The organism is Streptomyces sp. NBC_01525 (assembly GCF_045040405.1).
Taxonomy (GTDB): Bacteria; Actinomycetota; Actinomycetes; order Streptomycetales; family Streptomycetaceae; genus Streptomyces; species Streptomyces benahoarensis.
Genome location: NZ_CP109397.1, coordinates 1,175,395 through 1,290,154, shown reverse-complemented (window position 1 = coordinate 1,290,154; position 114,760 = coordinate 1,175,395). Strand labels below are relative to the sequence as shown.

Below are 114,760 nucleotides of genomic sequence, written 5' to 3'. Positions count from 1 at the left end.
GGTTCCGGGAGCCGCCCGGGCCCGGCGGCTCCCGGGGCGGAAGGCGGCTCCGGGAAAACCCGCTTCCAGGGCCCTGTCGAGAAGGGGCCCGCCACGAGATATCTTGATGTCGAGCAATGTTGCAGACGTGGAGCGGAGCACCCGGTGACTGACTCGACCATCATCTACACCCACACCGACGAGGCGCCGGCACTGGCGACCTCCTCGTTCCTGCCGGTCATCGAGGCGTACGCCTCGACCGCGGGCGTCGCTGTGGAGACCCGTGACATCTCCCTCGCGGGCCGGATCATCGCGAGCTTCCCCGAGCGCCTGCGGGAGGACCAGCGCATCGACGACGCCCTCGCCGAGCTGGGCCGGCTGGCGAAGACGCCGGGCGCCAACATCATCAAGCTGCCGAACATCTCGGCGTCCATCCCGCAGCTCAAGGCCGCCATTGCCGAGCTGCAGGAGCAGGGCTACGCGCTGCCGGACTACCCGGACGACCCGAAGACCGACGAGGGCAAGGACGTCCGCGCCCGTTACGACAAGGTCAAGGGCAGCGCCGTCAACCCGGTCCTGCGTGAGGGCAACTCCGACCGCCGCGCCCCCGCGTCGGTCAAGAACTACGCCAAGGCCCACCCGCACCGCATGGGCGCCTGGACCGCCGACTCGAAGACCAACGTCGCGACCATGGGCGTGGACGACTTCCGCTCCACCGAGAAGTCCGCGGTCCTCGCCGCGGACGGCGCGCTCCGCATCGAGCTGACCGGCGACGACGGCTCCACCACGGTGCTGCGCGAATCGGTGCCGGTGCTCAAGGGCGAGGTCGTCGACGCCTCCGTGATGCGCGTCGCCGCGCTGCGCGAGTTCTTCACCGCGCAGGTCGCCCGCGCCAAGGCCGAGGGCGTCCTCTTCTCGGTGCACCTCAAGGCCACGATGATGAAGGTCTCCGACCCGATCATCTTCGGTCACGCCGTGCGCGCCTTCTTCCCCAAGACCTTCGCCGCGTACGGCGACGTCCTGGCCGCCGCGGGCCTGACCCCGAACGACGGTCTCGGCGGCATCCTCAAGGGCGTCGAGGCGCTGCCCGAGGGCGCGGCCATCAAGGCGTCCTTCGAGGCGGAGCTGGCCGAGGGCCCCGAGATGGCGATGGTCGACTCCGACCGCGGCATCACCAACCTGCACGTCCCGTCCGACGTCATCGTCGACGCGTCGATGCCGGCCATGATCCGCACCTCCGGCCACATGTGGGGCCCCGACGGCCAGGAGCACGACACCCTCGCCGTCCTCCCCGACAGCAGCTACGCCGGTGTCTACCAGGTCGTTCTCGACGACTGCCGCGCCAACGGCGCCTTCGACCCGGCCACCATGGGTTCGGTGCCCAACGTCGGCCTGATGGCGCAGAAGGCCGAGGAGTACGGCAGCCACGACAAGACCTTCGAGATCCCCGCCACCGGCACGGTGCGCGTCCTCGACGGCAACGGCGACGCCGTCCTGGAGCAGGCCGTCGGCGCCGGTGACATCTTCCGCATGTGCCAGACCAAGGACCTGCCGATCCAGGACTGGGTCAAGCTCGCCGTCACCCGCGCCCGCGCCACCGGCGACCCGGCCGTCTTCTGGCTCGACGAGGGTCGCGCCCACGACGCGCAGCTGATCGCCAAGGTCACGGCGTACCTCGCCGACCACGACACCGACGGTCTGACGATCGAGATCATGACCCCGGAGGCGGCGACCGCGTTCTCCCTGGAGCGCATCCGCCGCGGCGAGAACACCATCTCCGTCACCGGCAACGTCCTGCGCGACTACCTGACGGACCTCTTCCCCATCCTGGAGCTGGGCACCAGCGCCAAGATGCTCTCCGTCGTCCCGCTGATGAACGGCGGTGGCCTCTTCGAGACCGGCGCCGGCGGCTCCGCCCCCAAGCACGTCCAGCAGCTGGTCAAGGAGAACTACCTGCGCTGGGACAGCCTCGGCGAGTTCCTCGCGCTGGCCGTCAGCTTCGAGCACCTCGCGCAGACCACCGGCAACGCCCGCGCCCAGGTCCTGGCCGACACGCTCGACCGCGCGACCGGCACCTTCCTCAACGAGGACAAGTCCCCGAGCCGCAAGCTGGGCGGCATCGACAACCGCGGCAGCCACTTCTACCTGGCCCTCTACTGGGCCCAGGAGCTGGCCAAGCAGACCGACGACACCCAGCTCGCCGAGGCGTTCGCGGCCCTCGCCAAGACCCTGAACGAGCAGGAGGGGACCATCGTCGACGAGCTGATCGCGGTCCAGGGCTCCCCGGTCGACCTCGGCGGCTACTACCAGCCGGCCACCGCCAAGGCCGACGCCGTCATGCGCCCGTCGGCGACGTTCAACCAGGCGCTGGCCGGCCTCATCTGATCTGGCTTGTGGGGCGATTCCGACGCTCCGTCCTCCGCCCCGTCCGGTGCTTGCCGGGCGGGGCGGAGACCGTTCGGGGCTTGCCCTGCCGGGGGCGGTCGGTCCGCCTCGCGGGTGGCGCGCGCCCCACGCCCCGCGCCTCCCGCGCCCGGCGCTCGCCCTGCTCCCCGGCTCACCCCTGCTCCAGCTCCCGGACGCAGCGCCATTCGAAGCCGTACGGGCGGTAGCCCAGGGCGTGGTTGACCGCGAGCATCGGGGCGTTGGACGCGTCGTTGCCGGTGAACGCCTCGGTGCAGCCCGCGTCCCGGGCCCGGCGCAGGGACGCCGTCTTGGCGAGGTGGGCCAGGCCGCGGCCCCGGTGCGCCCGCCGCGTTCCGGTCATGCTGGAGGAATACCGGCCCAGGCCGTCGGTGGTCGCCAGGGTGAAGGCCGCCACCTCACCGTCGACGGTCACCACCGTCGTCAGCCGCGGATCGTGGTCGGGGTGCTCCCAGATCTGCCGCCGCCAGTGCGTGTACGTCATGGCGTCGCACGGCACATCGCCCGGCTCGTCCACCGCCGTCTCGGCGTCCGCGGCGAACACCGGCGCGGGGTCCGCGGCGAAATCGGCGCCCGTGTGCAGCCGTACGCCCGGCGGCAGTTCACCGGGCGGCGGCAGCGCCGCGCCCGCCAGACCGAGCCGGAGGAAGTGGGCCGGACGGGTCCGGCGGTAGCCGCGCCGGTCCGCGAAGGCGAGCGGGCCCGGCGCGTTCTCCACCCAGGCGAAGATCCGTTCCGCGCCGACGGCCGCGAGATGGTCCTCGGCGGCGCCCAGCAGCGCCGCGCCCGCCCCGTACCACCGGTGCTCGGGATGCACATGGGGCGTTGCGGAGCCCTGCCCCGGCACGCTGCTGTCGTGCACCAGGCGGGCGGTGACGGCCCCGATCACCCGGCCTTCGTGCTCCGCGACGAGACACCGCAGACGCTGTTCCGGGGCGGCGGTGGCGAGCTGCCGGACGAGGCCCTGCGGGGTGGCGATGACGGCGGGGAGGGCGGCGCGCCGCAGGTCGGCGACGGCCTGGGCGTCCGAGGGATGGAAGTCACGCACGGTGGGACTCATGGCCGCGGACGGTACGCCACGGGCGGGCCGATCGCCTCCGGTTTTCACGGGCCGGGCGCCGGTCACGAGCGGCCCGGCGCCGCACCGTCCCGGTGCGTCCGCCCTGCGCCCACGGCCGGTCCGGTCCGGCATCCGCGGGGCGGGGACCGGCCCGGACGCGCCGCCACCGGCGGGCAGGGCCCGTCCGGGTGACGCCGCCACCGGAAGGCCGATCGTGCCGCTCGCCGGAGCCCGTTCGTCCGCGGTGGTCGCCCGGCCGTTGTCAGTGGCCGCCGTCACCATGGGGACATGACCACCGACGCACCCGCACCGACCGGTCCACTCGCCGACGCCCGCTCCGGTGGCGCCGCGTACTGGGAGGCCGCGGCGGCCACCTTCGACGACGCCCCCGACCACGGCCTGCGGGATCCGGCGGTCCGCGCCGCCTGGGCCGCCCGGCTGCGCGGATGGCTGCCCGCGCCACCCGCCGGCCTTCTCGACCTCGGCTGCGGCACGGGCAGCCTCGCCCTGCTCGCGGCCGAAGCGGGCCACCGCGTCCTGGGGGTCGACCACGCGCCCGCCATGATCGCGCGCGCCCGCGCCAAGCTCGCCGGGCACGATGCCCGCTTCCTGCCCGGTGACGCGGCGCTCCCGCCGGTGGGGGAGGAGCGGTTCGACACCGTCCTGGTACGCCATGTCCTGTGGGCACTGCCCGACCCGCCGGCCGTGCTGCGTCACTGGGCGGGGCTGCTGGCCCCCGGCGGTCGGTTGGTCCTCATCGAGGGCCGCTGGGGCGAGGCCGATCCGACGGGTATCGCCGCCACCGAACTCCTCGCGTGCATACGGGAGCTGGGCCTCGGGTTCCGTGTCCATGTGGAGGATCTTTCCGGCGATCCGGCCCTGTGGGGAAGGGAGGTGTCCGATGAGCGCTACGCCCTGATCGCCGGCCTGCCCGGAGCCGCCTGAGGGGTGCCGGAGTGCGGCGCATGGCCGGCCGCGCGACCGTCGAGGGGACGCCCGGAGGCCCCGGCCTGGGGGCGGACCGCCGTGCCCCCCGGCCCTGCGCCCCACGCCTTCCCTCCCGGGGGCGTACCCGGCCCGCACCGCCCAGCGGATCGGCCTTGGCTCATTCCGGACAGTCCGGAATCTGTATAGGTGGTAGCTACAGCTATCCCGGCGTACCGTGATCAACGTGGGCCGCTGCCGGGATGCGGTGGTCCGCTGTCGACGAAGGAGCCGAGATGTGTGGAATCACCGGATGGATCTCCTACGACCGTAACCTCACCACCGAGCGTCCCACCCTTGAGGCGATGACCGAGACCATGGCGTGCCGTGGCCCGGACGCCGCCGGGATCTGGCTCGACACCCACGCCGCGTTCGGCCACCGCCGCCTCGCCGTCATCGACCTCGACGGCGGCAAGCAGCCCATGGCCGTCGAGCGCGACGGCCGCACCCTGCTCGTCACCACGTACAGCGGCGAGGTCTACAACTACCGCGAGCTGCGGACCGAGCTGGAGGGGCTGGGGCACACCTTCCGCACGCAGAGCGACACCGAGGTCGTGCTCCACGCGTACCTGGAGTGGGGCGAGGCGTTCACCGAGCGCCTCAACGGGATGTACGCCTTCGCGCTCTGGGACCCGCGGACCGAGGAGCTGCTCCTGGTCCGCGACCGGATGGGCATCAAACCGCTCTACTACCAGCCCACCCCGCACGGTGTGCTCTTCGGCTCCGAGCCGAAGGCGATCAACGCCCACCCCGAGGTGCGGCCCGCCGTCGACGCCGAGGGCCTGGCCGAGCTGATCACTTTCACCAAGACCCCCGGCCATGGCGTCTTCAAGGGCATGCACGAGGTCCGTCCCGGCCACACCGTCCGCGTCACCCGCGACGGTCTGACCACCCGCTGCTACTGGGCGCTCCAGGCGCGTGAGCACACCGACGACCTCGACACCACCGTCGGCCACATCCGCGGTCTGCTCGACGACATCGTCGCCCGCCAGCTCATCGCCGACGTCCCGCTGTGCACCCTGCTCTCCGGCGGCCTCGACTCGTCCGCGATCACCGCGCTCTCCGCCGGTGCGCTGGCCGCGCAGGGCAGCGGCCCGGTCCGCTCGTTCGCCGTCGACTTCACCGGGTACACCGAGAACTTCACCCCGGACGATCTGCGCGGCACCCCCGACGGCCCGTACGCCCACGCCCTCTCCGAGCATGTCGCCTCCGACCACCACGACATCGTGCTGGACACCGCAGCCCTGATGGACCCGGCGCACCGCGCCGCCGTCCTCGCCGCCCGTGACCTGCCCAACGGCTTCGGCGACGGCGACACCTCCCTCTACCTCCTCTTCAAGGCCGTACGGGAACAGTCGACGGTCGCGCTGTCCGGCGAATCGGCCGACGAGATCTTCGGCGGCTACCGCTGGTTCCACGACCCCGAGGCCGTGCACGCCGGCACCTTCCCCTGGATAGCCGCCGGTGTCTCGGGCCGCTTCTCCGGCGGCAACGCCGTCCGCGAGGCGCTGCTCGACCGCGCTCTCCTCGACCGGCTCGACCTCAAGGGCTACGAGGACCGCCGCTACCGCGAGGCGCTGGCCGAGGTCCCGTACCTGGACAGCGACGCCGGACTCCAGCGCCGGATGCGCGAGGTCAGCTATCTGCATCTGACCCGCTTCGTGCAGATCCTCCTCGACCGCAAGGACCGCGCCTCGATGGCCGTCGGCCTGGAGGTCCGCGTCCCGTTCTGCGACCACCGGCTCGTCGAGTACGTCTTCAACACCCCCTGGTCGATGAAGACGTTCGACGGCCGGGAGAAGTCGCTGCTGCGCGCCGCCGTCCGTGACGTTCTGCCCGCCTCCGTCGCCGACCGCGTCAAGAGCCCGTACCCCAGCACCCAGGACCCGGGGTACAACGAGGCGCTGCGGAACGAGCTGCGGGGCGTCGCCGCCGACCGGAACGCACCCGTCCAGCCGCTGCTGGACTCTGCCGTCGCCAAGGAGGTCACCGCCGACGGCGCGAGTGGCGACATCCGCCCGGGCGCCGAACTGATCCTCGGCCTCGACGCCTGGCTCCGCACCACGGGCACCACCCTGGAGCTGTGAACCGGACCGCCCCGGGGAGCACACTGCCACTCCCCGGGGCGGGTACCGGCCGGCCGGACCGCCCCTGACGCACAATGGGTGCGACAAACGCGTACGGCCTGCCCCGGGCCGTACCCGCCCGCACCCCAGGAGCGCCCGCCGTGTCCTCGCCGCAGCACCTCCGGATCATCCTCGACCCCCGGTCCGCCGACGCCCCGTTCGAGCAGGTCCGCGCCCGGATCGCCGACCAGGCCCGGTCCGGTGCCCTGCCCGTGGGGTACCGGCTCCCCACGGTCCGCGGCCTCGCCGACGAGCTGGGGATCGCCGCCAACACCGTCGCCAAGGCGTATCGCGCCCTGGAGGTCGACGGCGTGATCGAGACCCGCGGCCGTAACGGCAGCTTTGTCGCCGCGGCGGGCGAGGCCGCCGACAAGGAGGCCGCCACGGCCGCCGCCGACTACGCCCGCCGCGCCCACCGCCTGGGCCTGGACCACGATGCCGCCCTCGCCGCCGTCCGGGACGCGCTCCGCGCCGCGTACGGCACCGGCGGCTGACCCCGACGGCCCGTACGCGCAGACATGCCCGCCCGCACGGCTGCACGAATCGTGCGCCGCGCCGCGCCTATCGTGACGGCATGAGCAACCTCGATCTGAGACCCGTCACCAAACGCTGCGGGGGCAACGGCCGCACGGGGCCGGTCCGCGACGTCCAGCCCGGCAAGCAGGTGCCGCTCGGCGAGTCCACCCTCGTCCGCCGCCTGCTGCCCAACCTCGGCCGCCGCATGGTCGGCGCCTGGTGCTTCGTCGACCACTACGGTCCCGACGACATCGCCGACGAGCCCGGTATGCAGGTGCCGCCGCATCCGCACATGGGCCTGCAGACCGTCAGCTGGCTGCACGACGGTGAGGTGCTGCACCGCGACAGCCTGGGCAGCCTGCAGACCGTCCGCCCGCGCGAACTGGGCCTGATGACCTCGGGGCGGGCCATCGCGCACTCCGAGGAATCGCCACGCGACCACCCGCGGCTGCTGCACGGCGCGCAGCTGTGGGTCGCCCTGCCCGGCGAACACCGCCACACCGAGCCGTCGTTCGAGCACCACGACGACCTGCCCGTCATCACCGGGGCCGGCGGCCTGACCGCCACCGTCATCCTCGGCGAACTGGCCGGTGCCACCTCACCCGGCACCACGTACTCCCCGCTCGTCGGCGCCGACCTCGCCCTCACCGCCGGGACCGACACCCGGCTGCCGGTCGACCCGGACTTCGAGTACGCCGCCCTGACCATCTCCGGCGAGAGCGAGGTCGACGGCGTACGCCTCGCCCCCGGCTCCCTCCTCTACCTCGGCTGCGGCCGCACCGAACTCCCACTCCGCGCCCCCACCGACTGCGCCCTGCTCCTCCTCGGCGGCGAACCCTTCGAGGAGAACTTGATCATGTGGTGGAACTTCGTCGGCCGCACCCAGGACGACATCGAACAGGCCCGCGCCGACTGGGTGAGGGGAGACCGGTTCGGCACCGTTCACGGTTACGACGGCCCCCCGCTGCCTGCCCCTGAGCTGCCAGCAACACCCCTGAAACCGCGGGGACGAGCGCGCTGATCTGCACATTTCCTCTCGGGGAAGCAACAGGTGGCAGCGGGATCGTGAGAGTGACACCCAGCGTCGTGCCCAGGGCCGGAGTGGGCACCGCATCGGTGCTTTGGGGCCTCGCGGCCCTCCGGGGTTCGCTCATGTATGACCGCCTGTGCCAGTCCTGATACTGGCCTCATGCTGACTCTGCTGACGTTTAGTCAGGCACTCGCTGGCCGAGCTATAGCGTCAGGCCGGGAAACTCTTTCGGGCTCGTGCCTCAAGTTCGCAGGCGACGGCCTCGGCGGCCTGGATGAAACCGGCCGCGGCGTCACTGAGCGGCCGATTGCGGTGCCAGGCGATGCCAATCATCCGGGGGCTGACCCTCGCAAGCTCAAGGACCCGTATGCCTGGAATGTAAGGGTCCACCGCCATTCGGGGAACAAATGCGACCCCATAGTTTTGCGCGGCCAGGCTGAGCAACGTCGCGGTGCTGTTACTGCGAAACACCACCCGGTCCGCGTAGCTGGGGCGACCCAGCCGCGACTCCATGGAGTGCGCTGGACGCAGGTCGGCATACGTCGTCAGCGCAACGTCTGGGTGGTCCTCGAGGACCACCGGTTCAATCGCGTGAGCCATCGGTGAGTCGTCAGCCACGACGAGGACATAGGGGTCCTCGAGGAGTGCCCGCGACGCGAAGGGGCCCTCGATCAGCGGGAAAACGGCGAAGGTCAGGTCGAGGTCGTCTCGCTGGACCTGATCGAGCAGGTCGCCGTCGTCGGCTAGCTCGGTGAGCTCCACTTGGATCTTAGGAAAGTCCTGCCTGAAGCTCGCGAGAGCAGGGGGCAGAAGATGGGCGCCCACGCTCTCATAGCAGCCGACGCGCAGGATCCCGGCCGTGCCCTCAGAAAGCGCCGCGACGTCAGCTGCGAGCCGTTGCAGGGCCATGGTGAGGGCGTCCGCGTGCTGCATCAGCACCCGGCCAGCGGGCGTGAGCGACAGGGCCCTGCCGCCGGAGGAGCGGTTCACAACCTGGTGGTGGATCAGGTTCTCCAGCCGGACGATCTGCTGGCTGACCGCCGATTGCGTGTAGCCGAGTGAGTCCGCCGCGGCAGTAAAGGATCCCGTGCGCACCACCTCTGCGAGCGTCACGAAGTGACGGATATCCAAGCGCGCCCAGAGCTGTTTCACCGTAGCCCCCATAAGCAAACGGAATGTTAAGTAGAAAATAACCTCGCTTGTAGTGATGGGCCAGAGGCGAGAACCTTTTCGCACACCAAGTTCTCCCCTTGGAGGGAAGTGCAATGACCGAGTCGCAGCAGACCACACGCGCGTCGCAGGTGATTGATCTTGATCGCTACCCGATCGACCGTCTGGACAGCCCTAAGGGCAAGGCCCTGGTGGCGTTCTGCCAGGCATCCCTGGCCTTCGAGGGTGCCTGCCAGTTGCCCGGATTCATCCGGCCGATGGCCGTGGAGCGGCTTGCAGCGGAGGCGGTCGCCATGCGCGATCAGGCGTACCGCACCGACGCCAAGCACAACGTCTACTTCGAGGCCATCGCGGAGACCTCCACGCCCGATGACCCACGCTCATTGCTCCAACACTCCTCGAAGTCTGCGATCGCCTGGGACCTCATCGGTCCCGACTCGGCCCTGCGGATCGCCTACGAGTGGGATGCCCTCACCACCTTTCTCGGCCAGGCCCTCGAAATGCCCGAGTTCTATCGGTATGCCGACCCGTTGGGTGCCGCATCGTTGATGATCTTCGCCGAAGGTGACGAGCTCGGCTGGCACTTCGACCGCTCGCCGTTCGCAGTCACGCTCATGCTCCAGCCGGCCACCGAGGGCGGTGCCTACGAGTACCACCACCGCCTGCGCTGCCCCGACGATGAGAACAGGGCCGGCGTCGTCGCCGCACTGCAGGATGAGCAGCCCGGTCGGATCACACTCCCGAACGAGCCCGGCACGCTGAGCTTGTTCCGCGGCCAGTACTCACTGCACCGGGTGACCCCTGTGAAGGGCGACAACACCCGTATTAACGCTGTGCTCGCCTACTCCACGACGCCTGACGACAAGATGAACACGCTGACTCAGGAGCTCTTTTACGGTCGTAGCGCCTGACCTTGTCATGCGTGCCCACACGTCGACAGCCGTGAAGAGTCCCCGCTGCCCACCAAGGATCAGCGCTCTCCTCGTCGTCCCGGACAGGCAAGCGCTGAGTATCGGCATCCTCCTCAAGATCGCGTACGGAGACTAGCGCGTCAGCCAAGGTTCGCCCCGCTCGCCGCCCTGGCACGGCCGCCCCCAGCTACTGCTGGGAGGTGCCCCCGGCGGCGTTGCCGAATCAGCCGAGTAGGCCCACTACGAGGCCGATCCGGCGCCTTGCAGCTGACCGCACCAGGACGCCTCGCTACCGGGCAAACCTTGGCTGACGCGGCACATAGGCGGTTGTCGTACCAGAGAAAGTGTGGAAGCCGGTCGAGCGGACCCATGAGCGGCTGTCGGCGACGGCACTTCTGCGAGCAGGTCATCACGTCCCGGGCGGGAGACATCCGAGGAGGGACAAAAGGAGACGCTGCGCGCCCACCAGGGTGCCGACGCCGTCGGCACCCCACACCAGAGTTGTCGGGAGACATGCATGCCAATGGATGCGCAGGCGACAGACGGCCGCATAGCAAGGGTTCCGGCGGGCACCGCCCCGACGGAACCGATCACCAACTTCCATCTGCGGGTGACCGCCACCACCTTCGGTGCGAACTTCTCCGACGGCTATGCCCTCGGCATCATTGGCGCGGTCCTGCCCGTGCTCAGCACGACCATGCACTTGTCCGGCGTCTGGCAGGGACTACTCGGCGCCTCCGCGTTGATCGGACTGTTTCTCGGCAGCATCGTGCTCGGGCGGGTGGCGGACGCGGTCGGGCGCCAGAAGCTGTACCTGTACAACTTCTGGCTGATCACGATCGCTTCCGCTGCCCAGTTCTGGGCGCATTCCCCGCTCACGCTGTTCCTGCTCCGGCTGATCATCGGTTTCGGCCTCGGCTGCGACTACGCCGTCGGGCCGACCCTGCTCTCCGAGTTCGCCCCGCGCCGGGTACGTGGCGTGCTGCTGGGCTCGCTCACCGTGCTGTGGACCGTCGGCTACGTACTGGCCAACATCCTGGGCACCTACATCCCGATCACCGACAGCGCCGCGCACTGGCTGCTGGCCAGCGGGGCACTGCCCGCTCTCCTGGTGCTGCTGCTGCGGATCGGAATCCCGGAGTCCCCGAGCTGGCTGGCCGCCCGCGGCCGCGCCGCCGAGGCCGCGCAGATCCGCCGTAAATACCTCGGGCAATCCGAGGTCAACGCCGAGGACGCGCAGGCCACGGCCGCCGAGCAGCCTCCCACCGCCCGCTACCGTGAGCTCTTCGCCCGCGGTCAGGCGTCGAAGACCTGGTTTGGCGCCGTCTTCTTCAGCGCCCAGGTGCTTCCGTACTTCGCGATCTACACCTTCATGTCGCAGATCTTGAGCACCATGCATATCTCCAACACCGGCACCCAGAATCTGGTGCTCAACCTGGCCCTGCTGCTGGGCGGGGTCATCGGCCTGTGGCCGGTGCAGCGGATGGGCCGCCGACCGTTCACCATCGGCACCTTCGCGATCCTGACCGTCTGCCTGGCGACGATGGCCGTACTCAGCGACGCAACCGGCTGGGTGCTGACGATCCCGTTCCTCGTCTACACCTTTGTGATGGCTGCGGCGTCCAACATCACCCAGGTCTACCCGCCCGAGCTGTTCCCCACAGCGCTGCGCGGTTCCGGAGTCGGCTTCCTCAACGGCACCAGCCGAATCGCCTCAGCGGTGGGCACCTTCATCCTGCCTGTCAGCCTGACCCAGCTCGGCGTGGGCTGGTCGATGGGCTGGATGGCGCTGGTGCTGCTCATCGGCACGGTCGTCAGCCTCGCCTGGGCACCTGAGACCCGCGACACCCTCACCGCTGAAGATTGGCATCACTGATGACGAGCCCTCACCTCACTCTCGACGGGCACTCGCTCAGCGCCGACCAGGTCTCCTCCCTCGCCCGAGGCCAGGCCCAGCCCCTGCTGGACGCCAAGGCCCGCGAGCGGGTGCGGAAGGCCCGGAAGACCGCCGAGCGGGTAACCGCCCGACGCCGGGTCTACGGCTACACCACCGGTGTGGGCGCCAACCGGACAGCGACCGTTCCGGACTCCGCAGTGGACGCCTTCGGGATGCGACTGCTGCGCAGCCACAGCGGCGGTATCGGCCCGGTGGTGCCGGACGAACAGACCCGGGCGATGCTCGCGGTCCGGCTGAACCAGCTGCTGCGCGGCGGGGCGGCGATCGACGTCGCCGTAGTGGACCGCATCGCCGAGGCACTCACCCGCGGCCACCTGCCCACCGTGCACGCCTTGGGCGCGATCGGGACCGGGGACCTCTCCGCGCTCGGTGAGCTCGGCCTCACCCTGGCCGGCGAGCTGCCCTGGCGAGGCGGCTCCGGGCCCGCCCCCGCACCGTTGACGCTGACCCGTTGGGACGCCCTGCCCCTGATGTCCAGTGGCGCACTGACCATCGGCCAGTCCGCGCTCGCCGCCACCGATCTGGGACATCTGCTGGACCGGGTGCCGTTGGTCGCCGCAACGACCCTGACCGCGCTGCGCGGCTCCACCGAGCCGTACGCCACGTATGTGCACGACCTCCGTCCGCACGCGGGCGCGCAGCTGCTCGCGGCGCGGATGCGTGAGCTGCTGGCCGCGGCGGACTGGGACTCGCCCCTGGTACAGGATCCCTTCGGTCTGCGCTGCCTGCCGCAGGTGCACGGCGCGGCTCTGGACGCCTGGTCCGCGCTGGACCAGGTGCTCTCCGTGGAGATCAACGCCGCCGTGGAGAATCCGCTGCTCAACGCCGACGCGGAGGACTACCATCACCACGGTGGCTTCCACCTGGCCCGGCTGGGGCTGGCCCTCGACCAGTTCCGGCTGGGACTACTGGGCACCGCGGAGCTCTCCACGACCCGGCTCGGCATCCTGCTCGAACCGACCTTCACTGGGCTGCCGCCCTTCCTCGCCGAGGGTGAGGACGGCAGTAGCGGCCTCATGATCACCGAGTACGCGGCGCAATCCGCGGTGGCCGAGCTGCGCGGGGCGGCACAGCCGGTGGCTCTCGGCCACGCGGTCATATCGCGCGGGGTGGAGGAGCATGCGAGCTTCGCCTCCACCGGCGCCCGGCGGTTGCTGGAGTCGGTAGAGCACTTCGGCCTCGTACTGGCCTGTGAACTTGTGGCCGCGGTCCGCGCACTGCGGATGCGCGGGCTCGTTCCAGCAGGCGACGGCGAATTGCGGAGCTTTTACGAGGGCGCAGCGGAGCGGCTCAACTCATCCGTCGCCGACCGCAATCTCACCACAGACATTCACGAGGCAGTCGCGCTACTGGCCGCCAGTTGACCCGATACCTCACGAGCCGGAACACCGCGACAGCACATGACGGCTGGATCACCTGTGAGTTCTTGAGGTACGCACGGATGCGCGATGACCAGAGACATCAACGAATGGCAGCAGATGTGTCGCCCCCTTACGACTCTCCCAGGCGAACTGTGGATAGCCCGAAGTGGCGGCATTCAACAAGCCAGTGGACCCTCCCACACCGCGGCCCCCCAGCCGCAGCCGCTGCCCCACCCCGGAGCGGTCCACCGGAACATCATCTGTGACCAGGCCAGGGACATCCTGCTGCCCAGAACCCTGATCTACCCAACCAACCCCCAAACCCGCACGCTCTGTCGAAGTGTGACGGACCCCTGACCGCCCCCCTCTGCCCCCTCGCAGAGCACGCCCGGGCCAGGACACCCTCGACTGCACATCTCACAGGCTCCCGCCCGGTTCATGCGCCGTTGCCCGAGCGGGGACCGGCCTTCGGGACAGGCCTCAACACCCCTTGAGCGACGTGTCCCGAAGGCCGGATCACTGAGGTCTTCGCCGGCGTCACGGCCGCGTCGTCACCCCTGTCGGCCGCCTCAAGAGCAGCTACGGGGAACTCGTCCAAGGCACCGGCGGGGCCTCTGGCCCGGCTACCCAGAGCATCCGCCGCACGCTGCTGGACGTGCAGTACGGGCGCGCGGAGGACTCCCACGACTGGATGAAGCGTCTCGCCTGACGTTGCCGACCGCTACGCAGCCTTGTCCTGCACAACCCATAGATCCACCTTCACTGATGAGGAGCCTCATGCCGTACACAGTTAAGGGAGTCGTCTCCCGAGCCAAGGGGGAACCCGCTGAGTTGGTCGACATTGTGGTGCCTGACCCCGGCCCAGGGGAGGCAGTCGTCGACATCACCGCCTGCGGTGTCTGCCACACTGACCTGCACTACCGCGAGGGTGGCATCAGCGATGACTTCCCCTTCCTCCTGGGCCACGAGGCCGCCGGCGTGGTCTCCGCAGTGGGTGAGGGCGTCATCAACGTCGCCGTGGGCGACACCGTGGTATTGAACTGGCGTGCGGTGTGCGGTCAATGCCGCGCCTGCAAGCGCGGGGAGCCGCACTACTGCTTCAACACCTACAACGCCGCCCAGTCCATGACCCTGACTGACGGGACCCCGCTGTCGCCGACCCTGGGTATCGGCGCCTTCTGTGAAAAGACCTTGGTGCACTCCGGGCAGTGCACCAAGGTCGATGCCGCCGCCGACCCCGCGGTTGCCGGGCTGCTGGGATGCGGGGTGATGGCTGGGATCGGCGCAGCGGTCAACACCGCCCCCGTCCGGCGGGGACAGACCGCGGCAATCATCGGCTGCGGCGGAGTGGGCTGCGCCGCCGTTGCCGGGGCCGCCCTGGCCGGGGCGCGGCGCGTCATCGCCGTCGACCTCGACGACAAGAAGCTGGGCTGGGCCACCGATCTGGGGGCCACGCACACGATCAACTCCGCCGGCATGGACGAGGGCGCGGTGGTAGCCGCCATCCAGAGCCTGACCGGCGGGTTCGGCGCCGACGTGGTCATCGACGCCGTGGGACGGCCGGAGACCTGGCGGCAGGCCTTCTACGCCCGCGACCTGGCCGGTACGGTCGTCCTGGTCGGGGTGCCCACCCCGGGGATGGAGCTTCAACTGCCGCTGCTGGACGTCTTCGGGCGCGGCGGAGCGCTGAAGTCCTCCTGGTACGGCGATTGCCTACCGGAGAGGGACTTCCCCATGCTGATCGACCTCCACCTGCAGGGGCGGCTCAACCTGGACGCATTCGTCTCCGAGACCATCGCCCTGGACCAGGTGGAGGAGGCGTTCGCCAAGATGCACCGCGGCGAGGTGCTGCGCTCGGTTGTGGTCCTGTGATGGCGGCGGCACCAGGCACAGGGAAGACCCGCATCGACCACCTCGTCACCTCCGGCACCTTCTCCCTGGACGGCGGCACCTGGGAGGTCGACAACAACGTCTGGCTGGTCGGCGACGACCACGAGGTCATCATCATCGATGCCGCGCACGACGCCGACGTCATCGCGGCGAACGTTGGGAACCGTAGGGTGCGCGCCATCGTGTGTACCCACGCCCACGACGACCACATCAACGCTGCCCCGGCGCTGGCCGACCTGACCGGCGCCCCCATCCTCCTCCACCCAGCTGACTTCCCCCTGTGGCGGCAGACCCACCCTGGGCGGCTGCCCGACGCTGACCTCGCCGACGGCCAGGTCTTCACCGTCGCTGGTATCCGCCTGCACATCCTCCATACTCCCGGGCACGCGCCCGGCGCCGTCTGCTTGCACGCGCCGGAGCTAGGCGTTCTCTTCTCCGGAGACACCCTCTTCCAGGGGGGCCCGGGCGCGACCGGCCGCTCGTTCTCCGACTTCCCCACGATCATCAGCTCGGTCCGCGACCGTCTGCTCTGCCTTCCCGAGGGCACCACGGTGCACACCGGACATGGCGCCGATACCAGCATCGGCGAAGAGGCACCCCACCTGCAGACCTGGATCGATCGCGGTTGCTGACCCCGGGGGAATGTCAGTGTCCTCGTAGGGTCTGAGAGGGCGTTTGAAGTAGGCGGATTGCCCTTTGTCTCCTAGTAGGTTCCTCACCAGGTGGGTGTGGTCTCGTCCGTTATGCGCTTGGCGAGGTTGTCGATCGAGGCGATGTGGATCATCGCTTCGGAGCTGGCAGTGAGGGTCTCGTAGTCGCGGGCGAGGCGGGCCCTGCCAAACAGGCCAGCGTCTACCCGGCTGGTCAGGGCAAGTGTGGCCACGCAGCGCAGCCGTGGCCCGTGGCCGAGCGCTCGGCGAAGTGGGCAAGTGCCGATCGCTGTGCGGCAGGGGCCGGCGCGGCGCTCCAACCGGCTCGATGGCCGCGATGGGTTCCCTTCGCCTTCTTCCGTGCCGGCGCACGTGCCCTGGCAGGGACCGCACCCCACACCGCCCCGCGCTGCCGCCCTCGGGACGGCCCTGTCGTCGCACCTACCGCCTCGTGCCCCAACCGTGCCCTCCAGCACGGTCAACAACGGTCATAAGCGGTGCTCCAGAGCGCTTCCGAACAGGCGATCTCAGCATCGTTTTCCCTGGTCAGAGACCATTTCGAGCGCTCATGCCCCTGGATTCCCAAGCTCAGAGCGCGGGTTCGATTCCCGTCACCCGCTCCATAGCGAGGGCCCTGGTCAGCGACCAGGGCCCTTTCTGCTGGTCCCTTCAAGGACCTCGCATTACTGACACACCACTAGCCAGGACCTCACGAGGGAGCATCAGGAGCGCCCCTGGGCACCTGACCGAACCCTCGCTCCAGCCAGCTACCGGATCCCGAGTTCGAGTTCGCGTCCCGCCTCGGCACATCAACTACCGGCCAGGCAACGACTGGTGAGAGCCCCAGCCCGGCTGGCGCCCTCCTCTATCCCGCAGGCCGACGGCACCTTTTCGGCCGTCTGCCAGCGCGCACCACCGTCTGGCAGGCTGCGATCGCGGCGAACAGGCTCCGGCATCGTGGTGAGGCAACTGGTCACATCCGCAGTGGAGATGACCGACGACTACCGGAACATCCGGCTCGGCGTCGCGCACACGCCGAGCTTCACCGGCCCGGCCCGCTCCACGGGCACGGCCGGCACAGGGGCATGGATCCGGAGCCCGGATCCCGTGACGGCCGCGGTCAGGAACGTCTTCGGGCGGGTGCGGACGGGCGAGGCAGCAGCCACGGCACGGTTGGGTCATAGCGTCCGCTATGCGGCAACAGGGGGCTTCCCGCCGTTAAGGCACGGATGGATGTTTCGGTACCCCGCAGCGTGGGGAAAAACCCCCGTAACCGAACCAAACGGGCTGCCCATCCCTGTCGGGGTACGCGGCCCGCTGCGTTTTCGTGACGTGGCTTCTGTGATGGTGGGTTGTGCAGCCCGGACGGGGATCGCTGGACCTGCGTGCTCCCCACGGGGAACTTGCCGGGCCGAGGGCGGCCCCTTCCGAAGAGGTCCACATGAGTACCACCCTCCAGACAACGCAGCAGGAACTGCCACAGCTTCTTTCCCTCCCCGGCCAGGCGTGGCCGCCCGCCCCGGCGGGTGAGGTGAGCCGGGCGGCAGCCCCGGCGCTCACGCTTCTGGCAATCCCGCCGATCCCTGTCGGCTCCAACCCGGTCGGGTTGGCGTTCGCCCCCAGCGGCGACCTCTACGTCGCCAACTCCGGATCGTCCAACGTGTCGGTGATCAGCACCGCCACTGACACCGTCGTCGGCGCCCCGATCGCCGTCGGCGGTACGCCGGTCTGGCTGACGGTCGCCCCCAACGGCAACGCCTACGTCCCCAACAGCGGGTCGAACACCGTGTCGGTGATCGACACCACCACCAACACCGTCATCGGCGCCCCGATCCCCGTCGGCAACCAGCCGGCCGCGGCGGCGGCCACCCCCAACGGCAACGTCTACGTCACCAACTTCGCCGCGAACACCGTGTCGGTGATCGACACCACCACCAACACCGTCGTCGGCGCCCCGATCCCCGTCGGCGCCCAGCCGGTCGGGGTGGCGGTGGCCCCCAACGGCAACGCCTACGTCGTCAACCGGGGATCAAACAACGTGACGGTGATCAACACCGCCACCAACACCGTCGTCGGCGCCCCGATCCCCGTCGGCAACCAGCCGAACTTCGTGGCGATCGCTCCCAACGGCAACGCCTACGTCGCCAACATCGGATCGAACACCGTGACGGTGATCGACACCACCACCAACACCGTCATCGGCCTCCCGATCCCCGTCGGCAACCAGCCGTGGGGAATCGCGGTCGGCCCCAACGGGAACGCCTACACGGCCAACCGGGCGTCGAACAATGTGACGGTGATCGACACTGCCACCAACACCGTCGTCGGCGCCCCGATCCCCGTCGGCAGCGGACCGATCGCCGTGGCGGTCGCCGTCAACGGCAAGGTCTACGTCACCAACATCAACTCGAACAACGTCAGCGTCATCCAATTCCCCCCGACGCTGAGCACCATCAACCCCACCCAAGGGCCCGTCACGGGCGGCACGGTCGTGACGATCACCGGCACCAACCTGACCGGGGCGAGCGTCGACATCGGCGGCAACCCCGCCACCGGGGTGAGCGTCAACGCCGCCGGCACACAGCTCACCGCCACCACTCCGCCCGGGGCGGCCGGTCCGGCGACCGTCACCGTCACCACCCCCGGTGGCAGCGCCAGCCTGGTGAACGGCTTCACCTACGTGCTGCCCGTCCACGCCACCTCGCTGACCGCGACCCCGGCGCTGGCGAAGCTGTTCCCGCCGCACGTGTACTTCCCGTTCCTGACCGCCACACTGACCGACCAGGTCACCGGCCTTCCGGTGCCCGGCCAACCCATCACCTTCAAAGCCGGCACCAACGTCCTGGGCATCGCCAACACCAACGCCCAAGGCGTCGCCCAGGTGAACGAGACCCTCACCCTGACGCTCATCCTCCGCAACGGCGGCTATGACGTCACCTTCGCCGGCGCGATCACCCCGTCAGCCATCCTGTCCCCGTCCAGCGCCCACGCGGGAGTCATCGAACCCTGACCCCCGCCCGGCCATCGGCCGACCCGGCGACACCGACGGGCGCAGCCCAAGCACCGTGCCACACCACGCCCGAGCAGTCGGCGGGTCACCAGGGCAACCGCCAGCATTCCGTGTGCTCTCAAGACCAGGAGCACACGGAATGCCCTCCTCCTCGGTGAGGTCCTGAGATCGGTAGCCTCCCGACGCGGGCCGTGCCCTCCGCGTGCCCCAACGGGCGGTAAATTCCTCGGTGTACTCCTTGAAGCGCATCTGTCCGTACTTCTGGATGCGCTCGGCCTTCGACGGGGGAGTCTTGCGCTTCTCGTTGCAGATGTCCGTCAAACGCTCGATGGCCTGGTCCTGGGTGGAGAAGCCGTCCTCCTCCGTCTGCTTGCCTGCCGCGTTGCGGTACCTGATCGGGTACGAGTGCGGGCACTTGGACCACCGGGACTCGGGGTGCGCGCAGTCCTTGAAGAAGGTGCCCATGCCGCGGGCCAGTGCTTTGGTTGCCATGGTTTTGCTGACTCCGGAGTCCGATGCTGACTGTTTGCTCACCGCCAGATGGTCCGGATAGCCTTGACCTGGGCTGAACCGTGATTCCCGTGGTACGTGGTGGAACTTCGTCGGCCGCACCCAGGACGACATCGAACAGGCCCGCGCCGACTGGATGACGGGCGACCGCTTCGGCACCGTACGCGGCTACGACGGGGCCCGGCTGCCTGCTCCGGCGTTGCCGGGGTGCCGTTGAAGGCGCGGGGGAGGGTGCGCTGAGCTGCGCTTCCGGTCCCGGGGAAGCGGCATGGGGCGGAGCGGCCGGGCGGGAGCCGCCCGCGGGAGAACGCTCAGCCGCTGGCCGGGACGGCCGGGGGTGCACAGAAGGTCACGGTCGGCCCGTAGGAGCCGTCCTCCTCGCCGCTCACCTCGACGGTGATCTCCCGGTCGGGGTGGCGCGCGGACAGGACTCCCCGCCAGCACTCTCCCAGGCCAGCGCGAGTTGGGGCAGCTCCGCCCCGAGCCGGTCGTCATCCGCCAAGGGGGTGTTGCCGAACATGTCCCACAACTCCACGTGGTTGACGACGGCCTCGATACGTCGCCGGTCGTCGCCCAGGTTCGTGAACCAGTCGTCGACGGTGTCCTGACGGAAGCGCTCCTTGAGGAACACGCAACCGCGGTACTCGACCGTCTCCGGGCAGAAGAGCCAGGCCGCGGCCAGCACGAAACGCAGACCGCCCTCGAAGTCGAGGTAGTCGCAGGGGGAGAGCCGCTCGTCCCGCCAGTCGGTCCGCCATGCCGTGAAGAACAACGGCAGCTCACGCTCGGACCACGCCGGTGTGCTGCTGCTCACGGGGTCTCCCAGGGGAACGCGGCGCGCACCGGCCTCGACGGGCGCACGGAGGCTTGACCGGTCATTGGATGTGGCCTGTTCACAGCCCCGGTCCTCACCGTCGGCGACGATGCTACGGGTGTGCTGACCCGGGCCCGCCGCGCCCGGCACCCGTTCACCCGTTCCTCTCCAGCCACTCCCTGGCCTCCCGGGCGTACTGCGGTGCCCATTGGGGGGTCCAGCGGCGGAAGTAGACGTGCATGGCGAGGGCGTGGAGCAGATGGGCGAGGGAGAGCCGCCGCTCCCAGTCGTCCGGGAGGGGGTGTGCCGCGGCGTAGGCGGTGAGGAAGGTGTCGAGGCCGTCCGGGAAGTGGGCGAAGAGATGCTCGTCGAGTTTGCCGAAGTCGCGGAAGCGGTCGGCGTAGGTGGCGTGTTCGAAGTCGAGGACGCAGCTGATCCGGCCGTCGCGGACGAGGACGTTCGGCAGCCACAGATCGCCGTGGGTGAGGGCGGGGACGTTCGCGGTGTCGTCCAGCCGTGTCAGGGTGGCGCGGAGCGCGGAACGGAGGGTGTCGGCGTCGCCGATCAGGGTGAGGTCGGCCTGTGGAAGGAGTGCCTCCAGTTCGGTTTCGACCGATTCCCGTAGCGACGAGGTCGTGGGGCCGTCGGTCACGTCCCCGTAGTGGGGTCCCTTGACGGCGTGCAGCCGTCCGGTGAGGTCGCCGAGGTCCTGGAGCAGTGTCAGCCGCTGGTCCGGGCCGAGGGTTTCCCATACGTCGTCCGCGGCATCGCCCTCCTGGTACTCCTGGATGAGCAACGGGCCGCCCAGGGAGGGTTCGTGGGGCAGCAGCCGCCGGTACCGCACCACGGGGATGCCGTGTGCGGCCGCCACCTGCGCGGCGGTGACGAGCCGTCGCAGATGTGCGGCGGACGGTTCGCGTTGCACCACCTTGACCAGCAGGCGGCCCTCGTCGGTGTCGGCCACCCACTGCCTGCTGGTGTAGCCCTTGTCGAGGGGGCGGACCGCGGTGACATCGGTCTGCGGGAACTCCCTCCGGAGGAGGGCCCGGATGTCGTGGAGCGTGCCCGCGGGGTCGGTCGGCATCGTGGGGTCGGCCGGCATGGGGGATCACCTGTTCTTCGGACGCTCTTCGGCGGTCTTCGGGGGTTCTTCGGGGGCGCTGCGGAGTTGATCCGCAGGGTCCCTGCGGGGTGGGGCGTGGCCGGTGCCGTCCCGGCGTGTTCCGGGGGGGCGCCCTCGTCCGGGCAACGTAGGGGATGCGCCGCGGGGTACCGCCCGATGTCGCCGGCGGGTCTCCGCTCCATGCGCCCGCGGGTCTCCGCTCCGTACGCCCGGGGCGGGGCGGGGGCCGGGTGCGAGGATGGCGATATGGGATCTGAGGACGGATATCTGCTCGACAACAGGCGGCGCGAGGCGGGGCGGCGTTTCGACGCGTTCGCGGAGCTTTTCGACCCGTGGACGTTCACCCACCTCGACCGGCTGGGGATCGGCGAGGGGTGGCGCTGCTGGGAGGTCGGCGCGGGCGGGGCCTCGGTGCCCGCGGGGCTCGCCGGGCGCGTCGGGCCGACCGGCCGGGTCTGGGCGACGGACCTCGACACCTCGTGGCTGACCGGCCCCGGCACCGCCACGACCGAGGTGTTGCGGCACGACGTGACCCGGGACGAGCCGCCCGCCACCGGCCTGGATCTGGTCCATGCGCGGCTGCTGCTGGTGCATCTGCCGGACCGGGCGGCGGTCCTCGAACGACTGGTCTCGGCGCTGCGGCCCGGCGGCTGGCTGGTGGTGGAGGACGCCGACCCGGCGCTGCAGCCCCTCGCCTGCCCGGCCGAGGAGGGGCCCGAGGGGGAGCGGGCCGAGCGCATCCGCCGGGGGTTCCGTGCGCTGCTCGCCGGGCGGGGCGCGGATCTGGCGTTCGGCCGTTCCCTGCCGAAGCTGCTGCGCGGCGCGGGGCTGGTGGACGTACAGGCCGAGGGGTATTTCCCGGTCACCTCGCCCGCCTGCCGCGAGTTGGAGGCAGCGACGGTACGGCATGTGCGCGGGGAGCTGACGGAGTCCGGGGCGGCGACGGATGCGGAGATCGACGCGCACCTGGAGTGGCTGGCCCGGGAGGACGTCGCGGTCACTCCGGCGCCGCTGATCACCTGCTGGGGGCGGAGCGGCGAGAGCTGACGGGGCGCACCGGCGCACCCCTCGCGACGCACGCCCCCGTATGCACCCCCCCCGCGCCGCGGCGTCGGGCCTCCGCGCGCCGGGCCGCGGTGACGTCGAGGAGTTCGGTGAGTTCGTAGCGGAGCGCATCGGTCTCGGCGGCGGTCGCCGGGGCCGGGCCGTCGGCCGGCCGCCGCCGCATCTCCGCCTGCAGCCGGGCGCCGAGCCCGTCCTCGTCCACGAGGAGCGCGCCTTGGGCCAGCAGCCGGGGGATGCCCGGCCAGCGACGCCGGAAGCCGTCCTCGCAGTGGGTGGCGAGCGTCCGCTCGTCGTGGACGAGCAGCTCCACCGGCCAGCCCTCCCACCACAGCGCGCGATGTCGCGGCGCCGCCATCCGCGGCTGTACCGCCACCATGTCGAGGTCGGACATCGGTGTGCGGTGGACGGGCAGTACGCTGCCGCCCACGACCACCATCCGTGCCTCGGGCAGCAGTTGCCGCGCCACCGCTGCCGCCGCCACGACCGGTTCCTCGCGCGCGGATGCCATTTCCCCGTCCTCCTGGCGGCATGGCCGACAAGTCGCCCATTCCTCCGCCGCGCTCGGGTCAACCATCTAATCTGGCTATGAGCGGATGAGGGGCGGCACCGTCCGCCCCGCGACCGCGCGCAGCGCCGAAAGAGGCGACAGCGGAGTCGAGTTGAGGTGGGGATCGGACATATGGCGAGATTCAGGATGAGCCGTCGCGGCCGGACGGTCGCGTACACGATGGCGGGCACTGTGCTCGCCCCGCTGCTGGCCGGTCTCGGGGCCGCGCCCGCACAGGCCGCGTCCGGCTCCTGGTGCGGCGGCGCCCGGGGGCCGTACCAGAAGCAGGCCGAGAAGTTCCTGGGCCGCAAGGTCGACGGCAAGCAGTCCCAGGGGGACTGCCGGGCGATCCGCGCATTCCAGGTCAGCCACGCCATCCACCCTCAGTACGGCTACGCGGGGCCCGTGACCTGGAAGATGATGAAGGTCGTCAAGCCGCAGCGGGACGCTCGCAGCAACCCCAACCGCGCCGGACGCTGCCCCACCAACCGGGGCCGCATCGCCTGCGTCGACCTGACCCGGCAGATCAGCTGGATCCAGGACGGCCGGCACCTCGTCAAGCGCCCGGTGCCCGTCCGCACCGGCCGCAACGGCAACGAGACCCGCACCGGCCTGCACAAGGTCTTCTGGCGGCACAAGAACCACGTGTCGTCGCTGTACCACGTCTCGATGCCGTACTCCCAGTTCTTCGACGGCGGCCAGGCGTTCCACGCGATCAGCGGCAGCGTCTGGTCCGCCCCGGGCTCGCACGGCTGCGTCAACATGCGCACCGCCGACGCCAAGGCGTACTGGAAGCTGCTCTCCACCGGTGACGACGTCTTCGTCTACGGACGCAAGCCCGGCACCTGAGCCACCGCACGGCATACGACGGCGCCCGGGACCGGCAGCGGTCCCGGGCGCCTGTGTGCCAGGGGTGTCAGTGCCCCGAGGGCTTGGCGGCGGTGACCTCCGCGGCGTTCACCAGGACGTACCGGTGGTTGAACTGCACGGTGTAGTACCGCTTCGCGCCGTGCACGACCGTGCCGTTGGACGGCGAGAAGTCCGACGCCGCCTCCGGCTCCCCGCTGGTGACGTACGCCTGACCTGCGCGGATCCCGTATTTCTCCGCCGTCAGCGGCGTCTGCTTCGACGGCTTCACGTCCGCCGGGTACTCGGACTCCTCCGGGTACGCCGTGCCGTACACGTGCGCCGCGCCTGTACCGGCAGGCTTCACGATGCGCACATCCGTGGCCGGAGTGGTGTTACGGCCGCCGGGGTTGTGGATCCAGCCCTTCTGGCCGTCGAACCAGATGGCGGTCCAGTCGCCCTGCTGACCGGCCACCACGAACTGCTGCCCCGCCTGGACGGTGGTGCTCCAGTCCGCGACGCCGTCCGTACCGGCCTTGGCGTCCTTGCCCGCGTGCACGACCGGGTCGAGCAGCAGCGGCGCGTCATCGGCGGGCGCGCTGCGCACGAACAGGGCGCTGGACGGACCGCTCTGCGGCCCGCACTCCTTCACCTTGCCGGACGGGTCGTCCGCCGGGCAGACGGTGTACGTCTGGCGGTTCTCGTCGAAGCCCGGCGTGATGGTCACCGCCGAGCCGACCGGGCCGACGCCCCGCGCGCCCTCGTCGATGGGCGCGCCGATCAGCCGCATGAAACGCGTCCAGTCCCAGCTGTTGCCCGGGTCCCAGTGCATGCCCGCGAGGGTGTCGTCCGAGGGGCCGGTGATGTTGTCGTGCCCGAGGATGTGGCGCCGGTCCAGCGGGATGTCGTACTTGGCCGCCAGCCACTTCACCAGCTCCGCCGTCTTCTCGTACACGACCGGCGTGTACCAGTCCGCACCGTGCGCCGAGAAGCCCTCGTGCTCGATCTGGATGGCGTGGAGGTTGCTGTCGTAGTTGCCGTCCCCGAACGCGACGTCCTTGTTGGGCACCATCTGCGTGACCTCGCCGTCGGAGGCACGCATGACGTACTGCGCCGAGGCGCCGCCCGCCGTCTGGAACGTCTTGATCGCGTTCTCGTACGAGCCCTCCGTGGTGTGGAGGACGATCTGCGTGATCTTGACGCCGTTCGCCGGCCGGTCGGAGACCTGCCCGTTGGCGGCCGCGGCCGGCACGAACGTGCAGGTCAGCGTCGCGGGGCACTCGGTCGGCGGCGTCGGGGCGTCGGTGAGCCGCAGCTTGGTGAACTGCCGGGTGACGGGCTTGGCGGACGGCACCGCCTGCATCGTCACCGCACCACCGTCCGACTGCCGCCGCGCACCGGAGTTGATCGCGGAGAACACGGAGGTGACGTACGAGGTGGCCGCCTTCTTGTCCGTCAGACGGCTGTACCTGGCCACCGCCGCGGTCCACTGCGACGGGTCGTCGGACGTCCCGCCCGTCAACTGCTTCTGGTACGAGGCGAGCAGCGCGGCGCCGCCGCGGATGTTGTGCGCGGAACGGTGTCGCAGCTTGTCGGCCGGGAGCCCGGTCAGCTCGGCGGCGGCCCGCAGGGTGTGCAGTTCGGGGTGGCCCGCGAACGAGGTGAGGTCGGAGCGCCCGGCGGCACCGGCGGCGCCCCCGGAGACCATCTTCGGCGTCACGTCGGTGAGGTTCATCAGGCCCCAGCCGCCGGTCTGGCTGTAGCCGGAGTGCTGCTGCCAGCCGGACTCCTGACGGGCCACGCCCAGCAGCACCGGCAGTGGAACGTGGAACTCCTTGGCAGCCGCGGTGAATTCGGCCTGCAAGGAGGGCGTCGGGGCGTCGTTCTGAGCCTGCGCCAGGGAGGGCAGAAAAGCGAAGGCGCCTGCGGCCAGCGTCCCGCCGAGGACCGCCGCGGGAAGCCAGCGTTTCTTTTTGCGCTTGTGCAAAACATTCCCTTCGGTGCAACGGTGCACCGGGCGATACCGGGAGAAAGGCCGTGAGATTGCGGGCGGCGCACCGGGTGGGGGGCGGTGCGGAACCACGCGGACACACCACAGACGGGCAACTCGCCTCGGCGGGGGGTGGTTTCGGCACCGTACGACATGAGATCAGAAAATCGCTCCGGTTCCCAGGGCGGTAGCCGATTGTGACCTCACCTTCAGCGGCCTGTTGTCCGGCGTTCGTCGTGGGACGCGGGGCGCGCGGGGACGGGCGCGCCGCCTCGCGCGGGCCGCGGCCCCGGCTCCGCGACCGGCACCCGGGCCCGTGCAACCAACCCGCGCTACGCGGTGTTTCACGAACGGAAGACAACGCCGCCCCGCATGCAGTCGGGGGAGCGCGGCGGCGCCTTCCGCACCGCCGGTGACCGCCGTCGGAATGCACAGCGAACGCACCACACACACGGTGTGATGTGAGGAGAGGCAGTCATGGAAGAGTTCGCGGCCTTAACGGCGACTCAGCTTGCCGCCCGGATCCGCGAGGGGAGCGTCTCCCCCGTCGAGGCGGTCCGCGCCAGCCTGGAGCGGATCGAGCAGCTCAACCCCTCGGTCAACGCATTCGTCACCGTCTGCGCCGACGAAGCCCTCGCCCACGCCCGGGAGGCCGAGCGTGCGGTGGCGGCGGGCGCAGAGCCGGGCCCGCTGCACGGCGTCCCCATCGGGGTGAAGGACCTCGACCCCGTCGCGGGCGTGCGCACCACCCGCGGCTCCCGGGTCTTCGCCGACGACGTCCCGGCCGACACCATCCTCTGTGTCGACCGCCTCGTACGCGCCGGGGCCATCGTCGTCGGCAAGACCAACACCCCGGAATTCGGCTTCAAGGCCACCACCGACAGCGCCCTGCTGGGCCCCGCCTCGACCCCCTTCAACCTCGCGATGAACGCGGGCGGTTCCTCCGGCGGCAGCGCAGCCGCCGTCGCCACCGGCATGGTCCCGCTCGCCCAGGGCTCGGACGCCGGCGGATCCCTGCGGGTGCCCGGCGCGTTCTGCGGCGTCTTCACGATGATGACCACCTTCGGCCGGGTCGCCGTCCCTGCCCGCCCCAACGCCTTCCGCCGCCTCAACCCGATGGTCTGCTACGCCCCGCTGGCCCGCACCGTCGAGGACGCCGTCCTCGGCCTGGACCTCATGTCGGGCCCGCATCCACGCGACCCGTACTCCTTCCCCGTGACCGAGCCACTCGCCGACGCCCTCTCGCCGTCGCTGACCGGCATGCGCATCGCCTACCTCCCCGACCTCGGCGGCTACCCGGTCGAGCCCGAGGTGGAGGCCGCCGTACGGGCCGCGCTGCCGGTGCTGAAGGAGGCCGGTGCGGAGGTGGTGGAGGTCGACGACTTCCGCCTGCCGGTCCCGCACGCCGAGCTGACCACCCGCTGGCGCCGCTATCTCTCCCTCTGCCACGCGGAATCCGCCGAGGTCAGCAAGGCACAGGGCGTGGACCTGCTGGGCGAGCAGGGCCGGGACGTCGACCCCGCGTACCTGGAGAGCGTCCGCACCGGCGCCGCCCTGGACGCCGTGCAGTTCCGTCTCGGCGACCTGGTCCGCACCCGCGTCCTGGACACCTTCGAGGACCTCTTCGACGCCTACGACCTCGTCGTCAGCCCCGTGAACTGCGTCGCCGGTATCGCCAACGACGCCACCCGCACCACCGTCGGCCCCACCGAGGTCGCCGGGCAGCCCGTCGACCCGTTCGTCGGCTGGTCGATGACGAGTCCGTTCAACCTCATCGGCAGCCCCGCCGCCACCGTTCCGGTGGGCCGCGCGGCCAACGGCGTTCCCATCGGCATGCAGTTCGCCGCCCGCCGCCATCACGACGCGGCCGTCGTGCGTGGCGCGGCCGCCTGCCAGGAACACCTGCCTTGGAAACACCTCTACGAGGACCTGGACCCGGCCCTCACCACCCGATGACCGCCCCCGGGGCCTCTGGTCCCACCGCGCCTCGCACGCCGAGCAAGGACACCTCTGAGATGACCGACCTCTCCTCCCCTCCGGTACCGCTCCACGCTGCCCTCTTCGACCTCGACGGCACCCTGATCGCCACCGAACACCGCAGTCGCGCCGCCTGGACCCGCCTCTTCCACGTCCATGGTCTGGAGGCCGACGACGCGCTGCTGGCGACCTTCGTCGGACGCCGCGGCCAGGAGGCGCTGGCCGACCATGTCCACCGGTTCCCCGGCAGCACCGTCGCCGACCTCTTCGACGAGGCCGTCGGCTACCTCAACGGCCCGGACATCCCCCCGCCGCACCCCGTGCCGGGCGCCGCCGAGCTGGTGCGGCGACTGCACGACGCGGGCGTCCCGATGGCGGTCGTCACCTCCGGGCTCCGCGAGCACGCCGGGGCCCTGCTGGACCACATCGGCGGCGCCGACCTCTTCACCACGATGGTCACTGCCGAGGACGTGGCCCGCGGTAAACCCCACCCCGAAGGGTTCCTCGCCGGATGCGCGGCCCTGGGCGTCACCCCCGACCGGGCGGTGGCGTTCGAGGACGCCCCCGCCGGTGTCGCCGCGGCCAAGTCCGCAGGGCTGGCCTGCGTGGCCCTGACCACCACCCACGACGCCGAGGCGTTGAAGGCCGCCGACCTCGTCGTGCCCGACCTCAGCGACATCGCCTGGCCGCCGCTGTCCCTGACCGTGGCCTGACCAACGGAACGGAGGGATCCCACCATGCGGCCCCAGCCGCCCGACCCGGGGAGCGCCGCCCCGGAACACACCACCACGGCGCGGCCCGGGGCCGCGGGCGGGAGCCTTCGTCCGGCCGTCCACCGGTGGCGACTGCTCGCCGTGCTCCTCGCGGCGCAGTTCATGGCCAACATCGACACCGCCATCGCCAACATCGCCGCCCCCGCTATCCAGAGCGACCTCGGCGCCTCCGGCGGCGAAGCGGGCCTGGTGGTCTCCGGCTACGTCGTGGCCTACGCCGTCCTTCTTGTCGCGGGCGCCCGCCTCGGCGGCAGCCGTGGCCACCGCCGGATCTTCCTCGCGGGCATGGCGCTCTTCACCGCCGCGTCCCTCGCCTGCGCCCTGGCCTTCGACCCGGCCACACTGGTCGCGTCCCGGATCGCCCAGGGCGCGGGCGCGGCACTGATGGTGCCCCAGGTCCTGAGCGGCATTCAGCTGTACTTCACCGGACGACAGCGCATCAAGGCGCTGGGCTACTACGCCATCGCCCTCTCAGGCGGCGCCGTGGCGGGCCAGGCCCTCGGCGGAGTCCTGATCGCCGCCAACATCCTCGGCACCGGCTGGCGCCCGATCTTCCTCATCAACGTCCCGGCCGGGTTGCTGCTCTTGTGGGCAGCGGTGCGGGTGATGCCGGCGGATGTGGGGGAGGGGACTGCCTCAGCCGGGACTCGGGCAGCGAGCTCGAAAGCTGCGGCGGCTGCTTCCTCTCGCCCCGGGCCCTCCGCCCCCGAGTACGTCCGCCCGGAGGCTGTCGATTCGGGGCCCGCATGCCCCGAGTCCGCCCGTCCCGAACCTGCCTTCCTGGAGACGGCGCCTGACGCTGCCTGGGGTCCGCTCTCATCCGGTCCCGGCCCCGGCACCGGGGCGGGAAACCCGGAGTCCGCCCATTCCGGGCCGGCCTGCCAGGAGGCCACCTCTGGCCCTGCCAGGGACGCGTTCCCTTCCGGCTCCGGCTCCGGCTCCGATCCCGCTCCTCGCCCTGGGACCACCACGATCGTGGCGGTTCCCGACGACGTCGACGTCCATGGCATGGCGTTGCTGGCCACCACGGTGCTGCTGCTCATCGTGCCGCTGCTGTTGGGCACCGACGCGGGATGGCCCTGGTGGATGTGGGTCTGTCTGGCGGCCGTCGTGCCGATGGGGGCGGAGTTCCGGCGCAGCCAACGGCGCCGCGCCGCGCGGGGCGGACGGCCGCTGATCGCCGAGGAGGTGGTCCGCGAACCGGTGATCCGTTGGTCCCTGGCCGCACACGGCGCCACCACCATGACGTACTTCGCCCTCCTCTTCGTACTCGCCGTATACCTCCAGGAGGGACTGGGCCGCGGCCCCGCCTATGCGGGGATGGCCATGATCTCCTGGGTCGCCGCGTTCGGCCTGGCCGGTCCGCTGCTGGCCCGGGTGCCGTCCCGGTACGCCGCCGTGATGCCCGCGGTGGGCTGCACCGTCCTGGCGGGCGGCTACGCCGCGGTGTGGCTCTACCTGGTGACGGGCCATCGGACCGGCCCGCCGCTCTTCCTGCTGCTGGGCATCGGCGGGCTCGGCCTGGGCATCAGCTCCAACGCCCTGATCGCCCGGATGACGTTCGTACTGCCGGACCGCTACGCCGCCGATCTGTCCGGCGTCATCAGCACCAACGCGCAACTGTGCGGTGCGCTCGGCGTCGCGACACTGGGCGGCGGCTACCTCCACCTGACCGACGGCGGCTCGGCCTCCGCCGCCGCATCGGCCCACGCGCTCCAGGCGGTACTGGCCACCTCCGCCGTCCTGGCAGTGCTCGCCGCACTGGCTTCCCAACGTGGCGGCCGCACCCGCCCCACAGAAGCCGAGCCCACCACCCCCGTGGCCACGACCACAACCGTCACCACAACCAGGCCGGAGCGGGGCGACCCGTAGCGGAAGAGGAGGAGGCGGGGCGGGTGGGCTGGGGGAGGGGGAGAGGGAGGGGAAAGCCAAGAAGCCAGCAGACTGCCGAGCCAACCGCCAAGGGACCAACCGGCCAGGGGCCAACCGTTCAACTCGTCAACCGGCCGAGCAGCCAAGGGGCCGCCAACCGTTCAACCGGCCAACCGGCCGAGCAGCCAAGGGAGCAACCGGCCATCCGACCAACCTCCCCTTCCCGCTCTCCTCACCCGTGCGTGAGAAAGGCCCGGTGAACGAGCCGCCCCACCGGGCGCTGCCGCTCTTCGCGGAGGCCCTCGACCGCTACCGTGCGCTCGGCGACCGCGCCGGGCAGGCCAGGGCGCTGCACAGCATGGGCACCGCGGCCCGCCACTGCACCTCGGTCACCACTGCACCGCCGGTGACCACTGCCGCGACGCCCTCGACGGCTACCGCCGCCTCCCCCACGCCGACGACGGGCAGGCCCGCACCCGCCACCACCTCGGCCACCTGGCGGCCGCCCTGGACCAGCCCGCCGAGGCCCACCGCTGGTGGGAGCCGGCCCGCACGGCATACGAGAACGCGGAACTGCCCCAGCACGCCAACGAGATCACCGCCCTGCTGGCCGAACCCCCGGACGAAGATCCCACCGTGGCCCCGCCCTCCGACCGCGCCACGGGCCCGCGCCCGCCCGAGCGCGAACGCACCCGCCCCGACGCCCCCTGACACACACCGCCATCCGACGGCCCCGTGTGCCCGCCCCGCCCCACCCCATACCAGGGCGGGGCGGGGCGGGGCCAGGCGCCCGCCGCTGCCTACCGCGACGCATACGGCAGGAGCGCCATCTCCCGGGCGTTCTTGATCGCACGGGTCAGCTGCCGCTGCTGCTGTGCGGTGACGCGGGTGATCCGACGGCTGCGGATCTTGCCGCGGTCCGAGAGGAACGTCCGGAGCAGGGCGGTGTCCTTGTAGTCGATGTACGTGATGCCCGCCCGGTCAAGGGGGTTGGGACGGGGCCGGGACGCCTTGCGGGGAGCGGGGCGGCGAGTCATGGCAGAACCTTTCAGCGGAGTCGGTGAGGGGAAGACGGGGAGTCGGATGCGATGGCGGGAGAGCCGGGGAACGTCGGAGTCGAGGGTGGGAGAGCAGGGAACGTGCGAATCGTCGGAGGCAGGGCCGGGGAAGCCGGAGCCGGTGGTCCGAGGGACGGACCAGCGGCAGGAAGGGGCCGTCGCCCCCGACACCGTCAGACCGCCGGCTCCAACAGCCCGTCAAACGCCCCCGGAAGCTGCTTCCACGCCTCGCGGCCGCCGCCGCACTCCGCGTCCGTCAGCAGGCACGAGTCGAGCAGTCGTGTCAGGCCGTCGCGGTCGAGGCCAGGGGCGGTGAAGACCAGGTGCTGGCAGCAGTCGCCGTGCTCGGGGTGCCAGTCCAGGGCGGCGGCCGCGCGGCGGACCGGCGGCACCAGTTCCCAGGCGGCGTCGGGCAGCGCGGCGAGCCACGGTCCGGTGTTCTCCACGCACAGGGCTCCCCCGGCGGCGTCCCAGGACAGCAGCGTGTCGGGGCGGTCGGCGAGCCAGAACCGGCCGCGGCTGCGGGCCGCGGCGCACGTCAGGTCCTCCAGCGCGTCGTAGAGCCGTTCCGGGTGGAAGGGGCGGTGGCGGCGCCACACCAGGGTCGTGACGCCGCACTCGTCGGCCTCCTGCGGCAGCAGTGCGCACGCCGGATGCTGGGCCGCCGCCGCGCCGTCCACGTCGAACCCGCCGTCCTCGCCGAGTGCGGCCCGCACCAGCAGGCCGGACGTTGCCGGGAGGTGCCGGGCCGTCGGATGCAGCTGGGCCAGCAGCGCGCGGTCCGCGTCGTCGGCGTCCGGGCTGTCGACGACGGCGAGGACCGGCGCGTACTCCAGTTGGCGCGCCCAGGTGTCGCCGACCGTGCGCTGATCGGTGGCGGCAGCGGCGAGCCCGGCCTCGGCGAGGTCGTCGCCGTTGGACAGGACCGGCAGGACGAGCGCCGGATCGACGGCGGTGATGACGGTGGTGAGGATCAGCCCGTCCCCGCCGTGGGCCGCGACGACCTCGGCCATCGCGCGGGGTTCCACGGAGTCCCACAGCTCCACGACGGCCAGCCGGTGCAGACCGCTGTCGGCCAGCCGCCGGAGTTCGGGGACCAGATCCTCCCGCAGCGCGCAGCAGGCACAGTCGTTGACCAGTGGCGATTCGCCGCGCGACAGTTCGCCGTCGGCGTCGCGGAGGGTGCGCAGCACGGTGCCGTCGGCCGAGGCGCCGAGGTCGTGGTGGAGGGCGACGGCGTCCGGCACCGTGGTCAGGAGCCGCCGTACGACCTCCTGTCGGGCCTCGGCGTGCAGCCCGCCGACGAGGACAACGGGGAGCCGACGGGCGGTGCCACTCATCGGGCGTCCCGCCGATCGTCCCGTCGGCCGTAGCGGCGCTCGAAGCGTTCGACGCGTCCGGCGGTGTCGAGGACGCGCGTCTGCCCGGTGTAGAAGGGGTGGCTGTGCGAGGAGATCTCGACATCGATGACGGGATAGGTGTGGCCGTCCTCCCATTCGACGGTGGCGTCGGAGGTCGCGGTGGAGCGGGTGAGGAAGGCGAAACCGGCGGCCTTGTCGCGGAAGACGACGGGGCCGTAGGCGGGGTGGATTCCGGGCTTCATGACGGGATGGTCCTGCCTGTTCTCTCTGCTGCTGTCTGCTCTGACTGTGCTGTCTCTTGTGTGCGTGCGGCGTCCGTGCCGTCCGTCACGGCTTCGGGCGCTCGGCCCCGCTCAGCGCTCCTCACGGAAGTCGACATGTCGGCCGGCGACCGGGTCGTACTTGCGCAGGACGAGGCGGTCGGGGTCGTTCCGGCGGTTCTTGCGGGTGACGTAGACGTAGCCGGTCCCGGCGGTGGAGCGGAGTTTGACGACGGGGCGGAGTTCGGTGCGTGCCATGCCGCTACTATATGGGAATGGTTTTCATTATCGACAACGCTCTCGGGGAAAGGTGATGCCTCTCATGTCCGCCCACTGTCAGCTGACCGGAGCCAGGCCCGGCTTCGGCAGCACGATCTCCCATTCGCACCGCCGCACCTCCCGCCGCTTCGACCCGAACATCCAGCGCAAGCGCTACTGGCTGCCGAGCGAGGGGCGGTACGTCCGCCTCACGCTCAGTGCCCGGGCGATCAAGGCGGTGGATGTCATCGGTATCGAGGCGGCGGTGGCGCGGATCCGTGCGCGAGGAGGCAAGGCCTGATGGCCAAGCAGAGCAAGATCGCGAAGAACGAACGGCGCAAGGCGGTCGTCGCCCGCTACGCGGCCCGGCGCGCCGAGCTGAAGGAGGTCATCCGGCGCCCGGCCTCCAGTGATGTCGAACGCATCGCCGCCGTCGCCGAGTTGCGTCGTCAGCCGCGCGACGCCAGTGCGACCCGGGTGCGCAATCGTGACGGCGTCGACGGGCGTCCCCGCGGCCATCTGCGGAAGTTCGGGATGTCCCGCGTGCGGATGCGCGAGCAGGCGCACGCCGGATTCCTCCCCGGGGTCACCAAGTCGTCCTGGTGACCCTCCGACGCCGGGCCGCGTGCCCGGCGGAGCGTGGTGCCGCACCCCGCCGGGTGCGGCACCGTGCCCGCTGGGCGGGGTGCGCCGGGTCGTGTGTGAAGTCCCGCCCTCCGGGCGGGCGATGGGGTTTTCCGGGTGCGCCTCGGGGGGTGAGGCGTGTGGGGCACATGGTGTCAGCGGGGTGTGGGTCATGTCTTCGGGCGAACAACTTCCCCAGCAAATCGGGGCACTTGCCGTGAACTCTCCACGAGTTTTGACATGAGCACTTCCGGTTACTCGCGAGTCCTGCTACTAACGAGTTGGCAGAGACACTGCCCCTGGGAGGTTCCATGAGACTGTCCCGCGTCGCCAAGGTGACGTCCGCCCTCTTCGCCACCTTGGCGCTCGTGCTCACCGGCGCGAGCGCCGCCACCGCAGCCGAACGGTCCCTGGCCGCCACCGGCTACGTGGCACTCGGCGACTCCTACTCGGCCGGCGTCGGCGCCGGCAGTTACGACAGCGCCAGCGGCTCCTGCAAACGCAGCACGAAGTCCTATCCCGCGCTGTGGGCGGCCGCCAACTCGCCCGCGTCCTTCAACTTCACCGCCTGCTCCGGCGCCAAGACGGGCGATGTGCTGGGCGGGCAGCTCGCCCCGCTGAACTCCTCGACCGGCCTGGTCAGCATCAGCATCGGCGGCAACGACGCCGGGTTCGCGGACACTATGACGACCTGTGCGCTCCAGGGCGAAAGCGCCTGCCTGACGGCCGTCTCGAAGGCCATCGCCTACGTGGACAACACGCTCCCCGGTCAGCTCGACGGCGTCTACAGCGCGATATCCCAGAAGGCGCCGTCCGCCCATGTGGTGGTCCTCGGCTACCCGCACTTCTACAAGATCGGCGGCAGCTGCGTCGCGGGTCTGTCCGACAAGTCCCGCGCGGCCATCAACGGCGCGGCCGACGAGATCAACGGCGTCACCGCCAAGCGCGCCGCCAACCACGGCTTCGCCTTCGCCGACGTCAACTCCACCTTCAGCGGCCATGAGCTCTGCTCCGGCAGCGCCTGGCTGCGCAGCGTCACCGTGCCGGTCGACGAGTCGTACCACCCCACGGCCACCGGCCAGTCCAGCGGCTACCTGCCGGTCTTCCGCTCCGCCGCCTGACCCCAGGCGCACTCAGATGCATGGGAGGGTTCCCGGTCGGGGGTCCTCCCGCGCCGCGTCACCCGCCCGGCCCCGTCCCGCCGGGGGTTCAACTCGCCGTCCGCGCACCCTCGTACGTGATCTTCCGTAGGGTGTCGGACAACACCACGGCGAGGCAGGTGAAACCGATGGCCGGTCTGCACGTGTGTCCTCGGGGAGAGATAGGGTTACCCTGCCCGGGGCCGGGTGCCCTCGTACGGGTGGGGAGAGTCATGGAACAGATAACAGTGCGCAGCAGGGCGCGAGTCCCTGCCATCACCTGCAAAAGCGGCGCGTCCAGTGCGCGCCTCGACCGTCACCTCGCGGTGCTGGGCGGCCCTGCCATCCCGCAGCGCGAGGCGCAGGGCGCGACGTCACTGATGCAGGAACTGACGGCTCGTGATCACATGCGTACGCGGCGCAGCCGCGGCGCACGGGTGTCGTTGTTCGCGCCGCTGCGCAGGCTACGGCGTTCGCTGTTCGGCGGCCACGGCTGACCCACAGCTGACCTCGGCACCCCGGCGGCCACGCCGTCCCGGTGCGGCGCGGCGGCCCCCCGCCCGCCCGGCCCGGGACGGCGCCCCGCCACCCACCACCCGTTGCCCGTGACGGGTGGTTCTGCATATTCCGGGCCGTGATGTCCCGGCGCGCTCACAGCAGCGCGAACTGCCCGCCCGGCCCCTCCTCCTGATGGTCGAGCACGGACGCCGGGCGCCGGGCCCGCGCCGGTACCGGCAGCACCCCGGCCGCCCGCAGCTCCGCCACACCGATGCCCGGCCCCTGCGCCGCCTCCTGCCGCAGCGCGGCGCGCTCCGGCTCCGCCTCGGCCAGCAGTGCCAACACGGTGACCAGCTCCAGCAGCTCCGTCGTCCACTCCGGCGGCCAGCCGTCCGGGCCGAGCGCCGCCAGTGGCTCCTGAGCGTCCGCCCCGGCCGTCGCCGACCGCGCTGCGCACCATGCCTCAAGGACCCGCACCCCGTCCGCGTGGTACGCCCACGCGCCCGCCGGTACGGGGGCGATCCGCCCGGCGCCGAGCAGCAGCGCCTCCTCGTCCGCGTCGTACGCACAGGCCGCGGGCAGACCGCGGGGCGGCAGCGCGGCGCGGACGTACGGGCGGCGGCCGCCCGGCAGTCGGGGCCGGGCGCCCGCCGGGCCACCGCGGTCGTGCGCTCCGCGGGTCTGCAGCCACACCAGCCGCTCCCCGAGCGCCACCCCGCGCTCCCACAGCCCGGTGTCCACGGGCAGCGGGACGGCGCAGCCCCCGGCGGCGGACTGCGCCGCCGCCATCACCCACGCGAGGACGTCGGCGGGCGCCACCGAGCGGCCCAGCCGCTCCGCGAGCAGCGCGGTCAGGCCCGGCGCGAGGTTCGGTTCATGGCCGCCGGGCCGCTTGTGGAGCGGGCGGATCCGTCCGCCGCGCCCGGCCGGTGACCGTCCGTCGGGCAGCACCGCCGAGCACAGCAGGGGCGGGTCCGTCTCGCGCGGCTGCGCGGTCCACTCCACGACGAAGAGCTGCCGGGCGTCGGCGACTCGCCACAGCTCCGGCCGGGCCGCGTCGATCAGCCGGTGGTCGGGCAGCAGCCACCGCAGATCGAAGCCGCCGTGGGCGAACCGCACCGGCTCGGGGCAGCGGCCCGGCGTGCCCGCCAGCGAACCGGTCGCGGTGGCCTGGCCGGGCAGCTGCCCGACGGCGGTGTGCAGCGTACGGGCGCGCGACGGGCAGAGCAGCCGGGCGCGTTCGGCCGCGTCATCGGCGGCCGCCAGCGCGTCCCAGCGGCGGCGCAACACCGCCGGATCGGGGCCGGTGACCCAGGCACGGCCGGGCCGCAGCGGCGGCACCGACCAGGGCAGCAGATCGGACAGCAGTGGTGCGTCCTGCTTCGTCTTCACCTGATACCTCCGAGGACGCCCCCCGCCTTCAGGCGGGGGAGGACGTCAAACCAAGCCCTCCCGGACCGTTCGGCCGACCCCGGCATCGTAGGGCGTGCGCGCGAACGCCCCCGCTGCGGGCGGACGGCGGGACGTCGAAGGCTTGGGCCCGGCGCGGCGTCGTGGACGCACCCCGGGCCTGGAGCGGATCTGACGCGGGACGTGTCCCGGTGGCTCAGTCCGCGTCCAGCGTGACGGTGAACGAGAACCGGTCGCCGCGGTAGTGGATGTGCGTGACGTCGACCGCCCGGCCCGACTCGTCGTAGGTGATGCCGGTGTAGTGCAGGATCGGGCTGAGCAGCGGCACCCGCAGCAGCCGGGCGGTCTCCGGGTCGGCGAGCCGCGCCTCGACGGTGTCGGTGATCCGGCTGATGCGCACGCCGACGGTGTCCCGCAGCACCTTCGTCATCGGCCGGTGCGCCAGATCGGCCGGGTCGACGCGGGCGGCGACCTCGGGGTGGACGTAGTTGCGGGCGTGGTTGGTCGGCTCGCCGCTCTCCTCGTCGCTGCGCAGCCGGACGTACCCGGCGACCTCCCGCAACCCCGGGAAGAACTCCGCGAGTTCCGGAGGCACGGGCACCGGCCCGTGCTCCAGCAGCCGGGAGGTCATCCCGGACTGCTGGGCCACGATCGCGTCCACCGAACCGAGCAGCCGCACCGGGGCGGCGCGCCGGGCGCTCGGCTCGATGAACGTGCCGCGCCGCCGGTGCCGGCTGATCAGTCCCTCCGTCTCCAGCTCCTTCAGTGCCTGACGCATCGTCAGCACGCTGACGCCGTAGTGCGTGGCGAGCGCGTCCTCGGTCGGCAGCCGCAGCGGCGCGTCCGGGGAGCGGCCCAGTATGGAGGCGCGCAGCGACTGTGAAACCTGGTACCACAGGGGCAGTTTGCGGTTCAGGGCGAGCGAGTCGGGAGCGAAGGTCGTCACAGGGCGTTCCCCGGTGTCACGGGCGGAAGTGGCGCTGGAGACCCTGCCATACGTCGTCATAGCCGCGCTGCAGGTGGTCGGCCTGCCTGGCCTGATCGGTCAGCGTCAGCGGCCAGCGGGTCTCGAACATGAAGGCAAGACCGTCGTCGATCTTCTGCGGCGCCAGCTCCGCCGCGCTGGCCCGCTCGAACGTCTCCTGGTCCGGTCCGTGCGCCGACATCATGTTGTGCAGCGAGCCGCCGCCGGGTACGAACCCGCCTCGCCCGCCGGTCTTGGCGTCGTACGCGCCCTCGATCAGGCCCATGTACTCCGTCATCACATTGCGGTGGAAGTACGGCGGCCGGAAGGTGTCCTCGCCGACCAGCCAACGCGGCGCGAAGACGACGAAGTCCACCCCGGCCAGCCCCGGGGTGTCGGACGGCGAGGTGAGGACGGTGAAGATCGACGGGTCCGGGTGGTCGTAGCTGATCGACCCGATGACGTTGAAGCGGTGCAGGTCGTAGACGTACGGGACGTGGTCGCCGTGCCAGGCGACGACATCGAGCGGCGAGTGGTCGTAGGTCGCGCTCCAGAGGTTGCCGCAGAACTTGTTGACGACCTCCACGGGCCGCTCGGTGTCCTCGTACGCGGCGACCGGGGCGCGGAAGTCCCGGGCGTTGGCCAAGCCGTTGGCGCCGATCGGGCCGAGGTCGGGGAGCTGGAACGGGCGGCCGTAGTTCTCGCAGACGTAGCCGCGGGCGTGCGGGCCGGTCAGCACGGCGCGGAAGCGGACGCCGCGCGGGATCAGCGCGACCTCGCCCGGTGCGGCGCGCAGCACGCCGAACTCCGTGTGCAACAGCAGCGTGCCGCTCTCCGGCACGATCAGCAGCTCGCCGTCGGCGTCGCCGAACACCCGGTCCGTCATGGAGGAGTTGGCGTAATACAGATGCACCGCCATACCGGTGCGCCGGGTGGCGTCGCCGTTGCCGCCGAGGGTCCACAGGCCGTCCAGGAAGTCGGTCGGCTCCTGCGGCTCGGGCAGCGGGTCCCAGCGCAGGCGGTTGGGGTCGGGCACGGAGTCCGTGAACGGCGCGGAGCGCACCCCGCGCCGTGCGACCCGGACGTACGGCGGATGGGCGGCCGAGGGGCGGATGCGGTAGAGCCACGACCGGTGGTTGTGGGCGCGCGGTTCGGTGAACGCGGAGCCGCTGAGCTGCTCGGCGTAGAGGCCGAGGGGGGCGCGCTGGGGGGAGTTGCGGCCCTCGGGCAACGCGCCGGGCACCGCCTCGGAGCTGTGTTCGTTCCCGAATCCGGTGAGGTAGGCGAGGTCCGCCTCCCCGGCCGCCGCGCCCTTCCGCTCCGTGCCCGTACCTGTCATCGCGCGCTCCCGCCGATTTGAGGAATCCTGGAATCCTATGGGAAACCCTAGGATTGGTGGGGAGGGGCGTCAACGGAGACTCCCGGCCGGGGTGGCCGGATCTAGGCTCCCTGCATCTCCGGCAGCGGCCGTCGGCCGCACCCGCTCCGCCGCCGGGTACGGCCATCCGGGTGACTTCCGGTCACCTCGCGGATCGCCGGGCAGGATGGAGGGGTGCAGCAGCCCACTCCGCTCCGCCGCGTCCCCGTCCAGCGCCGCAGTGCCCAGCGCCTGGCCCGCATCCTCGACGCCTGCGCCGAGGAGCTGGAGGAGGGCGGTTACGAGGGCCTGAGCACCCGCACCGTCGCCGGGCGCGCCGGGGTGCCGATCGGCTCCGTCTACCGCTTCTTCCCGCACAAACGCGCCATGGCCGAGGCGCTCGCCGGGCGCAACCTCGACGCGTACGCCGACCGCATCACGGCCCGGCTGGCCGCCCCGGACGCACCGGGCGGCTGGCGCGGCGCGATGGACGTGGTCGTCGACGAGTACCTCGCCATGAAGCGGACGGTGCCGGGCTTCGCGCTCGTGGAGTTCACCGTCCCGGCGCCGCGCGACTCCCGCCAGGCCAACCATGCGGTCGCCGACCGCCTCCTCGGACTGCTCGCCGGGCCCCTTGCGCTGGGCGCCGCCGACGAACGGCTGCGCACCGCTTTCCTCGTCGGCGTCGAGGCGGCCGACTCCCTCCTCCAACTCGCCTTCCGGGTCAGCCCGGAGGGCGATCCGCTCATCGTCACCGAGACGAAGGAGCTGCTGCGCAGCTATCTGGCCCGGTACCTCGACGAGTGAGCCGGGGGCGGCCGTGGTGGTGCCCGCCCCGGCCCATATATCCGTTTCCCCTTCGTGACCTGGTGTTTTGCTCGTATTGCTCGCACGTCAAGACCTTGTTAACACGAGTTTCGGCCACCTAACGTCACCTCGACCGCCATCTCGGCGGGTGTTCAAGGGCGAACGTGAGGTATCCCCGTGCTGACAATCCTCGGATTTGTCATGATCGCTACCTTCTTGGTGCTGATCATGATGAAGAAGATGTCGCCGATGGCGGCGCTCGTACTCATCCCCGTGCTGTTCTGCGTCCTCGTCGGAAAGGGTGCGCACCTGGGCGATTACGTGATCAAGGGCATCGGCGATCTGGCCCCCACGGCCGCGATGCTGATGTTCGCCATCATCTTCTTCGGCGTGATGATCGACGTCGGGCTCTTCGACCCGATCGTCCGGGGCATCCTGCGGTTCTGCAAGGCCGATCCGCTGCGCATCGTCGTCGGTACGGCGGTGCTCGCCGCGATCGTCTCGCTGGACGGTGACGGCTCCACCACGTTCATGATCACGGTCTCCGCGATGTACCCGCTCTACCGGCGGCTCAAGATGAGCCTGGTCGTCCTGACCGGCATCGCCGCCACCGCCAACGGCGTGATGAACACCCTCCCCTGGGGCGGCCCGACGGCTCGCGCCGCCACCGCCCTCAAGCTCGACGCCGGTGACATCTTCGTCCCCATGATCCCGGCCCTCGCCTGCGGCCTCGCCGCCGTCCTCGTCCTCGCGTACGTCCTCGGGCGCCGCGAGCGTAAGCGGCTCGGCGTGCTGTCCTTCGACGGCGCGGACCAGACGACCGAGAGCGCGGTCGCGACGGCTGAGGCCGAGGAGACCGAGCAGGTCCTGACCGGCGCGGGCACCGGAACCGGGCACTCCGCGGCAGCGCGTACGACGCCGGCCTCCGGCGGTACGGACACCACCGCGGGCGCCGCGGGCGCCACGGACGACGGCTTCCAGGGCCTGGACCTGCACCGCGCCACCCTGCGGCCCAAGCTCTACTGGTTCAACGCCGCGCTCACCGTCGCGCTGCTCACCCTGTTGATCCTCCAGACCCTGCCGATCCCGGTGCTCTTCCTGATCGGCGCGGCCCTCGCCCTCACCGTCAACTTCCCGCAGATGAACCTCCAGAAGGAGCGCATCGCCGCGCACGCCGAGAACGTCCTGAACGTCTCCGGCATGGTCTTCGCCGCCGCCGTCTTCACCGGCGTCCTCACCGGCACCGGCATGGTCGAGCACATGGCCCGCTGGCTGGTCGGCAACATCCCGGACGCGATGGGTCCCCACATGGGCCTGGTCACCGGCGTGTTGAGCATCCCGCTGACGTATCTGATGTCCAACGACGGCTTCTACTTCGGCATCGTCCCGATCCTCGCCGAGGCCGGTGCCGCCCACGGAATCGACCCCGTCGAGATCGCCCGTGCCTCCCTCGTCGGACAGCCGCTGCACATGTCCAGCCCGCTGGTCCCCGCGGTCTTCGTCCTCATCGGCATGGCCCGCGTCGAATTCGGCGACCACACCCGCTTCACCATGAAGTGGGCCGCGCTGACCTCCCTCGTGGTGCTGTGCGCGGGACTTCTGATCGGCATCATCTAGGCCGGTACCGGAAAGCAGGTACCGGAGGGCCGGTGGCGGGCGGCCGGCAGGGGCGCCCGCCGCCCCCCACGGAACCCGCCTGCACATCCCCGAAACCCCGCCCACGAACGGAAACGGCCCCCGTGGCGGAACCCGCGAGACCCGGCAGGAGTCGCCTGCTGCGTCTGGTCCTCACCTTCTCCTGCGCCCAGGGAGCGGTGAGCATGGCGCGGTCGGCCGTCTCCTGCCGGGCCCTCGCGCTCGGCGAATGGGGCCTCCCCTGCTCGAACGTGGTGGAGAGCTTGGGGAACCCCGCGCCATCGGCGTCATCACCGCCGTCCACGCCCTGCTGCCGCTGCTCGCTGCCGTCCCGCTGGGCCGCCGTACCGGCCACGGCCGGTGCACCCCGCTACTGGTCACCGGCGTCGCACTGATCACCGGCGGCTGTGCGCTCAGCGGTCCGGCCGGATCGCTGCCCCCGCCGGCGCCCCGGCGCCGGAGCGCCGCGGCTGAGGCCGCGGACCCGCCGGGCTCAGGCCGCCGCGGCGACCTGCGTCGCCGCGCCGTCCGCGCCGTCCGCGCTGTCGGTGGGTGCCGCCGTATCCGGGCGGCGCAGCCTCGGGAAGGCCGGGGCGGCGACCAGGAAGACCAGCGAGACGAGGACGAACGGCCAGGTGAAGGTGTGGCCGCCGGACGGGGCGAAGAGGGCCGCCATCGCCGAGCTGAGGCCGGTCGCCGCGACCACCGCGACCACCGCGTAGCCCAGGCTCCAGGCGTCGGCGACGAGGAACACCCCGCACAGCGCCATCGCCACCAGCACCGCGTTGTATCCCATGGTGCCCTCGGCGACCTCCGCGGCCGGTGCGCCCAGCGCCCAGGCGGTGAAGGTGCCCACCACGCTTCCCACACAGGCCATCACCCCGGCCCGGCGGCTGGCCACGAAGATGCCGACGAGGAAGATCAGGCCGACGTACCACTGCGGCATGAAGAAGATCTGCGCGAAGTCGGCGAAGAAGGCGTGCCACAGATCGGTCCAGCTGAGCGTGGTGGGGCCGCCCGCCGGGTGGGTGAGCGCGGCGAGCCCCTCGCCGTTGTGCCAGATCCGCTCGAAGCCGGGCGCCGCGATCGTCATGGAGCTGGCCATCAGGCAGTACGGCAGCGTGAACGTCGGCAGGTCCCAGGTCGCCAGGACCCGTGCGGCGGCGCCGGTGACGACGGTGACCACCGCGCTCCCGGCCAGCGCGAGCAGCGCGGTGGAGAGGTGGTCGGCGCCGAGGAAGACGGCGAAGCCGACCGCGACCAGACAGGCGTTGAAGCCTTCGAGCCCGGCGGTGATCCGGTCCCGGGCGACGCCCAGCAGCCGGGCGGTCGCCGTGCCCACCGCCGTACCGAGCAGACCGTAGACGCCGTACTGCCAGCCGGCGGCGAACAGCGCGACGGCGAAGATCGCGCCGGTGAGGGCGTGGGGCAGGAAGTCGACCTGCGCCTGGCCGCGCAGCACCGCCAGCACGAACTCCCATAGCCGCCTGCCGGGGGCGGCCGTATCCGGTTGCGGCGCGGCGCCCTCCCTCGTGTCCCGCTGGCCCACGATGCCTCCCCATGCCCGAAATACCCCTGCCGGTCAGAGGCTGGTGCACTCTACATCTAAGAGATGTGGGGGCCGGGGTGAGGGCCCGCGCGGGGCGACGTGGCTACCGACCGTGCGGGGTGAGCTGCGGATGGTGCAGCGCGAGCCCGTCGACCAGCGCCAGCAGCCCGGCCTCGAACGCGCCCTCGTCCACCCGGCGTTGATGCTCCGGCAGCAGATGCGCCTGCCCGAGGTGCGGATAGGCGTCCGGATCGTACGCGCCGGGGTCGTCGACGAAGCCGCGGGCGAACGAACCGAGCGCGGAACCGGCCACGAAGTAGCGGACCATCGCACAGACGCGGGTCGCCTGGGCCGGGGGCCACCCCGCGTCGACCAGACCGCCGAACGCCGCATCGGCCATCTTCAGCCCCGCCGGGCGGCGGCCGGGCCCCTGCGCGAGGAACGGCACGATGTGCGGATGCGCGGCGAGCGCGGCGCGGTACGAACGGCCCCAGCCCAGCAGCCCGGTCCGCCAGTCGCCGTCCGCGAAGGCGGTGACGTCGACCTGCGCGATGACCGTGTCGGCGACCGCGTCGAGGAGTTCGTCCTTGGTCGTGAAGTGGTTGTAGAGGGACGGGCCGCTCACCCCCAGCTCGGCGGCGAGCCGCCGGGTGGACAGCGCCGTCAGCCCTTCCGCGTCGATGAGCGCCAGCGCCGCGGCGACGATCCGGGCGCGGCTCAGCAGAGGCTTGCGGGGTCGGGCCATGCCTCACATGGTAGAGGCCGCCCCGCCGCTGACCAGCGGTGCCGAGTGGCTGTCTCGTGGGGTGCGCCGACCGGCGTCCGGGTGCTCCGGCCACCTGGCCCCGCGCCCCGCGGACATGCGCTAAGCGTCCGCTCACCCGCGCGGTAAGGTGTGCGGTCCGTCCGTGGAGGGTCCGTGGCGGAGGAAAAGCGGGGTGTGCGATGGACACGGAGGCACGGGAGGCGGCGGGCGCCGGCGACGAGTGGGCCGATGTGGCCCCGGACGCCGCACGGCGCCTGGTCCGCGCCGCCGTCGAGGCGTTCGCCGAACGCGGCTACCACGCGACCACCACGCGCGACATCGCGGGCCGCGCCGGAATGAGCCCCGCCGCGCTCTACATCCACTACCGGACGAAGGAGGAACTGCTCTACCGCATCAGCGGCATCGGCCACGAGAAGGCGCTCGCCATCATGGGCGAGGCCGCCGCGGCCGACGGCAGCGCCGCCGAACGGCTCGCCGCAGCCGTCCGCACCTTCGTCCGCTGGCATGCCGAGCACCACACCACCGCCCGGGTCATCCAGTACGAACTCCAGGCGCTCGGCCCCGAGCACTACGCCGAGATCACTGCGCTGCGCCGCCGCACCGACCGGCTGCTGCGCCAGATCATCCAGGACGGCGCGGACTCCGGGGAGTTCCGCGCCGACGACGTCCCGGGCACCACCCTCGCCGTGCTGTCGCTCTGCGTGGACGTCGCCCGCTGGTTCACCGCCGACGGCCGCCGCACCCCCGACGAGGTCGGCGTCCTCTACGCGGGGCTGGTCCTGCGGATGGTGGGCGCGGGGGCGGAGTGACGGCCTCCGTGTGACGGCCTCCGCGTGCCGGTCTCGGGGTCATGGTCTCGGAGTGAGGCGGCGGGCATGGGGCGGGTGCCGTGCGCTCGCCCCGTGCCCGCCGCCGCCTCAGAAGGTGAACCGGCTGACCGACTCCGCCACGCACACCGGCTTTCCGCCGCCCTCGCGCTCGATCGTCACCGCCGTCGTCAGCTGCACCCCGCCGGCCACCTCCGTGACCTCCGCGATCCGCGCGGTGGCCCGCACCCGCGAGCCGACCGGCACGGGGGCGGGGAAACGGACCTTGTTGGTGCCGTAGTTGATGCCCATCGCGACGTTGTCGACGCGCATCAGCTGCGGGACGAGGGCGGGCAGCAGCGACAGCGTCAGATAGCCGTGCGCGATGGTGGTGCCGAACGGTCCGGCCGCCGCCTTCTCCGCGTCGACATGGATCCACTGGTGATCGCCGGTGGCCTCGGCGAACTGGTCGATCCGCCGCTGATCGATCTCCAGCCAGTCGCTGGGGCCCAGCTCCTCGCCGACCGCGGCCCGCAGCTCGTCGAGCGATCCGAACACCCGGGGCTCTGCCATCCCGTCCGCCTCCTGAAGTTTCCCGCGCCGCCCGGTCACGCCCTGCCGGGCGCCCGTCGTCGCTGACCGTGTACTGGCTGATCCCTGCGCCAAGCCTCTGGGCTAAGCGCTTGCTCAGCATGCGGAGTGTGCGTGCTGCTGTCAACGGACCGGCGGGCGCCGGGGTGGGTGTCGGACTCGGTGGACGGCTGCCCGGTGTCCGGCGCCCTAGGCTGGGCCCGTGCCTCAGCTTCCCTTCAAGGTCCATGAACTCACCGTCGGCCAGCTCTCCGCGCGCAGCGGCGCCGCCGTCTCCGCACTGCACTTCTACGAGACCAAGGGCCTGATCAGCAGCACCCGCACGTCCGGGAACCAGCGCCGCTACACCCGCGACACCCTGCGCCGCGTCGCCTTCGTACGCGCCGCCCAGCGGGTCGGCATCCCCCTCGCCGTGATCCGCGACGCCCTCGCCGAACTCCCCGACGAACGCACCCCCACCCGCGACGACTGGGCCCGCCTCTCCGAGGCATGGCGCGCCGAACTCGACGAACGCATCGGTCAACTCGTCGACTTGCGCGACCACTTGACCGACTGCATCGGCTGCGGCTGCCTTTCCCTCGAACGTTGTGCCCTCTCCAACCCGTACGACAACCTCGGCCAACAGGGGCCGGGGGCACGCCGGTTGCGGGTGGATCGGGGGGTGGCCGAGCCTGGGGCGCCCTCCGGGAACGCTGCGGGTGGCTGCGCGGACGAGGCGCCGGGGGAGGTGCGGTGAGGCAACCCCCGGGCCTTGCTGCCTCCCAGGCTTCGCCGCGCTCTGGCCAAGTGACGGACACCCCGAACCCGGACTGGCGAAACTGCTGGTCATGAAGGGCGGGCCCCGCGTGCGCGGGGATGGTCCCAGCCAGCAGCGGTACAGTCCTGCGGTCCCGGGGGCGCGCCCCGTACCCGCGGGGCACACCTCACCACATCCTCGGCCTCCTCCCCGCCCAAGGCCGAGCGTTCTCCAGCTGAGCCGACACCGATATCAACCCCGCCTCCTCCCCATACCGCCCCGCGAGCATCACGCCGATCGGCAGACCCTCGGGGGTCTGGTGCAGCGGCAGGCTTACCGCCGGTTGGCCGGTGGCGTTGTAAAGGGCGCTGAAGGGGGAGTACGCGCCGATGGCGGCGAACTCCGCCTGTGGGTCGGCGTCGTTGCGCAGTTCCCCGACCTTCGGCGGCGGTGCGGCGACCGTCGGGGAGAGGAGGAGGTCGTACCCGCCGGACGGCATCAGCGTGTCGGCGACGGTCTGGCCGAGGTGGTGCAGGGCGTAGAGGGAGCGGGCGAACTCCGGGCCGGACACCGTGGCGCCGCGCTCGCGAAGATGGCGGGTGAGCGGCATCAGCAGCTCCTCGCGGCCGGGCGGCACGGGGCGGTTCGCGGCGATCACCGACCAGACGCGGGTGAAGTCCTCCAGGACGGAGGCGTCGATGGGCAGGGACACCTCCTCGACGTGGTGGCCGAGGCCGCTCAGCAGCGCCGCGGTGTCGGCGACCGCCCGTCGGCACTCCTCGTGCACCTCGGCGCCCGGCACTGGCGCCCCGGCCAGGACGCCGATCCGCAGCCGCCCGGGGTCGCGCCCCACCTGCGCGGAGAACGTTTCGCCGGGCGGCAGTGCGGGCGCGGTGAACGCGTCCCCCGGCATCGGCCCGGCCAGTACGTCGAGGAGCGCCGCGGCGTCGGCGACCGTACGGGCCAGCGGGCCGGAGGTGCTCAGGCCCGTGACGTCGTGGAGCACCGGGCCGGAACTGACCCGGCCGCGGCTGGGCTTGAGGCCGACCAGGCCGCACGCCGCGGCGGGGATACGGATCGAACCGCCGCCGTCCGAGGCGTGGGCGAGCGGCGCCAGACCCGCGGCGACGGCGGCGCCCGCCCCGCCGCTGGATCCGCCTGCCGACCGGTCGAGGTCCCACGGGGTGCGGGCGGGCGGCCCCAGTCTGTTCTCGGTGTAGCAGGGCAGGCCGAACTCGGGGGTGTTGGTCTTGCCGAGCAGCACGGTCCCGGCGGCGCGGAGCCGGGTGACGACATGGTCGTCGACGGGGGCTACGCGGTCGTCCAGGGCGAGCGAGCCCATCGTGAAACGCACCCCGGCGACCTGGCTGAGGTCCTTCACCGGCACCGGGACGCCGTGCAGTGGCGGCAGTGGGCGGCCCTCGCGGCGGGCGGCGGTGGCGGTCCGCTCCGCCGCCGCGGCCTGCTCGCGGGCGATCTCCGGGGTGCGGGTGAGGAACGCCCCGACGGTGTCGTCGAGCCGTTCGATGCGGGCGAGGTAGTGCTCGGTCAGCTCGACGGGGGAGAGGTCGCCCGCGCTGATGGCGCGGGCCTGTTCGAGGGCGGTCAGATCGTGCAGCTCGGCCATGGAGTTCCCCTTCTCGGCAGTGCCGCGGGCCCGAGTGCCGTGCGGCGTCGGCGGACGGCGGCGAAACCGTCCGTGAGCGGTTCTGTCGGCTTCCGGCCGTACGGGACGAGGTTCCGCCCCGCTTCACCCGCCGGAGGCGGCGCCCGGGGAGTCACCGGGTGCGCCGCCGTCGGATATCGGCTCCTGGGCGGCCGGAGCGGAGACCCGCGCCGCGCCCGAGGGTGCCTCGGCCGCCGCCAACCCTACTGCCGCGGCGATCAGTTCGGCGTTGTCAGCGGCGGGGGAGCCGTCCGGCAGCAGCAGGGTGTCCTCGATGCCGATACGGGTGGCCAGGCCCAGGCGGAGGGCCAGCCGCAGCACCGGCCAGGCGCCGCCCTCCTCGCCGTGCAGCAGCACCGGGCGGCCGTGCCGGGCGGCGCCGAGCGCGGCCAGCAGCCGCCGGGCCGTGTCCGGGGCCGTCACCGCATCGGTGTCCGTGACCTCGGCCAGCACCCGCAGCACTCGCGGGCGCAGCGGTGAGCGGGCGAAGCGCGCGGCGCCTGAGGTGCCGGACCGGATCCCGGCCTCCACCGCCACGCCCCGAGCGAGCAGCGCGGCGGCCACCTGCTCGGCGCCGGGCTCGTGCCAGTTGACCGAGGCGTGGTCGGGCAGCAGCGGCCAGGACCGTATCCACGCCACCCGCCGCGCCGGATCGGGCGCGGCCCACGCGCCCGTCGTCACCCCGACCGGGACGGTCACCGCCGCGCGCAGCGCCTCCAGGACGGGGGCGACCACCCGGGGCGAGAGGGAGTCCTGCCCGCAGGGGGTCTTGGGGTGGACGTGGACGGAGGTGGCCCCGGCCGCCACCGCCCGCCGCGCGGCCTCGGCCAGCGCGGTCGGCGACAGCGGCACCGCGGCCGAATCCGCCGCGGTGCGGGCTCCGTTGAGAGCGACCTGAGTCATACCCCCGATGCTGGCACAGGGGTCTGACAACGCCCGCCGCGAGGGTCCGAACTCCGCGCGGGGGAACGGCCGTTCAGGCCGCTATCGACGCCCCGAAGTGCACGTCGGGCGCCGAGGTCACCGCTCCCGCCTCGGCGGCGTGTGCCGTGCCGGAGGCGTCGCGCCGGGCCGCCGCCAAGGTGTCGCGGGTCAGCAGGGCGGCCGGGGTGATCACGCCGCAGTCCGCGCAGACCGGTCCGGCGGCCCGGCGGTCCGCGTCGGCGAGCGGACGGAAGCGGGGGGAGCCGCACACCGGGCAGTCGCGCCGGGGCCGTCCGGACTCCATCGCCGTGATGACGGTGCGCAGGACCGCCGCGAGCGGCGCCGCCGGATGCCGGTGCGGTGCCGCGCACGGCACGATCTCGCAGCCGCCCCGGGTGCGCCGGTGCCAGGCGTCGAGCGCACCGGGCTGCCGGATGCCGTCCCGCTTCTCCCGGCGCCGCCGCGCGACGCACTCCGCCTCGTACGCGAGCCACAGGGCGCGCGCCTCCTCCAGTTCGACGAGGGCGGCCAGCAGGCGCGCCGGGTCGGGATCGCGGTCCTGCGGGGCGATACCGGCCCGGGTGCACAGGTGGTGCCAGGTCGCGCGGTGCCCGTAAGGGGCGAAGCGCTCCAGGCATTTGCGCAGGGCGGTGCGGCGCCGTGTGGCGAGGAGCCGCGGATCGCGGACCTGTGCGGCGAAAGCTCTGAAACCGGCCATTTTCATCCCACCTCCGTGGGGAGGACCCGACTGGACACGGAAGGGACGCAGCGGAAGGCCGCCCGGATCCATCGAATTTCCTTGCGGATTCCCGGTGTGGAACGGAAGGGGCGGAGGTTGCCGGGGGTATCCGGTGAGGGATGCGAAAAGGTGACTGCTGTTCACCTTCCCGAGGAGAGGTAACCAGCGGTAACGTCCGGCCCCACCCGCCTCCCGAGGAGCAGGAATGCGACGACGTACCGGAAGGGTCAGGACCGCCGCCGCGGCAGCCCTGTTCGCCTTGGGTGCCACGCTCTTGGCACCGCCTCCCACCGCGGCCGCGGCCGACGGGCCCGATGGCTCCGATTTCTGCCAGGGCCAGTGTGCCGACATCCTGCCGCCGGGCGCGACGGGCAACGCGACCCTCGCCGACATCCTGGCGAGCAAGGTGTTCGGCACCCACCCCGCGCACTCCGACGACCAACTCGCCCCGTACGGCGCCCTGGCCAGCGGTTATCGGTCGCTCACCGACGACACCCTGACCGACTTCTTCAACGACTCCTCCTTCGGTGTGCCCAAGGACCAGGTGGACAAGGTCACCGCGCCGCGCGACGACGTCACCATCACCCGGGACAAGAAGACCGGCATCCCGCACATCAAGGGCACCACCCGCTACGGCACCGAGTTCGGCGCCGGATATGCCGCCGGGCAGGACCGCCTGTGGCTGATGGACCTCTTCCGGCACATCGGACGCGGCGAGCTGACGTCGTTCGCCGGTGGCGCCCTCGCCAACCAGGGCCTGGAGCAGGAGTTCTGGCCCCAGGCGCCGTACACCGAGGCCGACCTCCAGGCGCAGGTCGACCGGATCCGGGACACCAACGGCGCCCGCGGCAAGCAGGTCATGGCGGATGCCCAGGCGTATGTCGACGGCATCAACGCCTACCGCGAACAGTCGAAGAACGGCCGCTACTTCCCCGGTGAGTACGTGCTCACCGGCCATGTCGACGCGATCACCAACGCCGGGGAGATCCAGCCCTTCGAGCTCACCGACCTGATCGCCCTCGCCTCCGTCGTCGGCGGGCTCTTCGGCAACGGCGGTGGCGGCGAGGTCCCGTCCGCCCTCGCACTGCTCTCCGCACAGCACAAGTACGGCGTCGAGAAGGGCACCGCGCTCTGGGAGTCCTTCCGCGAGCGCAACGACCCCGAGGCCACCAAGACCCTCCACGACGGCCAGAGCTTCCCGTACGCGGTCAAGCCCGCCAAGGCCGAGGGCACCGCGCTGCCCGACGCCGGATCGGTCACCCCCGAGCAGCTGGTCTTCGACCGCACCGGCGCGGCGGGCGCCAAGAAGCCCGCACAGGAGCCGGTCCGGGCGCCCGCCAAGTACCGCAAGCTGGAGGGGCTGTTCAAGGACGGCGTGCTGCCCAAGGGCGCCTTCGACCCGACCCAGCACCGCGGGATGTCCAACGCCCTGCTGGTCTCCGGAAAGCGCACCGCCAGTGGTCACCCCGTCGCCGTCTTCGGGCCGCAGACCGGCTACTTCGCCCCGCAGCTGCTGATGCTCCAGGAGATCCAGGGGCCGGGCATCAGCGCCCGCGGCGCCTCCTTCGCCGGTGTCGGCATGTACGTCCAGCTGGGCCGCGGCCAGGACTACGCCTGGAGCGCCACCTCCGCGGGGCAGGACATCACCGACACCTACGCCGTGGACCTGTGCAACACGGACGGCTCCCCGGCCACCAAGGACGCGGTCGCCTACCGCTACCACGGCGACTGTGTCCCGATGGAGAAGCTGGAGCGCACCAACTCCTGGAAGCCGACCATCGCCGACCCGACAGCCGCCGGTTCGTACCGGATGCAGATCTTCCGCACCAAGTACGGCACCGTCACCCACCGCGCCACCATCGGCGGTAAGCCCGTCGCCTACACGGCGCTGCGCTCCACCTACCGCCACGAGGCCGACTCCATCATCGGCTTCCAGATGCTCAACGACCCCTCGTACGTGCGCGACGCGGCGACGTTCCAGCAGGCCGCCCAGCACATCGGCTACGCCTTCAACTGGTTCTACGCCGACTCCCGCGACATCGCGTACTACAACAGCGGCCTCAACCCCGTCCGCAACCCGAAGGTCGACCCGGCGCTGCCCATCAAGGCGGCACCGGAGTACGAGTGGCGCGGCTTCCAGCCGGAGAACAACCTCACCGACTACACGCCCCCCGCCCAGCATCCGCAGTCGGTGAACCAGGACTACTACGTCTCCTGGAACAACAAGCAGGCCGCCGACTACGACTCGGCGGGCTTCGGCAACGGCCCGGTGCACCGCGCCGACCTCCTCGACGACCGGGTCGCGGCCCTCACCGCCGAGGGTGGCGTCACCCGCGCCTCGCTGACCCGGGCGATGTCCGAGGCGGCCGTCACCGATCTGCGCGGTGAGGACGTACTGCCGGAGCTGCTGCGGGTGCTGCAGAGCGAGCCGGTCACCGATCCGCAGCTCAAGAAGGCGGTGCAGCAGCTCGATTCGTGGCGCCGGGACGGCTCCCAGCGCCGGGAGACGGCCGCCGGATCGCACACCTACACCCACCCCGACGCGGTCCGGCTGATGGACGCCTGGTGGCCGCTGCTGGTCAAGGACGCCTTCGCCCCGGAGCTGGGCGGCGATCTCTACCAGGCGCTCAACGCCAACCTCGCGATCGACGAGTCGCCGTCGGCGGGCCACGGCCCGACCGGGGCGCACGCCGGATCGGCGTTCCAGTACGGCTGGTGGAGCTATGTCGACAAGGACCTGCGCTCGGTTCTGGGCGAGAAGGTGCAGGCGCCGCTGGCCCGGCCGTTCTGCGGTAAGGGCGACCTGTCCGCCTGCCGCGACACCCTCCTCGACACGCTGCGCGAGGCGGCCGGGAAGACGGCCGAGCAGGTCTACCCGGGCGACGACAGCTGCAAGGCCGGCGACCAGTGGTGCTCCGACGCGATCATCCACCGCGCCGTGGGCGGCCTCACCCACACCACGATCAGCTGGCAGAACCGCCCCACCTACCAGCAGGTGGTGGAGTTCCCCGCGCACCGCTGACCTGCGGACGCACCGATGGCGGACGCCGGTTGGGGGCCTGTGCCCCGGACCGGCGTCCGCCGCGCGGAGCTCAGCCCAGCTCGCGGGTGCGGGTCTCCGGCAGCGCCAGCACACAGAGCAGGGAGGCCACGGCCATCGCGCTGACGTACCAGCCCACCGACGCCGAGCCGAACGCCGACTGGAGCCGGGTGGCGACCAGCGGCGCGACCGCACCGCCCAGCACCCCGCCCAGGTTGTAGGCGAGCGAGGCGCCCGAGTACCGCACCGTGGCGCCGAACAGCTCGGGCAGATACGCGCCCATCGGCCCGTACACCACACCCATGCAGAACAGCGCGCCGCCGATGCCGAGGGCGATCAGCACCGGCTGCCCGGTGTCCAGCAGCGGGAAGAGGACCAGGCCCCACACCACGGCCAGACCGGTACCGGCGAGGACCAGCTTGCGGCGTCCGGAGCCGTCCGAGCGGGTCGCGGCCAGCCACGTCCCCGCGGCGAGGAAGAGACAGGCGATCAGCGAAAGACCCAGCATCGTGTTCCGGGAGATGCCGAGGGTGCCGGTGGTGTAGGCAAGGCAGTAGGTCGTCGCGGTGTAGAAGAGGCCGTACGCGATGATCATGCCGCCGGCGCCCAGCAGCAGCTCCTTCGGATGGCGCCGGAAGACATCGAGTGCCGGAACCCGCCCGGCCTCCTGCGCCGCCCGCACCTTCGCGAAGACCGGCGTCTCACTGATCTTCAGCCGGACGAACAGGCCGACGCCGACCAGGAGGAACGACAGCAGGAACGGCACCCGCCAGCCCCAGGAGCGGAACGCCGCGTCGTCGAGGACGGCCGACAGCAACCAGAACACCCCGGTCGCGGCGAAGAACCCGACGGACGGCCCCAGTTGCGGGAACGCCGCGTACAGGCCCCGGCGCCGCTTCGGCGCGTGCTCGACGGCGAGCAGCGCCGCGCCGCCCCATTCGCCGCCCAGGCCGATGCCCTGCACGAAGCGGAGCAGCACCAGCAGCAGCGGCGCCCAGATCCCGAGCGTGCCGTAGCCGGGCAGCAGCCCGACGCACGCCGTCGACAGGCCCATCATCAGCAGCGACGCCACCAGCACCGACTTGCGGCCGACCCGGTCGCCGAAGTGCCCGAAGATCAGCGAGCCCAGGGGCCGGGCGGCGAACGCCACCGCGTAGGTGGAGAACGACGCGAGGGTGGCGTTCGCCGGGTCGAGGCCCGGGAAGAACGCCTCGTTGAGGACGAGGGCGGCGGCGGTGCCGTAGATGTAGAAGTCGTAGAACTCGATGGCCGTGCCGATGAAGGACGCCACCGCCACCCGGCGCAGGCTCTCCCCGCCGCCCTCCGAGGTGGCCGCGGCGTCCGCCGTTCCCGGCCCGTTCTTCGCTGATGTCGTATCGGTTCGCACGAGCGGCATGCTCACGGTCGGTGCAACGTGCAGTCAATAGATGGGACGGCGTGTCTCGAAGTGTGGGATGCGGGGGAGTGCCCTTCGGGTGCGCGGCTACGGATAGCGCAGGTAGCGGCGGCGTACGGCCCGGAAGCGGGCCAGGTCGTGCTGCCAGGCGGCGACGACGTCGTCCGTCCCGGCGCCCTTGTCGATCATCGTGCGGACGGCTGCGGAACCGGTCAGCCGGTCGATGCCGAGATCCGGCCGCCAGGCGAAGCCGTCCCACACCTGCTTGGCCGTCACCAGCAGCGCGATACCGGTGCGCACCGGGTCGAACGCCGCCCGGTCCGTCACGTGCAGCTGCACCCCGCCGACCGTCTTCCCGGCGAACTTCGAGAACGCGGGCGCGAAGTACGCCTCCCGGAAACGCACACCGGGCAGCGCGAGTTCACCGGCCGCCGCGGCCCAGCGCCGGTCGATGCCCTCCGCGCCCAGCAGCTCGAACGGCCGGGTGGTGCCGCGCCCCTCGGAGAGGTTGGTGCCCTCGAACAGGCAGGTCCCGGCGTAGACCAGCGCGGTGTCCGGGGTCGGCATGTTCGGGCTGGGCGGCACCCACGGCAGCCCGGTCGCGTCGAAGAAGTCGCCGCGCCGCCACCCGGACATCGCCACCGTCTCCAGCCGCACCGCACGCCCCGCGTCCGCCGCCACGAACTCGTCGTTGAACAGCCGCGCCAGCTCCGTCACCGTCATCCCGTGCGCCTGCGCGATCGGCCTGCGGCCGACGAACGACGCGTACGCCGGATCCAGCACCGGCCCCGCCGCATCTCGCCCGGTCACCGGATTGGGCCGGTCCAGCACCACGAACCGCTTGCCCGCCAGCGCGGCGGCCACCATGCAGTCGTAGAGCGTCCAGATGTACGTGTAGAAGCGCGCGCCGACGTCCTGGATGTCGAAGACCACGGTGTCCACCCCGGACGCGGTGAAGATGTCCGCCAGCTCCCGGCCGCTCTTGCCGTACGTGTCGTACACCGGCAGCCCGGTCGCCGGATCGTCGTACCGCCCCTCGGAACCGCCGGCCTGCGCGGTGCCGCGGAAGCCGTGCTCGGGGCCGAACACCGCGCGCAGCCGCACCCGTTCGTCGGCGTGCAGTACATCGACGAGGTGGCGCAGGTCCGGGGTGACGCCGGTGGGGTTGGTGACGATGCCGACCGAGTGGCCGTCGAGGAGGCGGTAGCCGTCGGCGGCGAGCCGGTCGAAGCCGGTGCGCACCGGGCGGCGGGCCGGGCCGCCCGGTGGCGCGGCGGAGGCGGCGGAGGCGGTGGCGGGCGCGGCGGTGAGCGCCGCACCGGCGGCCCCGGTCGCGGCGAGACGGCCGAGCAGCAGACGTCGGGACAGGGTCATGTGCGGCCCTCCGGGAGCGGTGAGCGGACAGGGTCCGTGCCGAGCGCACCGTAACCCGCGCGTGGCCCCTCGGGAACGCGCCGGAGGGTGGCGCGTCCGGCTCTTCCACTGCGACATACCGACTGGTTAGTCTGCCTCCTGGGGGAGAGCCGAGCGACCCGACCGAGGGAGAGCCAGCGTGGAAGCCGTACGGGACAAGGCCGTTGTCGTGACCGGGGCGGGCGGGGGGATCGGTGCCGCACTGGCCCGCCGCTTCGCCGCCGAGGGCGCCCGGGTGGTCGTCAACGACCTCGACGCGGCCAAGACGGAGAAGACCGCCGGGGAGATCGGGGGGCTCGCCGTCCCCGGGGACGCCTCCGCGGTCGTCCCGGCCGCCCGCGAGGCGCTCGGCGGCGACATCGACATCTTCTGCGCCAACGCGGGCGTCGGCACCGGCGGCGGCCCCGGGGCGCCCGAGGAGGACTGGGCACTGGCCTGGGACGTCAACGTCATGGCGCACGTACGCGCCGCCCGCGAGCTGCTGCCCGGCTGGCTGGCGCGCGGCGCGGGCCGCTTCGTCTCCACCGTCTCCGCCGCCGGACTCCTCACCATGATCGAGGCGGCGCCCTACAGCGTCACCAAGCACGGCGCGTACGCCTTCGCCGAATGGCTCTCGCTGACCTACCGTCACCGCGGCGTCGCGGTGCACGCCATCTGCCCGCAAGGCGTACGCACCGACATGCTCGCCGCGACCGGCGCCGCCGGGGAGCTGGTCCTCACCCCCACCGCCGTCGAGCCCGCGACCGTCGCCGACGCCCTCTTCGACGCGATGGCCGAGGACCGCTTCCTGGTCCTGCCGCACCCGGAGGTCGCCGGGTACTACACCGCACGCGCCACCGAACCGGACCGCTGGCTCGGCAGCATGAACCGCCTTCAGCAGAAGCTGGAGGAGAGGGAGAACCGATAGTTGCCCCGGGCGCGCGGCCCCCGCCCCGCGCCCCCTGCCGACCGGGCCGCGCCCCCGCGCGCCCCGCCCCGGGGTGGCCGACCACCACCCCTCCCTCCCCGCACGGAATCCGGCACCGACCGGGTCCCCGTACGCTTCCGGCCCGCGGGCCGCCCGCGGCGGGCCCCGGCGCCCAGGACGAAAGGGCCGCACCCGATGACTTCCTACCAGGACAAGCCGTGGCTGGCGCAGCTCACCGAGGCGCAGCGCGAGCCCGTCGACCCGCTCGCTTCCCTGCTGCACGTCTTCCGCGACGCGGTCCGCCACGTCCCCGGCAGCACCGCCCTCGCCTACTTCGACGCCCGCCTCACCTACGCCGAGACCGACGCGCTCTCCGACGGCGTCGCCGCCCACCTCGCCGCCCACGGCTTCCGGCCCGGCGACCGCGCAGTGGTGATGCTCCAGAACACCCCGCACTTCGTCCTCGCCCTCCTCGGCGTCTGGAAGGCCGGCGGCGTCGTCGTCCCCGTCAACCCCATGTACAAGACGGGTGAGATGGCCCATGTGCTGTCCGACGCCGAGGTCACCGCCGTCGTCTGCGCCGACCACACCTGGGACGCGTTCCTCCGGGAGACCGCCGCCCGGCAGCCGTCCGTACGGATCGCTCTGACCGCCTGCGAGGCGGGCCTCCAGACCCGCGACGACGCACGGGTGCTGCGCCCCGAGCGCCTCGGCCCCCGGGAGGGCGCCGACGACCTGCTGACCGTCGCCCGCAACGCCGCCGCCGCGCCGGTGCCCGCCGTCGACGGCCCGGCCGCCACCGACACCGCGCTGATCAGCTACACCTCCGGCACCAGCGGCACGCCCAAGGGCGCCGTCAACACCCACGGCAACCTCTCCTACAACGCCGAGCGGCAACGCACCGGACTGCGACTGCCCGCCGGGTCCACCTACTTCGCGCTCGCCCCGCTCTTCCACATCACCGGCCTGGTCTGCGAGCTGGCCGGTGCCTTCGCCAACCACGGCATCTGCGCGCTCACCTACCGCTTCGAGGCGGGCGCCGTCCTGGACGCCTTCCTGGAGTACCGCCCGGCCTTCACCGTCGGCCCCGCCACCGCGTTCATGGCGCTGCTGGCCCACCCGGACGTGACCTGCGACCACTTCTCCTCCTTCGCGATGATCGCCTCCGGGGGCGCTCCGGTGCCGCCCGCCCTGGTGGAGGCGTTCCGCGCCGGATCCGGCCGCTACCTCCACAACGGCTACGGCCTGACCGAGACCAGCGCCACCCTCGCCACCGTCCCGCCCGGCCGCGAGGCGCCCGTCGACCCGGAGTCCGGCACCCTCGCCGTCGGCGTGCCGGGACCCGACGCCGTTGTCCGGATCGTCGACGCGGCGGGCGCCGACGTGCCGTTCGGCACCCACGGCGAGATCGTGGTCCGCGGCCCGCAGGTCGTCCCCCGCTACTGGCGGCGCCCCGACGCGACCGCACAGGCGATACCCGACGGCGAGCTGCGCACCGGCGACATCGGCTTCATGGACGACGGCGGCTGGCTCTATGTCGTCGACCGCAAGAAGGACATGATCAACGCCTCCGGTTTCAAGGTCTGGCCGCGCGAGGTCGAGGACGTCCTCTACACCCACCCGGCGGTGCGCGAGGCGGCCGTCGTCGGCGTCCCGGACGCCTACCGGGGCGAGTCCGTCAAGGCGTACGTCAGCCTGCGGCCCGGCGCCGCCCCGGACCCGGCCGAGCTGTCCGGCTACTGCCGTGAGCGGCTCGCCGCGTACAAATATCCCCGGGAGGTCGAGATCCTGCCCGAACTGCCGAAGACCACCAGTGGGAAGATCCTCCGGCGGGAGCTGCGTGACCGCGCACGCCCCGACGGCCGGTGACCGGCCGACGACTCCCGCGAACGACCCGCGCGCAACGACGAAGGAACAGGTGACGGCGATGGCCGCAACGAAGGACGGCGACGGCACGAAGCCGGTGGCGCAGCGGTTGCTGGCCACCGCCACCCACCTCTTCGCGGAGCGCGGCTACGACCGCACCTCCGTCCAGGAGATCGTCGACGCGGCGGGCGTCACCAAGGGCGCCCTCTACCACTACTTCGGCTCCAAGGAGGACCTGCTCCACGAGGTCTACGGCCGGGTGCTCCGCCTCCAGCAGGAGCGCCTGAACCACTTCGCGGACGCCGACGCGCCGGTGGAGCAGCGGCTGCGCGACGCCGCCGCCGATGTCGTCGTCACCACCATCGAGAACCTCGACGACACCAAGATCTTCTTCCGGTCGATGCACCACCTCGGCCCGGAGAAGGACAAGCAGGTACGGGCCGAACGCCGCCGCTACCACGAGCGGTTCCGGGCACTGATCGAGGAGGGCCAGCGCAGCGGCGTCTTCGCCGCCGATGTCCCCGCCGACCTCGTCGTGGACTACCACTTCGGCTCGGTCCACCACCTCGGCACCTGGTACCGCGAGGACGGCCCGCTCACCCCGCAGCAGGTCGCCGACCACCTCGCCGGACTCCTGCTGCGGGCCCTGCGGCCGTAACGGGTAACGGGAACATCGGCGCGCCCCCCGGCGTTGTGGTCCCGCAGGGGGCGCGCCCGACCCCTACGGGAGGCGTTCGACCGCGCCCTACGGGCACCGCACCCGGTACGGGCACCGCACCCGGTACGGGCACCGCCCCCTACGGTTACCGCCCGCCCTACCGGTAGCGCTTCAGCTCCCGCCGGGCCAGCGACCGCTGGTGCACCTCGTCCGGGCCGTCCGCCAGGCGCAGCGTCCGGGCCCCTGCCCACAGCTCGGCCAGCGGGAAGTCCTGGCTGACACCGCCCGCGCCGTGCAGCTGCACCGCCTTGTCGAGGATGTCCACGACGGTGCGCGGGGTGGCGATCTTGATGGCCTGGATCTCGGTGTGCGCGCCCTTGTTGCCGACGGTGTCCATCAGCCAGGCGGTCTTCAACACCAGCAGCCGCAGCTGCTCCACCGCGACTCGCGCGTCCGCGATCCACTCCTGCACCACGCCCTGCCCGGCCAGCGGCTTGCCGAACGCCTCCCGGGACACCGCGCGGCGGCACATCAGCTCGATGGCCCGTTCCGCCATCCCGATCAGCCGCATGCAGTGGTGGATCCGGCCGGGGCCCAGTCGCGCCTGGGCGATGGCGAAGCCGCCGCCCTCCTCGCCGATGAGGTGCGCCGCCGGGACCCGTACGTTCTCGAAGACCATCTCGGCGTGGCCGCCGTGGTAGTGGTCCTCGTAGCCGTAGACCTGCATCGCCCGCTTGACGGTCAGGCCCGGCGTGTTGCGGGGGACCAGCACCATCGACTGCTGGCGGCGGATGTCCGCGCCGTCCGGGTCGGTCTTGCCCATCACGATGAAGATCCGGCAGTCCGGGTGCATCGCGCCGGAGATGTACCACTTGCGGCCGTTGATGACGTAGTCGCCGGAGCCGTCGGTGGCCTTCTCGATCCGGGTCTCGATGTTGGTCGCGTCCGACGACGCCACGTCCGGCTCGGTCATCGCGAACGCCGAGCGGATCTCCCCGGCCAGCAGCGGCGCCAGCCACTCCGTGCGCTGCGCCGCGCTGCCGAACTGCGCCAGCACCTCCATGTTGCCGGTGTCCGGCGCCGCGCAGTTCAGCGCGGTCGGCGCCAGCTGCGGGCTGTGGCCGGTGATCTCCGCGAGCGGGGCGTACTGGAGATTGGTCAGCCCGGCGCCCAGCTCCGCGTCCGGCAGGAAGAGGTTCCACAGCCCCTGCCGCCGCGCCTCGGCCTTCAGCTCCTCCACCACCGGCGGCGTCCGCCACGGCGAGTCGAGCGTGGCGCGCTGCTCCTGCGCCGTCGCCTCGGCGGGCAGGACGTGCTCGTCCATGAAGGTCAGCAGCTGCGCGCGCAGCTCCTCGGTACGGGCGTCGAATGCGAAGTCCATGGGTGCCTCAGCCTTCCTTGAGGGTGGTGAGTCCGTGGTGGATGAAGACGGGCACGAGTTCGCCGATCCGGTCGAACCCTGCGCCGACGGTCTGCCCGAGCGTGTACCGGTAGTGGATGCCCTCAAGGATCACCGCGAGTTTGAACCACGCGAACGCGGTGTACCAGGCGATCGCCGAGGTGTCCCGCCCGGAGCGCTCCGCGTAACGGGCGATCAGCTCACCCGGCGCCGGATGGCCGGGCGCAGCGCTCGTGGTGGAGACCGGCGACTCGGCGAGCCCCAGATCGGAGCTGTACATCGCCAGCAGTCCGAGGTCGGTCAGCGGGTCGCCGAGCGTGGACATCTCCCAGTCGAGGACGGCCGCGGGGGCGTCGTCCGCGCCGATCAGGACGTTGTCGAGGCGGTAGTCACCGTGGACGACGGACGGCGCGGGCGAGGCGGGCAGCGCCCGGCCCAGTCCCGCGTGCAGCGCGTCGATCCCCGGCAGGTCGCGGTTGCGTGATCCGTCCAACTGCTTGCCCCAGCGCCGCAGTTGTCGCTCCAGGAAGCCGTCCGGACGCCCGAACCCGGTCAGCCCGACCGCCTCCGGGTCGACGGCGTGCAGATCGACGAGCGTGTCGACGAGCGACAGCACCACCGCCCGGGTCCGCTCCGCACCCAGCGGCCGCAGCTGCTCCGCGGTCCGGTACGGCACGCCCTCGACCAGCTCCATCACATAGAACGGCGCCCCGATGACGGACTCGTCCTCGCACAGCAGCAGCGTCTCGGGCACCGGCACCGGGGTGTGGTGCAGCGCGCTGATCACCCGGTGCTCGCGGCTCATGTCGTGCGCGGTGGCCAGGACATGGCCGAGCGGCGGGCGGCGTACCACCCAGGAGGATGCGCCGTCGGTGACACGGTAGGTGAGGTTGGACCGCCCGCCCTCGATCAGCTGTGCGCGCAGCGGGCCGGCCGTCAGGCCCGGCCGTTCGCGCTCCAGATGGCGGCGGAGCGCCTCCGGGGCGAGTCCGGGCGGCGCCTGTGGGGCCGCGCCCGGTGGGGGAGGGGTGCCCTTGCTCATCGTGGCCTCCATGCGGAGTGGACGGTCGGACGGCGCCGCACGGTGACGGCGGCGCGGGATGTGCCCGAGGGTCGTCTCCGGGCGCCCGCGTACGATCATGCCGACTAGTCGGTATGGAGTCCAGTGTCCCGGCGTGGGGGATGGGTCACGCGGCCACGGGCGGCCGCTCATGGGGGGCGGGCGTACGGCCCCGAGGGGCGCGCGGCGAACGGCGTGCGCCGGGGGTGCGGGAGGCCGCCCCGCGCCCCCGGCGCACCTTCCGCTCAGGCGTGACAGGCCGCCGGCACCCCGCCGTTCAGCACGGTCATATCGGCGAACCCGGCCCGCACGTCCAGCGGCGCACCGGGCTCGGCGCCCTCCAACTCCGCGTACGCGCGGTGCAGATTGGCCACCAGCCGCTCGCTCTCGGCCAGCTCCGCGAACGGCCCGAGGTCGGCGCCGGTGGCCGCCTCCAGCGGGCTCAGCCCGGCCGCGTGGCTGCGCCGCGCCAGCTCGTCGACGTACCGCAGATACCGCTCGACGGTGTCGTACACCTCCGGCCCGGTCACCGGCCCGTGGCCCGGCACCACCGTCGTCGCGTCCAGCGACCGCAGCAGCTCCAGCGCGCGCAGCGACCCGGCGAGCGACCCCATGAACAGGAACGGCGTACCGCCGTGGAAGATCAGATCCCCGGTGAAGACGGTGCGCCGCCCCGGCAACCACACCACCGTGTCGCCCCGGGTGTGCGCGACGCCCGGGTGGATCAGCCGCGCCTCGATGTCACCGACGTACAGCGTCAACTCGTCCGTGTACGTCAGCGACGGAGGTGTCAGCACGATGTCGCCGAAGTCCGTCTCCGGCCACACCGCCTCCAACTGGTGCCCCGCCGCGAGGAGCTCGCTCCGGCAGGCGGCGTGCCCGACGATCGTGGCCGCCGGGGCGAAGACGGCGTTGCCGTAGGTGTGGTCGCCGTGGTGGTGCGTGTTGACGACGGTACGCGGCGCGGGCGCCCCGCTCTCCGCGATCCGCCGCGCCAGCAGCCGCGCCCGCCGCTCGGTCGCCGCGGTGTCCACCAGCAACGTCGCCTCGCCGTCGGTCACCACCCCGGCGTTGTTCAGACACCAGCCACCGTCCGGCTGGATGAACGCCGAGACACCCGGGCTCAGTTCGGTCAGCCCCGGCTCCTCGGGGACGGCGGGCACGGGGGAGGCGGATCCGGAGGGTCGGGGCATGGGGAGGCTCCTCGGGGATGGCGGTGGTCCGTCCGCCGCCCGGGGCTGACCCCGCGCCTCTCGGGGCGGGCCATGGCTCTCGCGGAGCGGCGGTCACGTCACCGTATCGCCGAAGGACGGGGCGGCAGGGTGGCGGCTACGCGTGGGGCTACGGGCGGGGGCTTACGGGGCGGGGCGGCCGCGCTGCACCGGCCGGGCCCGGCCGCCGTGGCGCCGGGTGGTCTGCGTCGGCCGGGCCGCCCGGCCGTACGGAACGGGGCACGGCCCGCACGAGGCCGCCTGGCCTCAGCCGTACCCGCCGGGCGAAGTCAGGGCCCTGGGCCGGGCCTCGCCCGCCGCACCCACCGGGCCGGTGCCTGAGGCGAGCCCGAGCCGAGCCCGCAGCCCACCCCGTACCCCGAGCCGAGCCCGCAGCCCACCCCGTACCCCGAGCCGAGCCGGCCACCGTTCCCCTCACCCATCAAAGCCCCCACCCACCAAAACCACCCCACCCAATACCGCCAACACCACCGTGCACAGCGCCACAACCCCCGCCTTGCGCACCCGCAGCACCACCGGACGCCCCTCCGTCATCTCCTGCATCCGGCGATGTGCCACCAGCCCGAACACCAGCCACACCACCCCCGTCAGCGCCACCGCACCCGCCGCCACCGCTCCCGGTGCCGCGGACTGTGTCAGCCGTCGGACGGCCAGCGCCACCACGACCGTGCAGGAGAGTGTCGTCCGCCGCCAGGCCAGCCGGGTGCGCTCCGGCTGCAACCCGGGATCCCGGGCCTCGGCCCCGTCCCGCGTCGTGCCCATGCTCAGCGCGTCCAGCCGACCGCGACGAGCACCACCATCGCGGCGGCCAGCGCCCCCACGACCAGCGCCAGCAGCGACGGGAAGCGCGACACCGGCAGATCCTCGCCGCGCCGCATCGCCCGCTCGCACCGCACCCAGTGGTTCACCGCCCGCACCGCGCACAGCGCCCCGGCCACCAGCAGCGCCACCGTGAACACCGTCCGCAGCCCCGGATGCAGCCGCGGCAGGAACTGATCGACCGCGAAACCGCCGCCGACCAGCGCAAGTCCGGTCCGTAGCCATGCCAGCAGGGTCCGCTCGTTCGCCAGCGAGAAGCGGTAGTCGGGCGTCCGGCCCTCCTCACCGATCCGCGCGGGCGACCACCACAGCCGCGCCGCCTCGCGCACCGACCGCAGGTCACCACTCACGGCCGCACCGCCATCAGCGGGCCTCGCCGGCGTGCCACTCCCGCAGCCGCCGGTACGCCGCCACCCCGTCCGGCGTCCACGGCCACTCCGCCAGCCGCCGCTCCAGCTCCTCCTCCGTGACGAAGGCATGCCAGGCGACCTCCGACTCCTGCGGCACCACCGCGAGCGTGCACCGCACCTCGTACACCGCCGACCACCACGAGCCGCCGTCCGCCTCGTAGAGGAACGAGAAGCGGTGCTCGGGCCGGTCGAGCCCCTGGACGCCCAACTCCTCCTCGGCCTCCCGCAGCGCCGCGTCGTCGTAGCTCTCCCCGGCGCCCACCACACCGCCGACGAACATGTCGTAATGCCCGGGGAAGACCAGCTTCCGGTCCGTTCTGCGGTGGACGAAGATCCGGTCCTCGGCGTCCCTGACCAGGATGAACGTGCAACGGTGACGGAGGTTGCGGGCATACGCCTCGCCGCGCGGCGCCTGGCCCACCACCCGGTCCTGCTCATCGACGATGTCGAGCACTTCGTCCGCGTCGAGCGGTTGCTGATCGGTCATGCCGCCATGCAACCACCGGCGCACCGCCACCGGAACGCCGGGCCCCGCCACCGGCGACCGGCCGCCTCAGCGCGGCGCCAGTGCCCGCGCCCGCGGATGCGGCGGCCCCGAGCCGGGCGGCATCGCCGGATGCCTGCCGATCAGCACGATCCCCACCACGATCGCCACGATCCCGGCCGCCTGCCACGCCAGCGCGCCCGGTGTCACCCGCAGCTGGTCGCCGAGGAACCCCACCCCGCACGCGATCCCGGCCAGCGGCTGCGCCGCCGTCAGCGCCGGGAGCGACAGCCGCAGCGGCGCCGTCTCGAACGCGCTCTGCACGAGCACCAGCGCCGTCACCCCGAGCGCGACCACCGCGTACGGCTGCCAGCTCGTCGCCACCGCCGTCCAGCCGCCCGCGGTGAACCGGTCCCCGCTCATCCGCGTCAGCGCGTCCTGCAATCCGTACAGCAGACCGGCCGCGGTCCCCAGCAGCGCCGCCTCCAATGCCATCCACATCCGCTTGGCGATCGCCGTCAGCAGCAGCGCCGTGCCCAGCACCACGCCGATGATCAGCCACTGCCTCAGCGGGTCGGCGGTCGCCTGTCCGCCGTGCGGCCGCCCCGCCACGATGAACGCCGTCACCCCGCCCGCCAGCAGCCACAGCCCGGCCCACCCGCTGCGCCCCAGCCGCTGCCGGGTCAGCCACCGCGACAGCGCCATCGCGAACAGCAGATTGGTCGCCAACAACGGCTCGACCAGCGTGATGTCGCCCATCCCCAGGGCGAACGCGCCCAGCGCCATCCCGCACACCATCAGCCCGATCCCGGCGAGCCAGCGCGGCATCCGCGCCAGATCGAGCAGCAGCCGCAGCGAGAGGAAGTCCTTCATCGGCGCGTGCTGCGCGGCCGCCTGCTGGAAGACGAAACCCAGGCCCAGGCAACAGGCCGCACCGACGGCCAGCAGAATCACGGTCACGGACATACACCTCGTATCGGGCGGTGTGGAGGTGAGCCCGAGGATAGCCACCCGGCCCGCCCGCCGCGGTGGCCGCCGTCACGTCGGCCTGCCGCGCCACGCCACCGCCCCGCCCCACCGGCCCACAACGCCCGCCATCACCCCATGCCGACCGGTTGGTACGAGCTGTTGACGCCCGTACCGACCTGCGCAGAGGATCGGATCACCACGGCATCCGGGGCGTCCGGCACGCCCCGGTGAGGAGAGCTGACGATGGCGTACGACGCTGATGTGATCGTGATCGGAGCGGGCCTGGCGGGCCTCGCGGCCACCGCGGAACTCGCCGAAGCGGGACGGAAGGTGATCCTCCTCGACCAGGAGCCCGAACAGTCCCTCGGCGGCCAGGCCCACTGGTCCTTCGGCGGCCTCTTCCTCGTCGACTCGCCCGAGCAGCGCCGCCTGCGCATCCGCGACAGCCACGACCTGGCCTGGCAGGACTGGCTCGGCACCGCCGGATTCGACCGCCCCGAGGACCACTGGCCCCGCAAATGGGCCGAGGCGTACGTCGACTTCGCCGCCGGGGAGAAGCGCTCCTGGCTGCACCGCCAGGGTGTCCGGTTCTTCCCCGTCGTCGGCTGGGCCGAACGCGGCGGCTACGACGCGACCGGCCACGGCAACTCCGTCCCGCGCTTCCACGTCACCTGGGGCACCGGCCCCGGCCTCGTCGCCCCCTTCGCCCGCCGGGTGCGCGCCGCAGCCGCGCGCGGCCTGGTGGACCTCCGCTTCCGCCACCGCGTCACCGGCCTGACCCGCACCGGCGGCGCCGTGGACACTGTCAGCGGCGACCTCCTCGTCCCCTCCGACGCCGAACGCGGCACCCCCAGCAGCCGCGAGACGGCCGGTACCTTCGCACTCCGTGCCCAGGCCGTGATCGTCACCTCCGGCGGTATCGGCGGCAACCACGACCTGGTCCGCGCCAACTGGCCGGAACGGCTCGGCACACCGCCGCGCCACATGCTCTCCGGCGTCCCCGCCCACGTCGACGGCGCGATGCTCGGCATCGCCGAGGAGGCCGGGGCCCGCCTCATCAACCGCGACCGGATGTGGCACTACACCGAGGGCATCGACAACTGGAACCCGATCTGGCCGCAGCACGGCATCCGGATCCTCTCCGGACCGTCCCCGCTCTGGCTGGACGCGACCGGCAAGCGCCTGCCGGTGCCGCTCTTCCCCGGCTTCGACACCCTCGGCACCCTCGACCACATCATGCGCACCGGCCACGATCACACCTGGTTCGTGCTCACCCGGAAGATCATCGAGAAGGAGTTCACCCTCTCCGGCTCCGAACAGAACCCGGACCTGACCGGCAAGTCCGTCCGCGACGTCCTCGGCCGCGCCCGCGGCGGCGTCCCCGGCCCCGTCCAGGCGTTCCTCGACCACGGCGCCGACTTCCTCACCGCCCGCACCCTGCCCGCACTGGTCCGCCAGATGAACGACCTGACGGGTGAGCCACTGATCGACGAGGCCGCGCTCCACCGCGAGATCGTCGCCCGCGACCGCGAGATCGCCCATCCCTTCACCAAGGACCTCCAGGTCACGGCCATGCGTGGCGCCCGCAAATACCTCGGAGACCGCCTCATCCGCACCGCGTCCCCCCACCGCCTCCTCGACCCCAAGGCGGGCCCCCTCATCGCCGTACGCCTCCACATCCTCACCCGCAAAACCCTCGGCGGCCTGGAAACCGACCTCTCCTCCCGTGTCCTCACCCCCGACGGCACCCCGCTGCCCGGCGTCTACGCGGCAGGCGAAGCCGCCGGCTTCGGCGGCGGCGGCGTCCACGGCTACCGCTCCCTGGAGGGCACGTTCCTCGGCGGGTGCCTCTTCTCGGGCCGGACGGCGGGGAGGGCGGCGGCTCGGGAGGTTGCCTGAGCGGAATCCGCACCGCGGGGCTGCCGGCACGCCGGGCGTTCCGGTCCGGTCGGGCCGCCGGGCACGCCCGGCCCTACGGCAGAGGCAGCCCCGGCGCCCCCGGCAGGCCCACGCCATGAGGCACGGCCAGCCTCACCCCTCCAGCGCCTCCCGCACCCGCCGCGACACCGTGAACGCGTACAGATCCAGCACCCCCGGCGGCTCCGCGATCCCCGGCCCACCGGCCCGTATCCACTCCGCGATGTCCGCCAGCGCGTCCTCGTCGTTGACCAGCCCGAGCCACACCGGGCGCCCGCCCGCGGCCCGCCCGGCGGCCGACGGCTGCACCACGACCACATTCGCCTGATCACAGACGTCCAGGCACTCCGAGGCCCGCACCGGCGCGGCGCCGCCCAGCGCCGCCCGCAGCCGCGGGATCTGCCCTGCATGATCGACACCGGGAACCTTCGCCCCGTCACCACAGCAGCAACCACGGCAGACAGTGACCCGGCACGGAGCTTCGGCGGCCACCCGCCCGGAACGCTTGGCACTCATCCGGCCCATGCTACGTGCGCCCCGAACCACCTCCCTGCCCGCTCCGCACCGGCCCCCACGCCCCCGTACGCGCCGTGCGCACCGGCACGCGCCCGCCGCCGATCGGCACCGGGCAATCTCGGGCAGGGACGGGCCGAACCGCGGCCTGAAGCTGATCGCCGCACCGCGGGTCTCGTCGTCAGAAGTGCCGCACCAACTCGCCGAACGTCCCGAGCCGCAGCACCTTCCCGTCCGCCGGATCCAGCTCCGCGTGCTCCAGCACCCACGTCCGGTCGTGCGGGATGAACACGGCGTTCAGACCCGCCGACCGGGCCGGAAGGATGTCCGACCGCGGCGAGTTGCCGATCATCCACGCCTCCGCCGGCGCCACCCCGTACTCCCGCACCAGCCCCTCGTACGTGGTCACATCCTTCTCCGGCACGATGTGCACGCCCCGGAAATGCCCGCCCAGCCCGGACGCGGCCACCTTGCGCCGCTGCTCCTCCGCCTCGCCCTTCGTGAGCATCAGCAGCTCATGACGCCCCGCCAACTCCGCCAGCGTCTGCGGCACCCCGTCGATCAGCTCCACCGTTCCGCCGTCGAACGCCGCCGCCCACCCGGCGATCCGCGCGGCCTCCCGCGCGTTCGCCGTTCGCCCCCGCAGCCGCGCCAGACACTCCGCGAGGCTGCGCAGAAAAACCTTGCTGCCGTAGCCGTACGTCACCGCGTTCGCCGCCTCGATCCCGTCGAGCACCGCCCGCACCTCGTCCCGCCCGAGCCCGGGACGCTCCATCCAGTCCAGAAACTCCTCGATGACCCGCTCGAAGATCACGTTGTTCTCCCACAACGTGTCATCCGCATCAAAGATCAGCACCCGCCCGCCCTCCCCGCGCCATCCCACCAACGGCGCGCAGGCTACGGGACCGACCTCGTGGGCGCACCGGAATTACGAGGCGGTGTACTCCCGGGGCCGGGCATCGGGATCCCGGGACCTTGCTGCCTACGAAATGGGGTCCTTGGGGGACAGCGTGCCCGGGAAAGCCTTCAGGAAGGCGACGCCCTCGGGGATCACGGTTGTTCCCCAGGACTCGTCGGTAAAGCCGATCTGAAATTCCTTGGAGCCCTTGTGCTTGCGGCGCGTCCAAGCGATGGCGTCGCACCGGAAGACCGGCCCCATCTCGTACGCATCGCCCAGCTTCGAACCGCCACGGCGCTTTTGCCAGGAGAAAAAAACGCGCATCACTTTCGGTGAGCGCGAAGGCCGTCACCGCGCCCCCGGAGCACAGCGGTTGCGAGGCCGCCGTCCAACCGGCCTACCAGGCTCCCCCAAGTTCCGAAGAAAATATAATTCTTCCGCTTCCGCTGTTCTGTGTAGCGTTTTCCCGCCCCCCTCCGTCTCCGATTTCCAGCCCTTGGTGGAGAACCCGGCACCATAACGCAGTAGGGCAGGGGCGAAGGATTGAGGTTTGGTCGAAAACGTCGAGGGGGCATGCAGGTAAAAGAGCGAGCGATGCGGCATGGATTCGGACGGCAGGAGCGTTCTGGAATGTCGCGATATGGCGGAGTTTCATTCGGATATCTTCGGTAAGGCGCTTGGTTCAGGTTGTGGACGCTTCCCATCGCGTGCAGCAGGCGTTCTTGTCCGGCTTTTCGGCGTCAACGCCATTTGGTTGCTCTGGAGTTGGGGGCGGCCCGGCGATCCCGCTGCGTGTGACGCCGGCGAGTCCGTCTGGGTGCAGCCCGCTTCGGTCATCCTCGCCAGGCGGTAAGTGGCACGGAGTCCCTTGATGTCCGAGCCCGCCGCGCACGCGGACCCCGCCGTGGGGGCGAAGCGCCGCGGCGGCTGCGGAATCGCCCGTGCGCCTTGCCTCGGCGCCGCGCCACATGAGCCCCACAAAACAGAAAGACCCCAGATCAACTGGGGTCTCCACTGGTGTCCGAGGGGGGACTTGAACCCCCACGCCCGATAAAGGGCACTAGCACCTCAAGCTAGCGCGTCTGCCATTCCGCCACCCGGACAAGGTGTCTGCCGTTCCGGCCTGGGCCGTTCCGACAGGGAAAACAATAGCAAACCTTTCGGGGTGCTCGATCACCCGCACGTCGCACCCGGTACGCGCCTGTGACCAGGGCATGTCGACCGCATTGCGGCCTTGGGCGGAGCCCGCCACGGGTGGAGGATGGCGGTGGACCCCGCCGCGGCCGGTCCTTGGGTGAGCGTGCCGCGGCCGTGAACCCCAAGGAGGCAGTGTGAGCGAGTCGCAGCCGGTCCGTACGGTCACCGGTGAGGACGAGGTCGTCGACCTGTGCCGGGACCTGATCCGGATCGACACCAGCAACTACGGCGACCACTCCGGACCCGGCGAGCGCGCCGCGGCGGAGTACGTGGCGGAGAAGCTCGCGGAGGTCGGGCTCGAACCGCAGATCTTCGAATCCCACAAGGGCCGGGCCTCGACGGTCGCCCGGATCGAGGGCGAGGACAGCTCCCGCCCGGCCCTGCTCATCCACGGTCACACCGACGTCGTCCCGGCCAACGCCGACGACTGGACCCACCACCCGTTCTCCGGCGACATCGCCGACGGGTGCGTCTGGGGCCGCGGCGCCGTGGACATGAAGGACATGGACGCGATGACGCTGGCGGTCGTCCGCGACCGGATGCGCTCCGGCCGCAAGCCGCCCCGCGACATCGTCCTGGCTTTCCTCGCCGACGAGGAGGCCGGCGGCACCTATGGCGCCCGCCACCTCGTCGATCATCACCCCGGACTCTTCGAGGGCGTCACCGAGGCGATCAGTGAGGTCGGCGGCTTCTCGTTCACGGTCAACGAGAACCTGCGGCTCTACCTCGTCGAGACGGCGCAGAAGGGCATGCACTGGATGAAGCTCACCGTGGACGGTACCGCCGGTCACGGTTCGATGATCCACCGCGACAACGCCATCACCGAGCTCTCCGAGGCCGTCGGCCGCCTGGGCCGTTACGAGTTCCCGGTGCGCGTCACCAAGACGCTCCGCCACTTCCTGGACGAACTGGGCGACGCCCTGGGCACCGAACTCGACCCGGAGGACATGGACGCCACGCTGGCGAAGCTCGGCGGCATCGCCAAGCTGATCGGCGCCTCCCTCAAGAACACCGCCAACCCCACCCAGCTCGGCTCCGGTTACAAGGTCAACGTCATTCCCGGCCAGGCCACCGCCCATGTCGACGGCCGCTTCCTGCCCGGCTACGAGGAGGAGTTCCTGGCTGACCTCGACCGCCTCCTCGGCCCCCGCGTCAAGCGCGAGGACGTCCACGCCGACAAGGCGCTGGAGACCAGCTTCGACGGCGCCCTGGTCGATGCGATGCAGTCGTCGCTACAGGCCGAGGACCCGATCGCGCGGGCCGTGCCGTACATGCTCTCGGCCGGTACCGATGCCAAGTCGTTCGACCGGCTGGGCATCCGCGGCTTCGGTTTTGCGCCGCTGAAGCTGCCGCCGGAGCTGGACTTCGCGGGCATGTTCCACGGCGTGGACGAGCGGGTTCCGGTGGATGGGCTGAAGTTCGGCGTCCGTGTGCTGGACCGTTTCATCGACGCGAGCTGAGAACCCCGCCAGGGAGTGAACTGCCCAATACTGAGGGGTTTTTCGCTGGAAAGAGTGAATGCTGAGTCATCTTCGTAGCCTGAAAGTCCTTCACGTCGTTGCAGGCTGTGCGGTCCGCGGCTGGGATCGCACTGCCAACGTAGGAGGATTTACATGATCAAGAAGGTCGTCGCTGCCGCGGCGCTCACCGGTGGATTCGTGCTCGCCGGCGCGGGCCTGGCCGTTGCCGACTCGGGAGCCCAGGGTGCCGCTGTCGGCTCCCCGGGCGTGGTCTCCGGCAACGTGATCGAGGTTCCGGTGCACATCCCGGTGAACATCTGCGGTAACACGGTCTCCGTGATCGGGCTGCTGAACCCCGCCTTCGGCAACACCTGCATCAACGACTGACGTCGCATCTGTACCCGCAAGGGGCCGATCCGGTCGGCTCCGGGACGCCTCGCGTTCCGGAGCCGCTGGGATTTAGGTGGGCGGCATGCTTCCGCGTCCGTCCGTATTCGCAAGGCACGAGGCAGGGGAACAACCTATGAGACAGGTCGCACGCAAGGGCCTGATCACCGTGGCGGCTGCAGGCGGCATCCTCGCCGCCACGGTCGGCTACGCACACGCCGACGCGGGCGCCCAGGGGGGCGCGGCGCACTCACCCGGTGTCGCATCCGGCAACTCCGTGCAGGTCCCGGTCCATGTACCGGTCAACGCCTGCGGCAACACCGTCAACGTCGTCGGTCTGCTCAACCCCGCGATGGGCAACAGCTGCGCCAACGACTCCGGTGAGCACCGGACTTCGCCGGGTGGCGGCCACCACGACGAGGGCGGCGAGCAGCAGGGTGGGCACGGCAGCCCGCGCGGCTCGACCGCTCAGGGCGGCGCCACCGGCTCGCCGGGCGTGGCATCCGGCAACAACGTCCAGGTGCCGGTCGACATCCCGGTCAACGCCTGCGGCAACAGCGTCGGCGACGTCGGCGTGCTCAACGGCGCGTCCGGCAACGAGTGCGGAAATGACGCCGTCCCGACCAGGCCGGCCCACCCGGCCGAGCCGGGGCACCCGGGGCAGCCGCAGGAGCCGTCGCATCCGCAGCACCCCGGTGAGCCGGTGAAGGAGCACCCCTCCACACCGTCCACGCCGGGACTGCGGCCGCAGACGGAGTCGCACGCCAAGATCACCGCGACTCCGGGGCCGACGCGTGAGCTCGCGCACACCGGCGCCGAGTCGATCGGGTACGCGGCCTCGGCCAGCGCCGGTCTGATGCTCGGTGGCGCTCTGCTCTACCGCCGGGCACGCGCCGCGCGCAAGTGAGGTAGCGCCTTACGGCATCGCAGAACGAAGCGGGCCCCGCCACACCGGCGGGGCCCGCTTTGCGTTGCCGGGAGCGGCCGCGCGGCGGTGGGCGTGCGCCATGCGGGGCGGTACGCCGGCCCGGGCGGGCCGGCGTACCGCCCCGCATGGCGTCAGCGGGTGGCGGACGCGGTCACCACGTGGCGCGGAGCTGGCGGATGATCCGGCGGCGCAGCCGCACCTTGCGGCTGCCGTCGGGGTTGAGGCGCAGGCGGTCCATCTCCCAGTGTCCGTACTCGGCGTGGTCGGTCAGCAGGCGTGTGGCGGCCTTGCGGGAGACCCCCCGAGGCACGTACACATCGCAGAATTCGTATTCCGGCATCGCATCTATTGTGCGGGACCGGCCCCGGTACGGATAGCGTCTGCACCATGTCTGATGCTGCGCAGCCTTCCGCTGCCGAGGTACGTGCCGCCGCCGAGGCGGTCAAAGCCGCACTGGACCGTCACCTCGACGCGGTGGAACGCCGCTCGGGGCAGGACGATCCCGCCGTCTACGCCGCGTTCGACGAACTCGCCGCCGCGGCAGAGGTCTACGACGAGCTGCTCTACGAAACCTACGACGAGGTCACCCCCTTCGAGATCCCCGGAAGTGACCATCTCCCCGCCTACCAGGGGCCGGAGGAACCCAACGCGCTGAGCGTGCTGATCCGCCGGGACTACGCGGTCGCCGACCCGCAGCGACTGCTCCATCAGGCACAGCGCGTAGCCGATCTCGACCCGGACACCGTGGATGACGCGGCCCGTGCCTCGGGGGAGAACGGCGCCGCGGTGGTGGGCACCAGCGTGTACGCGGCGCTGGGCGTCCTCTTCGGCGAGTTCGAGCCGGATGAAATCGCCTCCCGGCACAAGGAGTTCGGCCTGGAGGAGGGCGACTCCACGCTCTGGGTCGCGGCCGCCGACGACCCGTCGGAGCCGGGGGAGTGGCTGTCGGAACCGTTCGAGGACATCGATCCCCAGCAGGTGGTCTGCCGGTTCGACGTCAGCTCGGTCTTCGACGAGGAGCTGGATGAGGAGGAGGACGTCCGGGGCGGGGCCGATCGGGGGCGCTGAGCGCCCGGCCCTGCCCGGCACCGGTGCGCAGCCTCTCGGCGAGGCGTGTGCAGCGGTGCGCCTGATTCGGCTGGCCTGACTGGTGCGAGGGACCTGGCTGATCCGGCTGGCCGATGAGCTGACACTGCCCCGGGGCGTGGGAGCGCGTATGCGATTCCGATGGTCCGGGGCAGTGGGCTGTCGGGACCTGTCGTGGCGGGGAGGCGGGGACACCTGTGGGGCGGTGGAGGCCGGGCGGGACCGCTTTGTCCCGGCACCCGGCACCCGGCGGGAGCGGGGCGACGGGTCGGGGCCCCGCCCTGGCACCAGGGGCCTCAGCCCACCTGCGCGTCCTCCCCTGTGGCCTCGGCGTTCTGCTGCTGGAGCAGGGTGCGCAGGCGGGTGGTGCGTTCCTTGGCAGGGATGTCGGCGACGGCGCGGGGGAGGGCCTGGTCCACGCCCTGGACCACCGAGAGATGGCGTTCGCCGTGGCTGAACGCGGTGTAGACCCAGGCCCGGTTCAGCCCCTGGGCGGCGTCGCCGGGCAGGACGACGACGGCCGCGGGCCAGCGCATCCCGGCCGCCTGGTGGGCGGTGAGCGCCCAGCCGTGCCGGACCGCGCCCGCCTCGACGCGGGCGCGCTCGACCACGAGGGCCGCGCCGTCGCAGTCCAGCCGCAGCCCGTCGGCGTCCGCGCCGGTGACCGTGGCGGGCGCGGTGCGCCCTGGGGCGGGGGAGTAGGCGACGCGGTCCCCGGGGTCGAAGCCGCCGAACCGGCCGGGGCCGGGGTTGAGCCGTTCCTTGAGGGCGGCGTTGAGTGCGCGGGTGCCGGCCGAGCCGCCGTGGCCGACGGTGATGACCTGCGTCTCCTGTGGCGGCACGCCCAGCGCCCGCGGCACCGAGTCGGCCACCAGCTGGACCGTGCGGTGCACCGCCTCCTGGGCGTCCCGTACGGGGACGATCACCACCTCCATGCCGGGCGCCTCCACCGGGTTCAGCTCCCCGATGCCGATGCCGGAGACCAGCTCCCCGATCGGGCCGAAGTCCGGGGTGCGCGAGGCGATCTGCGGGCAGCAGCGGGCGGCCAGCAGATCGGCGAAGAGGCGGCCGGGCCCCGCGGACCCGAGCACCCCCGGGTCGCCGCTGAGAACCAGCCGGACCCCGTCGGCCAGCGACTCGATGAGTGCTGCCGCGGTCTCCAGGTCCAGCTGCGGGGCGTCGAGGACGACGAGGAGGTCGAGGGCGAGCGCCCCGTCCGCGTCCCGGCCCGGCCCCTCCCGGCCCGACAGCAGCCCGGCGACGGTGAGGGCCGCCGCACCGGGGTCCACCACCGTTTCCGGGGTGGCCGCCGCGGCGAGTCGGGTGGCCAGCCGGGCGCGGCCGTTGCCGGTGTGTGTGGCGGCGTAGGCGCGCAGCCCCAGGGCACGGGCGGCGGCGACCAGCGCGGCGGGCTCGGCGCGAGCCGCCTCGGCACCGGTGTGCGCCACCAGGCCGCTGTGGGCCACGGCCCGGATCAGCTCGGCCGCGGAGGGGGAGGGTGCTGCCGATGCTGCGGCTTCCCACGCTGCCGCGGAGGGCCGCGCCCGTTCCTCGGCCGGGGCGTCCCCGCTGTCACCGGTGGGCTGACCAGGGCTGTTCTCCGCGGCGGTACGGCTTCCGGCCTCGGGACCCGCAGCGTCGTTGTCCTCGGAGCCCGCCGTCTGCTCGGCAGCCTCCGCGTCCTCCGCGTCCTCCGCACCGGCCCCGTCCCGGGCCTCCGGCTCCGCTTCCCCGGCCTCCGCCCCAGCTGTCTCCACGGCCTCCGGCCCGGCTGCGCGAGCGGATTCCGGCCCGGCCTCTCCAGCTTCCGGCCCGGCCGGGGCCTCAACGCCCTCCGACCCGGCGTCCCCCACCACCTCGAACGTGCTGAGCAGACGGGCCAACCCATCGGCGGCGCTCTCCTCGGCCATCGCGTAGCGGTCGAGGCCCAGCAGTATCCGGACGGGGGTCTCCTCCTCCTCGTCGTCCGGGGCGGGCCGGGGCGTGGCCGGGGTGTCGAGGGCGTCCTGGAAGACGAGGGCGGCACCCTCGGCGAGGGCGTGTTGCAGGGCCTCCTCCGGGTCCGGCACCGCCCGCTCAGCGAGTGCTTCCTGCAGTGCCGACGCCTCCAGCGCGGAGTGCCCGGCCAGCGCGGCCTGTTCCAGCAGCCAGCCGACGAGGGCCACGGCGCGTCGCTCGTCGCCCGGCCCGCAGGCGGTGCCCAGCAGTGCCCGCGCGAAGGTGTCGGCCTGCTCGGGCCGTACGCCGGGGACCGCCAGCAGCTGCCACGGGTCCTCGCGCAGCGTCTCGCCGGCCCGCTCGCCGAGCACCTCGGCGGCCTTGCCCGCCAGCGCCTCCGGGGCGCCGCCGGCCGCCAGCACCTGGCGTACGCCGTCGATCCCCTGGGCGGTGGGCGGCAGCGGGCGCGGTGGCGCGGGCGGCTCCGGCCGCCGCTCCCCGCCGGATGGGGCCGCCGCCCGCGCCGGGGCGCCACCGGCCGCCCCCGGAGCGCCCTGCGGAGGCCGTCCGCCGCCCGCCGGGCCTCCCGCGGGCGGCGACGCTGCGGGCCGGGTGGCCGGGGGCCGCGGCGCGTTGCTGAAGAAGGACGCGGCGGAGCGCTCGCCGCTCTCCACCGCCCGCACCGCGGCCGCCAGCGCCGCCGCCGTGGCTTCCCCGCCCGGAGCCGGGGCGCCGGGCGCCGCGCCGCCGGAGGCACGCGCCGCCCCGGCCGCGCCCGCACCCTGCTCCGCCTCGCCCGTGGCCCGCCCGGCCTCGGCCCGGCCCTCCGGGGAAGCCGCCTCCGCCTGGTCACCCGAAGGAGCCACCTCAGCCCGGCCACCCGAAGAGGCCGCCCCCTCCTGACCCCCCGAAGACGCAGCCTCCGCCGGTGCGGGCGGGCTGCCCGGCGCGGCCTCCTGCTCGGGCGCGGTCTCGCCGGCGGGGCGGTCGGTGCTCACAGCGTGCTCCAGTGGTGATCGGGATAGTGGTGGGCCGGGGCCGACACGTCGTCCAGCGCCCGGGTGATCTCGTCAGGAAGCGTAAGCGCCTCCACTGACAACGCCGCCGCGAGCTGCGCCGACGTGCGGGCGCCCACGAGCGGGGCGACGACCCCGGGGCGGTCGCGCACCCACGCGAGCGCGACATGGAGCGGGGTGACGGCGAGCCCGTCGGCCGCCGTGGTGACCGCGTCGACGATGCCGTCGCACCGCTTGTCCAGATACGGCGCGACGAACCCGGCCAACCGCTCCGAGGCGCCCCGCGAATCGGCCGGGGTGGTGCGGCGGTACTTGCCGGTGAGCACGCCGCGGCCCAGTGGCGAGGCGGGCAGCAGGCCCAGCCGCAGGTCCTGGGCGGCGGGCAGCACCTCCCGCTCCACACCGCGCTGGAGCAGCGAGTACTCCAGCTGCGCGCTCGCCAGCCGGGTGCGCACCGTGGGCTCGGCCAGTTGCCAGGTGGCGGCCTTGGCGAGCTGCCAGCCGGAGAAGTCGGCGAGCCCGGCGTACCGCGCGCGGCCGCTGGTGACGGCGGTGTCCAGCGCCTGCAGCGTCTCCTCCAGCGGGGTGTGCGGGTCGAAGGCGTGCAGCTGCCAGAGGTCGACGTGGTCCGTGCCCAGGCGGCGCAGTGAGGCGTCCAGCGCGGCCAGCAGATGGCGGCGCGAGCCGTCCACTCGGCGGTCCGGCTCCAGGACGCTGCCCGCCTTCGTGGCGATCACCAGATCGGCGCGCGGCACAAGACCCTCCAGGAGCCGCCCGAGCAGCCGCTCGGCGCCGCCGTCGGCGTATATGTCCGCGGTGTCGACGAGGCTGCCGCCCGCCTCCCAGAACGTTTTGAGCTGCTCGGCCGCTGCCCGCTCGTCGGTGTCGCGCGCCCACGTCAGTGTGCCGAGCCCGATACGGGACACGCGCAGACCCGTACGGCCGAGATGCCGTTGCTCCATGCGGCCCGAGGTTAGTTGTCATCGGTCCCACACAGCAGCCCTGTGGACAACCTGCTCATGACGCCGGACGCCGGTGCGCGCTAGAGTCCCCGCAACATGACGTTACTGATCGGTAAGGGGAGTGGCATGAGGCTTGGCATCAACCTCGGTTACTGGGGCGCCGGGATGGACGGCGACAACCTCGCCGTGGCGCAGGAGGCGGACCGGCTCGGTTACGCGGTCTGCTGGGCCGCCGAGGCGTACGGATCCGACGCCGCCACGGTCCTGTCCTGGGTCGCCGCCCGCACCGAGCGGATCGACGTCGGCTCGGCGATCTTCCAGATCCCGGCCCGTACCCCCGCCATGACCGCGATGACCGCGGCCACCCTCGACTCGCTCTCCGGCGGCCGCTTCCGCCTGGGCCTCGGCGTCTCCGGCCCGCAGGTCTCCGAGGGCTGGTACGGCGTGAAGTTCGACAAGCCGCTCGCCCGCACCCGCGAGTACGTCGACATCGTCCGCAAGGCGCTCTCCCGCGAGCGCCTGTCGTACGAGGGCGCGCACTGGACGCTGCCGCTCCCCGACGGCCCCGGCAAGCCCCTCAAGCTCACCGTCCACCCCACCCGCGAGCGCATCCCGCTCTACGTTGCGGCGATCGGCCCCAAGAACCTGGAGCAGACCGGTGAGATCGCCGACGGCGCGCTGCTGATCTTCCCCTCGGCCGCACACCTGGAGGAGAACGCCCTCGCGCCCCTGCGGGCGGGCCGCGCCAAGGCCGGGCTGACGATGGACGGCTTCGACGTCTGCCCGACGCTGCCGCTCGCCGTCGGCGACGACGTCGACGCGCTCGCCGACATCTTCCGCCCGTACACCGCGCTGTACGTCGGCGGCATGGGCAGCCGCAAGCAGAACTTCTACAACAAGCTCGCCACCCGCATGGGATACGGCAAGGAAGCCGCCGAGATCCAGGACAGGTACCTCTCCGGCGACAAGGACGGCGCGGCCGCCGCCGTCCCGCGGCAGCTGATCGACCAGACCGCGCTGCTCGGCCCCGTCGAGCGGATCGCGGAGCGGATGCAGGCGTACGCCGCCGCGGGCGTCACCACCCTGACGCTGGCGCCCGCCGGATTCACCCTGGACGAGCGGCTCGCCGCCCTCCGCGCGGGCACCGAGGCGCTGGAGAAGGCCGGGCTTGCCTGATACGGGAGCCGCCCGGTGCCGGGGCGCCGGGCGGCTTGCGGACCGCGGCCGTGGTGGGGGCTCGGGGTCCTCCTCGCCACGGCCGTCACCGGGGACAACACCCCGCCTTCCACCCGGTTACGCCCCGCTCGTTCGCACGGAGGAACGATCCTTCTCCTCCGGTTGCCGGGCCCGCCGCCCCGCTCTTGACTTTCCTCCAGGCATGTCCTTCGGAGGTGGCGCTGATGCTCTCGGCCCGGAGCCTGTTCCAGGAAATCCTCGACAACGACGAGGCGTACCGACTCTTCTGCTCCATCGCCGCCGGCGGGGAGTCCCAGGGCGGCTGGGAGAACGGGCGGATCGCCGCCCTCATCCCCGAGGACCGGCGGGACCTGGCACCGAAGGCCGCCCGGCACGGCGCCGACGAGGACAAGCACGGCCGGATCTTCCGCGCCCTGCTGCACAGACGAGGCCTGGACGCGGCCACCGTCCCCGCCGCCACCGACTACACCATGCTCCTGGAACGCCGCGGCATCGGCCTCACCCACGACCGGCTCCGCGGCACCGTGCCGCTGACCGAGGAGGACATCGTCACCTACCTCGCGCACAGCCGGGTCACCGAGCAGCGTGCGTCCGAGCAGATGCAGTTGCTGCGGAAGCACTTCGGCGACCATCCCGAGCTGGGCCGCGCGGTCCGGATGATCTCCCAGGACGAGGACAACCACCTCGCCTACTGCCACGAGGAGCTGCTCCGCCTCGCCCGGGAGGGCCACGGCCGCACCATCCAGCGGATCCTGCGCGACTGCGCGTTCGCCGAGATCGCCGTCTACCGGGACGTCAGCCTCGCCGTCGTGGACCACATGGGCCGCATCCTCGGCTGGCCCGCCCCCAAGGCCGTCCTGCTCGCCGTCGGCATCCGCCTGCTGTACAGCTACGAACGCCTCGTCGGCTGGCGCCGGATGGTCAGCCTCCGGATGCCCGAGCGGCGCGACGCCCTGGGCGGGCCGGCCACCGAGTACGCCTGAGACGAGCACGCCTGAGACGGGTGAGCCGTACGGTGCCGCTCACAGCCAGCCGCGCCGCTTGAACAGCCGGTACAACGAGAACTCGATCGCCGCCATCGCCAGCAGCACCCCGGCGTAGCCGAAGCGCCAGCCCAGCTCCGGCATGTGGTGGAAGTTCATGCCGTAGATCCCGGCGATCAGGGTGGGGACGGCGGCCAGCGCCGCCCACGCGGAGATCTTGCGCATGTCGTCGTTCTGCCGCACCCCCATCTGCGCCAGATGCGCGGCGAGGACGTCGGAGAGCAGCCGGTCCAGGCCCTCCACCGAGTCGTTGGCGCGCGCCAGATGGTCGCTGACGTCCCGGAAGAAGGGCCGCGAGCCGTCGTGGACGAACGGCACGCCGTTCTCCTGGAGACGCGTCATCGGCTCGGTCAACGGGCCCGTGGCGCGCCGGAACTCCAGCACCTGGCGTTTGAACGCGTAGATCTCCGCGGCGGTGTTCCGGCTCTCCGTGCGGTCCGGTGAGAAGACCTCGGCCTCCAGCTCCTCCAGATCGCCCTGGAGCGCGGTGGCCACCTCGATGTAATGGTCGACCACCGCGTCGCTGACCGCGTAGAGCACCGACGTCGGGCCGTGCCGGAGGGTGCCCGGCCGGTGCTCCAGGCGCCGCCGGACGGCCGCCAGCGGGCCGGTCTCGCCGTGCCGGACGGTCACGACGAACGCGTCGCCGACGAAGACCATCAGCTCCGTGGTGGTCACGGTGGTCGTGCGCGCGTCGTAGTCGACCGGCTTGAGCACCATGAACAGCGAGTCGTCGTAGACCTCCAGCTTCGGCCGCTGATGCGCCTTGAGGGCGTCCTCGACGGCCAGCGGGTGCAGCCCGAACTCGCCGCTGATCCGCTCGAACTCCTCCGGGGTCGGTTCGTGGACGCCCAGCCACAGGAAGGCGTGGCCGCGCTGGCGGCGGGCTTCCCGGAGCGCGGTCGGGAAGTCGTCGGGCCGCTCCGTGCGGCGCCCGTCCCGGTAGATGACGCAGTCCACGATCACACCAGGCATTCTCACCCCGCCCCCGGACTCCTGCCATGGGGTGTCCTTCCGGTCTTCGTGGATCAGGCTGTGGCGTCCGGTGCCGTGCCTCGCAAGGCGGAGCCTCTCCCGCGGATGGGTGTCCGTGGGTGGGGCGACAACGCCGCGAGGTGCGGTGCCGGGCGTCACAGGCCCACGAAGACCGGAAAGACACCCACTGGGGAACGTAGGGTGGCCGCCATGCCCACGCTGATCCTGGTGCGGCACGGCCGCTCCACCGCCAACACCTCCGGCGTCCTCGCGGGCCGGACTCCCGGAATCGCCCTCGACGACCGCGGCGCGGCGCAGGCCGCGGCGCTTCCCGGCCGGCTGGCGGGGGTGCCGCTGGCCGCCGCCGTCACCAGCCCGCTCCAGCGCTGCCGCGAAACGCTCCGCCCGCTGCTGGAGGCCCGCCCCGAGCTGCCGCTGCACACCGAGGACCGCATCAACGAATGCGACTACGGCGACTGGTCGGGCCGCAAGCTCGGCGAGCTGAGCGGCGAACCGCTGATGGAGGTCGTGCAGCGCCACCCGTCGGCCGCCGCCTTCCCCGGGGGCGAGTCGATGCGGGCCATGCAGGCGCGCGCGGCCGACGCCGTGCATGACTGGAACGCCCGGATCGAGGCGGCGCACGGCCCGGATGCGACGTATCTGATGTGCTCGCACGGCGACATCATCAAGGCGCTGGTCGCCGAGGCGCTCGGCCTCCACCTCGACCTCTTCCAGCGCATCGCCGTGGAGCCCTGTTCGGTCACCGCGATCCGCTACACCCGGCTGCGGCCCTTCCTCGTACGGCTCGGGGACACCGGGGACTTCGGCGGGCTGGTGCCCCCGCCGGACGCGGCGGGCGCCGGGGACGGCGGTGAGGCGGCCGTGGGCGGTGGTGCGGGAGCACCGTGATCAGCGGGCGCAGTAGGGTGGTGCGACGGCGCTGCCCGTGACACCTCTGCGAACCGTGCCGTGAGCGCACTGACCGCACTGAACACAGGGGCCGCAGCGACCGCTCAGCCCCGCAGTCGAGCAATCGGAGCAGGACGTTGTCCCGTCAGGTGTTCTTCTACGACGCGCCGGACCGCTTCGTGGCCGGTACGGTCGGGCTGCCTGGCCGCCGTAGTTTCTTCCTCCAGGCCACCGCGGTCGGCCGGACCACCAGTGTCGCCCTGGAGAAGACGCAGGTCGCCGCGCTCGCCGAGCGGATCGACGAGCTGCTGGACGAGGTGGTGCGGCGCAGCGGCGGCAACGCCCCGGTGCCCGCCGTCGCGCCCGCGGAGCTGGCCGACACCGCGCCGTTGGAGACGCCGGTCGAGGAGGAGTTCCGCGTCGGCACCATGGCGCTCGCCTGGGACGGCGAGGACGAGCGCATGATCATCGAGGCGCAGGCGCTGGTCGAGCTGGATGCCGACAGCGAGGAGGACCTCGCCGAGGCTGAGGCGCGGCTGCTCCAGGACGACGAGAACGGCCCGCCGATGCTGCGGGTGCGGATGACCGGCACCATGGCGCGCGCCTTCGCCAAGCGCGCCTTGGAGGTGGTGAACGCCGGGCGCCCGCCGTGCCCGCTGTGCAGCCTGCCGCTCGACCCCGAGGGACACGTCTGCCCGCGCCAGAACGGCTACCGGCGGGACGCCTGACCGCCATGGAACCCACCGCAGAACCGGTACTCCCCGGCCCCGCGACACCGCCGGGTCGGCCCGAGGCCGAGGAACGGCCTGGTGCCGAGGAGCGGGGCGCCGGTCGCGAGGCCGACGAGGTCCAGGATGTTCAGGAAGGCTCCCTGAGGGATGAGACCTTTCAGGCAGCCTTCCTGAGCGATGAGACCCTTCAGGAAGCCTTCCTGAAGGAGGGCGAGCTGACCGTCCGCGGCCGTATCGAGGAGGCGTCCAACGCGGTCCTCTTCTGTACCGTCACCCACGAGGGCCGCACCGTCGACTGCGTCTACAAGCCCGTCGCGGGCGAACGGCCGCTGTGGGACTTCCCCGACGGCAACCTCGCCCAGCGGGAGACCGCCGCGTACGAGATCTCCCGGACGACGGGCTGGGGCCTGATCCCCGCCACCGTGCTGCGCGAGGGACCGTACGGCCCCGGCATGGTCCAGCGGTGGATCGAGGTGCCCGACGGCGAGGAGATCCCGCCGCTGCTGGCGCTGGTCGAGGCGGACGAGCCGGGGCCGGGCTGGAAGGCGGTCGGGTTCGCGGAGACCGGGCAGGGGCGTCCGGCGCTGCTGGTCCATGCCGACGACGCCCGGCTGCGGCGGCTGGCCGTGCTCGACGCGGTCATCAACAACGGGGACCGCAAGGGCGGCCATCTGCTTCCGGGGCCCGGCGGGCGGCTCTTCGCCATCGACCACGGCGTGACGTTCCACACCGACGCCAAGCTCCGCACCCTGCTGTGGGGGTGGGCCGGGGAGCCGCTGCCCGAGGAGGCGGTCACGGTGCTGGAGCGGCTGCGCGCCGAGCTGGCGGCGGGCCGTCCGCTCGCCGCCCGACTGGCCGAACTCCTCACCGCCGCCGAGACCGCCGCGCTGCGCGCCCGGGTGGCCGCCCTGTTGGCATCCGGCCGTCATCCCGAGCCCGGCGGCGACTGGCCACCGATCCCCTGGCCACCGGTCTGACACGGCGCCGGGCCTCGGCGCACGGGTGGTCCGAAGGCGGCGTGCGGGGGGCGCGGGCCGCCGCCTGATGCACGTTCCGGTATCGAACGCAAGAACGCCTATCCGGTCAATACCGGCCCTCCGGTTCGTATGCGGAACCAGCATCCGGTTAGTCTCAAGACATGCATGCATGGCCCGCTTCTGAGGTCCCCGCCCTGCCTGGTCAGGGCCGCGACCTGAGGATCCACTCCACCGCGACCGGCGGACGGGTGACCCTCGACCCCGGTCCCGTCGCCCGTATCTACGTCTGCGGCATCACGCCGTACGACGCCACCCACATGGGGCACGCGGCGACCTACAACGCGTTCGACCTGGTTCAGCGCGTGTGGCTCGACACGAAGCGCCAGGTTCACTACGTGCAGAACGTCACGGATGTCGACGATCCGCTGCTGGAGCGGGCCGTCGCCACCGGGGACGACTGGACGGCGCTCGCCGAGCGCGAGACCGCGCTGTTCCGCGAGGACATGACGGCCCTGCGGATGCTCCCGCCCCGCCACTACATCGGAGCCGTCGAGGCGATACCCGGCATCGTCCCGCTCGTCGAACGGCTCCGCGACAACGGCGCCGCCTACGAACTGGACGGTGACATCTACTTCTCCGTCTCCTCCGACCCGCACTTCGGCGAGGTCTCCGGACTCGACGCCGAGGCGATGCGGCTGCTCTCCGCCGAACGCGGCGGCGACCCGGAGCGGGAGGGCAAGAAGAACCCGCTCGACCCGATGCTGTGGATGGCCGCCCGCGACGGCGAGCCGAGCTGGGACGGCGGCTCGCTGGGCCGCGGCCGCCCCGGCTGGCACATCGAGTGCGTCGCCATCGCCCTGGAGCACCTCGGCATGGGCTTCGACGTCCAGGGCGGCGGCTCCGACCTGGCGTTCCCGCACCACGAGATGGGCGCTTCGCACGCCCAGGCGCTGACCGGCGAGCACCCCTTCGCCAAGGCGTACGTCCACGCCGGGATGGTGGCGCTGGACGGCGAGAAGATGTCGAAGTCCAAGGGCAATCTGGTCTTCGTCTCGGCGGTGCGCCGCGACGGCGTCGACCCGGCGGCGATCCGGCTGGCGCTCCTCTCCCACCACTACCGCAGCGACTGGGAGTGGACCGACGCGGTGCTGGCGGAGGCCGTGGACCGGCTGGCGCGCTGGCGCGCCGCCGTCTCCCGCCCCGACGGCCCGCCCGCCGAGGCGCTGCTGGAGGAGGTCCGTACGGCGCTCGCCGACGACCTGGACTCGCCCGCGGCGCTGGCGGCCGTCGACCGCTGGGCCGCCGCGCAGGAGTCCGGCGGCGGCAGCGACGAGGGCGCGCCGGGTCTGGTCTCGCGGACGGTGGACGCGCTGCTGGGCGTCGCGCTGTAACGGATCACCGGTTCTCGGGGCGTCTCCGCATCGGCGGGGGCGCCCCTTTCGCGTACGGGGGAAGCCCGGGGCCGGGAACGCGGACGGGCGGGACCGGGAACGCCCCGGCCCCGCCCGTCCGTGAGCGGTTACCTCCCGCCGTCGGCCTCCGGCCCGTCCGACGGGTCGGCTCCGGCGTCCGTCGGGTCCCGGGACTCCTTGGGGAGCCGGGGCCGGGCGCGGTCGGGGTCGGGCTGCGGGTCCCGGCGGCGCAGATAGCGCTCGAATTCCCGGGCGATGGCTTCCCCGGACGCCTCCGGCAGATCCGCGGTGTCCCGCGCCTCCTCCAGCGTCTGGACGTACTCGGCGACCTCGCTGTCCTCGGCCGCCAGCTGGTCCACGCCCAGCTGCCAGGCGCGGGCGTCCTCGGTCAGCTCGCCCTGCGGGATGCGGATGCCGAGCAGGTCCTCCAGGCGGTTGAGCAGCGCCAGGCTGGCCTTCGGGTTGGGCGGCTGGGAGACGTAGTGCGGCACCGCGGCCCAGAGGCTGACGACGGGCACCCCCGCGTGGGTGCACGCCTCCTGGAGGATGCCGACGATGCCGGTGGGGCCCTCGTAGCGGGACTCCTCCAGATCCATGCGGGTGGCGAGGTCGGTGTCCGAGGTGACGCCGCTGACCGGCACCGGCCGGGTGTGCGGGGTGTCGCCGAGCAGCGCGCCCAGCACCACCAGCATCTCCACGCCCAGCTCGTGCGCGAAGCCGAGGATCTCGTTGCAGAACGAGCGCCAGCGCATGCTCGGCTCGATACCGCGGACCAGCACCAGATCGCGGCGGCGGCCCTTGCCGTCGGCGTCGTCGACGCGGACGACGGACAGCCGCGTGGTGGGCCAGGTGACCTTGCGGACGCCGTCCTCCAGGAAGACGGTCGGGCGGTTGACCTGGAAGTCGTAGTAGTCCTCGGCGTCGAGCGCCGCGAAGACCTTGCCCTGCCATTCCCGGTGCAGATGAGCGACCGCGGCGGAGGCGGCGTCGCCGGCGTCGTTCCAGCCTTCGAACGCGGCCACCATCACCGGGTCGATCAGGTCGGGAACACCCTCCAGCTCGATCACCCAGCGCCTCCTTCCGGCCGGTCGTCCGCCGCTCGGCGGCTGCCGGCACCCCGTTTCCTTGCGTGCGCTCCCCAGCCTACGGGGTCCGCGGCGCCCGTCCGCAGCCCCTGTGCACGAATGGGTGCCCATTCATCCGAGGTGTTCGGAAAGGTCTTCGAGCCACTTCCGTACGGGGTCTGGACGGTGCCGCGCGGGCGGCGCTATACATCGGATGACCGTGAAAGGTCCGATCTCCTCCGATCTCCTCCGAGCTCCTCTGTTCTTCTCAGCTTCCTGCTCCTGTGTGTTCCCGCCACCACAACCCGAGGGGCGTGCGCATGGCCGTCACCGACACCGTCACGGAGCTGGAGGTCCACGACGTCCGCTTCCCCACCTCGGAACAGCTCGACGGTTCGGACGCGATGAACCCCGACCCCGACTACTCCGCCGCCTATGCCGTCCTGCGGACCTCCGGCGGCCCGCCCGGCCACGGCTTCTGCTTCACCATCGGCCGCGGCAACGATGTGATGGCCGAGGCGATCCGTGCCCTCGCGCCGTACGTCGTCGGCCACCCCGCGCCGCTCACCGCGGACGCGCTCGGCGCGCTGCACCGCACCCTCACCCACGATTCGCCGCTGCGCTGGCTCGGCCCGGAGAAGGGCGTGATGCACATGGCGGCGGGGGCGGTCGTCAACGCCGCCTGGGACCTGGCGGCGACCCGCGCCGGGCTGCCGGTCTGGGAGTTCCTGGCCACCATGACCCCCGCCGAGTTGGTCGCGCTCGTCGACTTCCGCTACCTCACCGACGCCCTCACGCCCGGCGAGGCGCTGGCGATCCTGCGCGCCGCGGAGCCCGGCCGGGCCGCCCGCACCGCCCGCCTGAGAGCCGAGGGCTACCCCGCGTACACCACGTCCCCGGGGTGGCTCGGCTACGACGACGGGAAGCTGGTGCGGCTCGCCGAGGAGGCGGTCGCCGACGGCTTCGGGCAGATCAAGCTCAAGGTCGGCGCGGACCTCGGCGACGATCTGCGCCGGATGCGGCTGGCCCGCGCGGCCGTCGGACCGGCGGTACGGATCGCCGTCGACGCCAACCAGCGCTGGGACGTGCCCGAGGCCGTCCGCTGGATGACCGCGCTCGCCCCGTACGCGCCGTACTGGATCGAGGAGCCCACCAGCCCCGACGACATCCTCGGCCACGCCGCGGTGCGCGCCGGGCAGCCGGTGAAGGTCGCCACCGGTGAACACGCCGCCAACCGCGTGGTGTTCAAACAGCTGCTCCAGGCCGGGGCCGTCGACATCGTGCAGATCGACGCGGCCCGGGTCGCCGGGGTCAACGACAACCTCGCGATCCTGCTGCTCGCCGCCAAGTACGGCGTGCCGGTCTGCCCGCACGCCGGGGGCGTCGGCCTGTGCGAGCTGGTCCAGCACCTCGCGATGTTCGACTACGTGGCGGTGTCCGGGAGTTGGGAGGACCGCGTCATCGAGTACGTCGACCACCTACATGAGCACTTCACCGACCCCGTCGTCGTCGAACGCGGCCGCTACCGGGCCCCGGCCGCGCCCGGGTTCTCCGCCCGGATGAAGCCCGCCTCGCTCACCGCCCACCGCTTCCCCGACGGCCCGGTCTGGCGCGCCCGCCGCGCCCCCGGACCACACGGCACCCAGGAGGTCACCGCATGAACCGCGCACCGGCCGACTTCGCCGGACAGGGCGCCCTCGTCACCGGCGGCGGCTCCGGCATCGGCGCGGCCACCGCCGCGCTGCTGCTGGCGCGCGGCGCCCGCGTTGCCGTCCTCGACCGCGACCCGTCCGGCGCCCCGGACGGCGCGGTCCGCGTCACCGCCGACGTCACCTCGGACGAGGCGGTCCGCGCCGCCGTCGACGAGGCGGTGGACGCGGTCGGCGGCGCGCTGCACACCGTCGTCGGCAACGCCGGGATCGGCGCCGTCGGCACCGTCGAGGACAACGACGACGCCGAGTGGGCGCGGGTGCTGGACGTCAATGTCCTCGGTCTGGTGCGCACCGCCCGCGCCGCGCTGCCCTGGCTGCGCCGCGCCGCCGCCACCGCACCGGGCCGGGTCTCGCTCACCCACACCTGCTCCATCGCGGCCACCGCCGGGCTGCCGCAGCGCGCCCTCTACAGCGCCAGCAAGGGCGCGGTCCTCTCGCTGACCCTGGCGATGGCCGCCGACCTCCTCCGCGACGGCATCCGGGTCAACTGCGTCAACCCCGGCACCGCGGACACCCCCTGGGTCGGCCGCCTGCTGGACCTCGCCGACGACCCGGAGGTTGAACGCGCCGCGCTCTGCGCCCGCCAGCCGATGGGCCGGCTGGTGACGGCGGAGGAGGTCGCCGCCGCCATCGTCCACCTCGCCTCGCCGGGCGCCTCCGGCATCACCGGCACCGCGCTCGCCGTCGACGGCGGCATGCAGGGCCTGCGCCCGCGCCCCGCCACCTGACCACCCGCGACCGCACGACGGAGGAATGAGCATGGGACCGCGTACGACCGGCGCGCTGGCCTGCGCCGCGCTGCTGGCCACCGCCGCACTCACCGGCTGCAACCGCGGCAGCGACGCCACGGCCGGGCGGATCGGCATCGACATACCGCGCACCGACACCGACTTCTGGAGCTCCTACCAGCGCTATCTGGAACATGACATCGACCGCGACGGCGTCCCCGCGCTGCCCCTGTCCACCTCCCAGAACGACGTCGCGAAGGTCGTCTCCAACGTCCAGGCCCTCACCGACCAGGGCGCCAGGGCCGTCGTCATGGCCCCGCAGGACACCGGCGCGGTCACCACCGCCCTGCAACGCCTGGCGGCGAAGAAGATCCCCGTCGTCAGCGTCGACACCCGCCCCGACAAGGGCGCCGTCTACATGGTCGTACGGGCCGACAACCGCGCGTACGGCGAGAAGTCCTGCGACTACCTCGGCCGCAAGCTCGGCGGGCACGGCCGGGTCGCCGAACTCCAGGGCGACCTCAGCTCCGTCAACGGACGCGACCGCTCCGAGGCGTTCGCCGCCTGCATGAAGAAGAAGTACCCGGGCATCACCGTGCACGAGCTGGCCACCGACTGGAAGGGCGAGGTCGCCTCCGCCAAGCTCCAGAGCCTGCTGGCCCAGCACCCGGGCCTCGACGGGCTCTACCTCCAGGCCGGGGGCGCCTTCCTCCAGCCCGTCCTCGCCCTCCTGAAGCAGGAGAAGCGCCTTCGGCCCGCGGGCACCCCCGGCCACCTCACCGTCATCTCCAACGACGGCATCCCCGACGAACTCGCCGCCATCCGCGCCGGGCAGATCGACGCCACCCTCTCCCAGCCCGCCGACCTCTACGCGCAGTACGCCCTCTTCTACGCGCGCGCCGCCCTGGCGAAGAAGACGTTCCGGCCCGGCCCGACCGGCCACGGCTCCACCATCGTGAAGATCCCGAACGGCCTGGAGGACCAGCTTCCGGCACCCCTCGTCACCAAGGAGAACGTCGACGACCGGGCGCTCTGGGCCAATCAGCGGGAGAAGAAATGAGGGGGCGGGGCGGGCCGCCGGGGGAGCGCACCACGTCCGGCGGCCCTTCCGGGCCCGGCCCCGACGACGGTGCCGGGCCGCACGCCGGGAGGCCGCCCGGTGCACGCACCGGCCCCGGCAACCCCGGCGCCCCGCCCGCCCTCCACGCCGAAGGCATCCGCAAACGCTTCGGCCCGACCCTCGCCCTCGACGGCGTCCGGCTGACCGTCCGGCCCGGCGAGGCCCACGCCCTCGTCGGCCGCAACGGCGCCGGGAAGTCCACCCTGGTGTCGGTCCTCACCGGGCTGGTGCGGCCGGATACCGGCACCGTCAGCTTCGCCGGGCGGGCGGCGCCCCGCTTCGGTGACGCCGCGGCCTGGCAACGCCGGGTGGCCTGCGTCCACCAGCGGTCGATGACCGTCCCGGACCTGACCGTCGCGGAAAACCTCCACCTGGGCCACCTCCCGCGCGGCCGCATCCGCTGGCGGGCCCTGCGCGCCCGCGCCCGCGAGGTGCTGGCGGAGTACGGCGTCGACGTCGACCCGGCCGCCCGGATCCGCGAACTCGGCGTCGAGCAGCGGCAGTTCGTGGAGATCGCCCGCGCCCTGACGCACGGCGCCCGGCTGATCGTCCTCGACGAGCCGACCGCCCGCCTCGACGCCGCCGGAATCGACCGGCTCTTCACCGAGCTGCGCGCCCTGCGCGCCCGGGGCGTCGCCTTCCTCTTCATCTCGCACCACCTCCAGGAGGTCCACGAGCTGTGTGACACCGTCACCGTGCTCCGGGACGCCCGCCGGGTGCTGACCGCGCCCGTCGCCGGGCTGTCCCGGGACGCACTCGTCGAGGCGATGACGGGGGAGCGGCCGGGCACCGCCGCCCACCGTCCGCCGTCCGGCCCGCCCGGCCCCGAGGTGCTGCGCACCGAACGCCTCGCCCTGGACGGCCACTTCGCCCCCGCCGATCTGGCCGTACGCGCCGGGGAGGTGGTCGGCCTGGCGGGCGCCGCCGGGAGCGGGGCCACCGCCCTCGCCGAGACGCTGGCCGGGCTGCGGGCCCCCGGCGGCGGCCGGATCACGGTCGGCGGCCGCCCGGTCCGCGCCGGCTCCGTCCCGCACGCCCTGGCCGCCGGGATCGGCTACGTACCGGAGGACCGGCACCGCGAGGGGCTGATCGCCACCCGCAGCGTCGCCGAGAACGTCACCCTGACCGTGGGCGACCAGCTGGGCCCGGGCGGCACCGTGCTGCCGTCCCGGGCCCGGGAGTTCGCCCGGCGGATGATCACCACGCTGGACATCAAGGCGGCCGGACCCGCCGCGCCGGTGACCGGACTCTCCGGCGGCAATCAGCAGAAGGTCGTCATCGCGCGCGCCCTGGCCCGCGAGCCCCGGGTGCTCGTCGCCGTACGCCCCACCAACGGCGTCGACATCAAGTCCAAGGAGGCGCTGCTCGACACCGTACGGCGGGTCGCGGACGCGGGCGCCTGCGCGCTGATCGTCTCCGACGAACTGGACGACCTGCGGATCTGCGACCGGGTCCTGACGCTCTTCCGCGGCCGGGTGACCGGGGAGTTCGCCGCCGGATGGCGCGACGGGGAGCTGGTCGCGGCGATGGAGGGCATGGTGCCACCGGACGCGGCCGTCGAAACCCCGGGCGGACGCCCCGCGCACGGCGCCGCCGCGCCGCCCGCCGGTCCGCCCGTCCGTCCGGCCGCGCCCCCGGTCGGTGACCCGGTCGCCCCCGCCGCCCGCCCCGACGCAACGGAAGGAACCGCGCCATGACCGAGACCGCAGTGCCGCCCGACGCCGGGGCGACGACGCCGTCCTCCGCGCCCCGCGCCCGCACCGTGCGACCGGGCCGCTGGCGGGACTTCTCGCTCGTCCCGGTGATCCTCGTGCTGGGCGTGATCGGCTTCATCGTCTCGCCCGCCTTCCTCACCCGCGACAACCTCGTCGGCGTCGTCCAGCAGTCCACCGAACTCGGCCTGCTCGTCCTCGGCGAGGCGCTGATCCTCATCAGCGGCCGGATGGACCTCTCGCTGGAGTCGACTATCGGGCTGGCGCCGGTGGTCGCGCTGTGGCTGGTGATGCCCGCGCACGGCGACCGTTTCACGGGCCTGGAGCTGCTGCCCGCCTGGACCGCCGTGCCGCTCTGCCTCGCCGTCGGCGCCGCGATCGGCACCGTCAACGGCTTCCTCATCCTCACCCTCCGCGTCAACGGCTTCATCGCCACCCTCGGCATGCTCACCGCGCTCCGCGGCCTCCAGGTCGGGCTCTCCGAGGGCCGCTCCATCGGCGACGTCCCGCCGTCCTTCGCCTACCTCGGCGGCGCCACCTGGCTGGGCGTCCCCGCAGCCGTCTGGATCTGCCTCGCCCTCTTCGCCGCCGGGGGCGCCGCCCTCGGCTACCTGCGGCACGGCCGGGCGCTGTACGCGGTCGGCGGCAACCCGGAGGCGGCCCGCGCGGCCGGGATCCGCGTCGACCGGCTCACCTGGATCGTCCTCGCCGTCGGCGGACTCCTCGCCGCGTTCGCCGGGATCCTCTACACCGGCCACTACGGCGCGGTCTCGGCGAGCCAGGGCAACGGCTGGATCTTCCAGGTCTTCGCCGCCGCGGTGATCGGCGGCATCAGCCTCAAGGGCGGCCGCGGCACCCTCTTCGGCGCGCTGACCGGCGTCCTCACCCTCCAACTCGTCATCAACGTGATGACGCTGGCCGGGGTGCCGCCGCTGTGGACGCAGTTCCTCAACGGCGCGATCATCATCGTCGCGCTGGTCATCTCCCGGTTCGCCGGCGGCGGGAAACAGGACTGACGAGGAGCCGGACGCCATGACCCCACCGCCCCGCGGCCCGCGCCGGCTCGGCCGGTCCGCCGTCACCGTCCCGCCGCTCGGCCTCGGCTGCGCCCCGCTCGGCAACCTCTACCGCGCCCTGACCGAGGACGACGCCCTGGCCACCGTCCGCGCCGCCCTCGCCGCGGGCGTCGCCCACTTCGACACCGCGCCGCACTACGGCGTCGGCCTCGCCGAGGAACGCCTCGGCCGGGCGCTGCGCGGCCACGACCGCGCCGGGTACACCCTCGCCACCAAGGCCGGCCGCCGCCTGCGACCGCTCGCACCGGGGGAGACGCCCGCGGGGGAGGGGTTCGTCGCCACCCCCGCCCGCGCCCGGACCTGGGACTTCACCCGCGACGGCATCCGCGCCACCCTCGACGCCTCCCTGGCACGCCTCGGCACCGACACCGTCGACATCGTCTATCTGCACGACGTCGAACACCATCTGCCCGAGGTGTACGCCACCGGCTACCCGGCGCTCGCCGAACTCCGCGCCGAGGGCCGGGTCGGCGCCATCGGCTTCGGCATGAACCACAGCGACGTCCTGGCCCGGCTGGTCGCCGACCTCGACGTGGACGTGGTGCTCTGCGCCGGGCGCTGGACGCTCCTGGAGCGCACCGCCCTCGACGATCTGCTGCCGGTCTGCGCCCGCCGCGGCACCTCCGTCGTCGTCGGCGGCGTCTACAACTCCGGCCTGCTCGCCGACCCGTCGCCCGGCGCCCCGTACGACTACGCGCCCGCCCCGCCGCACCTGGTCGCCCGCGCCCGCGAACTCGCCGCCGTCTGCGCCACGTTCGGCGTCCCGCTCAAGGCGGCGGCGCTCCGCTTCCCGTTCGGCCATCCGGCGGTCGCCGGGGTGGTCGTCGGCGCGGCGGGCGCCCGGGAGGCCACCGAGAACGCCGCGCTCTTCGGCCACGACATCCCGGACGCGCTCTGGCCCGCCCTCGTCGACCGCGGGCTGCTCGCCCCCGACGTACCGCTGCCGACCGCCGCGCCCTGAACCGCCGCCCGGGGGCCCCGAGCCGCCCGCCACCGACCCGGAGACCACCGATGCGCATCGACGCCCACCATCACCTGTGGGACCTCTCCCGCCGCCCGCAGCCCTGGATGACCGGCCCCTGGGCCGATCCGCTGCGCCGCGACCACACCCTCGCCGAACTGCTCCCGCAGCTCGCCGCGCACCGCATCGACGCCACCGTCCTCGTCCAGTCCTCGTCCTCCGCGGAGGAGACCGCCGAGCTGCTGGCGGTGGCGGCGGGCCCCGGCCCGGTGCGGGGCGTCGTCGGCTGGGCCGATCTCACCGACCCCGCCCTGCCCGCGACGCTCGCCGCGCACCCGCCCGCCCTGGTGGGCCTGCGCCATCAGGTGCAGGACGAACCGGACCCGGACTGGCTGATCCGCCCCGGCGTACTGCGCGGACTGCGCGCCGTGGCGGCCGCCGGACGCGTCTACGACCTGCTGGTCACCCCGCGCGAACTGCCCGCCGCGCTCGCCGCCGCCCGCGCCGTACCGGAGCTGGCGTTCGTCCTGGACCACGCGGGGAAACCGGCGGTCGGCGGCGACGACGCGGGCTGGGCCGCGGCCCTCGCCGCCCTCGCCGCCCTGCCGCACGTCAGCTGCAAACTCTCCGGGCTGGTCACTGAGGCCGACTGGACGCACTGGCGGCCCGGCCAGCTCCTGCCGTACGCCCGGCACGTCCTCGACGCCTTCGGCCCCGACCGGGTCCTCTTCGGCTCCGACTGGCCGGTCTGCACCCTCGCCGCCGGCTACGCCACCGTCCACACCCTCGCCGAGACCGCCACCGCCCACCTCACCGCCGCCGAACGCGCCGCGGTCTTCGGGGGGACGGCGGCGCGGGTGTACGGGATCGGGGGGACGGGCGAGGGGGCGGGCTGAGAGCGGTACGGCGCGCGGCCCGGCCGACCGCCACGGCTCCGGTGCCCGCACCGCCCGCCTCACCGCCCCCGGTGCCCGGCCCTCACAACGTCGACCGCAACCACTGCTCCACGCTCGCGATATGGACCGTCGCCCACGCCCGCGCCGCCTCCGCGTCGCCGTCGCGCAGGGCGGCGAGGATCGCGCGGTGTTCGGTGAGCGTCCGGGCCACCGCGTCCTTCTGCGTCAGCCCGCGCCAGACCCGCGCCCGGGTGGTCGGCCCCGACAGGCCCTCCAGCAGGGAGCAGAGCACGGAGTTGCCGGACGCCGCGACGATCCGCCGGTGGAACTCCAGGTCCCCGGCGACCAGCTCCTCCACCGACGGCGCCGGGCCCAGTGCCACCAACCCCGCGTCCAGCGCGTCGAGTTCGGCCGGATCGATCCGCCCGGCGGCCATCGCGGTGGCGGCGGGCTCCAGGATCCGGCGGACGGCGAGGAACTCCAGCACCGTGTCGTCGCGGTGGAAGTCCACCACGAAGCTCAGCGCCTCCAGCAGCAGCTGCGGATCGAGGCTGGTGACGTACGTACCGTCGCCCTGCCGTACGTCGAGGATGCGGATCAGCGACAGCGCCCGCACCGCCTCGCGCAGCGAATTGCGCGACAGGCCCAGCGCCGCGGCGAGTTCGCTCTCCTTCGGCAGCCGGTCGCCCGGCCGCAGCGCCCCCGAGACGATCATCCCCTTGATCTTCTCGATGGCCTCATCAGTGACCGCCACGGCCGACCTCCCCCTTCGGACCCGCCGGACATCTCCCCAGACATCCGATGTCTGGGTCCATTATGGCCCGGCCTGCGGCCCCGGCCCCAGCCCGGTGCGTACCGGGCGGCACAGGAAGGGCGGCCCCCGGCGGCCACCGCCCTCCGTACCCGCACACGCCGGAGGGGCGGCCCCGTACGGGAACCGCCCCTCCGACCGGACCGTACGCGCGCGGCGTACGCCCCGGGATCAGCCTTCGAGCATGTCCTTCACCTTGGCGCGGACGTCCTCCGTGTCCAGGCCGCGGATGGTCAGCGTGGTACGGCGGCGCAGCACGTCGTCCACGGTCTCGGCCCACTCGTGGTCACGGGCGTACGCGACCTGCGCCCAGATCTCCGGCGCGTCCGGGTGGATGCGCCCGGCCAGCTCCGGGTTCTCGTTCGCCAGGCGCGCGATGTCGAACGACAGCGAGCCGTAGTGCGTGGCGAGGTGCCGCGCGGTCTCCGGCGCCATCTGCGGACCATTGGCGCCGCCGTCGATCAGCAGGCGGTGCGCCACCGCGTTCGGGTTGGCGATACCGGGCAGCGGGAGCTTCTTCGGCAGGTGCGAGATCGGCTCCATGTCACCGGCCAGCGGGTGGCCGGGGAGCGCGGCGAGCTTGTTCATGACCGTACGGCCGATGTGGCGGAAGGTCGTCCACTTGCCGCCCGCGACGGACAGCATGCCGCCGCTGCCCTCGGTCACGACCGTCTCGCGCTTGGCCTTGGAGGTGTCGCCGGGGCCGCCGGGCAGCACCCGCAGACCGGCGAACGAGTAGGTGATCAGGTCCCGCGACAGCTGCTGGTCACGGACGGAGAAGGCGGCCTCGTCCAGGATCTGGGCGGTGTCCTTCTCGGTGACCGCGACGTCCGCCGGGTCGCCCTCGTACTCCTCGTCGGTGGTACCGAGCAGCAGCATGTCCTCCCAGGGGAGGGCGAAGGTGATGCGGTACTTGTCGATCGGGGTGGCCAGCGCCGCCTTCCAGGGGGAGGTGCGCTTGAGGACCAGGTGCGCGCCCTTGGAGAGGCGGATGGAGGGGGCCGCGTTCGGGTCCTCCATCTTGCGCAGGTGGTCCACCCACGGGCCGGTGGCGTTGAGGACGAGGCGGGCGCTGACGCCGAACTCCTCGCCGTCCGTGCGGTCCTTCAACTCGGCACCGGTGACCCGGCCCTGGGTGAAGCGCAGCCCGGTGACCTCGGCGTGGTTGAGGACCGTGGCCCCGGCCGCGACGGCGGCGCGGACGGTCATCAGCGCCATACGGGCGTCGTTCATCTGGTCGTCGCCGTAGACCGCGACGGCCTTGAGGTTCTCGGTCCGCAGCTCCGGCACGTCGCGCTGGGCCTTGGCCGGCGATATGACGTGGCCGACGCCGTCGCCGAACGCGGAGAGCGCGGAGTAGGCGAAGACACCGGCGCCGAGCTTGGCCGCGCCGTGCGGGCCGCCCTTGTAGACGGGCAGGTAGAAGGTGAGGGGGTTGGCGAGGTGCGGCGCCACCTCACGGGAGACCGCACGCCGCTCGAAGTGGTTCTCCGCCACCAGCTTCACCGCACCGGTCTGCAGGTAGCGCAGTCCGCCGTGCAGCAGCTTGGAGGAGGCGGAGGAGGTGGCGCCGGCGAAGTCGCCGGCGTCCACCAGGGCCACCCGCAGTCCGGCCTGCGCGGCGTGCCAGGCAGTGGAGATGCCCAGGATGCCGCCACCGATCACCAGGAGGTCGTACGTCGCCTTGGACAGCTGTTCCCGGGTTTCGGCGCGGCTCGGGGTCGAACCGTCGGCCGGGTGCGTCCCGAGGGCCGGGACGCTCTGCAGGGTGCTCATCAATTACTCCTCGACAGTGTCGTCGTCGAGCCAGCCCATGGAGCGTTCCACTGCCTTGAGCCAGCTCTTGTACTCGCGGTCACGGGTGGCCGCATCCATCCGGGGGGTCCATTCGGCGGCCCGGCGCCAGTTGGCGCGCAGCTCGTCGGTGCTGGACCAGAAGCCGACGGCCAGACCGGCCGCGTAGGCAGCGCCGAGGCAGGTCGTCTCGGCCACCATCGGGCGCACCACCGGCGCGTCCAGGAAGTCCGAGATGGTCTGCATCAGCAGGTTGTTGGAGGTCATACCGCCGTCGACCTTGAGCGCGGTCAGCTCGACGCCGGAGTCCTTCGTCATGGCGTCGGTGATCTCGCGGGTCTGCCAGGCGGTGGCCTCAAGTACGGCGCGGGCGATGTGCGCCTTGGTGACGTAGCGGGTCAGACCCGCGATCACGCCGCGCGCGTCGGAGCGCCAGTAGGGGGCGAACAGGCCGGAGAAGGCCGGGACGAAGTACGCGCCGCCGTTGTCCTCGACGGTGGAGGCCAGCGTCTCGATCTCCGCGGCGGAGTTGATCAGGCCCATCTGGTCGCGCATCCACTGCACCAGCGAACCGGTGACGGCGATGGAGCCTTCCAGGGCGTAGACCGGGGCCTGGTCGCCGATGCGGTAGCCGACGGTGGTCAGCAGCCCGTTGTACGAGTTCACCGGCTGGTTGCCGGTGTTCATCAGCATGAAGGTGCCGGTGCCGTACGTGGACTTGGCCTCGCCCTGCGAGAAGCAGGTCTGGCCGAACAGCGCGGCCTGCTGGTCACCGAGGGCGGACGCGACGGGGACCCCGGCGAGGGCGCCGTCGGCGCTGGTGCCGTAGACCTCGGCGGAGGACTTGATCTCCGGGAGGACGGCGGCGGGGATCCCGATCGACTGGAGGATCTTGTCGTCCCACTCCAGCGTGTGGAGGTTCATCAGCAGGGTGCGCGAGGCGTTGGTGACGTCCGTGACGTGCACGCCGCCGTTCACGCCGCCGGTGAGGTTCCAGATGACCCAGGAGTCCATCGTGCCGAAGAGGATGTCGCCGCGCTCGGCGCGCTCGCGCAGCCCCTCGACGTTGTCCAGCAGCCAGCGGATCTTCGGGCCCGCGAAGTACGAGGCCAGCGGCAGGCCGGTCTCGCGGCGGAAGCGGTCCTGGCCGACGTTGCGGCCCAGCTCCTTGCAGAGCGCGTCGGTGCGGGTGTCCTGCCAGACGATGGCGTTGTGGACCGGCTCACCGGTGTGCTTGTCCCACAGCAGTGTGGTCTCGCGCTGGTTGGTGATGCCGATCGCTTTGACGTCGTCGGCGGTGATGCCGGCCTTCGCGACGGCGCCGGCCACGACCTGCTGGACGTTCGCCCAGATCTCGGCGGCATCGTGTTCGACCCAGCCGGGCTTGGGGAAGATCTGTTCGTGCTCCTTCTGGTCGACCGACACGATGCGGCCGTCCTTGTCGAACACGATGCAGCGGCTGGAGGTCGTGCCCTGGTCGATGGCCGCGATGAACGGACCGTGACCGTGGGAAGAAGTGGAGGGGGTGTCGCTCATGGTGTGCTCCAGTGATTCTGTGCGGGCGGAGTCGGTGCGGGGACGCGGCTCAGGCGAACGCCGCCTGATAGATGCCACCGGCGATGGCTCCGCCAATCAGCGGGCCGACGACCGGGATCCATGCGTAGCCCCAGTCCGAGCCGCCCTTGTTCGGCAGCGGCAGCAGCGCGTGCACGATACGCGGGCCCAGGTCGCGGACGGGGTTGATCGCGTAGCCGGTCGGACCGCCGAGCGACAGACCGATGCCGACGACGACCAGCGCCACCAGCAGCGAGCCGATCGGGCCGACGCCCTTGCCGTTGTCGCTCAGACCCAGGTTGAGGATCGCCAGCACGAGCACGATGGTGGCGATGATCTCGGTCACGAGGTTCTGAACGGCGTTCCGGATCTCCGGACCGGTGGAGAAGATGCCGAGGACGGGGCCCGCCTTGGGAGCGGTGGCCTTGTCCACCATGCCTTCCTGGCCGTTGTGCGCGGCCAGCACCTCCGGGTCGGACAGATGCGCCCGGAACTGCCCGTAGTAGGCCAGCCAGACCAGCACCGCGCCGATCATGGCGCCGAGCAGCTCACCGGCGAAGTACACCGGCACCTGGCTCCACTCGATGCCGCCCTTGATCGCGAGGGCGATGGTCACCGCGGGGTTGAGGTGCGCGCCGGACTTCGCGGCGATGTACGCGCCCGCGAGTACGGCGAAGCCCCAACCGAAGGCGATGGCGACCCAGCCGGCCGCGTACGCCTTGGAACGCTTGAAGGTGACGGCGGCGCAGACGCCACCGCCGAGCAGTATCAGAACAGCGGTACCTATGGTCTCGCTGAGGAAGATGTCGGAGCTGGACACCCGCGACTCCTTTGTCCTTCGTCCAGGGGAAGGCGAACCCCGGGTCTCCGGTGGTCCGCGCCCTCCGAGAGGGCTGTGGTCGGCCCCGCGGCGTTGCCCACCATAACGAATATTGTCGTGTGGTGTTCGACAATGCCGACCGACGAACGGCAGTTTTGTTCACCTGTTTGATGACGTCAAGGGTTCTGTGGCGAAAAAGTCACGTGAACAATCGGTGGCAATACGGTCAGAACCGGCCTGCGCCCAGGTCCCTGGACACAGCCCGTACGCAATCCCTGACAGCGGCGACGATTTCCGGCCGCACCACGCCCTCCTGGCACACCCGCTCCACGGCCCCGGTGATGCCCACCGCACCCACCGGCATCCGCCGCCGGTCGTGCACCGGAGCCGCCACCGACGCCACGCCCTCCCAGGTCTCCTCGACGTCCGCGGCCCAGCCCCGCGCCCGGGTCAGCTCCAGCGCCGCCTCGAACGCGTCCGCCCCGGTCACCGTGTGCGGGGTCAGCGGCTCCCGCACCACCTCCGCGACCTCACTGTGCGCCACCGGGTCGTACGCGCACAGCACCTTGCCCAGTGCCGTGCTGTACAGCGGATGCATCGCGCCCACCTCCAGGACCTGGCGGCTGTCGTCCGGCCGGAAGACGTGGTGCACGATCAGCACGCCCTGCTGGTGCAGCACGCCGAGGTAGACGCTCTCGCCGCTGGAGCGCGCCAGATCGTCGGTCCACACCAGGGCGCGGGCCCGCAGCTCGTGGACGTCGAGATAGCTGTTGCCCAGACGCAGCAGTTCCGCGCCGAGCTGATAGCGGCCGGAGGCCGGTTCCTGCTCGACGAAGCCCTCCTGCTGGAGGGTGCGCAGGATGCCGTGGGTGGTGCCCTTGGCCAGGCCGATCGCGGAGGAGATGTCGGACAGTCCCAGCCGCCGTTCCCCGCCGGCCAGCAGCCGCAGTACCGCGGCGGCTCGCTCCAGCGACTGGATGGTGCGTGCCATCGGACAACCTCCAAGATGCGTGGTTCGACAATGCTGAACGATATCGGTCGATGCCGAACCGCGGGAGGGCCGTCGGACCCTTGGCGATCATGGCCGGTGTACGCCGGTCCCGCGCCGCGGGCTGTCCAGGCCCTGGAACGGGGAACACCTGTCCCGGACCGCCAGCTAGGCTGGCGGCGTGCGCCGTCCACCGGGGGGCGCAAAGCCGACAGCCGTCGCAACCAGGGAGCACCTCCATGGCCTCGTACACGTCCACGTCCTCCAGCGCGTCCCGCGTCGATTCCTTCCGTGAGGCGCTGGCCTCACGGGTGGTGGTCGCCGACGGGGCGATGGGCACGATGCTGCAGGCGCAGGATCCGTCGATGGCGGACTTCCAGCAGCTGGAAGGCTGCAACGAGGTCCTCAACATCACCCGGCCGGACATCGTCCGCTCGGTGCACGAGGAATACTTCGCGGTCGGCGTCGACTGCGTGGAGACCAACACCTTCGGCGCCAACTTCGCCGCACTGGCCGAATACGACATCCCCGAGCGCGTTTTCGAACTCTCCGAGGCGGGCGCCCGCATCGCCCGCGAGGTCGCCGACGAGTTCACCGCCTCGACCGGCCGGCAGCGCTGGGTCCTCGGCTCGATGGGTCCCGGCACCAAGCTGCCCACCCTCGGGCACGCCCCGTACACCACCCTCCGCGACGCCTACCAGTGCAACGCCGAGGGCATGATCGCCGGCGGTGCCGACGCGCTCCTGGTCGAGACCACCCAGGACCTGCTCCAGACGAAGGCCGCTGTCCTCGGCGCCCGCCGCGCCCTGGCCGCCACCGGCACGAATCTGCCGGTCATCTGCTCCGTCACCGTCGAGACCACCGGCACCATGCTGCTCGGCTCCGAGATCGGCGCCGCGCTCACCGCGCTGGAGCCGCTGGGCATCGACATGATCGGCCTCAACTGCGCCACCGGCCCCGCCGAGATGAGCGAGCACCTGCGCCATCTCGCCCGCCACTCCCGCGTCCCGCTCTCCTGCATGCCCAACGCGGGCCTGCCGATCCTGGGCAAGGACGGCGCCCACTACCCGCTGACCGCCGCCGAACTCGCCGACGCCCAGGAGACGTTCGTCGGCGAGTACGGCCTCTCCCTCGTCGGTGGCTGCTGCGGCACCACCCCCGAGCATCTGCGGCAGGTCGTCGAGCGGGTCCGCGGCCTGACCCCGCCGCCCCGCGAGCCGCGCCCCGAGCCCGGCGCCGCCTCCCTCTACCAGGCCGTCCCCTTCCGGCAGGACACCTCGTACCTCGCGATCGGCGAGCGGACCAACGCCAACGGTTCGAAGAAGTTCCGCGAGGCGATGCTGGCGGGCCGCTGGGACGACTGCGTGGAGATGGCCCGCGACCAGATCCGCGAGGGCGCCCACATGCTCGACCTCTGTGTCGACTATGTCGGACGGGACGGCGTCGCCGACATGGAGGAGCTGGCCGGCCGCTTCGCCACCGCCTCCACCCTCCCCCTCGTCCTGGACTCCACCGAACTGCCGGTGCTCCGCGCCGGACTGGAGAAGCTGGGCGGCCGCGCCGTCATCAACTCCGTCAACTACGAGGACGGCGACGGCCCCGAGTCCCGCTTCGCCAAGGTCACCGCCCTCGCCGCCGAGCATGGCGCGGCGCTCATCGCGCTGACCATCGACGAGGAGGGCCAGGCCCGTACCGTCGAGCACAAGGTCGCCATCGCCGAGCGCCTCATCGCCGACCTGACCGGCAACTACGGGGTGCACGAGTCGGACATCCTCATCGACACCCTCACCTTCACCATCTGCACCGGCCAGGAGGAGTCCCGCAAGGACGGCATCGCCACCATCGAGGCCATCCGCGAGCTGAAGCGCCGTCACCCGGACGTCCAGACCACCCTCGGCCTCTCCAACATCTCCTTCGGCCTCAACCCGGCCGCCCGCATCCTGCTCAACTCCGTCTTCCTCGACGAGTGCGTCAAGGCCGGACTGGACTCGGCGATCGTGCACGCCAGCAAGATCCTGCCGATCGCCCGCTTCGACGACGAGCAGGTCACCTGCGCCCTCGACCTGATCTACGACCGCCGCGCCGAGGGCTACGACCCGCTGCAGAAGCTCATGGCGCTCTTCGAGGGCGTCGACACCAAATCCCTCAAGGCGGGCAGGGCGGAGGAGCTGGCCGCGCTGCCGCTCGAAGAACGCCTGGCCCGCCGCATCATCGACGGTGAGAAGAACGGCCTGGAGGCCGACCTCGACGAGGCGCTGCGCGACACCCCCGCCCTCGACATCGTCAACAACACCCTCCTGGAGGGCATGAAGGTCGTCGGCGAACTCTTCGGCTCCGGCCAGATGCAGCTGCCGTTCGTCCTGCAGTCCGCCGAGGTGATGAAGACCGCGGTCGCCCACCTCGAACCGCACATGGAGAAGATCGACGACGGCGAGGGGTCGGGCAAGGGCACCATCGTCCTGGCGACCGTCCGCGGCGACGTCCACGACATCGGCAAGAACCTCGTCGACATCATCCTCTCCAACAACGGCTACAACGTCGTCAACCTCGGCATCAAGCAGCCGGTCGCCGCGATCCTGGAAGCCGCCGAGGAGCACCGCGCCGACGTCATCGGCATGTCCGGCCTGCTGGTCAAGTCCACGGTGATCATGAAGGAGAACCTGGAGGAGCTGAACCAGCGCAAGATGGCCGCCGACTATCCGGTCATCCTTGGCGGCGCCGCCCTCACCCGCGCCTACGTCGAACAGGACCTTCACGAGATCTACGACGGCGAGGTCCGCTACGCCCGCGACGCGTTCGAGGGGCTGCGCCTGATGGACGCGCTGATCGCCGTCAAGCGCGGCGTTCCCGGCGCCACCCTGCCCGAGCTGAAGCAGCGCCGCGTCCCCAAGAGGGAGACCGCCGTCCTGGAGGTCGAGGAGCCCGAGGGCTCGGTCCGCTCCGACGTCGCGACCGACAACCCCGTCCCCGCCCCGCCGTTCTGGGGCACTCGCGTCGTCAAGGGCATCCAGCTCGCCGACTACGCCTCCTGGCTGGACGAGGGTGCCCTCTTCAAGGGCCAGTGGGGCCTCAAGCAGGCGCGTACCGGCGACGGCCCGAGTTACGAGGAGCTGGTGGAGACCGAGGGACGGCCGCGGCTGCGCGGCTGGCTGGACCGGCTCCAGACGGAGAACCTGCTGGAAGCCGCCGTCGTCCACGGCTACTTCCCGTGCGTCTCCAAGGGCGACGACCTCATCCTGCTCCACGAGGACGGCACCGAGCGCACCCGCTTCACCTTCCCGCGCCAGCGCCGCGGCCGCCGCCTGTGCCTCGCGGACTTCTTCCGCCCGGAGGAGTCCGGCGAGACCGACGTCGTCGGCCTCCAGGTCGTCACCGTCGGCTCCCGCATCGGCGAGGAGACCGCCAAGCTCTTCGCCGCCAACTCCTACCGCGACTACCTCGAACTGCACGGCCTCTCCGTCCAGCTCGCGGAGGCGCTGGCCGAGTACTGGCACGCCCGGGTCCGTGCCGAGCTGGGCTTCGCAGGCGAGGACCCGGCCGATGTCGAGGACATGTTCGCCCTCAAGTACCGCGGCGCCCGCTTCTCCCTGGGCTACGGCGCCTGCCCCGACCTGGAGGACCGCGCGAAGATCGCCGACCTGCTGGAGCCGGAGCGCATCGGCGTCCAGCTCTCCGAGGAGTTCCAGCTCCACCCCGAGCAGTCCACCGACGCGATCGTGATCCACCACCCCGAGGCGAAGTACTTCAACGCCAGGTGAGCGCCCGGGCCGTCCGCCGCCCGAACGGCGGACGGCCCGCTTCCGCGTCACCCCACGGACCGGCGCGCACAGTCGTACACTGGTCGGTCCGGTAGCGGCCGGTCATCACCCCACTCCGGGGCGGTGGCCGGCCCTTTTGTCCCCCCAGGGGACGTCCTCACGGAGGTGGACGGATGACCAGCAGCATCCCCGCGGCCGACTCCCGGGCGGCGAAGGGCACCGCCCTCCAGGCAGTCTTCCTCGACCTGGACGGCACGCTCGTCGACACCGAGGGCTTCTGGTGGGAGGCGGAGTCCGAGGTCTTCGCCGAACTGGGACACATCCTGAACGACACCCACCGCGAGGTCGTCGTCGGCGGTCCCATGACCCGCAGCGCCGGATATCTGATTCAGGCCACCGGCGCCCAGATCGGCCTGGCGGAGCTGAGCGGCCTGATCAACGCCCGGTTCGCCGCCCGGATCGGCCGCGGGGTGCCGCTGATGCCCGGTGCCCGCCGGCTGCTGGCCGATCTGGCCGCCCACGGCGTGCCCACGGCCCTGGTCTCCGCCTCGCACCGCACCATCATCGACCGCATGCTGCACTCCCTGGGCCCGGCCAACTTCCATCTGACCCTCGCCGGTGACGAACTGGAACGCACCAAGCCGCACCCGGACCCGTATCTCACCGCGGCCGCCCGGCTGGGCGTCGACCCGGCGCGGTGCGCGGTGGTGGAGGACACCCTCACGGGCGTGCGCGCGGGCGAGGCGGCCGGGTGCCGGGTCGTCGCCGTGCCGTCGGTGGTGCCGGTGCCGCCCGCTGCCGGGCGGACCGTCGTCCGGTCACTCGAAGAAGTTGATCTTTCATTTCTCCGGGCCCTCATCACGGAAAGCAATTGACGCATGCACTGAGCGTTCCGCCGGGAAAGCAGGCAGAACTCAGGGCAGCGGCCCGCTCATTTTCCGTGACGTATACCCTGGCTGAATTCCCGCATTGTTGCTGCCATCGGGGCGCGTGAGGTTTCTCACGCGCCCCGGCGTCGACAGGTGTCCCGGCGGGTGTTCCAGAGGGGTTCGGGGGCCTGGTGCACGGGGGTAAGTGTCCGGATTCATGGGGTGACGTGTACTTCGTTCCGGCGTCCGGTAATCGGAGATCCATGTGCTGTTATCCGGTGTCCCTATAACGGCAACTCCGTTGCGGCCCGGACGCGATGGCTGTTCCTACTAATGTCGACGCGAGCAACACCTCTGCGCTGATAAGGAACCTGCCGACGATGAATCGCAAGACCTTGGTGCTGCCGGCTCTGGCCGGTCTGCTCGCCCCCGTACTCGCGGCCTGTGGCGGCCCGGACGGCGCGGGCGGGAGCGGCGATCCGATCGTCGTCGGGGTCGCCACGCAGATGGAGGCCACCAAGGATGCCCCCGCACCGTTCGACCCGGCGCAGGCGTACGACGTCGACGCGATGAACGTGTTGCGCGGCACCCTCCAGACGCTGCTGCGCCTCCCCAGAACCGGCACCACTCCGGTGCCCGAGGCGGCCAAGACCTGCGGTTTCCGTGACACGCGGAACGAGCAGTACCGGTGCACCCTGCGAAGCGATCTGAAGTTCTCCAACGGTCACCCGCTCACCGCGCAGGACGTGAAGTTCTCCATCGACCGCGTGCAGAAGATCAACTACGCCAACGGTCCGGGCACGCTGGTCAACGACATCGACAAGGTCGAGACGCCCAGCGACACCGAGGTGGTCTTCCACCTCAAGAAGCCGGACGCCACCTTCCCGCAGAAGCTCACCACACCGGCCGCCGGCATCGTCGACCACCAGGTGTACCCCGCGGACCGCCTCCGCAGCGGCTTCGACCTCGTCGGCTCCGGCCCGTACACGCTCAAGGCGGAGCACAGCGGCGAGCGCATCACCAAGATCGTCTTCAGCCGGAACCCCGGCTACAGCGGTGCGGTGAAGCCGCTGAACGACAAGGTCGAGATGCGGTTCTTCCCCAGCTCGTCCGCGATGGAGAAGGCGCTGCGCAAGGGCCAGATCGACCTGATGAACCGTGGGCTGTCGCCCGCTCAGGTCAAGGGCCTGCAGAACTCCCGGAACGAGCACATCACCCTCCAGGAGATGCCCGGCCAGGAGATCCGCTACCTCGCCTTCAACACCAAGGACCCGTCGGTCTCCAACCCGGCCGTCCGCCAGGCGATGGCGCAGCTCGTCAACCGCTCGCAGATCCTGCGCGACGTCTACTCCTACGTCGGCGACCCGCTGTACTCCCTGGTGCCGACCGGCCTCACCGGCCACATCAACTCCTTCTTCACCAAGTACGGCAACCCCAGCGTCCCGGCCGCCCGCCAGATCCTGGAGCGGGCGAACATCAACACCCCGGTGAAGGTGACCCTGACGTACACCGAGAACCACTACGGCGCCAGCACCGCCAAGGAGTTCGCGGCCCTGAAGCAGCAGCTCAACGCCAGCAAGCTGTTCGACGTCGACATCAAGGGCGTCGACAACTGGCAGCAGTTCCGCACCGACTCCTCGAACGGCAAGTACGCCGTCTACGGCATGGGCTGGTTCCCCGACATCCCGGACGCCGACAACTACGTCGGCCCGTTCCTCGGCAAGGGCAACTTCCTCAACTCGCCGTACCGCAACGCGAAGATCGAGACGCAGCTGATCCCCGGCACCCGCCAGGAGACCGACCGCAACGCCGCGGGCACCGGTTTCAAGGAGATCCAGAACATCCTCGCCGACGACGTCCCGATCCTCCCGCTGTGGCAGGGCAAGCAGTACGTCGCCGCCCGCGACGACATCACCGGCGTGGAGTGGGCGCTCAACTCCTCCTCGGCGCTGCAGATCTGGGAGCTGGGCCGCGGCGTCTCCGACTGACCCGCACGACACAGGCGGAGGGGCCGGTCCGGGACATCCATCCCGGACCGGCCCCTCCGGCCGTTCCACGCCGCCCCGGACCGGGGCCCGCGCCGCCGCTACTGGGCGCCGGGGCGCACCAGCCCGCTCTCGTACGCGTACACGGCGGCCTGCACGCGGTCACGCAGCCCCAGCTTCGTCAGCACATGGCCCACATGCGTTTTGACCGTCGTCTCGCTCACGAAGAGGTCCGCGGCGATCTCGGCGTTCGACAGCCCGCGCGCGACCAGCTTCAGCACCTCCACCTCGCGGTCGGTGAGGGTGTCCAGGGTGTCCGGTACCGCCTCCTCACCGGACGGCAGATGCCCGGCGTACTTGTCGAGCAGCCGACGGGTGATGCTCGGCGCCAGCATCGCCTCGCCCGCGGCCACCACCCGGATCGCCTGTACCAGCTCGTGCGCCGGGGCGTCCTTGAGCAGAAAGCCGCTGGCGCCCGCGCGCAGCGCCTCGACGACGTACTCGTCGAGATCGAAGGTGGTCAGCACCAGCACCTTCGCCGGGCCGTCCTTCGCCGGGCCGGTGATCTGGCGCGTCGCCTCCACGCCGTCCATCCGCGGCATGCGGATGTCCATCAGCACCACATCGGGCTGGAGTGCCCGGACCTGCTCCAGGGCCTGCAGGCCGTCACCGGCCTCGCCGACGACCGCCAGATCCTGCTCGGCCTCCAGGATCATCCGGAAACCCGTACGCAGTAGCGGCTGGTCATCGACCAGCAGGACGCGGATTGCCACCACTTCTCCTTTGTTGGACCGGCCCCATTCTGCCCTGCTCCGGCTACGCGCCGTCCGCCGGGCGGATCTCCAGCGGATACACCGGGGGAGTGCCGCCGAACTCCGGGCAGTGCGCCTGGTGGTCGCACCAGCCGCACAGCTTCGTCGGCCGCGGCCGCCAGTCGCCCGTCGCCGTGGCCGTCCTGATCGCCTCCCACAACGCCAGCAACTTCCGCTCCACGGTGAGCAGTTCGCTCTCGCCCGGGTCGTACGTGATGACGTCGCCGCTGCCCAGATAGACGAGCTGGAGCCGCCGCGGCACCACTCCGTGCAGCCGCCACATCACCAGTGCGTAGAACTTCATCTGGAACAGCGCGCCCTCCGCGAACTGCGGCCGCGGCGCCTTGCCGGTCTTGTAGTCGACGATCCGGACCTCACCGGTCGGCGCGACGTCCACCCGGTCGATGAACCCGCGCAGCCGCAGCCCCGACTCCAGCACCGTCTCGACGTACAGCTCCCGGTCGGCCGGCTCCAGGCGGGTCGGATCCTCCAGCGTGAACCACCGCTCCACCAGCGCCTCGGCGTCCGCCAGCCACCCGTTCAGCCGCTCGCCCGTCGGGTCGTCGGCGAAGAGCTCCGCCAGCTCCGGCCGCTTGGCCAGTAGCTTCTCCCACTCACCGGCCACCATCGCCCGCGCGCCGCCCGCCGTACGCTCCGCCGCGGGCACGTCGAACAGCCGCTCCAGCACCGCGTGCACCACCGTGCCCCGCGTCGCCGCCGCGCTGGGCTGCTCCGGCAGCTTGTCGATCACCCGGAAGCGGTAGAGCAGCGGGCACTGCAGGAAATCGCTCGCCCGCGACGGCGACAGCGCCACCGGCGGCCCGGGCCGCCTCGATCGCGCGACGGACTCCTCCGCCACCGCCTGCGGTCCGACGGCCACCGCCTGCGGATCGACGGCGGCAGCCTGCGGGCCGATCGCAGCTGCCCGCGGCCCGTCCGCCGACGCGCCGTGCCCGGCCGCGACCGCCCCGCCCGCCGACGGTGTCTCCGGTCCGTCCGCCGCCCCCTGCGTGCGCGGCCCGTGCGTCGCGTCCGCCCCGGCATTCTCGGTGCTCGTTCCCATGACACCCGACCCTACGGGCCGCCACTGACAACGCCCCCGCCGCGGGACGCCGCCACGGCACCGGCGACGGCCCCCCACGACGGATCCGCGGCGGCGGCTCGGCATACCATCGACGGCAGAACCCTTTTGCCCTGCACGATCGAAACGATCAGGCCGAGCAGGCGCGAAGGCCGCAATTCCGACGAGGGGACGCCGTGGACGACAGCGGGAAGCCGCAGGACCCCAAGGAGCCGCAGGGCCCCGAGGCGCCTCGGCCGCACCGGCCGGCAGAGCCGCGCCGGGACCCCGGGACCGGTCCGCACCGCACGGGCGGCAAGGCGCCGAAGCCCGGCCGCCCCAAGGGCACCGGCGGCGGCATCCTGATGGGCCGCCCCTTCGGCGTGCCCGTCTACGTCGCACCCAGCTGGTTCCTCGTCGCCGCGCTGATCACCTGGGTCTTCGGCGGCCAGCTCGAACAGGTCCTGCCGGAGCTGGGCGCCGCCCGCTACCTCGTCTCGCTCTTCTTCGCGGTCGCCTTCTACGCCTCGGTGCTCGTCCACGAACTGGCGCACACCGTCGCCGCCCTCCGCTTCAAGCTGCCGGTGCGCCGCATCCAGCTGCAGTTCTTCGGCGGGGTGTCGGAGATCGAGAAGGAGACCGAGACGCCCGGCCGGGAGTTCGTCCTCGCCTTCGTGGGCCCGCTGCTCTCCCTCGTCCTGGCCGGTGTCTTCTACGGCGGCATGCAGCTGGTCGAGCCGCGCACGGTGCCCGGCGTCCTGATGGCCGGCCTGATGATCTCCAACTTCATCGTGGCGGTCTTCAACCTCCTGCCCGGACTGCCCCTCGACGGCGGCCGGATGCTGCGTGCCGTCGTGTGGAAGGTCACCGGCCGTCCCATGAGCGGCACGGTCGCCGCCGCCTGGGTGGGCCGCGCGCTCGCCGTCACGGTCCTCATCGGCCTGCCCCTGCTGACCCACTCCGGTGCGCTCGGCACCCCGCCCGCCGACATCACCGGCACCGACTCCCTCACCGACGCGCTGCTCGCCGCCGTCCTCGCCGCCATCATCTGGACCGGCGCGGGGAACAGCCTGCGCATGGCCCGCCTGCGCGAACGCCTCCCCGACCTGGGAGCCCGGACCCTCACCCGCCGTGCGGCGCCCACCCCGCCCGACACCTCGCTCGCCGAGGCGCTGCGCCGCGCCAACGACGCGGGGGCCCGCGCCCTCGTCGTCGTCGACCCCGAGGGCGAGCCCACCGGCGTCGTCCGCGAGGCCGCCATCGTGGCCGTACCGGAACACCGCCGCCCCTGGGTGGCGGTCGGCACGCTCTCCCAGGACCTCAAGGACGGCATGCGGGTCCCGGCCGACCTGTCCGGCGAGGAGCTGCTGGAACACCTCCGCACCACCCCGGCCAGCGAATACCTCGTCGTCGAGGAAACCGGGGAGATCTACGGCGTCCTCTCCGCCGCCGACGTCGAGCGCGCCTTCGTCACCGCCATGGCCCGCCACTCCTGACCGCCGCGCGGGCCCCGGCGCGCCCCGGGCCCGGCCGCCCGCCGCCGGGCCGCCCGCCGGTCCCCGGGGCCGCCGCCGGGCGCCCGCTGGTCCGGGGCACGTCCCGGGGCCGGTAGGCTGGTCACATGTCCGAACCGACCGGTGCCGCCCGCCGTCGCGGGCCCTTCAAGGTCGGGGACCAGGTCCAGCTCACCGACCCCAAGGGACGCCACTACACCTTCACGCTCGAAGAGGGCAAGAGCTTCCACACCCACAAGGGAGCCTTCCCCCACGACGAGCTGATCGGTGCTCCCGAGGGCAGTGTTGTCCGTACCACCGGGAACGTCGCCTACCTCGCGCTGCGCCCGCTGCTCCCCGACTACGTCCTGTCCATGCCCCGCGGCGCCGCCGTGGTCTACCCCAAGGACGCGGGGCAGATCCTGGCGATGGCCGACATCTTCCCCGGCGCCCGCGTCGTCGAGGCGGGGGTGGGATCCGGCTCGCTGAGCAGCTTCCTGCTGCGCGCCATCGGTGACCAGGGAATGCTGCACTCCTACGAGCGCCGCGCCGACTTCGCCGAGATCGCCACGCAGAACGTCGAGCGGTACTTCGGCGGCCCGCACCCCGCGTGGACGCTCACCGTCGGCGACCTCCAGGACAACCTCTCCGACACCGACGTCGACCGCGTCATCCTGGACATGCTCGCCCCCTGGGAGTGCCTGGAGGCCGTCTCCAAGGCACTCGTCCCCGGCGGCATCCTCTGCGCGTACGTCGCCACGACCACGCAGCTGGCCCGCACCGTCGAGGCGATCCGCGAGCACGGCACCTTCAACGAGCCGTCGGCCTGGGAGACCATGGTCCGCACCTGGCACGTCGAGGGCCTGGCCGTCCGCCCGGACCACCGCATGATCGGCCACACCGGCTTCCTGCTCACCGCCCGCCGCCTCGCCGACGGCGTCGAGCCCCCGCTGCGCCGCCGCCGCCCCGCCAAGGGCGCGTACGGCGACGACTACACCGGCCCCGGCTCCACGTCGGGCGGCGCCACCAAGGACGCCTCCGGATCGGCCGCCGAGCGCGGCTGACGACGGGCTTCCGGCCACCGAACAACCGGGCGCCGCCGATGAGTTCCCTCCGGGGAACCGTCGGCGGCGCTCTTTCGTTTCCGGTGTGTTCCCGGCGTGAAACTCGGGTCCCGCTGGTTCCTCGGCGTCCCGTCCTGTGGAACGATGCTGGGCACTCCCACCGCCACAGCACTTCACAGGAGTTACCCCGCGTGCAGCCCTTGGCAGGCCAGGACCTTTCGCACACCCAGCCCCGCCCCATGCACTGGCTCACCACGGCCACCGCTGTCGCCGCGGTCATCGCCGCCGGATCCTTCGTCCAGCCTCCCGATGCGACCGCCACCACCGCTTCCGCGAAGCCCGGCCGCACCGCGCCCGCCCCCGACGCGCACGCCGTGACTTTCCCCCTCGACTGCGGGCCCAACCGCCTCGATGTGGTGAAACAGGTCTCCGGCGACCTCGACGGCGACGGCACCACCGAAACCGTCGCCACCGTCCGCTGCCACAGCGACACCGGCACCCCGCCCGGCGGCGTCTACGTCCTCGCCCGGACCTCCGACGCCAAGGCCGCGCCCCGCATCGTGGCGACCCTTCTGGACCCGTCCCGGAAGCTGAGCGTCCAGGACCTCGCCCTGCACGACGGCACGGTCTCCGCGACGCTTCTGGGCTACTCCACGACCGACGTGCCGCGCTGCTGCCCCGACGTCCGCACCGACACCAAGTGGCGCTGGCAGGACGGGAAGTTCCTCCGCACCGACGATCAGGCGGCGCTGGGCACCGCCCGCGTCTGAGCCGTCACCGTACGGCCCGGCGCCGTACGGGAACCGGGCCCGGCGCGGGGAGCGCGTCCGGACAGCGGAAGGCGGCGGTCGCGATACGCGCCGCCGCCACTCCCGGTCCGCCCCGGCTACTCCGCGTCGGGACCGTAGACCTCCACCTGATCGGCGACCCGCCGCACATGGATGCAGTCCCCGGGGCACTCCTTCGCGGAGTCCCGTACGTCGCCGAGGAGCGGCAGCGGGACAGGCGTCGTGGCGCCCTTGTCCTGCAGCAGCTCGTCGTCCGCGCTCTTGACGTACGCCAGCCCGTCGATGTCCAGCTCGAAGACCTCGGGCGCGTACTGCGCACAGATCCCGTCCCCCGTGCACAGGTCCTGATCGATCCAGACTTCAAGCTCTGGACGGGCTTCTTCCTGCACGGTCATCTCGCCTGCCGTTTCCTGCGTACGTGAAGCAATTTTGTCTAAGTGGCGCCAGCCCTGACGGGTGTTGACCGTCCCGACGATACAACCGGTCGCTTTCCGATGTTGTTCGGTGGGTATTCCCTTGGTGAGCGGACGTGCGCAAGGGTGAAGATCGGACACGCCCCGACCGTCTTTTCGATCTAGGGGTTTCAACCCGCACCCGCCCAGGTAGGGTCAGGAAGCGTCCAGCTCCCCTTGGAGGAGGTGAGGACCGTGGCAGCCCACGACGACGACATCAACCGCGGCATCCGGCCGGGGCGGGGGTCCGAGGATCCCGCCGGTCAGGTTGCCTATCTTGAGCAGGAGATCGCCGTCCTGCGACGTAAGCTCGCCGACTCTCCGCGGCATACGAGGATTCTCGAAGAGCGGATCGTCGAGCTGCAGACCAATCTGGCCGGCGTTTCCGCGCAGAACGAACGCCTCGCGAATACGCTGCGCGAGGCGCGCGACCAGATCGTCGCCCTCAAGGAGGAGGTCGACCGGCTCGCCCAGCCGCCGGCCGGGTTCGGCGTCTTCCTGCAGGCCAATGAGGACGACACGGTCGATATTTTCACCGGTGGCCGCAAGCTCCGGGTGAATGTCAGCCCGAGCGTGGAGACGGCAGATCTCCGGCGCGGCCAGGAGGTCATGCTCAACGAAGCGCTCAACGTGGTCGAGGCCATGAAGTTCGAGAGCGCCGGGGACATCGTCACCCTCAAGGAGATCCTGGAGGACGGCGAGCGCGCCCTGGTGGTCGGGCACACCGACGAGGAGCGGGTGGTGCGGCTCGCCGAGCCGCTGCTGGACACGACCATCCGCCCCGGCGACGCCCTGCTCCTCGAATCGCGCTCCGGTTACGTCTACGAAGTCATTCCCAAGAGCGAGGTCGAGGAGCTGGTCCTCGAAGAGGTCCCGGACATCGACTACAACAAGATCGGTGGTCTGGGCGGCCAGATCGAGCTGATCCGGGACGCGGTCGAGCTTCCGTACCTCTACCCCGACCTCTTCAAGGAGCACGAACTCCGCCCGCCCAAGGGCGTCTTGCTCTACGGCCCGCCCGGCTGCGGCAAGACACTCATCGCCAAGGCGGTCGCCAACTCCCTCGCCAAGAAGGTCGCCGAGGTGACCGGGCAGCCCGCGGGGAAGAGCTTCTTCCTCAACATCAAGGGCCCCGAGCTGCTCAACAAGTACGTCGGCGAAACGGAACGGCACATCCGGCTGGTCTTCCAGCGGGCCCGGGAGAAGGCCAGCGAGGGCACGCCTGTCATCGTCTTCTTCGACGAGATGGACTCCCTCTTCCGCACCCGTGGCTCCGGGGTCAGCTCGGACGTGGAGAACACCATCGTCCCGCAGCTGCTCTCCGAGATCGACGGTGTGGAGGGCTTGGAGAACGTCATCGTCATCGGCGCCTCGAACCGCGAGGACATGATCGACCCGGCGATCCTCCGCCCGGGGCGGCTCGACGTGAAGATCAAGATCGAGCGCCCGGACGCCGAGGCGGCCAAGGACATCTTCTCCAAGTACCTCACCGAGCGCCTGCCGCTGCACACCGACGACCTCGCCGAGCACGGTGGCTCCCGGAAGGCCGCGGTCAGCGGCATGATCCAGTCGGTCGTCGAGCAGATGTACGCGGAATCCGAGGAGAACCGCTTCCTGGAGGTCACCTACGCCAACGGTGACAAGGAAGTCCTCTACTTCAAGGATTTCAACTCCGGCGCGATGATCGAAAACATCGTCGGCCGTGCGAAGAAGATGGCCATCAAGGCTTTCCTCGAACACGAGCAGAAGGGTCTGCGGGTCTCCCACCTTCTCCAGGCGTGCGTGGACGAGTTCAAGGAGAACGAAGACCTGCCCAACACCACCAACCCGGACGACTGGGCCCGTATCTCCGGAAAGAAGGGCGAGCGGATCGTCTACATCCGCACGCTGGTCACCGGAAAGCAGGGCGCGGACACCGGCCGCTCCATCGACACGGTCGCGAATACCGGCCAGTACCTGTAAACCGCGCTCCGGCTGCGGATGTCCTGCACGGGGCGTCCGCAGCCGGACGCTTTTCCGGGGGCCGAAAGCGGCTCCCGGAAAGCCGTGCGGCGGAAACCGGACTGGAGCAATGACTGTAATGATCTCCCCAGTACCGCAAAGGCGCTCTAGGCTCGTGGGTACCGCCGCGTCACACGGTACGGATGTGGGGATCGCACACGGATCGGAAGCGCAGCGGTACTTGAGCGCCGACCCCATCCGGGGGCGCCGCCGGGCAAGGAGGGCCGCATGACCGTACGGCGAGTAATGGGAATCGAGACGGAGTACGGAATTTCCGTCCCCGGTCATCCGAATGCCAATGCCATGCTCA

100 protein-coding genes, 1 tRNA gene and 3 pseudogenes (1 of these 104 cut by a window edge) are annotated in these 114,760 nt (G+C 72.1%); 56 read left to right on the top strand and 48 right to left on the bottom strand.

From position 1 onward, the window contains the following. Positions 1–144: 144 nt before the first annotated feature. Positions 145–2,364 carry an NADP-dependent isocitrate dehydrogenase gene (locus OG422_RS05735; protein WP_405740418.1) on the top strand — a complete coding sequence of 740 codons (2,220 nt, stop codon included), beginning with the start codon at positions 145–147 and terminating at the stop codon, positions 2,362–2,364. A gap of 172 nt (positions 2,365–2,536) precedes the next feature. Here the strand turns inward: OG422_RS05735 and OG422_RS05730 are convergent, their stop codons facing one another. Further along, positions 2,537–3,463 carry a GNAT family N-acetyltransferase gene (locus tag OG422_RS05730; RefSeq protein ID WP_405740415.1) on the bottom strand — a complete coding sequence of 309 codons (927 nt, stop codon included), beginning with the start codon at positions 3,461–3,463 and terminating at the stop codon, positions 2,537–2,539. A 288-nt stretch (positions 3,464–3,751) separates the two neighbouring features. Between OG422_RS05730 and OG422_RS05725 the strand changes: the two genes are divergently transcribed. The 4 genes from OG422_RS05725 to OG422_RS05710 all read left to right on the top strand — a co-directional run bounded on the left by OG422_RS05725 (position 3,752) and on the right by OG422_RS05710 (position 8,110). Beyond that, on the top strand, positions 3,752–4,408 hold the full coding sequence (locus tag OG422_RS05725) for a class I SAM-dependent methyltransferase (protein ID WP_405740412.1): 657 nt from the start codon (positions 3,752–3,754) through the stop codon (positions 4,406–4,408). A gap of 275 nt (positions 4,409–4,683) precedes the next feature. Beyond that, positions 4,684–6,534: an asparagine synthase (glutamine-hydrolyzing) gene (gene asnB / locus OG422_RS05720; RefSeq protein ID WP_143940187.1), complete on the top strand. Its 1,851-nt coding sequence runs from the start codon at positions 4,684–4,686 to the stop codon at positions 6,532–6,534. 140 nt (positions 6,535–6,674) lie between these two features. Next, positions 6,675–7,067, top strand: coding sequence for a GntR family transcriptional regulator (locus tag OG422_RS05715; protein WP_405740408.1), 393 nt, complete (start codon positions 6,675–6,677; stop codon positions 7,065–7,067). Positions 7,068–7,147: 80 nt separating this feature from the next. Next, on the top strand, positions 7,148–8,110 hold the full coding sequence (locus tag OG422_RS05710; protein WP_405740405.1) for a pirin family protein: 963 nt from the start codon (positions 7,148–7,150) through the stop codon (positions 8,108–8,110). Between the two features lie 219 nt (positions 8,111–8,329). Here the strand turns inward: OG422_RS05710 and OG422_RS05705 are convergent, their stop codons facing one another. Continuing rightward, positions 8,330–9,271, bottom strand: a complete 942-nt coding sequence (locus tag OG422_RS05705; protein ID WP_405740402.1) for a LysR family transcriptional regulator — start codon at positions 9,269–9,271, stop codon at positions 8,330–8,332. Positions 9,272–9,384: 113 nt separating this feature from the next. Here OG422_RS05705 and OG422_RS05700 point away from each other — a divergent pair, with 113 nt between their 5' ends. The 5 genes from OG422_RS05700 (at position 9,385) to OG422_RS05680 (ending at position 16,040) form a co-directional block, all read left to right on the top strand. After that, complete coding sequence (locus OG422_RS05700) at positions 9,385–10,200, top strand: hypothetical protein (RefSeq protein ID WP_405740399.1); 816 nt, start codon at positions 9,385–9,387, stop codon at positions 10,198–10,200. Between the two features lie 517 nt (positions 10,201–10,717). After that, positions 10,718–12,076 (top strand): MFS transporter, encoded by a 1,359-nt coding sequence (locus OG422_RS05695; RefSeq protein WP_405740396.1) that lies wholly within the window; start codon positions 10,718–10,720, stop codon positions 12,074–12,076. After that, entirely contained in the window at positions 12,076–13,521 is a 1,446-nt protein-coding gene (locus tag OG422_RS05690; protein ID WP_405740393.1) for an aromatic amino acid ammonia-lyase, read from the top strand. Before OG422_RS05695 ends, OG422_RS05690 begins: the two co-directional genes overlap by 1 nt. A 774-nt stretch (positions 13,522–14,295) precedes the next feature. Then, positions 14,296–15,390, top strand: coding sequence for an S-(hydroxymethyl)mycothiol dehydrogenase (locus OG422_RS05685; RefSeq protein WP_405740390.1), 1,095 nt, complete (start codon positions 14,296–14,298; stop codon positions 15,388–15,390). After that, entirely contained in the window at positions 15,390–16,040 is a 651-nt protein-coding gene (locus OG422_RS05680) for an MBL fold metallo-hydrolase (protein WP_405740387.1), read from the top strand. Before OG422_RS05685 ends, OG422_RS05680 begins: the two co-directional genes overlap by 1 nt. 83 nt (positions 16,041–16,123) lie before the next feature. Here OG422_RS05680 and OG422_RS05675 read toward each other — a convergent pair. Next, a pseudogene (locus OG422_RS05675) lies at positions 16,124–16,237 on the bottom strand (IS5/IS1182 family transposase); the annotation flags it as partial. 1,262 nt (positions 16,238–17,499) lie between these two features. On the opposite strand from OG422_RS05675, the gene OG422_RS05670 reads away from it, so the two are divergent. Continuing rightward, a complete protein-coding gene (locus OG422_RS05670; protein WP_405740385.1) occupies positions 17,500–19,068 on the top strand; it encodes an IPT/TIG domain-containing protein in 1,569 nt (522 codons plus the stop codon). On the opposite strand, the gene OG422_RS05665 is transcribed toward OG422_RS05670, so the two are convergent. Continuing rightward, positions 19,018–19,602 (bottom strand): hypothetical protein, encoded by a 585-nt coding sequence (locus OG422_RS05665; RefSeq protein ID WP_405740382.1) that lies wholly within the window; start codon positions 19,600–19,602, stop codon positions 19,018–19,020. The two genes, OG422_RS05670 and OG422_RS05665, sit on opposite strands and share 51 nt — an antisense overlap. 55 nt (positions 19,603–19,657) lie before the next feature. Between OG422_RS05665 and OG422_RS05660 the strand changes: the two are divergent. Next, positions 19,658–19,818: pseudogene (locus OG422_RS05660) on the top strand (pirin); the annotation flags it as partial. 145 nt (positions 19,819–19,963) lie between these two features. Here OG422_RS05660 and OG422_RS05655 read toward each other — a convergent pair. Then, entirely contained in the window at positions 19,964–20,392 is a 429-nt protein-coding gene (locus tag OG422_RS05655; RefSeq protein WP_405740379.1) for a hypothetical protein, read from the bottom strand. A 154-nt stretch (positions 20,393–20,546) separates the two neighbouring features. Then, on the bottom strand, positions 20,547–21,494 hold the full coding sequence (locus OG422_RS05650; RefSeq protein WP_405740376.1) for a phosphotransferase family protein: 948 nt from the start codon (positions 21,492–21,494) through the stop codon (positions 20,547–20,549). 267 nt (positions 21,495–21,761) lie between these two features. On the opposite strand from OG422_RS05650, the gene OG422_RS05645 reads away from it, so the two are divergent. Beyond that, positions 21,762–22,562: a methyltransferase domain-containing protein gene (locus OG422_RS05645; protein ID WP_143943066.1), complete on the top strand. Its 801-nt coding sequence runs from the start codon at positions 21,762–21,764 to the stop codon at positions 22,560–22,562. Here the strand turns inward: OG422_RS05645 and OG422_RS05640 are convergent. After that, positions 22,531–23,088: a nucleotidyltransferase domain-containing protein gene (locus OG422_RS05640; RefSeq protein WP_405740373.1), complete on the bottom strand. Its 558-nt coding sequence runs from the start codon at positions 23,086–23,088 to the stop codon at positions 22,531–22,533. The two genes, OG422_RS05645 and OG422_RS05640, sit on opposite strands and share 32 nt — an antisense overlap. A gap of 171 nt (positions 23,089–23,259) precedes the next feature. On the opposite strand from OG422_RS05640, the gene OG422_RS05635 reads away from it, so the two are divergent. After that, positions 23,260–23,976, top strand: coding sequence for a L,D-transpeptidase (locus OG422_RS05635; protein WP_405740370.1), 717 nt, complete (start codon positions 23,260–23,262; stop codon positions 23,974–23,976). A 67-nt stretch (positions 23,977–24,043) separates the two neighbouring features. Here OG422_RS05635 and OG422_RS05630 read toward each other — a convergent pair whose 3' ends face one another. Then, complete coding sequence (locus OG422_RS05630; RefSeq protein WP_405740367.1) at positions 24,044–25,960, bottom strand: N-acetylmuramoyl-L-alanine amidase; 1,917 nt, start codon at positions 25,958–25,960, stop codon at positions 24,044–24,046. Between the two features lie 480 nt (positions 25,961–26,440). Between OG422_RS05630 and OG422_RS05625 the strand changes: the two genes are divergently transcribed. Genes OG422_RS05625 through OG422_RS05615 form a run of 3 tightly spaced genes read left to right on the top strand, consistent with a single transcriptional unit; the run spans position 26,441 to position 30,585 of the window. After that, positions 26,441–27,919, top strand: coding sequence for an amidase (locus OG422_RS05625; protein ID WP_405740364.1), 1,479 nt, complete (start codon positions 26,441–26,443; stop codon positions 27,917–27,919). A gap of 59 nt (positions 27,920–27,978) precedes the next feature. Continuing rightward, positions 27,979–28,653 (top strand): HAD family hydrolase, encoded by a 675-nt coding sequence (locus OG422_RS05620; RefSeq protein ID WP_405740361.1) that lies wholly within the window; start codon positions 27,979–27,981, stop codon positions 28,651–28,653. Between the two features lie 24 nt (positions 28,654–28,677). Then, positions 28,678–30,585 carry an MFS transporter gene (locus OG422_RS05615; RefSeq protein ID WP_405740358.1) on the top strand — a complete coding sequence of 636 codons (1,908 nt, stop codon included), beginning with the start codon at positions 28,678–28,680 and terminating at the stop codon, positions 30,583–30,585. A 309-nt stretch (positions 30,586–30,894) separates the two neighbouring features. Here the strand turns inward: OG422_RS05615 and OG422_RS05610 are convergent, their stop codons facing one another. The 5 genes from OG422_RS05610 to rpmG form a co-directional block, all read right to left on the bottom strand. Then, the gene (locus OG422_RS05610) at positions 30,895–31,170 is read right to left on the bottom strand and encodes a hypothetical protein (RefSeq protein ID WP_405740355.1); all 276 of its coding nucleotides are present in this window, start codon (positions 31,168–31,170) and stop codon (positions 30,895–30,897) included. Between the two features lie 215 nt (positions 31,171–31,385). Further along, positions 31,386–31,622, bottom strand: coding sequence for a 30S ribosomal protein S18 (gene rpsR / locus OG422_RS05605; protein WP_143944446.1), 237 nt, complete (start codon positions 31,620–31,622; stop codon positions 31,386–31,388). A gap of 194 nt (positions 31,623–31,816) precedes the next feature. Beyond that, a complete protein-coding gene (locus OG422_RS05600) occupies positions 31,817–32,983 on the bottom strand; it encodes a CobW family GTP-binding protein (protein ID WP_405740352.1) in 1,167 nt (388 codons plus the stop codon). Beyond that, positions 32,980–33,246 carry a type B 50S ribosomal protein L31 gene (locus OG422_RS05595; protein ID WP_405740349.1) on the bottom strand — a complete coding sequence of 89 codons (267 nt, stop codon included), beginning with the start codon at positions 33,244–33,246 and terminating at the stop codon, positions 32,980–32,982. The genes OG422_RS05600 and OG422_RS05595 overlap by 4 nt, the downstream gene beginning before the upstream one ends. A 111-nt stretch (positions 33,247–33,357) precedes the next feature. Next, positions 33,358–33,522, bottom strand: coding sequence for a 50S ribosomal protein L33 (gene rpmG, locus OG422_RS05590; RefSeq protein ID WP_405740346.1), 165 nt, complete (start codon positions 33,520–33,522; stop codon positions 33,358–33,360). 64 nt (positions 33,523–33,586) lie between these two features. Between rpmG and rpmB the strand changes: the two genes are divergently transcribed. The 4 genes from rpmB to OG422_RS05570 all read left to right on the top strand — a co-directional run bounded on the left by rpmB (position 33,587) and on the right by OG422_RS05570 (position 35,782). Continuing rightward, positions 33,587–33,823, top strand: coding sequence for a 50S ribosomal protein L28 (gene rpmB / locus OG422_RS05585; protein ID WP_405740343.1), 237 nt, complete (start codon positions 33,587–33,589; stop codon positions 33,821–33,823). Beyond that, positions 33,823–34,128 carry a 30S ribosomal protein S14 gene (rpsN, locus tag OG422_RS05580; protein ID WP_143944441.1) on the top strand — a complete coding sequence of 102 codons (306 nt, stop codon included), beginning with the start codon at positions 33,823–33,825 and terminating at the stop codon, positions 34,126–34,128. The genes rpmB and rpsN overlap by 1 nt, the downstream gene beginning before the upstream one ends. Positions 34,129–34,457: 329 nt before the next feature. Then, positions 34,458–35,267: an SGNH/GDSL hydrolase family protein gene (locus OG422_RS05575; RefSeq protein ID WP_405740339.1), complete on the top strand. Its 810-nt coding sequence runs from the start codon at positions 34,458–34,460 to the stop codon at positions 35,265–35,267. Between the two features lie 251 nt (positions 35,268–35,518). After that, positions 35,519–35,782 (top strand): hypothetical protein, encoded by a 264-nt coding sequence (locus OG422_RS05570; protein WP_078654008.1) that lies wholly within the window; start codon positions 35,519–35,521, stop codon positions 35,780–35,782. Between the two features lie 154 nt (positions 35,783–35,936). On the opposite strand, the gene OG422_RS05565 is transcribed toward OG422_RS05570, so the two are convergent. The 3 genes from OG422_RS05565 to hmgA form a co-directional block, all read right to left on the bottom strand. Then, positions 35,937–37,175 carry a type ISP restriction/modification enzyme gene (locus OG422_RS05565; RefSeq protein ID WP_405740336.1) on the bottom strand — a complete coding sequence of 413 codons (1,239 nt, stop codon included), beginning with the start codon at positions 37,173–37,175 and terminating at the stop codon, positions 35,937–35,939. A 214-nt stretch (positions 37,176–37,389) separates the two neighbouring features. Further along, positions 37,390–38,139 (bottom strand): GntR family transcriptional regulator, encoded by a 750-nt coding sequence (locus tag OG422_RS05560; RefSeq protein ID WP_405740333.1) that lies wholly within the window; start codon positions 38,137–38,139, stop codon positions 37,390–37,392. A gap of 16 nt (positions 38,140–38,155) precedes the next feature. Further along, positions 38,156–39,496, bottom strand: a complete 1,341-nt coding sequence (gene hmgA / locus OG422_RS05555) for a homogentisate 1,2-dioxygenase (RefSeq protein WP_405740330.1) — start codon at positions 39,494–39,496, stop codon at positions 38,156–38,158. 213 nt (positions 39,497–39,709) lie between these two features. On the opposite strand from hmgA, the gene OG422_RS05550 reads away from it, so the two are divergent. The 3 genes and pseudogenes from OG422_RS05550 to OG422_RS05540 all read left to right on the top strand — a co-directional run. Continuing rightward, positions 39,710–40,321 (top strand): TetR family transcriptional regulator, encoded by a 612-nt coding sequence (locus OG422_RS05550; protein WP_405740327.1) that lies wholly within the window; start codon positions 39,710–39,712, stop codon positions 40,319–40,321. Between the two features lie 177 nt (positions 40,322–40,498). Continuing rightward, positions 40,499–41,938, top strand: coding sequence for a CitMHS family transporter (locus tag OG422_RS05545; RefSeq protein WP_405740324.1), 1,440 nt, complete (start codon positions 40,499–40,501; stop codon positions 41,936–41,938). A 122-nt stretch (positions 41,939–42,060) separates the two neighbouring features. Beyond that, positions 42,061–42,392: pseudogene (locus OG422_RS05540) on the top strand (hypothetical protein); the annotation flags it as partial. A gap of 57 nt (positions 42,393–42,449) precedes the next feature. Here OG422_RS05540 and OG422_RS05535 read toward each other — a convergent pair. Both OG422_RS05535 and OG422_RS05530 read right to left on the bottom strand, forming a co-directional pair. Continuing rightward, positions 42,450–43,505: an urea transporter gene (locus OG422_RS05535; RefSeq protein WP_405740321.1), complete on the bottom strand. Its 1,056-nt coding sequence runs from the start codon at positions 43,503–43,505 to the stop codon at positions 42,450–42,452. A gap of 103 nt (positions 43,506–43,608) precedes the next feature. Continuing rightward, positions 43,609–44,250 (bottom strand): TetR/AcrR family transcriptional regulator, encoded by a 642-nt coding sequence (locus tag OG422_RS05530; protein ID WP_143941765.1) that lies wholly within the window; start codon positions 44,248–44,250, stop codon positions 43,609–43,611. A gap of 200 nt (positions 44,251–44,450) precedes the next feature. On the opposite strand from OG422_RS05530, the gene OG422_RS05525 reads away from it, so the two are divergent. Beyond that, positions 44,451–45,080 carry a TetR/AcrR family transcriptional regulator gene (locus OG422_RS05525; protein ID WP_405740318.1) on the top strand — a complete coding sequence of 210 codons (630 nt, stop codon included), beginning with the start codon at positions 44,451–44,453 and terminating at the stop codon, positions 45,078–45,080. Positions 45,081–45,188: 108 nt separating this feature from the next. On the opposite strand, the gene OG422_RS05520 is transcribed toward OG422_RS05525, so the two are convergent. After that, on the bottom strand, positions 45,189–45,650 hold the full coding sequence (locus OG422_RS05520; RefSeq protein WP_143941763.1) for a MaoC family dehydratase: 462 nt from the start codon (positions 45,648–45,650) through the stop codon (positions 45,189–45,191). Positions 45,651–45,870: 220 nt separating this feature from the next. Between OG422_RS05520 and soxR the strand changes: the two genes are divergently transcribed. Beyond that, positions 45,871–46,404, top strand: coding sequence for a redox-sensitive transcriptional activator SoxR (gene soxR, locus OG422_RS05515; RefSeq protein ID WP_405740315.1), 534 nt, complete (start codon positions 45,871–45,873; stop codon positions 46,402–46,404). Positions 46,405–46,591: 187 nt separating this feature from the next. On the opposite strand, the gene OG422_RS05510 is transcribed toward soxR, so the two are convergent. From OG422_RS05510 to OG422_RS05500, 3 genes are all read right to left on the bottom strand, one after another. Continuing rightward, a complete protein-coding gene (locus OG422_RS05510; RefSeq protein WP_405740313.1) occupies positions 46,592–48,031 on the bottom strand; it encodes an amidase in 1,440 nt (479 codons plus the stop codon). Between the two features lie 123 nt (positions 48,032–48,154). Further along, the gene (locus tag OG422_RS05505) at positions 48,155–48,973 is read right to left on the bottom strand and encodes a 3-keto-5-aminohexanoate cleavage protein (RefSeq protein ID WP_405740310.1); all 819 of its coding nucleotides are present in this window, start codon (positions 48,971–48,973) and stop codon (positions 48,155–48,157) included. A gap of 73 nt (positions 48,974–49,046) precedes the next feature. Continuing rightward, positions 49,047–49,712: a hypothetical protein gene (locus tag OG422_RS05500; protein WP_405740307.1), complete on the bottom strand. Its 666-nt coding sequence runs from the start codon at positions 49,710–49,712 to the stop codon at positions 49,047–49,049. 226 nt (positions 49,713–49,938) lie between these two features. Here OG422_RS05500 and OG422_RS05495 point away from each other — a divergent pair, with 226 nt between their 5' ends. Further along, positions 49,939–52,755, top strand: coding sequence for a penicillin acylase family protein (locus tag OG422_RS05495; protein ID WP_405740304.1), 2,817 nt, complete (start codon positions 49,939–49,941; stop codon positions 52,753–52,755). A 70-nt stretch (positions 52,756–52,825) separates the two neighbouring features. On the opposite strand, the gene OG422_RS05490 is transcribed toward OG422_RS05495, so the two are convergent. Both OG422_RS05490 and OG422_RS05485 read right to left on the bottom strand, forming a co-directional pair. Beyond that, positions 52,826–54,169 carry an MFS transporter gene (locus OG422_RS05490; protein WP_405740301.1) on the bottom strand — a complete coding sequence of 448 codons (1,344 nt, stop codon included), beginning with the start codon at positions 54,167–54,169 and terminating at the stop codon, positions 52,826–52,828. An 87-nt stretch (positions 54,170–54,256) separates the two neighbouring features. Further along, entirely contained in the window at positions 54,257–55,543 is a 1,287-nt protein-coding gene (locus OG422_RS05485) for an exo-beta-N-acetylmuramidase NamZ domain-containing protein (protein WP_405740298.1), read from the bottom strand. A 178-nt stretch (positions 55,544–55,721) separates the two neighbouring features. Between OG422_RS05485 and OG422_RS05480 the strand changes: the two genes are divergently transcribed. The 3 genes from OG422_RS05480 to OG422_RS05470 all read left to right on the top strand — a co-directional run bounded on the left by OG422_RS05480 (position 55,722) and on the right by OG422_RS05470 (position 59,013). After that, the gene (locus tag OG422_RS05480) at positions 55,722–56,489 is read left to right on the top strand and encodes an SDR family oxidoreductase (protein WP_143941757.1); all 768 of its coding nucleotides are present in this window, start codon (positions 55,722–55,724) and stop codon (positions 56,487–56,489) included. Positions 56,490–56,684: 195 nt separating this feature from the next. After that, the gene (locus OG422_RS05475) at positions 56,685–58,358 is read left to right on the top strand and encodes a class I adenylate-forming enzyme family protein (protein ID WP_405740295.1); all 1,674 of its coding nucleotides are present in this window, start codon (positions 56,685–56,687) and stop codon (positions 58,356–58,358) included. 58 nt (positions 58,359–58,416) lie between these two features. Then, complete coding sequence (locus OG422_RS05470) at positions 58,417–59,013, top strand: TetR/AcrR family transcriptional regulator (RefSeq protein ID WP_143944061.1); 597 nt, start codon at positions 58,417–58,419, stop codon at positions 59,011–59,013. A 157-nt stretch (positions 59,014–59,170) separates the two neighbouring features. Here the strand turns inward: OG422_RS05470 and OG422_RS05465 are convergent, their stop codons facing one another. From OG422_RS05465 to OG422_RS05435, 7 genes are all read right to left on the bottom strand, one after another. Continuing rightward, positions 59,171–60,394, bottom strand: a complete 1,224-nt coding sequence (locus OG422_RS05465) for an acyl-CoA dehydrogenase family protein (protein WP_405740291.1) — start codon at positions 60,392–60,394, stop codon at positions 59,171–59,173. 7 nt (positions 60,395–60,401) lie between these two features. Continuing rightward, a complete protein-coding gene (locus tag OG422_RS05460) occupies positions 60,402–61,454 on the bottom strand; it encodes a phosphotransferase family protein (protein ID WP_405740288.1) in 1,053 nt (350 codons plus the stop codon). Positions 61,455–61,717: 263 nt separating this feature from the next. Then, on the bottom strand, positions 61,718–62,665 hold the full coding sequence (locus tag OG422_RS05455; protein WP_405740285.1) for an MBL fold metallo-hydrolase: 948 nt from the start codon (positions 62,663–62,665) through the stop codon (positions 61,718–61,720). A 453-nt stretch (positions 62,666–63,118) separates the two neighbouring features. Next, positions 63,119–63,466 (bottom strand): DUF202 domain-containing protein, encoded by a 348-nt coding sequence (locus OG422_RS05450; RefSeq protein WP_405740282.1) that lies wholly within the window; start codon positions 63,464–63,466, stop codon positions 63,119–63,121. Between the two features lie 2 nt (positions 63,467–63,468). Next, entirely contained in the window at positions 63,469–63,873 is a 405-nt protein-coding gene (locus tag OG422_RS05445) for a YidH family protein (protein WP_405740279.1), read from the bottom strand. A gap of 13 nt (positions 63,874–63,886) precedes the next feature. Beyond that, complete coding sequence (locus OG422_RS05440) at positions 63,887–64,420, bottom strand: NUDIX hydrolase (protein ID WP_143944243.1); 534 nt, start codon at positions 64,418–64,420, stop codon at positions 63,887–63,889. Between the two features lie 66 nt (positions 64,421–64,486). Then, positions 64,487–65,383 (bottom strand): DMT family transporter, encoded by an 897-nt coding sequence (locus OG422_RS05435; RefSeq protein WP_186000471.1) that lies wholly within the window; start codon positions 65,381–65,383, stop codon positions 64,487–64,489. 246 nt (positions 65,384–65,629) lie between these two features. Between OG422_RS05435 and OG422_RS05430 the strand changes: the two genes are divergently transcribed. After that, positions 65,630–67,285, top strand: a complete 1,656-nt coding sequence (locus tag OG422_RS05430) for an FAD-binding dehydrogenase (protein ID WP_405740275.1) — start codon at positions 65,630–65,632, stop codon at positions 67,283–67,285. A 132-nt stretch (positions 67,286–67,417) separates the two neighbouring features. Here the strand turns inward: OG422_RS05430 and OG422_RS05425 are convergent, their stop codons facing one another. The 4 genes from OG422_RS05425 to OG422_RS05410 all read right to left on the bottom strand — a co-directional run bounded on the left by OG422_RS05425 (position 67,418) and on the right by OG422_RS05410 (position 69,817). Next, entirely contained in the window at positions 67,418–67,819 is a 402-nt protein-coding gene (locus OG422_RS05425; RefSeq protein WP_143944241.1) for a (2Fe-2S) ferredoxin domain-containing protein, read from the bottom strand. 178 nt (positions 67,820–67,997) lie between these two features. Continuing rightward, positions 67,998–68,672, bottom strand: a complete 675-nt coding sequence (locus OG422_RS05420) for an HAD family hydrolase (protein ID WP_143944242.1) — start codon at positions 68,670–68,672, stop codon at positions 67,998–68,000. A gap of 126 nt (positions 68,673–68,798) precedes the next feature. Further along, positions 68,799–69,038: a hypothetical protein gene (locus OG422_RS05415; protein WP_405740271.1), complete on the bottom strand. Its 240-nt coding sequence runs from the start codon at positions 69,036–69,038 to the stop codon at positions 68,799–68,801. Between the two features lie 691 nt (positions 69,039–69,729). Continuing rightward, a tRNA-Leu gene (locus OG422_RS05410) sits at positions 69,730–69,817 on the bottom strand. Positions 69,818–70,045: 228 nt separating this feature from the next. Here OG422_RS05410 and OG422_RS05405 point away from each other — a divergent pair. The 3 genes from OG422_RS05405 to OG422_RS05395 all read left to right on the top strand — a co-directional run bounded on the left by OG422_RS05405 (position 70,046) and on the right by OG422_RS05395 (position 72,665). Then, on the top strand, positions 70,046–71,371 hold the full coding sequence (locus OG422_RS05405) for a M20/M25/M40 family metallo-hydrolase (RefSeq protein ID WP_405740268.1): 1,326 nt from the start codon (positions 70,046–70,048) through the stop codon (positions 71,369–71,371). 153 nt (positions 71,372–71,524) lie between these two features. Beyond that, positions 71,525–71,758 (top strand): chaplin, encoded by a 234-nt coding sequence (locus tag OG422_RS05400; protein WP_143944310.1) that lies wholly within the window; start codon positions 71,525–71,527, stop codon positions 71,756–71,758. A gap of 136 nt (positions 71,759–71,894) precedes the next feature. Beyond that, complete coding sequence (locus tag OG422_RS05395; RefSeq protein WP_405740265.1) at positions 71,895–72,665, top strand: chaplin; 771 nt, start codon at positions 71,895–71,897, stop codon at positions 72,663–72,665. 172 nt (positions 72,666–72,837) lie between these two features. Here the strand turns inward: OG422_RS05395 and OG422_RS05390 are convergent, their stop codons facing one another. Further along, positions 72,838–73,026, bottom strand: a complete 189-nt coding sequence (locus tag OG422_RS05390) for a DUF5703 family protein (RefSeq protein WP_143944312.1) — start codon at positions 73,024–73,026, stop codon at positions 72,838–72,840. A 47-nt stretch (positions 73,027–73,073) separates the two neighbouring features. Between OG422_RS05390 and OG422_RS05385 the strand changes: the two genes are divergently transcribed. After that, positions 73,074–73,754 (top strand): hypothetical protein, encoded by a 681-nt coding sequence (locus OG422_RS05385; RefSeq protein ID WP_405740262.1) that lies wholly within the window; start codon positions 73,074–73,076, stop codon positions 73,752–73,754. A gap of 314 nt (positions 73,755–74,068) precedes the next feature. Here OG422_RS05385 and OG422_RS05380 read toward each other — a convergent pair whose 3' ends face one another. Both OG422_RS05380 and OG422_RS05375 read right to left on the bottom strand, forming a co-directional pair. Continuing rightward, on the bottom strand, positions 74,069–76,708 hold the full coding sequence (locus tag OG422_RS05380; RefSeq protein ID WP_405740259.1) for a helix-hairpin-helix domain-containing protein: 2,640 nt from the start codon (positions 76,706–76,708) through the stop codon (positions 74,069–74,071). After that, positions 76,705–77,688, bottom strand: coding sequence for an aldo/keto reductase (locus tag OG422_RS05375; RefSeq protein ID WP_405740256.1), 984 nt, complete (start codon positions 77,686–77,688; stop codon positions 76,705–76,707). Before OG422_RS05375 ends, OG422_RS05380 begins: the two co-directional genes overlap by 4 nt. A gap of 126 nt (positions 77,689–77,814) precedes the next feature. On the opposite strand from OG422_RS05375, the gene OG422_RS05370 reads away from it, so the two are divergent. Together OG422_RS05370 and OG422_RS05365 are read left to right on the top strand one after the other, a co-directional pair. Beyond that, complete coding sequence (locus OG422_RS05370; RefSeq protein ID WP_405740253.1) at positions 77,815–78,864, top strand: LLM class F420-dependent oxidoreductase; 1,050 nt, start codon at positions 77,815–77,817, stop codon at positions 78,862–78,864. Positions 78,865–79,088: 224 nt separating this feature from the next. Next, the gene (locus tag OG422_RS05365) at positions 79,089–79,868 is read left to right on the top strand and encodes a ferritin-like domain-containing protein (RefSeq protein WP_405740250.1); all 780 of its coding nucleotides are present in this window, start codon (positions 79,089–79,091) and stop codon (positions 79,866–79,868) included. A 39-nt stretch (positions 79,869–79,907) separates the two neighbouring features. Here OG422_RS05365 and corA read toward each other — a convergent pair whose 3' ends face one another. Next, entirely contained in the window at positions 79,908–80,903 is a 996-nt protein-coding gene (gene corA, locus OG422_RS05360) for a magnesium/cobalt transporter CorA (RefSeq protein ID WP_405740247.1), read from the bottom strand. Between the two features lie 210 nt (positions 80,904–81,113). Between corA and OG422_RS05355 the strand changes: the two genes are divergently transcribed. From OG422_RS05355 to mshC, 4 genes are all read left to right on the top strand, one after another. Then, positions 81,114–81,812, top strand: a complete 699-nt coding sequence (locus tag OG422_RS05355) for a histidine phosphatase family protein (RefSeq protein WP_405740244.1) — start codon at positions 81,114–81,116, stop codon at positions 81,810–81,812. Positions 81,813–81,949: 137 nt separating this feature from the next. Then, positions 81,950–82,540, top strand: coding sequence for a DUF3090 domain-containing protein (locus tag OG422_RS05350; protein ID WP_405740242.1), 591 nt, complete (start codon positions 81,950–81,952; stop codon positions 82,538–82,540). Positions 82,541–82,545: 5 nt separating this feature from the next. Continuing rightward, on the top strand, positions 82,546–83,520 hold the full coding sequence (locus tag OG422_RS05345) for an SCO1664 family protein (RefSeq protein WP_405740239.1): 975 nt from the start codon (positions 82,546–82,548) through the stop codon (positions 83,518–83,520). 161 nt (positions 83,521–83,681) lie between these two features. Further along, positions 83,682–84,911 (top strand): cysteine--1-D-myo-inosityl 2-amino-2-deoxy-alpha-D-glucopyranoside ligase, encoded by a 1,230-nt coding sequence (gene mshC / locus OG422_RS05340; protein ID WP_384597664.1) that lies wholly within the window; start codon positions 83,682–83,684, stop codon positions 84,909–84,911. A gap of 128 nt (positions 84,912–85,039) precedes the next feature. On the opposite strand, the gene OG422_RS05335 is transcribed toward mshC, so the two are convergent. Next, positions 85,040–85,999 (bottom strand): PAC2 family protein, encoded by a 960-nt coding sequence (locus tag OG422_RS05335; RefSeq protein ID WP_251076398.1) that lies wholly within the window; start codon positions 85,997–85,999, stop codon positions 85,040–85,042. 317 nt (positions 86,000–86,316) lie between these two features. On the opposite strand from OG422_RS05335, the gene OG422_RS05330 reads away from it, so the two are divergent. Genes OG422_RS05330 through OG422_RS05300 form a run of 7 tightly spaced genes read left to right on the top strand, consistent with a single transcriptional unit; the run spans position 86,317 to position 94,201 of the window. Next, positions 86,317–87,657 carry an enolase C-terminal domain-like protein gene (locus tag OG422_RS05330; RefSeq protein WP_405740234.1) on the top strand — a complete coding sequence of 447 codons (1,341 nt, stop codon included), beginning with the start codon at positions 86,317–86,319 and terminating at the stop codon, positions 87,655–87,657. Further along, on the top strand, positions 87,654–88,436 hold the full coding sequence (locus tag OG422_RS05325) for an SDR family NAD(P)-dependent oxidoreductase (RefSeq protein ID WP_405740232.1): 783 nt from the start codon (positions 87,654–87,656) through the stop codon (positions 88,434–88,436). Before OG422_RS05330 ends, OG422_RS05325 begins: the two co-directional genes overlap by 4 nt. Positions 88,437–88,467: 31 nt before the next feature. After that, positions 88,468–89,496 (top strand): sugar ABC transporter substrate-binding protein, encoded by a 1,029-nt coding sequence (locus tag OG422_RS05320; RefSeq protein WP_405740229.1) that lies wholly within the window; start codon positions 88,468–88,470, stop codon positions 89,494–89,496. Then, positions 89,493–91,253 carry a sugar ABC transporter ATP-binding protein gene (locus OG422_RS05315; protein ID WP_405740226.1) on the top strand — a complete coding sequence of 587 codons (1,761 nt, stop codon included), beginning with the start codon at positions 89,493–89,495 and terminating at the stop codon, positions 91,251–91,253. The genes OG422_RS05320 and OG422_RS05315 overlap by 4 nt, the downstream gene beginning before the upstream one ends. Further along, positions 91,250–92,284, top strand: a complete 1,035-nt coding sequence (locus OG422_RS05310) for an ABC transporter permease (protein ID WP_405740223.1) — start codon at positions 91,250–91,252, stop codon at positions 92,282–92,284. Before OG422_RS05315 ends, OG422_RS05310 begins: the two co-directional genes overlap by 4 nt. Before the next feature lie 16 nt (positions 92,285–92,300). Continuing rightward, positions 92,301–93,305 (top strand): aldo/keto reductase, encoded by a 1,005-nt coding sequence (locus OG422_RS05305; RefSeq protein ID WP_405740220.1) that lies wholly within the window; start codon positions 92,301–92,303, stop codon positions 93,303–93,305. A 50-nt stretch (positions 93,306–93,355) separates the two neighbouring features. Next, a complete protein-coding gene (locus OG422_RS05300; protein ID WP_405740217.1) occupies positions 93,356–94,201 on the top strand; it encodes an amidohydrolase family protein in 846 nt (281 codons plus the stop codon). An 82-nt stretch (positions 94,202–94,283) separates the two neighbouring features. Here the strand turns inward: OG422_RS05300 and OG422_RS05295 are convergent, their stop codons facing one another. The 5 genes from OG422_RS05295 to OG422_RS05275 form a co-directional block, all read right to left on the bottom strand. Continuing rightward, positions 94,284–94,955: a FadR/GntR family transcriptional regulator gene (locus OG422_RS05295; protein WP_405740214.1), complete on the bottom strand. Its 672-nt coding sequence runs from the start codon at positions 94,953–94,955 to the stop codon at positions 94,284–94,286. 228 nt (positions 94,956–95,183) lie between these two features. Further along, positions 95,184–96,788 carry an FAD-dependent oxidoreductase gene (locus OG422_RS05290; RefSeq protein WP_405740211.1) on the bottom strand — a complete coding sequence of 535 codons (1,605 nt, stop codon included), beginning with the start codon at positions 96,786–96,788 and terminating at the stop codon, positions 95,184–95,186. A 3-nt stretch (positions 96,789–96,791) separates the two neighbouring features. Beyond that, complete coding sequence (glpK, locus tag OG422_RS05285) at positions 96,792–98,342, bottom strand: glycerol kinase GlpK (protein WP_405740208.1); 1,551 nt, start codon at positions 98,340–98,342, stop codon at positions 96,792–96,794. A gap of 49 nt (positions 98,343–98,391) precedes the next feature. Next, positions 98,392–99,180 (bottom strand): MIP/aquaporin family protein, encoded by a 789-nt coding sequence (locus tag OG422_RS05280; protein WP_405740205.1) that lies wholly within the window; start codon positions 99,178–99,180, stop codon positions 98,392–98,394. A 226-nt stretch (positions 99,181–99,406) separates the two neighbouring features. After that, a complete protein-coding gene (locus OG422_RS05275) occupies positions 99,407–100,171 on the bottom strand; it encodes an IclR family transcriptional regulator (RefSeq protein ID WP_143939812.1) in 765 nt (254 codons plus the stop codon). Between the two features lie 236 nt (positions 100,172–100,407). On the opposite strand from OG422_RS05275, the gene metH reads away from it, so the two are divergent. The 3 genes from metH to OG422_RS05260 all read left to right on the top strand — a co-directional run bounded on the left by metH (position 100,408) and on the right by OG422_RS05260 (position 106,783). Further along, complete coding sequence (gene metH / locus OG422_RS05270) at positions 100,408–103,926, top strand: methionine synthase (protein ID WP_405740202.1); 3,519 nt, start codon at positions 100,408–100,410, stop codon at positions 103,924–103,926. A 173-nt stretch (positions 103,927–104,099) separates the two neighbouring features. After that, on the top strand, positions 104,100–104,801 hold the full coding sequence (locus OG422_RS05265; protein ID WP_143939810.1) for an HAD family phosphatase: 702 nt from the start codon (positions 104,100–104,102) through the stop codon (positions 104,799–104,801). A gap of 374 nt (positions 104,802–105,175) precedes the next feature. Next, positions 105,176–106,783, top strand: coding sequence for an ABC transporter substrate-binding protein (locus OG422_RS05260; RefSeq protein ID WP_143939809.1), 1,608 nt, complete (start codon positions 105,176–105,178; stop codon positions 106,781–106,783). 98 nt (positions 106,784–106,881) lie between these two features. Here OG422_RS05260 and OG422_RS05255 read toward each other — a convergent pair whose 3' ends face one another. After that, positions 106,882–107,553: a response regulator transcription factor gene (locus OG422_RS05255; protein WP_143939808.1), complete on the bottom strand. Its 672-nt coding sequence runs from the start codon at positions 107,551–107,553 to the stop codon at positions 106,882–106,884. Positions 107,554–107,596: 43 nt separating this feature from the next. Next, entirely contained in the window at positions 107,597–108,655 is a 1,059-nt protein-coding gene (locus OG422_RS05250) for a RecB family exonuclease (protein ID WP_405740197.1), read from the bottom strand. A 194-nt stretch (positions 108,656–108,849) separates the two neighbouring features. On the opposite strand from OG422_RS05250, the gene OG422_RS05245 reads away from it, so the two are divergent. The 3 genes from OG422_RS05245 (at position 108,850) to OG422_RS05235 (ending at position 111,979) form a co-directional block, all read left to right on the top strand. Further along, entirely contained in the window at positions 108,850–110,148 is a 1,299-nt protein-coding gene (locus tag OG422_RS05245; protein ID WP_405740194.1) for a site-2 protease family protein, read from the top strand. Between the two features lie 125 nt (positions 110,149–110,273). Beyond that, entirely contained in the window at positions 110,274–111,209 is a 936-nt protein-coding gene (locus OG422_RS05240; RefSeq protein ID WP_143939807.1) for a tRNA (adenine-N1)-methyltransferase, read from the top strand. Positions 111,210–111,400: 191 nt separating this feature from the next. Continuing rightward, complete coding sequence (locus OG422_RS05235) at positions 111,401–111,979, top strand: hypothetical protein (RefSeq protein ID WP_405740189.1); 579 nt, start codon at positions 111,401–111,403, stop codon at positions 111,977–111,979. A gap of 116 nt (positions 111,980–112,095) precedes the next feature. Here the strand turns inward: OG422_RS05235 and OG422_RS05230 are convergent, their stop codons facing one another. Beyond that, entirely contained in the window at positions 112,096–112,392 is a 297-nt protein-coding gene (locus OG422_RS05230; protein ID WP_143939805.1) for a ferredoxin, read from the bottom strand. Between the two features lie 252 nt (positions 112,393–112,644). On the opposite strand from OG422_RS05230, the gene arc reads away from it, so the two are divergent. Continuing rightward, entirely contained in the window at positions 112,645–114,411 is a 1,767-nt protein-coding gene (gene arc / locus OG422_RS05225) for a proteasome ATPase (protein WP_405740186.1), read from the top strand. 267 nt (positions 114,412–114,678) lie between these two features. Continuing rightward, a protein-coding gene (gene dop / locus OG422_RS05220) for a depupylase/deamidase Dop (protein ID WP_405740183.1) crosses the window boundary here: on the top strand, positions 114,679–114,760 show its start. 1,430 nt of this gene lie beyond the right edge of the window; only the first 82 of its 1,512 coding nucleotides appear in the window; the start codon lies at positions 114,679–114,681; its stop codon lies off the right edge, out of view.

Coding starts and splice junctions, on each gene's coding strand:
- OG422_RS05390 (WP_143944312.1), bottom strand. CDS start 73,026: ATGCCGGAATACGAATTCTGCGATGTGTACGTGCCTCGGGGGGTCTCC.
- OG422_RS05385 (WP_405740262.1), top strand. CDS start 73,074: ATGTCTGATGCTGCGCAGCCTTCCGCTGCCGAGGTACGTGCCGCCGCC.
- OG422_RS05530 (WP_143941765.1), bottom strand. CDS start 44,250: ATGGCCCGACCCCGCAAGCCTCTGCTGAGCCGCGCCCGGATCGTCGCC.
- OG422_RS05300 (WP_405740217.1), top strand. CDS start 93,356: ATGCGCATCGACGCCCACCATCACCTGTGGGACCTCTCCCGCCGCCCG.
- OG422_RS05415 (WP_405740271.1), bottom strand. CDS start 69,038: ATGCGCGTTTTTTTCTCCTGGCAAAAGCGCCGTGGCGGTTCGAAGCTG.
- OG422_RS05485 (WP_405740298.1), bottom strand. CDS start 55,543: ATGACCCTGTCCCGACGTCTGCTGCTCGGCCGTCTCGCCGCGACCGGG.
- OG422_RS05230 (WP_143939805.1), bottom strand. CDS start 112,392: ATGACCGTGCAGGAAGAAGCCCGTCCAGAGCTTGAAGTCTGGATCGAT.
- OG422_RS05505 (WP_405740310.1), bottom strand. CDS start 48,973: ATGACTCAGGTCGCTCTCAACGGAGCCCGCACCGCGGCGGATTCGGCC.
- asnB (WP_143940187.1), top strand. CDS start 4,684: ATGTGTGGAATCACCGGATGGATCTCCTACGACCGTAACCTCACCACC.
- OG422_RS05275 (WP_143939812.1), bottom strand. CDS start 100,171: ATGGCACGCACCATCCAGTCGCTGGAGCGAGCCGCCGCGGTACTGCGG.
- OG422_RS05370 (WP_405740253.1), top strand. CDS start 77,815: ATGAGGCTTGGCATCAACCTCGGTTACTGGGGCGCCGGGATGGACGGC.
- OG422_RS05525 (WP_405740318.1), top strand. CDS start 44,451: ATGGACACGGAGGCACGGGAGGCGGCGGGCGCCGGCGACGAGTGGGCC.
- OG422_RS05495 (WP_405740304.1), top strand. CDS start 49,939: ATGCGACGACGTACCGGAAGGGTCAGGACCGCCGCCGCGGCAGCCCTG.
- glpK (WP_405740208.1), bottom strand. CDS start 98,342: ATGAGCGACACCCCCTCCACTTCTTCCCACGGTCACGGTCCGTTCATC.
- OG422_RS05730 (WP_405740415.1), bottom strand. CDS start 3,463: ATGAGTCCCACCGTGCGTGACTTCCATCCCTCGGACGCCCAGGCCGTC.
- OG422_RS05695 (WP_405740396.1), top strand. CDS start 10,718: ATGCCAATGGATGCGCAGGCGACAGACGGCCGCATAGCAAGGGTTCCG.
- OG422_RS05355 (WP_405740244.1), top strand. CDS start 81,114: ATGCCCACGCTGATCCTGGTGCGGCACGGCCGCTCCACCGCCAACACC.
- OG422_RS05615 (WP_405740358.1), top strand. CDS start 28,678: ATGCGGCCCCAGCCGCCCGACCCGGGGAGCGCCGCCCCGGAACACACC.
- OG422_RS05490 (WP_405740301.1), bottom strand. CDS start 54,169: ATGCCGCTCGTGCGAACCGATACGACATCAGCGAAGAACGGGCCGGGA.
- rpmB (WP_405740343.1), top strand. CDS start 33,587: ATGTCCGCCCACTGTCAGCTGACCGGAGCCAGGCCCGGCTTCGGCAGC.
- rpsR (WP_143944446.1), bottom strand. CDS start 31,622: ATGACTCGCCGCCCCGCTCCCCGCAAGGCGTCCCGGCCCCGTCCCAAC.
- OG422_RS05450 (WP_405740282.1), bottom strand. CDS start 63,466: ATGGGCACGACGCGGGACGGGGCCGAGGCCCGGGATCCCGGGTTGCAG.
- OG422_RS05510 (WP_405740313.1), bottom strand. CDS start 48,031: ATGGCCGAGCTGCACGATCTGACCGCCCTCGAACAGGCCCGCGCCATC.
- OG422_RS05595 (WP_405740349.1), bottom strand. CDS start 33,246: ATGAAGCCCGGAATCCACCCCGCCTACGGCCCCGTCGTCTTCCGCGAC.
- rpmG (WP_405740346.1), bottom strand. CDS start 33,522: ATGGCACGCACCGAACTCCGCCCCGTCGTCAAACTCCGCTCCACCGCC.
- OG422_RS05440 (WP_143944243.1), bottom strand. CDS start 64,420: ATGACCGATCAGCAACCGCTCGACGCGGACGAAGTGCTCGACATCGTC.
- hmgA (WP_405740330.1), bottom strand. CDS start 39,496: ATGACAGGTACGGGCACGGAGCGGAAGGGCGCGGCGGCCGGGGAGGCG.
- OG422_RS05460 (WP_405740288.1), bottom strand. CDS start 61,454: ATGAGCAAGGGCACCCCTCCCCCACCGGGCGCGGCCCCACAGGCGCCG.
- OG422_RS05690 (WP_405740393.1), top strand. CDS start 12,076: ATGACGAGCCCTCACCTCACTCTCGACGGGCACTCGCTCAGCGCCGAC.
- OG422_RS05640 (WP_405740373.1), bottom strand. CDS start 23,088: ATGGCATCCGCGCGCGAGGAACCGGTCGTGGCGGCGGCAGCGGTGGCG.
- OG422_RS05670 (WP_405740385.1), top strand. CDS start 17,500: ATGAGTACCACCCTCCAGACAACGCAGCAGGAACTGCCACAGCTTCTT.
- OG422_RS05330 (WP_405740234.1), top strand. CDS start 86,317: ATGGCCGTCACCGACACCGTCACGGAGCTGGAGGTCCACGACGTCCGC.
- OG422_RS05475 (WP_405740295.1), top strand. CDS start 56,685: ATGACTTCCTACCAGGACAAGCCGTGGCTGGCGCAGCTCACCGAGGCG.
- OG422_RS05570 (WP_078654008.1), top strand. CDS start 35,519: ATGGAACAGATAACAGTGCGCAGCAGGGCGCGAGTCCCTGCCATCACC.
- OG422_RS05680 (WP_405740387.1), top strand. CDS start 15,390: ATGGCGGCGGCACCAGGCACAGGGAAGACCCGCATCGACCACCTCGTC.
- OG422_RS05265 (WP_143939810.1), top strand. CDS start 104,100: ATGACCAGCAGCATCCCCGCGGCCGACTCCCGGGCGGCGAAGGGCACC.
- OG422_RS05345 (WP_405740239.1), top strand. CDS start 82,546: ATGGAACCCACCGCAGAACCGGTACTCCCCGGCCCCGCGACACCGCCG.
- mshC (WP_384597664.1), top strand. CDS start 83,682: ATGCATGCATGGCCCGCTTCTGAGGTCCCCGCCCTGCCTGGTCAGGGC.
- corA (WP_405740247.1), bottom strand. CDS start 80,903: ATGCCTGGTGTGATCGTGGACTGCGTCATCTACCGGGACGGGCGCCGC.
- OG422_RS05250 (WP_405740197.1), bottom strand. CDS start 108,655: ATGGGAACGAGCACCGAGAATGCCGGGGCGGACGCGACGCACGGGCCG.
- OG422_RS05315 (WP_405740226.1), top strand. CDS start 89,493: ATGAGGGGGCGGGGCGGGCCGCCGGGGGAGCGCACCACGTCCGGCGGC.
- OG422_RS05305 (WP_405740220.1), top strand. CDS start 92,301: ATGACCCCACCGCCCCGCGGCCCGCGCCGGCTCGGCCGGTCCGCCGTC.
- OG422_RS05620 (WP_405740361.1), top strand. CDS start 27,979: ATGACCGACCTCTCCTCCCCTCCGGTACCGCTCCACGCTGCCCTCTTC.
- OG422_RS05240 (WP_143939807.1), top strand. CDS start 110,274: ATGTCCGAACCGACCGGTGCCGCCCGCCGTCGCGGGCCCTTCAAGGTC.
- OG422_RS05435 (WP_186000471.1), bottom strand. CDS start 65,383: ATGTCCGTGACCGTGATTCTGCTGGCCGTCGGTGCGGCCTGTTGCCTG.
- OG422_RS05425 (WP_143944241.1), bottom strand. CDS start 67,819: ATGAGTGCCAAGCGTTCCGGGCGGGTGGCCGCCGAAGCTCCGTGCCGG.
- OG422_RS05325 (WP_405740232.1), top strand. CDS start 87,654: ATGAACCGCGCACCGGCCGACTTCGCCGGACAGGGCGCCCTCGTCACC.
- OG422_RS05375 (WP_405740256.1), bottom strand. CDS start 77,688: ATGGAGCAACGGCATCTCGGCCGTACGGGTCTGCGCGTGTCCCGTATC.
- OG422_RS05310 (WP_405740223.1), top strand. CDS start 91,250: ATGACCGAGACCGCAGTGCCGCCCGACGCCGGGGCGACGACGCCGTCC.
- OG422_RS05710 (WP_405740405.1), top strand. CDS start 7,148: ATGAGCAACCTCGATCTGAGACCCGTCACCAAACGCTGCGGGGGCAAC.
- OG422_RS05500 (WP_405740307.1), bottom strand. CDS start 49,712: ATGGCCGGTTTCAGAGCTTTCGCCGCACAGGTCCGCGATCCGCGGCTC.
- OG422_RS05320 (WP_405740229.1), top strand. CDS start 88,468: ATGGGACCGCGTACGACCGGCGCGCTGGCCTGCGCCGCGCTGCTGGCC.
- rpsN (WP_143944441.1), top strand. CDS start 33,823: ATGGCCAAGCAGAGCAAGATCGCGAAGAACGAACGGCGCAAGGCGGTC.
- metH (WP_405740202.1), top strand. CDS start 100,408: ATGGCCTCGTACACGTCCACGTCCTCCAGCGCGTCCCGCGTCGATTCC.
- OG422_RS05700 (WP_405740399.1), top strand. CDS start 9,385: ATGACCGAGTCGCAGCAGACCACACGCGCGTCGCAGGTGATTGATCTT.
- OG422_RS05430 (WP_405740275.1), top strand. CDS start 65,630: ATGGCGTACGACGCTGATGTGATCGTGATCGGAGCGGGCCTGGCGGGC.
- OG422_RS05260 (WP_143939809.1), top strand. CDS start 105,176: ATGAATCGCAAGACCTTGGTGCTGCCGGCTCTGGCCGGTCTGCTCGCC.
- OG422_RS05520 (WP_143941763.1), bottom strand. CDS start 45,650: ATGGCAGAGCCCCGGGTGTTCGGATCGCTCGACGAGCTGCGGGCCGCG.
- OG422_RS05725 (WP_405740412.1), top strand. CDS start 3,752: ATGACCACCGACGCACCCGCACCGACCGGTCCACTCGCCGACGCCCGC.
- OG422_RS05455 (WP_405740285.1), bottom strand. CDS start 62,665: ATGCCCCGACCCTCCGGATCCGCCTCCCCCGTGCCCGCCGTCCCCGAG.
- OG422_RS05650 (WP_405740376.1), bottom strand. CDS start 21,494: ATGCCGGCCGACCCCACGATGCCGACCGACCCCGCGGGCACGCTCCAC.
- OG422_RS05600 (WP_405740352.1), bottom strand. CDS start 32,983: ATGAGTGGCACCGCCCGTCGGCTCCCCGTTGTCCTCGTCGGCGGGCTG.
- OG422_RS05465 (WP_405740291.1), bottom strand. CDS start 60,394: ATGGACTTCGCATTCGACGCCCGTACCGAGGAGCTGCGCGCGCAGCTG.
- OG422_RS05365 (WP_405740250.1), top strand. CDS start 79,089: ATGCTCTCGGCCCGGAGCCTGTTCCAGGAAATCCTCGACAACGACGAG.
- OG422_RS05395 (WP_405740265.1), top strand. CDS start 71,895: ATGAGACAGGTCGCACGCAAGGGCCTGATCACCGTGGCGGCTGCAGGC.
- OG422_RS05635 (WP_405740370.1), top strand. CDS start 23,260: ATGGCGAGATTCAGGATGAGCCGTCGCGGCCGGACGGTCGCGTACACG.
- OG422_RS05470 (WP_143944061.1), top strand. CDS start 58,417: ATGGCCGCAACGAAGGACGGCGACGGCACGAAGCCGGTGGCGCAGCGG.
- OG422_RS05685 (WP_405740390.1), top strand. CDS start 14,296: ATGCCGTACACAGTTAAGGGAGTCGTCTCCCGAGCCAAGGGGGAACCC.
- OG422_RS05400 (WP_143944310.1), top strand. CDS start 71,525: ATGATCAAGAAGGTCGTCGCTGCCGCGGCGCTCACCGGTGGATTCGTG.
- OG422_RS05625 (WP_405740364.1), top strand. CDS start 26,441: ATGGAAGAGTTCGCGGCCTTAACGGCGACTCAGCTTGCCGCCCGGATC.
- OG422_RS05645 (WP_143943066.1), top strand. CDS start 21,762: ATGGGATCTGAGGACGGATATCTGCTCGACAACAGGCGGCGCGAGGCG.
- OG422_RS05575 (WP_405740339.1), top strand. CDS start 34,458: ATGAGACTGTCCCGCGTCGCCAAGGTGACGTCCGCCCTCTTCGCCACC.
- OG422_RS05290 (WP_405740211.1), bottom strand. CDS start 96,788: ATGAGCACCCTGCAGAGCGTCCCGGCCCTCGGGACGCACCCGGCCGAC.